Consider the following 112,989-nt stretch of genomic DNA (forward strand, 5'->3'; position numbering starts at 1 on the left):
GGGCGACTGTGCAGGAGCCGACGGCGCCGCGGCCGGCGGCCGTTAGACTGACACGGCCCAGCCCCAGTAGCTCAGCTGGACAGAGCAGCGGCCTTCTAATCCGCCGGTCGGGGGTTCGAATCCCTCCTGGGGCACCCAGACCAGGGGCGGAGCCGTCCGAGCACGCCCGACGACCGCCCGAAGGAGACCGTCCTGGACCGTCTGCGCTCCTGGCTCCGCGCCCCGCGACCCGCCGTCCCCGAGGTCCGTGTGACCCGTCGCGAGGGCGTCCAGCTGGCCGCCCTGCTCGTCGCGGCCGCGGCCCTGTACGTGACGCACTCCTTCCTGCGGTACGCCACCTACGAGGCCAAGGGCTACGACCTGGGCATCTTCGACCAGGTGGTGCGGCAGTACGCGCTGTTCAACGCCCCCCTCAGCTCCGTCAAGGGCGTGGACTTCCACATCCTCGGCGATCACTTCCACCCGATCCTCGCGCTGCTGGCCCCCTTCTACTGGGTGTGGCCGGACCCCCGCATGCTCGGCGTGGTCATGGCGCTGGCCCTCGCCGCGTCCGCCGTGCCGGTGTACCTGTTCGCCCGTCGTCGCACGGGACACGGGGTGGCCCTGGCCGCCGTCGCCGCCCTGCTGCTCTCCTGGCCCTTCCAGGCGATGGTGAACTGGGACTTCCACGAGGTCACCCTCGGCGTGCCGATCCTCGCCTGGCTCGTGTGGGCCCTGGACGGGCAGCGGGCGTGGCTCGCCACCGGCCTGGCGGCGCTGCTGCTCACGGTCCGAGAGGACATGGGCGTGACCCTGCTGGCCGTGGCCCTGGTGATGGCGATCCGGCGCTTCTGGCCGCAGGCCGCGGTCACCGCCGTGCTGGGTGTGCTCGGCTACTGGTTCGCCACGTCCGTGGTGATCCCCCACTACTCCCCCACCGGGGCGTTCGGCTACTGGCAGTTCACCGCCCTGGGCCCGGACATGCGCAGTTCGGTCCTGTTCCTGCTGACCCAACCGTGGAACGCCGTCGCGGTGCTGTTCGACCACCCGCTGAAGGTGGCCCTCTGGCTCCTGCACTTCGTCCCGCTGCTGTTCCTGCCGGTCCTGAGCCCGCTCACGCTGATGGCCCTGCCGATCCTGCTCTCGCGGCTGTTCAACGACCGCCTCAACGTGTGGGCCCCCGTGTACCAGTACGACGCGATCCTCGCCCCGCTGCTGCTCATGGCCGCGCTCGAGGCGGCCCACCGGCTGGCCGGACGCCGGGACACGCTGCGCCGGCTGCCCGCCGTCCTCGTCTCCACGGCGCTGGCCGCCGGTCTGATCGGCACCGCGTTCTTCCCGCAGGTGTACCCGCTGCACCGCACGATCGTCGGCGACATGACGATGACGCAGCACGCCCGCGACCTCGACCACGCGGTCGCGCTGATCCCGGACGGGGTGTGCGTCGAGGCCGCCGACAACGCCGTGCCGCACCTGACGGCCCGCACCCACGTCGGGCTGCACGGGGACATCGGAGACGAACTGGCCACGTGGATGATCGTGGACACCTCGGTGCCCGAGCTCGGCGGCTGGGACCCCCTCACCCCGGAGCAGGCACTGGCCCGCGCCGAGCGGCTCGGCTTCGAGCGGGTCTGGTCCGCGGGCGACGTCGTCGTCCTGCACCACCCGGACCGCGCGGTCTCGCCCACCTGCACGACGTACCTCGAACACCGCTGAGCCGCGCCCCACGGCGTCGGCGGACCCGCCCCGCCGTCAGCGGTCCGCGGACCCGCCGAGCGGCTGCAGGCCGCGTCCGGCCGGGGGCAGGAGCAGTCGGTCAGGTGCACCGGTGAAGACGCCGGCGTGTGGGTCCTCCGCCACCCCCGGGGCGATCTCGGGGGCGCCCTGGTCGAGGGCGGTGCGGCGCACCGGGTCACGGGCGGGGTCCAGGACGTCCTTGACCACCGTGGTCATGAGCCACACGAGGGCGACGATGTGCGCCACGATCCCCGAGGCGTACCAGGCGGTGATCCACCAGGCGCCGCCGGCGAACGCCCCGTCCGAGGTGATGCGGGCCGACTCCATCCACACCCCGCCCCAGTGGTAGACCTCCACGGCCTGCCAGATCCAGAACGCGCGCCACCGCGGCGTCGCGAGGACCACGAGCGGGATCAGCCACATCACGAACTGCGGCGAGTACACCTTCCCCCACAGGATGAAGGACGCCACGATCAGGAAGCACAGCTGGGCCATGCGCGGACGGTGCCGCGCCGCGAGGGCGAGGTAGGCGATCCCCGCGCAGCACACCAGGAACAGGCCGTTCTGGAGCGTCGTGAACGTCTCCCCGGACCATCCTGTCCAGGCCAGCGCCAGCCAGGTCGAGGAGAAGGAGACCGCGCGGTCCCCCGAGAACGTGTAGAAGCGGGACCACTGGTCGAACGCCGTCAGCATGAACGGGAGGTTCACGGCGAGCCAGGCCGCCGCCCCGGCCACGGCCGCCTTCACGAACCCGGCCCAGCGGCCCGTGCGCAGCGCCAGCACGAAGATCGCGCCGAAGAAGAACAGTGGGTACAGCTTCGTGGCGGTGCCGAGTCCGATGAGCATGCCGGCGAGGGTCGGACGGCCCGCCGTCCACGCCCACAGGGCCAGGGCGGCCAGCATCACGGCCCACAGGTCCCAGTTGAGCATCGAGGTGAGGATGATCCCCGGGGCCAGGGCCACGAGGAGGGCGTCCCGGGAGCGACCGCGGGCGGTGTACGCGGTCGCGACGACCAGCACGATCCAGCACAGCACCACGCCGATCGCGTTCACGTCGAAGTAGGTCACGGTGCGCTCGTGCAGGTCGCCGGAGACGGGCACGAACCACATGGTCACACCCGCGACCACGGCCAGCAACGCCGGGTACTCCATCCACTGCTCGGGCGGCAGCGGCGTGTAGAAGGGGAAGTGGCCGTCGGAGAGGCCACGCGTGGGGAACAGCTGGGCGAAGTCCGAATAGCACATGTGCGCGTGCACGCCGGGGGCCGCCCAGCCGTTCACGCGGCACCACTGCTTGGTCAGCACGCCGACGGCGGCAGCCACCACGGTCAGGCCGACGAGCAGGCCGACCCAGCGGGCGCTCGGGCGGGTCGGGGCGGGACTGCGGGGGTGGGAGGTCACGGTCTCTCCTGGGGGATGCGGGTGGACGAGGAGGCGGAGTGCGAGGCGGTCGACGGCGGCCCGTCGGGCGGTGCGTCCGGCGGCACGCCCGCCTCCGGAGGCGTCGACGACGCCGCCTCGGCCCGCGGCTCGACCACCTCCAGGGGAGGACGCCGCCGCCCGGGGAACAGGGGCGCGGTGACGGGATCGCGGTGGATGATCCATCCGATCCCCGCGAGCATCAGGACGAGGGTGAACACGCGGACGGCCAGGACCGGCAGCCACTGTGCCACCGAGAGCTGGTCCACCACGCCGACGCCGGTGAGCAGCAGCACCGCGAGCGCGGTGACCCACCCGAGCCAGCGGGGATGGTCGGCGCCCCACGGCAGCGGGCGGAGGGCGCACGCCAGCAGCGGCAGGACCCAGAGCAGGTACCACGGCTGGATGATCGGGGCGGTGGCGACGGCCACCACGAGCACGGCCGCCGCGCTGAACACCGGGTCCAGGGGGCGGCGGCGCAGGGCCAGCCACGCCGTGAAGCCGAGGGCCGCCACCGTCATCACGGTGTAGAAGGCCGCGGCCACGTCGCGCGCCCCCAGGGGCGTCACGGCTTCGACGACCGCGCCGAGCAGCAGGCCGAGCAGGCCCACGGGAGCGTACGGGAACGCCGCGTCCCCGCTCGTGAGCATGGCCGGCACCCAGCCGAACCAGAGGCCGGAGCCGGCGCCGAGGATCGTGAGGACGGCCAGGGAGATCACCGCCGTCGTGAACCACGGGCCGAGCCGGTCCCGCCGGCGCAGGCGCGGATCGGCCGCGCGGAACCGGGCCCAGCCGGTGGGCAGGAGCAGGGCCACGAAGGGCAGCACCAAAGCTGTCAGGGGCTTGATCGCGACGGACAGGGCGATCAGCACGATCCCCCACAGCGCATGCACGCGGCGGCGGGGCGGGCGGACCATGAGCAGGATGCCCGCGAGCATCAGCCCCGACATCAGCGCGTCATTGTGCGCGCCGGCGATCATGTAGAGCAGGAACAACGGGTTCGCCACGGCCACCCACGTGGCCCACGGCCCGCACCGGCCCGCGACGGCGGCCAGCCGCGGCACCGCCCACAGGCACAGTGCCAGGCCCGCCAGGGCGAGGAGGCGGAACGCCGTGACGGACAGTTCGATGCTGCCGCCCGTGGCCCGCCACGTCGTCTCGGCGAACAGCAGGAACAGCGGCCCGTAGGGGGACGGGGACTCGGCCCAGATGGAGTCCGCCCCCTGCATGAACCAGCCGGGCAGGGCGGACACGCCCTGGGAGTACGGGTCGAGACCCGACGCGAGGAGCCGGCCCTGCTGGAGGTAGGAGAACACATCGCGGGAGAAGATCGGCAGCGCGAGCATCAGCGGGGCGGACCACCACCAGGCGGCGTGGGCCACCAGCCGGCCGTGCTCCTCCCAGCGGCCCCGCAGCGCGCGGCCCAGCTCGAGCCAGGATCGGACGAGGAGCAGCGAGCCGGCGGCCAGCAGCACGGTGCTGAGCAGCACGCCGGGAAGGTAGACCCGCAGCGGGTTGAGCAGGGTGGTGCCGGAGAACACCGAGTCGGGCGTCATCGGCAGCCACCCCACGCCCCAGGAGCCCACCGTGATGAGCACGGACGCCCACGTGCCCCGGCGGACGGCCGCCTCCGGCTCGGGCTGCGCCGCCACGCGGCTCGGACGGGGCCCTCGGGCGCCGGTCGTCGCGGGGGCGGCGGGCCTCACTCCCCCGGCTCCACGGGTCGAGGGGCGCCACGGAGCCGGGCCAGGCCGGCGCGCACGGCGGGGCGCACGTGCCAGTGGTCCTTCACGAACCGGCTGGTGCGGCGGTCCACGACGAGGATCCACAGCAGACACACGGCGGAGACGATCAGGGACACGGCCTTGACCTGGTCCGCGATGTCCAGGAACTGCCAGGTGAAGAGCTGGTCCGACGCGCCGAACGCCAGGAAGTAGCCGACCGTGAACACGACCCACTTGATCTGCCAGTTGTCCCGGATGCCGATCACGGCGAAGAACGGGAGCAGCCACAACAGGTACCAGGGCTGGATGATGGGCGAGAGGATCACCAGCGCGGTGAACGCCCAGGTCATGCGCGTCATCACGCGGTCCTGGCGGCCGAGGAACATCAGGGCCAGCACGATGAGCACCGAGAGCACGCGTCCGGCGGTCTTGTACACCCCCTCGACGGCCTGCACGTCCGCCCCCTGCCCGAGGAGCTCGCTCGCCCCCACCGTGATGAGGGACAGCATGCCGATCGGCCCCCACGGCACGGTGCCCGTGCCCGTGCCGACCATCACGGCCACCCAGCCGAAGCCGAAGCCGTTGAGCACGCCCACCAGGGCCATGAGGCCGAAGGAGATCCCGGCGGTGAGGGCCCAGAAGGCGAACCGGCGCGGCCATCGGGCCGTCGGGCCGGCCCACAGCAGGCCGATGAACGGGAGCAGCACGAGGGTGATGGGCTTGATGCCCAGGGACAGGGTGACCAGCACGACGCCGGCCACCCCCCACGCGACGGACTGCCCGGGTCGCTGGGGGCGGAGCGGATGTCCGGCGCGCAGCGCGCACCACGTGCCGGCCAGGGCGAGGCCGACCATGAGGGCGTCGTTGTGCCCGGACGCGACGAAGCTGATGGTGAAGAGCGGGTTGGCGGCGCTGATCCACTGCGCCCACGCACCGTTGACGCCCAGCCGGCGGGCGAGCAGCGGCACGAAGACCATGATCAGCGCGACGCCGGCCACCGCCACCAGGCGGAACAGGAAGATCGCCAGGTCCGGGTTCATGTCCCCCGAGATCGCGACGACGGCCTGCTCGATCCACAGGAAGATCGGACCGTACGGGGTCTCGGAGTCCGCCCAGGTCGCGTCCGCTCCGAGCTGGAACCAGTTGGACAGCGAGGAGATCGTGTCCACGTAGGGGTCCTGCCCCGCCACCATGAGACGGCCCTGCCCCACGTAGGCGAAGATGTCCCGGCTGAAGATCGGCAGTGCCACGACCTGGGGCAGGCACCACAGGACGGTGGCGAGGTTGACCGTGCGCAAAGCGCCGCGGCCGAAGGGGCGGATCGTCTGGCCCAGCCGCAGCCAGGCCCAGAACATCACCCAGCAGCCGAGGGTGAGGAGCACCGTGCCGGCCAGCACGCCGGTCTCCTGGGTGCGCCACGGGATCAGCCACTGCCAGCGGTTGATCGGGGAGGCCGAGGCCAGCCAGCCGACGGAGTACGAGCCCACCACCAGGAGGAGGGAGCCGAGGGTCCCCACCAGGATGGGCCACCAGTCCGCGCCGGCGACCTGGGGGTCCGCGCGGAGGCCGCCGACGCCGACGTACTCCGGCCGGTGGGCCGTGGACCCGGACGGACGCGGGGTCGACACGCTCATGCGACGGGTCCTTCCGTGCGGTCCTGCGTGGGCGCGCGAGGGCGCGGCTCGCTCGAATCTACCATCGTGACACGCGAGTAGCCTGGGGGCATGAGCGAGACGAGCACCCCCGCGCCGGAGAGCGCCCCCCTGGTCTGGATCGACTGCGAGATGACCGGCCTGCACCCCCAGGTCGACGAGCTCGTCGAGGTGGCGGTGCTCATCACGGACGCCGAGCTGAACATCCTGGACGAGGGCATCGACCTGGTGATCCGTCCCTCCGCGGCCGCCCTCGAGCAGATGGACCCGTTCGTCCGGGACATGCACACCACCTCGGGCCTCCTGCCGGAGCTCGCGGAGGGCCTCGAGCTCGACGACGCCGCCGCGCGCGTCCTCGAGTACATCGCCGCCCGCGTGCCCGCCGGCAAGGGCCTGCTGGCCGGCAACACGGTGGGCCAGGACAAGCTGTTCCTCGCCCGCTACATGCCCGCCGTCGTCGACCACCTGCACTACCGGATCGTGGACGTGTCCACCGTGAAGGAGCTGGCCCGGCGCTGGTACCCGCGCGCCTACTACCAGGCCCCCGCCAAGACCGGCGGCCACCGCGCCCTCGGGGACATCAAGGACTCCATCACCGAGCTGCGCTACTACCGGGCCGCCGTCATGGCCCCCGCCCCCGGCCCCACCACGGAGGAGGCCCGCGCCATCGCGGAGGTGGTGTCCGGGGCGCAGGCCTGAGCAGGCACTCCCGGCCCCACTGCCCCGATTCGGCGCTGCGCGGGATCTCGTGTACTGTGGACCCCGCTGCGCCGCGCGGATCCGTCCGTGTGAAGCAGACATGGTGGGCGTAGCTCAGTCGGCAGAGCGTCTGGTTGTGGTCCAGAAGGTCGCGGGTTCAATCCCCGTCGCTCACCCCACTCGAAGCCCCCGGAATCCTTACTGGTTCCGGGGGCTTCTTCGTGTGCTCCCCGAGCGGGCCGCGCTCCCCCTGCGCCCGCAGCTGCGGGATCGTGGTGCCAGCCGAGTCCCGCGTGGCCGCGGCGAGCGAGTCGGCCGCCGGACCGGTGAGGCCGGCGTCGTCCAGGGCCGCGGGCAGCGTGGCGGCGAGGGCGATGGACAGGGTGGCCCCGGCGAACGCGGTGCCCAGCGCTGAGCCGATCTGCCGGACCGTGCTCTGCGTCGCGGCGCCCTGACCCGAGATCTGCACGGGGATGTCCTGGAGCACCATGTCCGTCAGCTGCGCCGAGGCCAGGCCGAGCCCGAGGCCGTACACGACGAGGGGCACGGCGACGAGCCAACCCGAGGTGTCCGGGCCCAGGAGCAGGGCGAGCGCCACGACCCCGGCCACCTCCAGGCCCAGCCCGATCAGCACGGTGCCCGGGGCGCCGAACCGGGCCGCCAGGTGACGGGCCGCGGCGTCCGAGAGGAACGCGCCTGCGGCCATCGCGGCCAGGACCAGGCCCGCCCCCATCACGTCCAGGCCGAGCGGCGCACCTTCTCGCGGTGTCGCTCCAACCCTTCGAACAGCGCGAGGGCGAGCGCCGCGACCGCGAGCGCGACGGGGACGACGCCGCCGGGCATCAACCGCTCGACGGATCCCCGGTCCGCTGCCGGGCGTAGAGTCGGCCGGTGAGGGCGTCGACCCGACGCCGCACCCCCGCCGACGAGGAGGCCTCCCCGTGTCCGTCGTGAAGATCAACGCCATCAGCGTCCCCGAGGGCGCCGGCCCGGAGCTCGAGAAGCGGTTCGCCGCCCGCAAGCACGCGGTGGACCAGGAGCCGGGCTTCGAGGGCTTCCAGCTGCTCCGGCCCACTGCGGGCGAGGACCGCTACTTCGTGGTCACGACGTGGGCGTCGGAGGAGGACTTCCGGCGCTGGCGGGACGGGCGCATGCCCGCCGCTCACGCCGCCGAGCAGGGCGGCCGCCCGGCGCCGGTCGCCACGGGCGCCGACCTGCTCGAATTCGAGGTCGTGGACCTGGGCTAATCGCGGCGCCGCAGCAGGCGCATCGCGTTCACGATGACCAGCAGCACGGACGCCTCGTGCACGAGCATGCCGACGGCCATCGTGACGCCGCCGGTGAAGACGCCGGCCAGCAGGGCCGCGACGGTGACGAGGGAGATCGCGATGTTCTGCCGCATCACCCGCACCGTGCGCCGGGCCAGATCGAGCGCCTGCGGCAGCCGCTCGAGCCGGTCGCCCATCAGGGCGATGTCCGCGGTCTCGATGGCCACACCGGAGCCGGCCGCGCCCATGGCCACGCCGATGTCCGCCGTCGCCAGGGCCGGGGCGTCGTTGACGCCGTCACCGACCATCGCGACGACGCGGCCCTCGGCCTGCAGGGCCTCGATCGCCTCGAGCTTGTCCTGGGGCAGCAGGCCCGCCCGCACGTCGTCGACGCCCACCTGCCGGGCCACGGCCTGCGCGACGCCGGGCTGGTCGCCGGTCAGCATCACGACCTCGCGGACGCCGATCCCGTGCAGCGCCCGGATCATGCCCGCGGCCTCGGGCCGGAGGGTGTCTGCGATGGCGAGGACGCCGAGCGGGATGCCGTCGACGACGACCGCCGCCGGGGTCCGGCCCGCCTCCGCGAGCTCGGCCGCGACGGTCTCGACCCGGTCGGTCGCGGCCGGATCCACGCCGCGCTCGCGCAGCATCGCCACGTTGCCCACGGCGACGACGCGGCCGTCCACCTCTCCGGTGAGCCCGCGGCCGAGGACGACGTCCACATCCGTGGCCAGCGGGCCGTCCAGCAGGCCGCGGTCCCGGCCCGCCGCGACGACCGGCGCGGCCAGCGGGTGGTCCGAGGCCGCCTCGAGCCGTGCGGCCCAGCGCAGCACCTCGTCCTCGGCCCCGGGCTCGAACGCGACGACGTCTGTCAGCTCGGGGGTGCCCGACGTGAGGGTGCCGGTCTTGTCGACGGCGACGGCGTCGACCTTCGCGGAGCGCTCAAGGAACTCCCCTCCCTTGATGAGCACGCCGTCCTTGGCGCCGCGGCCGATCCCTGCCACGATCGCGACCGGGATGGAGATCACGAGGGCGCCCGGGCAGCCGATGACCAGCAGGGTCAGGGCCAGGGGGACGTCCCGCGTGATCAGGCCGGTCGCGAAGGCCAGCACCATGATCGCCGGGGTGTACCAGCGGGAGAAGCGGTCCATGAACTGCTGGGTCCGCGCACGGGCCTCCTGCGCCGCCTCGACGCGGTGGATGATGCGCGCCAGCGTGGTGTCGGCGCCGACGCCCCGGGCCTGCACCTGCAGCAGGCCGGCCGTGGCGACGGTGCCCGCGTACATGGCGTCACCGTCGGTCTTCTCCGCCGGGATGGACTCGCCCGTGATGGATGCCTCGTCCACGGCGCCGACCCCGGTGAGCACCACGCCGTCCACCGGCACCCGAGCGCCGGCCTTGACGAGGACGGTCGCGCCGGGGGCCACCTCGTGGGCAGGCACGGTGCGCTGGGTCCCGTCTGCGTCCACGACGACGGCGGTCTCGGGCGCCGTGGAGACGAGGTCCGCGAGCGCCGAGCGAGTCTGAGACAGGGTCGCGTCCTCGAGGGCGTGGCCGAGGGCGAAGAGGAAGGTCACGGCGGCGGCCTCCCAGAAATTGCCGAGCAGTGACGCGCCGATCGCGGCGGTGGCGACGAGCAGGTCGATGCCGACGGTCTTCACCCGCAGGGCGGCGATCGCGTCGCGCGCGATCGGCAGGCCGGCCACGACGGCGGCGGCGAGCATCAGGCCCGCCGCCACGAGGTGTCCGGTCCCGTGGGCCAGCTGCTCGGGCGCCAGCACGAGCGAGACGGCGATCAGCAGGCCGGCCACCACGGGGCGCCGCCAGCGGCGGGACAACGCGAACCGGGCACGAGGGCGGCCCGGACGTGTGACGGCGGGGGTGGACATGGCGGACTCCGTTCGTCGGGGGCGGGGCGGTGTCAGAAGGCCGACGGCCGGGCGGTGTAGCCGACCTTGGCGACGGCCTCGACGAGGTCCTGGGCAGTGGTGGTCTGCGGGTCGTGGTCGACCTCGATGCGCTGGGTCTCGAAGTGGACCTGCGCGCCGGTCACGCCGGGCAGGGCGTCGAGGGCCTTCTCGATCTTCCGGACGCACGAGGGGCAGCTGAAGCCCTCGGCGCGGAGCAGGGTGTGCGTGGTGGCGGTCATGGTCACTCCTGTGGGTCGTCACCGGCGCGGCCGCCGATGAGGCTGAGCGGACGGGCGGGTGCCCGGTCCGATCCCCGGCCTCCGGGGATGTCACTGACGCTACGAAGGGGACGGCGGGCCCGCCTTGACCGCGGTCAAGCCGCCGTGTGGGAGGCTGATGGCGTGCGTATGGACCTGCCCCTCGCCCCCATGGACGAACCAGAGCCGTGCGCGGCCCGGGTCCCGCTGTTCACCGGGCTGGATCTGGAGCAGCTGCGCCGGGTCTCCGCCCTGGCGCGGCCGCTCGTGCTCGAGGCCGGCGATGCCCTGCACCTGGCCGGTGACCGCACGGACCGCCTGTGCGTCGTGCACAGCGGCCGCCTGGCGCTGACGCTCGGCTCAGCGACCGGCCGGGAACGCGTGGTGCGGATGGTCGAGCCCGGGGACTCCGTGGGCGAGCACGAGTTCCTCACGGGCGAGCCGGCCCGGCACGGGGCGCGCGCCGTGGCCGCGACCCGCCTGTGCACCTTCTCCCACGCCGAGGTCGCCCGACTCCTGGCCCAGCATCCGGGCATCGGGGGACGCGTGATGCGGACGCTGGCCGTCCGCCTGGCCGAGGCGGAACAACGGCTGGCCCGGGAGCATCAGCCTGTCACCGCACGGATCGCCGGACATCTGCTCGGCCTGCCTGCCCTCCGGGACGAGGCCGACCTCGTCGTGGTGCTGGCCGCGCCGAAGAAGGACGTCGCCTCGCTGCTGGGCACCACCCCCGAGGCGTTCAGCCGCGGGCTGCGCCGCCTCGCCGACGACGGACTGATCGCCATCGAGGGCCCGCGGGTGACGCTGCTGGACCCGGAGGCGCTGGAGGCCCTTGCCGCGGAATGACCGCCGTCGTCGTGGTGTCGCCGGCGGTAGGCTGGGGACTCCCCCGTCCCCCTACCCACGCAGGCCCGCAGCCCGGGCCGGGAAGCGCAGTGCCATGGCCTCCATCCGTCCCATCACCGTCTACGGCGAGCCCGTGCTGCACCGGCGCGCGGCCGAGGTGGAGGTGATCGACGACGAGATCCGCGAGCTGATCGAGGACATGTACGTCACGCAGGACGCCGCGCACGGCGTGGGCCTGGCCGCCCCGCAGGTCGGGGTCGGGCTGCGGATCTTCACGTGGACGTTCCCGGACTCCGGCGACGCGCCGAACGTGGGCCACGTGATCAACCCCGTGCTGACCCACCTGGACAAGGCCCCGCGGGAGGACCCGCACCCGGACGAGCACACCGAGGGCTGCCTCTCGGTGCCCGGGCTCGGCTTCCCCCTGCAGCGCCCGACCCGCGTGCGCCTGTCCGGCCAGCGCGTGGACGGTGAGATGTTCGAGTTCGAGGCCGAGGGCTGGTTCGCGCGCATCATGCAGCACGAGTACGACCACCTCAACGGCACCCTCTACGTGAACCGGCTCGAGGGCAAGTGGCAGCGGCGCTGGAAGCGCGCGCAGCGGGCCGAGCGTCTGAACGTGCCCGGTGTGACGTGGCTGCCCGGTACCGACGAGGACCCCTTCGGCCACGACGCCGACGACCACGCGGACCACGAGCACGGCCCCGACGGCGACCACGGGCCCAAGGAGGACTGAGCCTCGGCTCGACGTCCGACCCGGTCGGCACACGACGACGGCCCGTCCCCTCCGCGGGGACGGGCCGTCGGTCGTCGGCGGGTCAGGCCTGCGGGAAGGCGGGGACCTGCTGGCCCGCCATCTTCTCCACCACGCGGATCACCTGGTGCGAGTAGCCGTACTCGTTGTCGTACCAGACGTAGAGGATGGCGTTCTTGCCGTCGTTGTTCACGAGGGTCGCCAGGCCGTCCACGACGCCGGCGCGGTCCGAGCCGACGAAGTCGGTGGACACGACCTCCGGGGAGTCCACGTAGCCGACCTGGCCGCGCAGGGGGCCGGTGAGGGACTCCTGCTTCAGGCGGGCGTTGAGCTCCTCCACCGAGGTGGGCTTGGTCAGCTCCAGGTTCAGGATGGCCATGGACACGTCCGGGGTGGGGACGCGGATGGCGTTGCCGGAGAGCTTGCCCTTGAGCTCGGGCAGGGCCTTGGCCACGGCCTTGGCGGCGCCGGTCTCGGTGAGCACCATATTCATGCCGGCGGCACGGCCACGACGGGCGCCCTTGTGGAAGTTGTCCACGAGGTTCTGGTCGTTGGTGTAGGCGTGCACGGTCTCCACGTGGCCGTGGTCGATGCCGTAGTCGTCCTGGATGACCTTGAGCACCGGGGTGATCCCGTTGGTGGTGCAGGAGGCCGCCGAGATGATGGTGTCCTCGGGCGTGATGTCGTCCGAGTTCACGCCGTACACGATGTTCTTCATCTCGCCCTTGCCCGGGGCGGTCAGCAGGACCTTCGCGGCGCCCTGGGCCTGCAGGTGCTGGGACAGGCCCTCGTCGTCGCGCCAGCGTCCGGTGTTGTCGACGACCAGCGCGTCCTTGATGCCGTAGGAGGTGTAGTCCACCGTGGTCGGGTCGTTCGAATAGATGACCTGGATCTCAGTGCCGTTGGCGGTGATCACGTCGCGGTCCTCGTCCACCACGATCGTCCCGTCGAACGGGCCGTGGATCGAGTCGCGGCGCAGCAGGGAGGCGCGCTTGATCAGGTCGTCCTCCGAGTTCTTGCGCACGACGACGGCACGCAGGCGCAGCTTGGAGCCACCGCCGGCGTGGTCGAGGAGGATGCGGGCCAGCAGGCGGCCGATGCGACCGAAGCCGTAGAGCACGACGTCCTGGGTCTCGCCCAGGCCCTCGCCGGCCTTGCCCTTGACCTCGGCGAGCTCGGCGTCCAGGAAGGCCTGGACGTCCTGCCCCGAGGCCTTCTGCTTGGCGGCCAGCTCGGCCAGGTCGATGGTGGCGGCGCCCAGGTCCATCGCAGCCATGGCCTCGACCAGGGGGTAGGTGGACTCGACGCTCAGCGGAGCCTGCTGCACGCGGCGGGCATAGCGGTGGGCCTTGATGATGTCGATCACGCCGCGGTTCACGAGGGAGCGCCCGTAGATCGAGGTGACCACGTTGTGCTCGCGGTACAGGGTGCCCAGCAGGGGGACCATCTTCTCCGCGAGCTTCTGCTGCGTGTTCCACTCGGGGGTCTGGGTCGAGGCGGTGTCTGCCACGGGAGTCCTTCCTTGAAACCTGGCGGGGCCGTCCTGGGCAGGCCCCATCCCCCGACCTCGTTGTCGGCGGACGCCTCCATTCTAAGTGAGGACACGTCCGGAGCGCCCCCGCGGCCTCGGCGGGGCGTAGACTGGTCGGTCGGGACGGATCGGCGGACGGCCGCGTGCCCCTGCGGGGGTGCGAGGAAAGTCCGGGCACCGCAGAGCAGGATGGTGGACAACATCCACCCGGGGCGACCCGCGGGCCAGTGCCACAGAGAGAAGACCGCCTCCGCGCCGTGTGCGCGGCGGTAAGGGTGAAAGGGTGGTGTAAGAGACCACCAGCGGCCCCGGTGACGGGGCCGGCTCGGTAAACCCCATCCGGTGCAAGGCCGAACAGGACGCGTCACGAGGGCTGCTCGCCCCAGCGTCCGGGTTGGCCGCTCGAGCCCGTCAGCGATGGCGGGCCCAGATGGATGGCCGTCACCTCGCGCGGGGCAACGCGCGCGAGGCACAGAACCCGGCTTACAGCCGGTCCGTCCCGCCTCACGGCCCCCGGCGGGGGTCAGAACCCCTCGTCGTCGAGGATCCGCTCGAACTCGAGCTCCACCACGTGCTCGCGCTCCCTCTTGTCCAGCAGGCGGTACCCGTACGACTCGCCGATCGAGACGACCTTCGCCAGGCTCGGGCGTCGCCGATCCCGCGGCCATTCGAGCGTCACCCGGTCCTGCCCCGTGAAGGTGCGCTCCCGCAGGCGCTGCTCCACGGCCGAGGCATGCGTGCGCTCCCGCCCGCTGGAGCGGACCCCGAGCCACACGGCGGCCGCGATCACGAGCAGGACGAACGGGTACACCACGCCGAACACGTTCATGGCGGTCATCGGGCGACTCCTGGTATGCGGGGCGGCTGTGCGGACCCCACCACTGTGCCAGGTCCGGACGACGACGTCGGCCCGGGGCGCCTGGCTAGGCTGGCCCGGTGCTGATCCTGCTGCCGCCCTCCGAGGGCAAGACCGCACCCCGCTCCGGGGCCCCGCTCGACCTCGACGCCCTCGCCCTGGCCGACGACGCCGCGGTGACGGGCGCCCGCGCGGACCTGCTCACGCGGCTCGCCGCGGTCTCGGCCGCCCCGGATGCCCTGACGACCCTCGGCGTCGGGGCGTCGCTCGCCGGCGAGGTCGAGGCGAACACGCGCCTGGCCGTCGCCCCCGCCGCGCCCGGTCACCGGGTGTTCACGGGCGTGCTCTTCGACGCGCTCGACCACGCCTCGCTGTCGGCGGCGGCGAAGCGCCGCGCCCGCTTGTCCGTGCTGGTCTTCTCCGCGCTGTTCGGCGCCACCGCGCTGGCGGACCGGATCCCCGCCTTCCGGCTGTCCGTCGGCGCGAAGCTGCCGGGGCTGCCCGGGCTGGCCGCGCACTGGCGCCCCGTCCTGACCCCCGCCCTCGACGCGCTCGCCGCACGGGACAGCGGGCCCGTCGTCGACTGCCGCTCCGGTGGCTACGCGGCCCAGTGGCGGGCACCGGCGGAGCGGACCCTCGCGGTCGACGTGTTCCAGCTGCGCGACGGCGAGCGGACCGTCGTCTCGCACTTCGCCAAGCACACCCGCGGCCTCGTGGCCCGCGCGCTCCTGGAGGCGGGGGCGCGGGAGACCTCGACGCTGGACCGCGTCGCGGACGTGGTCGCACGGGCCGGGGACGGCCCCGGCTGGGAGGTCGAGCTGGCCCGGCCGTCCGGCGGCAAGCCCGGCGCGCTGCGGGTGATCCTGCCCGAGGGATGATCCCGGACGAGGCGCGCCCTGCCCGGACGCAGCCTCAGTCCTCGACGGCCACCAGCTCCACCTCGAAGCCGTCCGCGGTCTCGAGGTAGGCGGCGTAGTGGTCCGCTCCCCCGGCGTGCGGGTGGCGGTCCTCGAAGAGCAGGCGAAACCCCCGGCCGCGCGCGGCGGCGGTGAGCTCGTCCACGCGGGAGCGCGACCCGGCCCGGAAGGCCAGGTGGTTCAGGCCCGGGCGGGTGCGCTCGTGGGCGCCCGCGGCGACGTCGGGCCCGGCCTCGAGCACGAGGTATTCCCCCGCGCCCTGGTACGTCCGGCCCTCGGCCCACCCCTCGCCCGGCACGTAGCCGAGCTCGCCGAACAGCCAGCCGAGGCTCGCCTCGGCCGCCGCGAGGTCGGCGACCCAGATCTCCACGTGGTGCAGCCGGCCCGTGGGCGCGGGCGCCGGGGTCGCACCCTCCGGCGAGGCGACGGCGTCGGGCCCGTCCGCCTCCACGGCCCGGACGTCCGCGTCCGCGTCGAGGCCGGACCCGGCCACCGCCGATGCGGGGGTCGTGGACGCCTCCGCGGCGGTCGACCCCGCGGCCGCGGGGGCCGCGACCGGCACCTCGGACGCGCCCGCGTCCCATTGGCCGCCCCGCGCGCCGGCGTCCATGGCCTCGTTGGAGAGGCGGTCGGCGTCCTTGTTCCGGTTGCGCGGGATCCATTCGTAGGTGACGCGCTCGGGGGGCAGCACGGACCGGGCCTCGGCCGCGAGGCGCCGCATGTCCTCGTGCTTGATCTTCCACCGCCCGGACATCTGCTCCACCACGAGCTTGGAGTCCATCAGCACGTGCACCCGCGCCTCGGGGTCGAGGTCCCGGGCCATCCGCAGCCCGGCCACGAGCCCGGAGTACTCGGCCACGTTGTTCGACGCCTTCCCCAGCGGGGCGGCGTCGGTCCGGAGGATCTCGCCCGTGGCCGGGTCGCGCACCAGGGCACCATAGCCGGCGACGCCGGGGTTGCCCCGCGACCCGCCGTCGGCCTCCACCTGCAGGACTCGTCCGCTCACCGTGCGCCTCCTCGTGTCCGTGGTCGCGCCGTCCGACGCGGCCCCCCACTCTACTGATCGCGCCGGGGGCGGGGCCCGGGGTCAGTCCCGGATGAGGATGGCGCCGGACTCGGGGCAGCGGGCGACGGCGGCCGGCGGGAGGGCCCGGATGCGCGCGACCTCCGCGGGCGACAGCTCCGTGCCCGCGGCCGCGGACCGGTTCCCGACGAGCCGGGCCGCGCCGATGCCGCCGTTGCGCTCCCGCGCCTGCTCGTACAGGGCCAGCAACGACGCGGGAAACTCCGCGGCCAACGCCGCCCGGCGCTGGATGAGGTCCCGGCCACGCTGGGTCACGGCCTGCCCCTCGCGGCGCACCTCCGCCGCGCGGGCCTCGACCTCGGCCCGTGCCTGCTCCAGAGCGGCGTGGCCCTTCGCGAGCCGGGACTCGGCGGCGTCGGCGGCCTCCATGGCCTCGAGCGCCGCGGCCTCGTGGTCATCGAGCAGTGCGGTGAGCGTGTCGTCCTCGTGCTGCATGGCCTGCAGCTCCTTGGACCCGCCCTGGCCCGCTTCGAGCCGCTCCCGGGTCCGGTCCCGACGGGCGCGGGTGGCGGCGGCCTTCTCGGTGGCCTCGGCTCCCGCCCGGTCGGCGGTGCGGGCGGCATCCTCGAGGCCGGGCAACGCCTCCTCGAGTTCCAGCGCGCGGGCGCGCAGCCGGGCGTGCTCCGGGTCCGCCTTGAGCCGACGGACGGCGGCGCGGGCCTGGTCCAGGGCCGTGTCGAGCTCCTGCAGCTCCAGCAGCCGGGCCTGGACGGCCGGCGGTGCGGTGACCTCACTCATGCGTGACTCCCCTCGTCGGCCCGCTCTCCCCCGACCAGGAAGTCCCAGGGGTCGCTGCGGTGATCTGAGAACAGGGTGGTGACGCCCAGTCCCCGCTCCGCCAGGGCGGCCTCCAGGGCGCGGGCGCCGTGCTCGAGCCATAGGGACTCGCTCGCCCAGTGCGAGACGTCCACGAGCGCGGGACGTCCCTCCCCCGGCGCGGCCGTCTCCCGGGCCTCCGAGGCCGGGTGGTGGCGCAGATCGGCGGTCACGTAGACGTCCGCGCCGGACGCGCGGACCGCGTCGAAGAGGCTGTCTCCGGCACCGCCGCACACGGCGACGCGGCGGATGCGCTGGGCGGGGTCGCCCGCCACGCGCACGCCACCGGCCGTGGCGGGCAGCGCCGCGTGCACGGCCCGGGCGAAGGCGGCCAGGTCGGTCTCCTCAGGCAGGTCGCCCACCCGGCCGATGCCTTCGGCCCCGGTGCCGGCGGCGGAGGTCGTCAGGGGCGAGAGCGCTCCGATGACGCCGACGGCACGGGCCAGCACGTCCGAGACGCCGCCCACGACGGCGTCGGCGTTGGTGTGCGCGGCCAGCAGGGCGACGCGGTGCTCGATCAGGGTGTGCAGCAGGCGGCCCTTCGCGGCGGCGGCATGCCCGACGGCGGCCACGGACGAGGTCCCGCGCAGCAGGAGCGGGTGGTGGGTGACCACGAGGTCGGCCCCGCGGGCGACGGCCTCGTCGGCCACGGCCTGCACCGGGTCCAGCGCCCACAGGACGGTCCGCACCGGGGCCTCCGGGCGCCCGGCCACCGGCCCGACGGCGTCCCACGGCTCCGCCAGCTCCCGCGGCCACAGCCCCTGGACGACCTCGAGGACCTGCCCGAGCGTCGGCGGGGCCAGGGCGTGCTCCGGCGAGGCGGGGACGGTGGGACGGGACACGGTCATACCGGCCATGATGGCCCACCCGGCCCGGGCACGCACGACCCGGCGGCCCTGGGTGAGGGCACGGCGCGGCGCCGTCGGGAATGAAAAGCGCGGGCCGCGTTGCTGTGCCTGCCATGACCGACTCCCCCCGTACCGAGCCCCTCGGCGCCTCCGACGCGCCCGCCGACGTCCGCGAGCTGACGCTCGCCGGCGGCTGCTTCTGGTGCCTCGACGCCGTCTACCGTCGCGTGCGGGGCGTGCTCGCCGTCGAGTCCGGCTACACCGGAGGCGACGACCCCGCCCCGAGCTACGAGTCCGTGTGCACCGGGACCACCGGCCACGCCGAAGCGGTCCGCGTGCGCTTCGATGCCGCCGTCGTGCCGCCCGAGGTGATCATGGACCTGTTCTTCACCGGCCACGACCCCACGTCGTTGAACCGCCAGGGGGCCGACGTCGGCACCCAGTACCGATCGGCCGTCTTCGCCCACGACGAGGCCGAGGCCCGGTTCTTCGCGGACGAGATCGCCCGGGCGCAGGCGAACTATGACAGCCCCATCGTCACACGCGTCGAGCCGGCGTCCGCGTGGCACCCGGCCGAGGACATCCACCAGGACTTCTATGCGCGGCGCCGTTCCAACGGATACTGCCGTGTGGTCATCGATCCGAAGCTCGCGAAGGTGCGCCGGAACTACTCCGCGTGGCTCGTGGACGCCTGAGCGGCGCCGCGGCTCGATAGCCTGACGCAGGAACACCCACTAGATCGCCCGCGCCCCGAGGCGCACCACCACCGGAGGTATCACCATGGCCCGCATCCTTGACGACATCACCCAGGCGGTCGGCAACACGCCCCTGGTCCGGCTGAACCGCCTCGCGAAGGACCTGCCCGGCGACGTCGCCGTGAAGGTCGAGTTCTACAACCCGGCCAACTCGGTGAAGGACCGCATCGGCACCGCCATCGTGGACGCCGCGGAGGCGGCCGGCGAGCTGACCCCCGGCGGCACCATCGTGGAGGGCACCTCCGGCAACACCGGCATCGCCCTGGCCATGGTCGGCGCGGCGCGCGGCTACCGCGTGATCCTGACCATGCCCGAGACCATGTCCACCGAGCGCCGCGTGATGCTCAAGGCGTTCGGCGCCGAGATCGTGCTGACCCCCGGTGCAGACGGCATGCGCGGCGCCCTCGAGCGCGCCCAGGAGATCGTCCGCAGCACCCCGAACTCCATCTGGGCCCAGCAGTTCGCGAACCAGGCCAACGTCCAGGCCCACTACACGGGCACCGGCCCGGAGATCTGGGACGCGTCCGAGGGCGCCGTGGACGTGTTCATCGCCGGCGTCGGCACCGGCGGCACCATCACGGGCGCGGGCCGGTACCTGCGCGAGCAGAAGCCGGACGTGAAGCTCATCGCCGTCGAGCCGGCCGACTCCCCCATCCTCTCCGGCGGCCAGGCCGGCCCGCACAAGATCCAGGGCATCGGCGCGAACTTCGTGCCCGAGATCCTCGACACCGACCTCTACGACGAGGTCTACCCGGCCACCTTCGAGGAGTCCATCGAGACCGCCCGCCGGCTCGGGACCGAGGAGGGCATCCTCGGCGGCATCTCCACCGGCGCGATCATCTCGGCCGCCCTCAAGGAGGCCGCCAAGCCCGAGTCCGAGGGCAAGCTGATCGTCGCCGTCGTGTGTGACTTCGGCGAGCGCTACATCTCCACCGCCCTCTTCGAGGACATCCGCGGCTGACCGCCGCCCGCTCACCGACCGCACCGACCCGAAGGGGCCGCCCGTGGGACTGTTCTCCCGCATCAAGGAAGACATCGCGACCGTCCGCAGCCATGACCCGGCGGCGCGAGGTGACCTCGAGGTGGCCCTCGTCTACTCGGGTCTGCACGCCGTGTGGGCGCACCGCGTCGCGCACCGGATGTGGCGGCACGACCGGCTGAAGATGCCCGCCCGCGTGCTCTCGCAGGTCACGCGCGCGGCCACGGGCATCGAGATCCACCCCGGCGCCTCGATCGGTCGCCGGTTCTTCATCGACCACGGCATGGGCGTCGTGATCGGCGAGACCGCGGAGATCGGCGACGACGTGATGCTGTACCACGGGGTCACCCTCGGCGGCCGCTCCCTGGCCAAGGTGAAGCGGCACCCCACGCTGCGCGACGGCGTCGTGGTGGGGGCCGGCGCCAAGATCCTCGGACCCGTCGAGATCGGGGAGGGGACGGCGGTGGGCGCCAACGCCGTCGTCGTGAAGGACACCCCCGCCGACGCGATCGCCACCGGCGTGCCGGCCACCGTCCGCCCGCGCAAGGGCCCGGCCGAGGGCAAACCGCTCGTGGACCCCGCGGAGTACGTGGACCCGGCCCTCTGGATCTGAGGGCCGGGCCCCCGCCGGGTCAGTCCTGCGTGGGGTCGCCCTCGGTCGGCTGCGGCATGACCACGGGCACGCCCTCGCCGTCGACCTCGGTGCGGTCACCGGACCACAGCGTGTGGAACGAGCCCTCGCGGTCGACGCGCAGGTAGGTGTGGGCGCCGAAGTAGTCGCGCTGGCCCTGCACGAGGGCGGCCGGCAGGCGGTCGGCCCGCAGGCCGTCGTAGTACGCCAGGGCCGAGGAGAACACCGGGACCGGCACGCCCGCGGCGACGGCGGTGCCCACCACGCGGCGCCAGGCCGGCAGGGCCTCGGCGATCGCCTGGGCGAACTCGGGAGCGAAGAGCAGGTTGAGCGGCTGGCCGGGGGCGCGGGTGCCCGGCGCCGGGTGGCGGGAGGTGTCGCGGCCGCCGAAGGCCTGCATGATCACGTCCAGCAGGTCGGCGCGGATGATGCAGCCGTCCCGCCACAGCGAGGCGATGGTCCCCAGGTCCAGCGACCAGCCGTACTCCTCGGCGGCGGCGGCGAGCATGTCCATGCCCTGCGCGTAGGCCACGAGCTTGGAGGCGAACAGCGCCTGGCGCACGTCCTCCACGAACGCGTCCGTGTCCTGCGGGGCGCGCTGCGCGTCCTCGTCGATGCCGGCCGCGAGGGTCTCACGGGCGGCCTCGCGCACCGCGCGCTGGGAGGACAGCGAGCGGGCGAAGACGGACTCGGCGATCGCGGCCACCGGGGAGCCGACGTCGAGACCCGAGATCGCGGTCCAGCGGCCGGTGCCCTTCTGCCCGGCCTCGTCCACGATCACGTCCACGAGGGGGCGACCCGTGGCCGCGTCCACCTGGGCGAGCACCTCGGCCGTGATCTCGATGAGGTAGGAGGCCAGGTCGGTCTGGTTCCACGCCGTGAACACCTCGGCCTGCTCGGCGGGCTCGAGGCCGCCCACGCGGCGCAGCAGGTCGTAGGCCTCGCCGATGACCTGCATGTCCGCATACTCGATGCCGTTGTGGACCATCTTCACGTAGTGGCCGGCGCCGTCCGTGCCGACCCAGGCGCAGCACGGCTCCCCCTCGAACTGCGCGGAGATCTTCTCGAGCATCGGGCCGAGGGCCTCGTAGGACTTCTCCGGACCGCCGGGCATGATCGCCGGACCGTGCAGGGCGCCCTCCTCACCGCCGGAGACGCCGACGCCCACGAAGTGCAGACCCTTCTCGGCGAGGGCGGCCTCGCGGCGGCGGGTGTCCTCGTAATGGGAGTTGCCGGCGTCGATGACGATGTCGCCCTCGTCCAGCAGGGGGACGAGCTGGTCGATGACGGCGTCCACGGGGGCGCCCGCCTTGACCATGATGAGCACCCGGCGCGGCACGGCGAGGGACTGCACGAGCTCGGCGAGCGTCTCCGTCGCGACGAACGCGCCCTCGTCGCCGTGCTCGGCCACGAGCTGGTCCGTGCGGGCCCGGCTGCGGTTGTGCAGGGCCACCGTGTAGCCGTGGCGGGCGAAGTTGCGGGCGAGGTTCGCGCCCATCACCGCCAGGCCCGTGACGCCGATGTCGGCGGCGCCGACGGGGACGGTGGTGGTCTGCTCGGTCATCGCGGGTGGCCTCCTGTGGCTCGGACGGTGGGACGGGGCCGTGCCGGACACGGACCCGCCCCCCAGCCTACGTCGACCGCGGTCAGTCCCCCACGGCGTCGCGGCCGCGGCGGACGATCAGCGGGTCCGGGGTGCCGACGACCTCGTGGTCCTTGCCCTCGTACTCGAACTGGGACAGGAAGTAGCGCATCGCGTTGAGGCGGGCCCGCTTCTTGTCGTTGGAGCGGATGGAGATCCACGGGGCGTGGTCCGTGTCCGTGTGGAGGAACATGGCCTCCTTGGCCTCCGTGTACGCCTCCCAGCGGTCCAGGGACTCGAGGTCCATGGGCGAGAGCTTCCACTGGCGGACCGGGTCGATCTGGCGGATCGCGAAGCGCGTGCGCTGCTCGGTCTGCGTGACGGAGAACCAGAACTTGGTGAGGTGGATGCCGTCGTCCACGAGCATCTTCTCGAACAGCGGCACCTGGTTCATGAAGCGGCGGTACTGCTCGTCCGTGGAGAAGCCCATGACCCGCTCGACGCCGGAGCGGTTGTACCACGAGCGGTCGAACAGCACGATCTCGCCCGCCGTGGGGAAGTGCTGGATGTAGCGCTGGAAGTACCACTGGCCGAGCTCGCGGTCCGAGGGCTTGTTGAGGGCCACGACGCGGGCGGTGCGGGGGTTCAGGTGCTCGGTGAAGCGCTTGATGGTGCCGCCCTTGCCGGCGGCGTCGCGGCCCTCGAAGACGATGATGTGGCGCTGGCCGGTGTCCTCGCCCCAGTACTGCAGCTTGAGCAGTTCGATCTGCAGGCGGTACTTCTCCAGCTCGTACTCCTCGCGCGTCATGCGCGTCTCGTACGGGTAGTCCTCCTTCCACGTCTCTACGGCGCGGCCCTGCGGATCGATCAGGTCGGGATCGTTGGTGTGACCGTCCGAGACGGTGTAGCCGCCGTCGCGCAGCTTGTCGATGAACTCGCGGAGGTTCTCGCGGGGGGCGTCGGGCTGCAGCAGCTCCATGGACCGTCTCCTTCACTGGGTGCGTCACCGTGCCCGCCCGTCCCCTCCTCGGTACGACGGCGGCGGGCCGCGGCCTGTGCTCTGTCCATCATTATGGGCGGGCGGCGGACGAGGAAGCCGGGCCCGGCGGCGCAGCCGGGTGAACAGCAGGTGAACCCTGGGAGGCGAACGGTCGCGGCCCCGGGCCGGGGAGGACCGGCCGGCTCAGCCGCGCGGGCCGACGCCCAGGAGCTCGTCGATCGCCGCGACGGCGGCACGCGCCGCGTCGACGTCGGCGAACTGGGCGACGGCGTCGTCGTACCGGCGGTGCCCGGGAAGCTTGAGGCCGACGGAGGCGCCGTCCGTGGCCGGGAGGATCCAGATCCGGCCGCGCGGCTCGACGTCGCGCTGCTCGGCCACGTCGGCCTCCTCGAACTCGCGGTCGTAGCCGGCCCACTCGACACCGGGCCGCGGGGTGTCGGCACCGTCGAGGACGTCACGGCCGCCCATGCGCAGACAGGTGACGGACTGCAGGAGCGCGTCCAGGGTGCGGGCGGCGGCCTTGCCGGCCAGCTCGTCCTGGAAGAGGGCGAGGATGGACCATTGCCCGTCCTGGAGGAAGAGCATGGTCTGCTGCGCCTCGCCCCCGGTGATGACGGCGAGGTGACGGGCGGCGCCGTCGGGACGTGCGGGCAGCTTCCAGAAGCCGAGGGGGGTCGCGGACATGCGCTCCACCCTAGTGCGCCCCGGACGCCGACGACGCGCCGCCGCCCGGCCCCTGCCCCGCATCCCGGGTTGAGTTGTCGCGGGTGCGCGGGCCCGTCACCCGCGACAACTCAACCCGCGTTGCGGGAGGGTGGGCCGATGGGCCTGCTCCGCGACCTCCTCACCCGCCGCTCCGCCCGCGACCGCTCGTCCGACCCGACGGCGACGCTCGGCCGGCACCTCGACAACGCCGCGGCGATCGTGGCCGCCGCACGCCGGGCGGACGTGCCCCTCCCGGTGGCGGCGGCCCTGGCCGAGCTCGAGTCCGGCGGCCGGAACGTCTTCGGGCACGACGCCGGCGGCGTGCACAGCGCCCCGCGCGGGACGGACGTCACCGTGACCCGGGAGCGCTACGAGGAGCTCGTGGCCCGGGTGGCACAGGGGGAGACGTCGAACGGGGTGGGGCCCGCGCAGATCACGTGGCCGCCGTACTTCGCGCAGGCAGCCGAGCGCGGGTTTCGTCTGTGGGAGCCGGAGGACAACCTGGCCTTCGGGTTGGAGATCCTGCGCGGGCACCTGCGCGGCGACCTCTCCGCGGAGGGGATCGCCCGGGCGGGGACGCTCTACAACGCCGGGACGCTCGCCCACGGCGTCACCGCCTACGGCCGGCGCCTCGCCGCGGCGACCCGCGCATGGGCCGAACGCCTGGGCGAACCCGCCCCGCCGCCGGTCAGGCCAGGTTGACCAACAGCACGTACGCCAGCGTGCCGGCGGCGATCGAGACCAGGGTCCGCCGCCCGGCCAGCAGATGCACGACGACTGTCACCGCCGCCGCGATCAGCGCGTGGGCCACCCGCGCCCCGTCCACGGGCTCTCCAGGGGCCAGCGCCGCGGCGTCGAGCAGCATCACCAGGGCCAGGACGGTCAGCACGCCGGCGGGCATCCACACCGCCAGCCGCGCGGCGAGCACGGACTCCCGCAGCGGCTGCAGCAGGGCGAACGGCACCGCGCGCAGGCAGAAGGTCACGAGGCCCGCGACGACGGCCGCGGCCACCAGGTACGCGGTGCCGGTCATCGAGGGGCCTCCCCGGCGCCGGACTCGGCATCCGTGCCGGCCCGCTCCCCCGCCGCGGCGACGACGGGCACCGGTCCGGTGACGGGCACGGGCTCGGGCAGCGGCAGGGCGGTCCCGCGCGCGGCGAGCACGTGGAACGCGATCAGCGCCGCGGCGTAGAGGGCGAAGGCGACGACGAGCACCTGCGCCGGTGCCAGCAGCAGGGCCACCCCGACGGCGACCGCGGCCGCCACCACGAGGGGCAGCTGGGCCCGCGTGCGGGCGGCGTCCATGGCGAGCACGATGAAGAGGGCCACGAGCGCGAACTCCAGGCCCTCCACCGGCCCGGGCAGCAGCCAGGCCACGGCCACCCCGGCGAGGCCCCCGAGCACCCAGTACGCCTGCAGCGCGACCTGCATGGCCACCAGGCGGGGGCCGGTCCAGCCGCGGGGCTGGGCGGCGGCGATGGCGTAGGCCTCATCGATCAGGGCACCCATCGAGTAGATCCGCGCGAGGCGCCCCCGGACCACGCCCAGCGGGAAGCTGAACGCATAGAACACGTGGCGGAAGTTCACCAGGAACACCGTCACGGCGATCGTGAGCAGCGGCGTGCCCGCCACCACCAGCGAGACGAGCAGCAGCTCGACGGACCCGGCGAACACGACCAGGGAGAACAGGGGTGCGACCCACGCGGGCAGCCCGGCCTGGACCACGAGCATCCCGAAGGCCATGCCCAGCGGGAACAGGCCGAGGCCGGCGCCCAGCGTCACGGCGACGCCGGAGCGCACCTCGGCCCACCGCGAGGGCGGAACGGGGGCGCGCGAGGACTCTGGCGAGGAGCTCATGATGGTGAGCATGGTCTCACACGCGCTCAGCGGGCCAGCGACATGACGGGTCAGGTCGTCACGCCATGTCACGGCCCCGCGATCGGTGCACCCGGAGGGACTCGAACCCCCGACCCTCTCGGTGTAAACGAGATGCTCTGACCGACTGAGCTACAGGTGCCGGTGTCCGTCCAGGCTACCGGTCCACGAGCAGGTCGCGCGTCGCGGCCTCGTGCTCACCCCGGGTGCGTGCCTGCCCCGGGGCGGCGACCACGCGCGCGGCCTCGACCCCGTCCGCGTCGAGCAGCACGGAGACGCGGCGGGGCCGCCCGGTCTCCGCGTCGAAGACGTCGAGGGCACGGCAGGCCGCGCCGTGGGGCCAGAAGTCGGAGAGCAGGGTGAGCGGCTCCGGCAGCGCCAGCTCCTCGCGGACGCGGCGCAGCACGGGGGCGGCGTCACAGGAGACCACGCGGACAGCCACCTCGTCGACCGCCACGTCCTCGGCGAGCGCCCCGATCCAGCCGAGCTCGTCCGTGCACACCGGCGTGAACGCCCCGGGCAGGAAGACGAGCCACGTGCCCCGCGGCGCGGCCGCGTCCTCGGGCCCGCGCGTCGGCGGCCACGGCCACCTCTGGCCGTGGTCGTCGCGCAGCGCGGGGACGACGTCGGCGCCCCGCGTCCCGCCGGACGGGGGCTCAGCCACCGCGCTTCTGGACGAGCTTCTGAGCGGCCCAGTCCTCGGAGGCACCGGCCCCGGTGGTGGCGTGCAGGCCTGCGGTGGAGGCGGCCTCGGCGACGTCCGCCGGGCTGACGTGGCCGGGGCGCCCCTTGCGGGGGGTCATGATCCAGACGGGGCCGGCATCGAGGGACCGCTGGGCGTCCACGAGGGCGTCCACGAGATCCATGACGTCGCCGTCGTCCGCGCGCCACCAGAAGAGGACGGCGTCCGCCGGCTCCTGATCCTCCTCGGTCAGCAGCTCCTCGCCGAGCGCGTCCTCGAGCGCGTCACGGAAGGTGAAGTCGACGTCGTCGTCGTACCCCCACTCCTGCACCAGGTCGCCCCTCGAGAGGGCGAGCTCCGCCAGCAGGGCGCTGTCCGTCGAGGTCGGCGTCGACCCAGCCTGCATAGTGTCCGGTCCTCCTTGATGGTGGCGGGCACTGCGGCCCGCGCCGTCGAGCGGGTGATGATGACCACCATACGCCGTGGACGCCGCCGTTCCGGGGCCTCCGGCCGGGCGGACGCGACGGCTCCGGTCTACTCTGGGGAGGAACAGACGCACTCTCCGGGCGACGCGCCCGGCTCGGCGTCGCGGGCCCGGACCGGATCGTCTGCCCGCAGCCCACCGCGGAGCACCCCTCCGCACGAGAACCAGGAGGCACCGTGAGCGCAGCCGAAGAGAGCTCGCAGATCCGCAGCGGTCTGACCGACCAGCTCCCGGACAAGGATCCCCAGGAGACGTCGGAGTGGATCGAGTCCCTCGACGGACTCATCGAGGAGCGCGGCACGGAGCGGGCGCAGTACATCATGCGCTCCCTCATGCAGCGCGCGAGCGCCCAGTCCGTCGCCCTGCCCTACGTGACCACCACGGACTACGTGAACACGATCCCGGCGGACCAGGAGCCGGAGTATCCGGGTGACGAGGAGCTCGAGCGCCGCTACCGCAACTACCTGCGGTGGAACGCCATGGCCCTCGTGCAGCGCGCCCAGCGCGACGCCGTCGGCGTCGGCGGCCACATCTCCTCCTACGCGGGCCAGGCGACCCTCTACGAGGTGGGCCTGAACCACTTCTTCCGCGGCCAGGACCACCCGGGCGGCGGCGACCACATCTTCTTCCAGGGCCACTCCTCGCCGGGCAACTACGCCCGCGCGTTCCTCGAGGGCCGCCTGACCGAGCAGGACCTCGACGGCTTCCGCCAGGAGAAGTCCCGCCAGGGCCACGCACTGCCCTCCTATCCGCACCCGCGGATGATGCCGCACTTCTGGCAGTACCCCACCGTGTCCATGGGCCTGGGGCCGATGAACGCCATCTTCCAGGCGCAGACCAACCGGTACCTGCACAACAACGGCATCAAGGACACCTCCGACCAGCACGTGTGGGCCTTCCTCGGCGACGGCGAGATGGACGAGCCCGAGTCGCGCGGTCAGCTGCACGTCGCGGCCAACGACAAGCTCGACAACCTCACCTTCGTGATCAACTGCAACCTGCAGCGTCTCGACGGGCCGGTGCGCGGCAACGGCAAGATCGTCCAGGAGCTGGAGTCCTACTTCCGGGGCGCCGGCTGGAACGTCATCAAGGTCCTGTGGGGCCGCGAGTGGGATCCGCTGCTCGAGGCCGACGACGAGGGCGAGCTCGTGCGCATCATGAACGAGACGCTCGACGGCGACTACCAGACCTACAAGGCCGAGTCCGGCGGCTTCGTGCGCGACCACTTCTTCGGCCGGTCCTCCGTCACCAAGGAGATGGTGGCGGACATGACCGACGACGAGATCTGGGGCCTCAAGCGCGGCGGCCACGACTACAAGAAGGTCTACGCCGCCTACAAGGCCGCCATGGAGCACAAGGGCCAGCCCACCGTGATCCTGGCCCACACCATCAAGGGCTACGGCCTGGGCAAGTCCTTCGAGGGCCGCAACGCCACGCACCAGATGAAGAAGCTGACGGTGGACGACCTCAAGGTGTTCCGGGACCGCCACCGCATCCCGATCTCGGACGAGCAGATCGAGAAGGACCCGTACAACATCCCGTACTACCACCCGGGCGCCGACGCCCCGGAGATCACGTACATGATGGAGCGGCGCAAGGAGCTGGGCGGCTTCGTGCCGGAGCGGCGCAGCGACTTCCACGCGATCCCGCTGCCCCCGGAGTCCGCGTACAAGCAGGCCCGCAAGGGATCGGGCAAGCAGCAGGCCGCCACGACCATGGCGTTCGTGCGCCTGCTCAAGGACCTGATGCGGGACAAGAACATGGGACCGCGCTTCGTGCCGATCATCCCGGACGAGGCCCGCACCTTCGGCATGGACTCGTTCTTCCCGACCGCGAAGATCTACAACCCCAAGGGCCAGAACTACCTGTCCGTGGATCGGGACCTGTTCCTGTCCTACAAGGAGTCCCCGCAGGGGAAGATCTACCACGTCGGCATCAACGAGGACGGCGCCACCGCGGCGTTCAACGCGATCGGCACGGCGTACTCCACGCACGGCGAGCCGATGATCCCGGTGTACATCTTCTACTCGATGTTCGGCTTCCAGCGGACCGCGGACAACATCTGGGCCGCAGGCGACCAGCTCGCGCGCGGCTTCATGATCGGCGCCACCGCCGGGCGCACCACCCTCGCCGGCGAGGGCACGCAGCACATGGACGGTCACTCCCCCGTCCTGGCGTCCACGAACCCGGCCGTGAAGCACTACGACCCGGCGTACTCGTACGAGATCGCCCACATCGTGCGCCAGGGCCTGGAGGACATGTACGGCGACCACGACCGCGGGGACGACGTCCGCAACGTCATCTACTACCTCACGGTGTACAACGAGCCGATCACCCACATCGAGGAGCCCGAGGGCCTCGACGTGGAGGGCCTGCTCAAGGGCATCTACCGTCTCTCCGAGGGCCAGGGCGACGGCCCGAAGGTCCAGCTCCTGGGCTCCGGCGTCTCCGTGCCGTGGGCGCTCGACGCCCAGCGGATCCTCTCCGAGGAGTGGGGCGTGAACGCCTCCGTGTGGTCGGTGACCTCCTACAACGAGCTGTACCGCGACGCCGTCGCGGCGGAGAAGGACGCCCTGAAGGACCCGTCCGCCACCCCGCGCGTGCCCTACGTGACGCAGGCGCTGCAGGGGGCCGAGGGCCCGATCGTGGCCACCTCGGACTACTCCACCTCGTGGACGAACCAGATCCGCCCGTTCGTGCCGAACCGCTTCTCGGCGCTCGGCGCCGACGAGTTCGGCTTCGCGGACACCCGCGCCGCCGCCCGTCGGTACTTCCTCATCGACACCCACTCGATGGTGGTCCGCGCGCTGCAGCTCCTCGAGGAGGAGGGCGAGGTCGAGCGGGGCACGGCCGCGAAGGCGCACGAGAAGTACCGCCTGGACGACGTCAACGCCGGCACCACCGGCATCGCGGGCGGCGACGCCTGACCCGCACGACGCGGGGAGGCCGACGCCCTCCCGACCCGACGCCGGCCGCCCGCCTCCGCCACGGAGGCGGGCGGCCGGCGTCGTCGCTGTAGGAACCCCACAACACGCGCCTAGGATGGAGCGCATGCCCGAGCCCCGCCCCGCCGCCCCTCGCCCCGTGAGCACCGACGGGCTGGCCCGCCTCCGGAGCCACCTGGGGGCACTGAACACGGCGGTGCTGCAGCGGCTGGACGCCACCCTGCCCTGGTACCGCCGACTCACCCCGGACGAGCGCAGCGCCCTCGGGCTCGTGGCCCAGCGCGCCCTGCAGGGCTTCCTCACGTGGTTCGAGCGGCCCACCTCCACGGGCCACGTCCTGCAGGACGTCTTCGGGCCCGCGCCCACCGATCTCACCCGGGCGATCTCGCTGCATCGGGCCCTCCAGCTCATCCGGACGATGGTGGACGTCGTCGAGACGCGGGTGCCGGAGCTGCTGGCCGAGCGCGACCAGGCGCCCGTCCGCGAGCACATCCTCCACTACTCGCGCGAGGTCGCGTTCGCGCTCGCAGACGTGTACGCCCGGGCCGCGGAGATGCGCGGCGCGATGGACTCGCGGCTCGAGTCGGTCCTGCTGGACGCGGTGCTGCGCGGGCAGGACCCGGACGAGATCCGGCACCGGGCCACCGCATTGGGCTGGCGTGGGGACCACGACGTGATGGTCATGGCCGGTCTCGCCCCGGGGCAGGACAAGCCCGCGTTCATCCCGGACCTGCGGCGGGCCGCGGCGAGGCTCGACTGCGACCTGCTCGTGGGCGTGCAGTCCGAACGGCTCGTCCTCGTGGTCGGCTCGGTGCGGGATGCGCGGGCGGTGGGCGAGGCGCTCGCGCCCTGGTTCGCGCCGGGACCGGTGATCGTGGGACCCGTCGTGGACTCGCTGGTCTCGGCGCACGTCTCGGCGCGGCACACCCTCGCCGGGCTCAGCGCCGCGGCCGCCCACCCCCGGGCGAGCCGGCCCACCCCGGCGGAGGACCTGCTGCCCGAGCGGGCGCTGCTGGGCGACCCCACGGCCCGGGAGGCCCTCGTGGACGGGGTGTTCACGCCCCTGGCCGACGCCGGCACCTCCCTGCTGGAGACCGTGGACGCATACGGCGCGCTGGGCCACTCGCTCGAGGGCACGGCCCGCGAGCTGTTCGTCCACGCGAACACCGTGCGGTACCGCCTCAAGCGGGTGGCCGAGGTGACCGGCTGGGACCCGCTGGTCCCCCGCGACGCGTACGTCCTGCAGACCGCGATCACCCTGGGCCGGCTCGCGGGGGCGCGGCAGACGACCGGGGACGGGTCGGACTGAGCCGGGGCGGCGCACACCCCCGCTTGTAGAAACCCTCCAAACCGACTCGCCGTGCTTCGTGGCGCGATCTGCCCGGATCGGCGGCCGATCCTGACACGATGGAGGAATGCTTGCCATCGTGTGCCCCGGACAGGGGTCCCAGACGCCCGGCTTCCTCGCCCCCTGGCTCGAGCTGGACGGGACCCGCGACCTGCTCGCGTCCCTCTCCGACGCCGCGGGCGTGGACCTGATCCGCCACGGCACCGAGTCGGACGAGGAGACCATCAAGGACACCGCCGTCGCCCAGCCGCTGATCGTGGCGGCCGGCCTGGTGGCCGCCGCGGCCCTCGAAGCGGACGCCGCCGCACCGGAGTCGACCGTCGTGACGGGCCACTCCGTGGGCGAGATCACCGCGGCCGCCGTCACCGGCGTGCTGTCGCCCGCTGAGGCCCTCTCGCTGGTGCGCGTGCGCGCCACCGGCATGGCCCGGGCCGCCGCGGCCACGCCCACGGGCATGGCCGCCGTCGTGGGTGGGGACCAGGACGAGGTCCTCGCGGCCATCGACGCGGCGGGCCTGACGCCCGCCAATGTCAACGGCGCCGGCCAGATCGTCGCCGCCGGCACCGCGGAGGCCCTCGGCGCGCTCGCCGAGTCCGCCCCCGCCCGCGCCCGCGTGATCCCGCTCAAGCTGGCCGGCGCGTTCCACACGGAGCACATGCGCCCCGCCGTGGACGACCTCGCGGCCCACGTCGCCGACCTCTCCCCCTCGGACCCGCGCCTGCCCCTGCTGTCCAACCGGGACGGCGAGGCCGTCGAGTCCGGCACGGACGTGCTCGCCCGGATCGTGGACCAGGTCACCCGCCCGGTCCGCTGGGACCTGTGCATGGCGACCATGGCCACGCGGCAGGTCACGGGCGTCCTGGAGCTGCTGCCCGGTGGCACACTGACCGGACTGGCCAAGCGCGGTCTCAAGGGCACCGCGCAGCTCGCCGTGAAGACCCCCGAGGACCTGGACGCCGCGCGGGCGTTCCTGGCCGAGCACTCGGCCTGAACCCCGCGCACCGCCCGGCAGAGAGAGGCACCATGACCGTCACCCTGAAGCAGCACGAGCGCCCCGCGGCCAGCCGCATCGTGGCCGTGGGCGCCTACCGCCCGGCGAACCTGGTCCCCAACGAGGACCTCATCGGCCCCATCGACTCGTCGGACGAGTGGATCCGCCAGCGCACCGGCATCGTCACGCGCCAGCGCGCCACGGCGGAGGAGACCGTGCCCGTCATGGCCGTGGGCGCCGCCCGGGAGGCCCTCGAGCGGGCCGGCCTGCAGGGCTCGGACCTGGACGCCGTGATCGTCTCGACCGTCACCTTCCCGCACGCCACCCCCTCGGCCGCGGCCCTCGTGGCGCACGAGATCGGGGCTACCCCGGCGCCCGCCTACGACGTCTCCGCCGCGTGCGCCGGCTACTGCTACGGCGTGGCCCAGGCCGACGCGCTCGTGCGTTCCGGCACCGCGCGGCACGTGCTCGTGGTCGGCGTCGAGCGCCTCTCCGACGTCGTGGATCCCACGGACCGCTCCATCTCCTTCCTCCTGGGCGACGGCGCGGGCGCCGTGATCGTGTCGGCCTCGGACGAGCCGGGCATCTCCCCCTCGGTGTGGGGCTCGGACGGGGAGCGCTGGTCCACGATCTCCATGACGCACTCGCAGCTGGAGCTCCGCGATGCCGTGGAGCACGCCCGCACCACGGGCGACGCCTCGGCGATCACCGGCGCGGAGGGGATGCTCTGGCCCACGCTGCGCCAGGACGGGCCCTCCGTCTTCCGCTGGGCCGTGTGGTCGATGGCGAAGGTGGCCCGCGAGGCCCTCGACGCCGCGGGCGTGGAGCCCGAAGACCTCGCCGCGTTCATCCCGCACCAGGCCAACATGCGGATCATCGACGAGTTCGCCAAGCAGCTGAAGCTGCCGGAGTCCGTCGTCGTGGCCCGGGACATCGCGGACGCCGGCAACACGTCGGCCGCGTCCATCCCGCTGGCCATGCACCGTCTGCTGGAGGAGAACCCCGAGCTCACCGGCGGCCTGGCCCTGCAGATCGGCTTCGGCGCCGGGCTGGTCTACGGCGCCCAGGTGGTCCGCCTCCCCTGAGGCGGCGCCGTCTGATTCACTGATCACGTACACCCCACACCCCTACCGAAGGAGACGCCCCATGGCTTCCAAGGAAGAGATCCTCGCCGGCCTCGCCGAGATCGTGAACGAGGAGACCGGCCTCGACACCGCCGAGGTGCAGCCGGAGAAGTCCTTCACGGACGATCTGGACATCGACTCGATCTCGATGATGACCATCGTGGTCAACGCCGAGGACAAGTTCGGCGTGAAGATCCCGGACGAGGAGGTCAAGAACCTCAAGACCGTCCAGGACGCCGTCGACTTCATCGACGGCGCCCAGGCCTGATCGGCCCACGACGGCGGCGGGCCCGGCCCGCCCCGTCCCCTCGGTGAGCGCCGGGGGCGCGTGAGCGCCCCCGGCGCCCGACACCCTCGACTTCCGGCACCCCGGCGCGCGCCGCGCGTCGTGCCGACGACACCCCTCCGCCCGATCCCCACTCGAGACCCAGAGGCAGCAGACCCATGACCCGCACCGCAGTGATCACCGGCCTCGGCGCCACCACGCCCATCGGCGGCGACGTGCCCACCTTCTGGTCCCACGCCCTGCAGGGCGTCTCCGGTGCGCGCACCATGGAGCACGACTGGGTGGAGAAGTACGAGCTGCCCGTCACCTTCGCGGCCGAGCTGACCGTGCCCACCTCCGAGGTCCTCTCCAAGGTGGAGCAGAAGCGCCAGGACCCGGCCACCCAGATGGCGACCGTCGCCGCGCGCGAGGCCTGGAAGGACGCCGGCCTCGAGGGCGCGGAGGTCGACGGCGACCGGCTCGCCGTGGCCTTCGGCACCGGCATCGGCGGCGTGTGGACCCTCCTGGACGGCTGGGACACCCTGCGCGAGCGCGGCCCGCGCCGCGTGCTGCCCATGACCGTCCCGATGCTCATGCCCAACGGCGCCGCCGGCGCGCTCTCCCTCGAGTTCGGCGCCCGCGCCGGCGCCCGCACCGTGGTGTCCGCGTGCGCCGCCGGCACCGAGGCGCTCGAGACCGCGCTGCTGCTCATCCGCTCCGGCCAGGCCGACGTCGTGATCTGCGGCGCCGCCGAGGCCGCCGTGCACCCGCTGCCGATGGCCGCGTTCGCCGCGATGCAGGCGCTGTCCAAGCGCAACGACGACCCGCAGGCCGCGTCCCGCCCCTACGACGTGGACCGCGACGGCTTCGTTCTCGGCGAGGGCGCCGGCGTCATGGTGATCGAGTCGGAGGAGCACGCGAAGACCCGCGGCGCCCGCGTGTACGCCGAGCTGGCCGGCGCGGGCGTCAGCTCCGACTCCCACCACATCACCGCGCCCGAGCCCGAGGGCCTGGGCGCGACCCGTGCGATGCGCGCCGCCCTGAGGTCGGCCGACATCACCCCCGAGGACGTGTGCCACGTGAACGCCCACGCGACGTCCACACCCAAGGGCGACGCCCCGGAGTACCTGGCCATGCGGGCCGTGTTCGGCGACCACCTGGACCAGGTGCAGGTCTCGGCCACGAAGTCCCAGACCGGCCACCTGCTGGGCGCCTCAGGCGCGATCGAGTCGATCCTGTCCGTGCTCGCCGTGCACCACGGCCAGGCGCCCGTGACCATCAACCTGGACCACCAGGACCCGGAGATCCCGCTGAACGTGGTCACCGGCTCCCCCGCCCGCCTGCCCGAGGGGCCGCGCGTGGCCGTGAAGAACTCGTTCGGGTTCGGCGGCCACAACGCGGTGGCCGTGTTCCGCAGCGTCTGAGCCGGAGCGCCGCCGGCCGGGCGAAGGCTCAGACAGCGCGGTGCAGCCAGCGCACGTTGGCGTGGGCGGCGGCCAGCCGGAACGGCTCGAGCTCGTCGTCCCAGGCCTCGCCGAGCGCGAGGGAGAGTTCGTGCATCAGCACGCTGGGGTCGCCCGCGCCGGCCTCGTAGGCGTACCGGATGCGGTCCTCGGAGACCATGATGTTGCCGGAGACGTCCGTGGTGGCATGGAAGATGCCGAGGTCCGGGGTGTGGGACCAGCGCGAGCCGTCGACCCCGGCGGACGGCTCCTCCGTGATCTCGAAGCGCAGGTGCGGCCAGCCACGCAGGGCGGAGGCCAGACGCGCGCCAGTGCCGGCGGGCGCCGTCCAGTGCACCTCGGCGCGGTGCTGGCCGGGCGCGACCGGCTGACCCTCCCACTCCACCGAGGTCGCGGGGCCGAGCACGGAGCTCAGCGCCCACTCCACGTGGGGGCAGAGGGCGGTGGGGGCGGAGAGGATGTGGACCACGCCGCGGGTTTGGGTGCTGGTCATGGATGCCTCCGGGGGTGCGATGCGGTGCGTCTTCCCCTACGACCACGTCGCGGCTCCGGTGGATCCTGGGGCCATTGTGCACCAGGGATGCCGGGCCGGCAACGAGGCGGTGCGCCGCCGCGCGTGTCGCGGTGGCGCAGTGGAGGGGCCGGGGGCGCTCCGGGGAGGCGTCAGGCGCGTGGGTGGGCCTGCCGGTAGCCCTCGCGGAGGCGATCGATCGAGACGTGCGTGTAGACCTGCGTGGTGCGCAGGGATGCATGGCCCAGCAGCTCCTGCACGCTGCGCAGGTCGGCGCCGCCGTCGAGGAGGTGGGTCGCGGCCGTGTGGCGCAGCGCGTGCGGCCCGCGGGCCGCGGTGTCCCCCAGGCCCTCGAGCGCCCGGTCGACGACGGTGCGCGCCTGGCGCACCCCCAGCCGGCCGCCGCGTGCGCCGAGGAAGAGGGCGGGGCCGGAGTCCGGCCGGGCCAGGCGGGGGCGACCGAGCCGCTGCCACGCCTGGAGGGCGCGGCCCGCGGGTGTGCCGTAGGGGACGGTGCGCTGCCGGTCTCCCTTGCCGGTCAGCCGGACGACGCCGCGGCCGGCCTCGAGGTCGTCCACGTCCAGGGCGGAGAGTTCGGCCACCCGGGCGCCCGTGGCGTAGAGCAGCTCGAGCAGGGCGGCGTCCCGCAGGGCCAGCGCGTGGGCGGCGGGGTCGTCGCCCGCGGCGGCCGCGTCCACACGCTCCTGGGCGGCCGCGAGGAGCCGGGTCGCCTGCTGCTCCTGGAGCACGTGGGGCAGCGTCCCCTCGGGCCGGGGCGAGCGCAGCCGCAGGGCGGGGTCGTCGGAGCGCAGGCCCTCGCGGCGCAGCCAGGCCGTGAAGGTGCGGACGGCGGCCACCCGGCGGGCCAGGGTCGCGCGGGCGAGGCCGGACCCGCTCATGTCCGCCAACCAGCCGCGCAGGTCCTCGATGTCCAGCTCGGGGAGGACGTCCGGTGCGCTGGGCCCGTGGCGAGCGGGAGCATCGTCGTCCACGGGGGGCGTCCCCGCGGTGGCGGCTGTGCCGGCGACGTAGTCGATGAGGGAATGCAGATCGGCGAGGTACGCGCGCACGGTCTGGGGGCTGCGGTTCCGCTCGTGGCGCAGGTGCTCCTCGAACGCCTCGAGCCAGGCCGTGTCCCGGGGCGAGGGGGCGCGCGGGGCCGGGGCGGGACGGACGGAGGACGACGGGGCCATCCCCCCACTCTGCCATCCGCGCCCCGGGCGACGCGGCCGGAGGTCATGCGCGCCGCCACCGGTCCTCGACCCGTTCGGCCAGGCCCGCCCGCTGCAGCCGGGACAGACAGGCCAGGACGGTGGGCAGCGCGAGCCCGGCGCTGACGGTGATCCGGTCGACGGGCACCGCCTGGCGCAGGGGCAGCGCCTCGTGGACGAGGGCCTCCTCCATCGTGAGCCCGTCGGTGGGCCGCGCGGCAGGCTCGGGAGCTGCCCGGGTGGACGACGGCCCACCCGCGCCGCCGCTCCGGGCGGGCCCCTGACCGAGCAGGGCAAGGGCCTCCTGCTCGGTGGTGACGAGACGGGCGGGGCTCTCCTGCAGCAGACGGTGGCAGCCGGCGGAGCTGGGCGAGGTCACGGGGCCGGGGACGACGCCCACCTCGCGGCCGAGGCCGAACGCGTGGCCCGCCGTGTTCTGCGCTCCCGACCGCCAGCGCGCCTCGACCACCAGCACGGCCCCCGCGAGCGCGGCGATGACTCGGTTGCGCTGCAGAAACCGGTAGCGCGTGGGGCTCGCCCCGGGCGGCATCTCGGACACGAGCAGCCCGGCGGCCATCACCGCGCGGAGCAGGTCCTCGTGGCCGGCCGGGTAGAACCGGTCGAGGCCGCCGGCCAGCACCGCCACCGTGGGCGGGACGCCGTCGCGATCCGCCGCGTCTCCCGGTGCGGCGAGCGCCTGCAGCGCGGCCCGGTGGGCGGCGCCGTCGATGCCGTACGCGCCGCCGGAGATCACGCACGCGCCCTGCTGGACGGCGTGGGCGGCACAGCGGGCGGTCACCGTCCGCCCGTACGCGGTCGCCTCCCGGCTGCCGACGACGGCGAGCATCCGGTCCGCGGGAGGCAGCGTTCCGGAGCCGCGGAACCACAGGCCCAGAGGCGCCTCCTCGCCCAGGTCCGCCAGGGCGGCGGGCCAGGCGTCGTCCTCGGGGATCAGCAGGCCTCCCCCGAGCCGGTGCAGAGTCACGAGGTCGCGCTCCGGCTCCAGTCGGGCGGCCCGGGGCGCCCAGCGGGCCAGGCCCGCGGCCCAGCGCCGGGGCAGCGTGTCGGGCGTGCCGGCGTGATCGGCGAGCAGATCGCGTTCGGCGGGCTGGATCGTCTCCCGGCCCGTGAGCAGGGCGAGCGCCCGCTCCGGCCCCAGCGCCGTGACGGTCTGCACCGCGAGCGCGTCCCCGGGCTCGACCAGCCGGGTCAGGGCGGCGCGGGCGAGCCGGGCGGCGTCCGGCCGGCGCGGCCCGGCGACGGGGACGTGGTCTGCCGCCGGGGTGACGTGGGTGGTCATGCGTCCTCCTCGTTCTGGTGGCGCAGCGTGAGTGCCACGTCGGTGTCCTCGGGTGCGGGCCGTTCGGCGCCGCGCAGGTCCGCCAGGGTCCAGGCGAGGCGGAGGACGCGGGCGTGGCCGCGCGCGCTCAGCAGGCCCTGGTCGACGGCGTCGTCCGCGGGCCGGCGGGCCGCCCGGGGCACGGCGTACGGGCCGTGCCGCAGCACCGCGGCGGGGACGTGCGCGTTGCGGCGCAGCCCGGACGGGACGAGCCCGCGCTCTGCGGCGGTGGCCCAGCGTTGGGCCTGGCGGTCGGCGGCCGCGGCGACCCGGGCGGCCACCTGCGAGGTGGTCTCGGAGGCGGGCGCCCCCGTGAGCTGCCGCGCGTCGACGGGCCGCACGGTGACCTGCAGGTCGACACGGTCCAGCAGCGGTCCGGAGAGCCGCTGGGCGTAGCGGCGGCGTTCGGGCACGCTGCACCGGCACTCGACGCCCGTGCCGCCGCCCTTGCCGCACGGGCAGGGGTTGGCGGCCAGCACGAGCTGGAACCGGGCCGGGTAGACGACGGCGCCGAGGGCCCGGTGCAGCAGCACCTCCCCGGACTCGAGGGGCTGGCGCAGCGCCTCGAGGGTGCGTCGTTCGAACTCGGGGGCCTCGTCCAGGAACAGCACGCCGCCGTGGGCGAGGGAGGCCGCTCCCGGCCGGGCGAGGCCGCTGCCGCCGCCCACGAGGGCCGAGCGGGACGCCGAGTGGTGGGGTGCCTCGAACGGCGGGGTCCGGTCGATGTCACCGTCGAACCCCTGGGCCGTCCCGCCCCTGCGCCGGACACGGGCGGCGCCGCCGCGGAGGGAGCGCAGGGCGGCGCACTCGAGCGCGGTGCGCCGGTCCAGGGGCGGCAGGATTCCGGGCAGGCGCTCGGCCAGCATGGTCTTGCCCGCCCCCGGGGCGCCCATGAGCAGCAGGTGGTGGGCGCCGGCGGCTGCGACCTCGAGGGCGAACCGGGCCTCGGCCTGCCCGGCGACCTCGGCGAGGTCGGGCACCGCACGGGCCGGCTCCGGTTCCGGGGCTGTCACCTGCCGTCGGGCCGGGCGGCGGGGCGCCTCTCCGTCCGGTTCCCCGCCGAAGGCGCGGATGACGTCGTGCAGATGGGCGAAGCCGCGGACCTCGGCGCCGGGGACCAGTCGGGCCTCGGCCTCCGCGTCCTCGGCGACGACGATCTCGGAGCACCCCGCGTCGACGGCGGCCATCACCATCGCCACGGTCTCCGGCGAGCGGTGCAGGGCGCCGTCGAGGCCGAGCTCGGCCAGGAACACGGGCCCCTCGACGTTCCGCACCCGCCCGTCCGCGGCGTAGGCCGCCAGGACGATCGCCAGGTCGTGGCAGGCGCCCCGCTTGTGCACCCCCGCCGGCAGCAGGTTCACGGTCAGGTGCCGCCGGGTCAGGGGCAGTCCGGCGTTGCGCGCGGCGGAGCGGATGCGGTCCCGGCTCTCCTGCAGCGCCTGGTCCGGCAGGCCGAGGAGGGTGAACCCGGGCAGGGACTGGGCGATGTCCGCCTCGACGTGCACGACCTCCCCGCGCAGACCCGCCAGCGTGATGGAGCGGGTGCGTCCGATGCCGCTCACGGCCGCACGTCCTGCAGCAGATCGAAGCGGATCCCGCCCGTGCGCGGCACCAGCACGGCGACGGCGTCGACGCGCCAGGGCGTTCCCCGGCGCTCTCCGGCGTGGGTCCGCACCCATGCCGCGGTGAGGCGGTGCAGCCGGGTGAGCTTGCGCCGGTCGATCGACTCGAACGGGTCGCCGAAGGCCAGGCCCGAGCGGGTCTTCACCTCGACGCCCACCCACCAGCCGGCGTGCTGGGCCACGATGTCCAGCTCTCCGGCCTCACCCCGCCAGTTGCGGTCGGCGATCACGTAGCCGCGCTCGGCGAGCCAGCGTGCGGCGGCGTCCTCGCCGAACCGGCCCAGCGCCGTGTGCGCGCGGCTGGCGCGCCTGTCTCCGGGCGGCTGCGCCCCGATCCGTTCCGCGGTCCCCGTCATCCCGACCACCTCCTGGGCACCAGGGTGGTCCCGAGCAGGGTCGCCGGGTCGGCGACGGCGGGGATTGTGCGGGGCCGGACGCCTGTGCAGGAGTGGACGTCGGCGTCCCGCCCTCGGGGCCGATCAGGCGTGGGTCAGCTCGGCAGCTGGCCGTCCGGCGGGACCGTCAGGTCCTCGGTGGGCAGCTCCTCGATGTTCACGTCCTTGAAGGTCAGCACCTTCACGCGCTTGATGAACCGCTGCGTGCGGTACACGTCCCACACCCAGGCGTCCTCGAGCAGGATCTCGAAGAACACGTCCCCGTCCGCCTGGCGGGGCGTCAGCTGCACGTCGTTGGCGAGGTAGAAGCGCCGCTCGGTCTCCACGACGTAGCGGAACAGGCCCACCACGTCCCGGTACTCGCGGTAGAGCAGCAGCTCGGCCTCGGCCTCGAAGTCCTCGACGTCGTCTGCGCTCATGACATGCCTCCTCAGTGTTCGCCGCGCACCCGCGACAGTCCGGGCACGCACGGCCTCCATCCTCCCCCGTCCGGGGGTCGCACGTCGAACGGGCGGCCGCGCCCGGCCCCGGGGGCTCAGTCGAACAGCGTGGGCGGCGCCTGCGCGGGCGCGTCCGGCAGCCCGAGGTTCCAGCTGCGCCGGTGCTGCTCGCTCGCCCCGCGCTCGGCCAGGGCGGCCCGGTGCGCGGCTGAGCCGTACCCCTTGTTCCCGGCCCATCCGTACCCCGGGTGCGCCGCGTCGAGGGCGATAATGACGTCGTCGCGGGCCACCTTCGCGGCGATCGACGCGGCCGCCACCGTCGCGCACCGGTCCTCGGCCCGCACCAGCATCGTGGGCTCGGGCGGCAGCGGGCGCGGCGCGGGCGCGGGGCCGGCGTCGGGATCGGAGCGGCTCAGCCAGTCGTCCCGGCCGTCGAGCACGAGGGCGACCGGCTCCTGCCCCACCGCGGCGCACAGCGCCGCCCACGCCCGTCGCCCGGCGAGGCCGAGGGCCGCCGAGATCCCCAGCGCGTCGATCTCCGCGGGGCCGGCCTCGCCCAGCGCCACCCCGGCCGCCCAGTCCTCGATCTGCGGGACCAGGGCGCGCCGGCGTCGGTCCGTGAGCGCCTTGGAGTCGCGCACCGGAGGGATCTGCCCGGCGGCGGGCAGCCACGCGGCGCACACCCCGACGACGACGGGCCCGGCCAGCGCGCCCCGGCCCACCTCGTCCATGCCCGCCACCAGCACCCGGTCCGCTCCCCGCGCGGCGAGGGCCGGCGCGGCCAGCCCCGCCTCGACGTCCAGGCCGGCGCGCACCGTCGGCCGGCCACCGCCCCGGCGGGCGGTCACGTGCGAGCCTCCGGCGCGGGCGCGTCCGGCACGGTGGCGAACGCGTCGGGGTCGGTGCCGGCGCCGCCGATCCGGTCCAGCGGCCAGACCACGAACCGGGCGCGGCCCACCACGTCGTCGAGGGCCACGAACCCGCCCCCGGGCCCGGCGCGGTGCGCGCGGGAGTCCGCCGACGCCGAGCGATGGTCGCCGAGCACCCACAGTCGCCCCGCGGGGACGGTCACCTCGAACGCCTCCTGCGCGGGCGTCTCCCCCGGCGCGAGGTACGGCTCATCCACGGGCACCCCGTTCACGCGCAGCGTCTCCTCGCCGGGCGTCCAGGAGACGGTGTCCCCCGGCAGCCCGACGGCCCGCTTGATCACGTGGCCGCCCCCGGGCAGCCAGCCCTTCGTGTCTTCGAACACCACCACGTCACCGCGGCGCACCGGGAACGGGTCCGGGGTGAGCAGCGTGGCGACCACGCGGTCGCCGGCCTGCAGCCCGGGCTCCATGGACGAGGACGGGATGGCGTACATGCGCGCCAGGAAGGCCCACGCCAGCACGCAGGCGAGTACGGTCACGGCGGCGGCGATCAGCGCGGTGCGGCGCCCCGTCACGGCGTGTCCCCGGAGGGGGCGTCCACGGTCCCGCGGCGGGCCAGGGGCCACACGATCTCCGCGGCCCGGCCCTCGACCCGCTCGAGCGGGATGAGCCCGCCGCCGGGGGCGCCCAGCAGTGCGCGGGAGTCCCGGGAGGCGGCGCGGTGGTCGCCCAGGACGACCATGCGCCCGTCGGGCACCTCGAAGGACCAGGTCCCTGCCGCGGCCGGCTCGTCTGCGGTCACGGGCCTGCCGAGATACGGCTCGTTCAGCGGCTCACCGTTGCGCAGCAGCCGGCCGTCCGGGGCGCAGCACTCGAGGCGGTCCCCCGGCAGGGCCAGCACGCGCTTGACGAAGACGTCCTCGGCCGCGCCGACACCCCACCACCGGGCGACGTCCTCGAGGCCGCGCTCGAGCGATCCGGCCGAACGGTACGGCGCCAGGCTGCCGGCGCCGTCGAACACCACCACGTCGCCGTGGTGCAGGCCCTGCCCGCCGGCCGCGGCGGCCTCCACCCGCACGCGGTCGCCGGGCTGCAGGGTCGGCTCCATCGACCCGGAGGGGATGAGGTAGACGGGGCCGGTGAGGGCTCGCAGCACCGCGGCCACCACGACGGCGGCCACCACGGTCAGGCCGAGCCACGCCCACCAGCGGCTCGTGCCGGAGGCGGGGGCCGCCGTCGGGCCCGAGGAGGAGCCGGCCCCGGACGCGACGGAGCCCCGTGACCGGCGGGGGTCACGGGGCTCCGAGGTGCGCATGGGTCGATCACCGGTCGGCGGGGCCGACCGGGATGATCACTTGGCGTCGGCGCGCTTCTCGCGGATGCGGGCGGCCTTGCCGTGGCGGTCGCGCATGTAGTACAGCTTCGCGCGGCGCACGTCGCCCTTGGTGACGACCTCGATCTTGTCGATGACCGGGGAGTGCACCGGGAACACGCGCTCCACGCCGATGCCGAAGGACACCTTGCGGACGCGGAAGGTCTCGCGCACGCCGTAGCCCTGACGGCCCATGACGTAGCCCTGGAACACCTGGACGCGGGCGGTCTTGCCCTCGATGATGTTCACGTGCACCTTGACGGTGTCGCCGGGGGCGAACTCCGGGATGTCGTCGCGCAGCGTCTTCTTGTCGAACGAGTCGAGAATGTGCATGTCATCTCTCCTGGCGGATGCCACAGGTCAACCGCGTGGTATGCGGGCGCACGGCCCGTCCACGTCCGCATGACGAGGGGGCCGGGTCCCGAGCCGAGGGCCGGGCTCCGCACGTGGGGTGCGGTCCCGGGGTCCGATCCGTTGACGCGCGCCCCCTGTGGCAGGTCGGGCGTCCGGCGGACGCGAGGATCCATTATGCCACAGCCGACGACGTCGCGACGCCCCTCCGGCCCGTCGGGCGCGGCGGGTCAGGCCTCGGAGCCGTACGCCGCCCACAGGTCCGGTCGCCGCTCGCGCGTGCGCTCCTTCTGCTGGGCCCGACGCCAGGCCGCGACCTTGCCGTGGTCGCCCGAGAGCAGCACGGGCGGCACCGCACGGCCCCGCCAGTCCGCGGGCTTGGTGTAGACCGGGTACTCCAGCAGGCCGTCCTCGTGGGACTCCTCGACGAGCGAGGCCGGGTTGCCCACGACGCCCGGCACGAGGCGGCCGACGGCCTCGATCATCGCCAGCGCCGCGACCTCGCCGCCGTTGAGCACGTAGTCGCCCAGCGAGACCAGCCGCACCTCGAAGAGCTCCTCGGCCCAGCCGAAGACGCGCTCGTCGATCCCCTCGTAGCGGCCGCACGCGATCGCCACGTGCTCCCGGCCCGCCAGTTCCCGGGCGAACCGCTGGGTGAAGCGCTCCCCCGAGGGCGTCGGCACGAGCAGCACGGGGCGGTCCCCGGCTCCGCCGACGACGACTCGGCGGGGGCCGGTGACACGGGCCCCTGGGCCGCCACGTGCTCGAGCGCGAGCGCCCACGGCTCCGGTTTCATCACCATGCCGGCGCCGCCGCCGTAGGGCGTGTCGTCCACGGTGCGGTGCCGGTCGAAGGTGAAGTCGCGCAGGTCGTGGACGTGCACGTCCACGAGGCCCTCGCGGCGGGCACGGCCCAGCAGCGAGACGTCGAGCACCGCGAGGTACTCGGGGAAGATCGTGACGACGTCGAAGCGCACCGCTCAGTCCTCCGCATCCGCATCGGCGGGCCCGTCTACGGCGCCCTCGTCCTCGCCGGTGGCGAGCTCGAGCAGCCCCGGCGGCGGGGTCAGCACGAGCACGCCGGCCTCGGAGTCGATCTCCGGGACGATCTCCTCGACGAAGGGCACCAGGGCCTCCTCCTCGACGCCGTCCAACGCGACGTGCAGCAGATCCTGGACCGCCCCGGTGGTCAGGGCCGTGACGACGCCGACGCGCTCGCCGTCGACCCGCACCTCGAGGTCCACGAGGTCCTCCTCGTACCACTCGTCGGACTCCTCGGGCGCGGCGGGAACGGCGAACAGCTGGGCGCCGCGCAGGGTCTCGGCGACGTTGCGGTCCGGCGACTCCTCGAAGCCGACCACAAGGATCTGCTTGTTCCACCGGGCGCGGGTGACGGTGAGCTCCGCCGGCAGGCCCGGGGCGCCGTCGCGCACCACGAGGCGCTCGCCGGGGGCGAAGCGGGCATCCGGGTCGTCGGTGAAGACCTGCACGGTCACCTCGCCGCGGATGCCGTGCGGCTTGCCGATGCGGGCGACGCGGACGAGGTCGTCCTGGGCTGCGGGACTCATGGGCTCTCCTGGGTGGGACGGTCGGTGGCGGGAGGGGGCGGGGCCGGAAGACGACGACGGCCCGCCGGCCCGGTGAGGGGCGGGCGGGCCGTGCGTCACGGGCCGTCAGGAGCGGCGGTCGGTCTCCACCACGTCCACGCGGACGGGGTGGCCGGCCAGGCCGTCCAGCACGGTGCGCAGCGCGGTGGCGGTGCGACCCTGGCGGCCGATCACGCGACCCAGGTCCTCGGGGGCCACGCGGACCTCCAGCATGTCGCCGCGCCGCTGGGAGCGGGCGTCCACGCGGACCGCCTCGGGCGTGTCCACGATGCCGCGCACCAGGTGCTCGAGGGCCTCGGTCAGCATGGTCACTCGGACTTCTCGGCGTCCTCGGCCGGAGCCTCAGCGGCCTCCTCGGCCGGGGCCTCGTCGGCCTGCTCGGACTCGGCCGGGGCCTCCTCCTGCTTCGGCTCCTCCGGCAGGATGACCGAGCCCTTCTCGGGGGCCACGAAGGCCTCCTTCTCGGACTTGGACTTCAGGGTGCCCTCGGCGCCCGACTCGCCCTTGAACTTCTGCCAGTCACCGGTGACCTTCAGCAGCGCGGCGACCTGCTCGGTCGGCTGGGCGCCGACGGAGAGCCAGTACTGGGCGCGCTCCGAGTCGATCTCGATGAACGAGGGCTCCTCGGTGGGGTGGTACTTGCCGATCTCCTCGATGGCACGGCCATCGCGGCGGGTGCGCGAGTCCATGACGACGACGCGGTAGAACGGGGCGCGGATCTTGCCGAACCGCTTCAGACGAATCTTGACAGCCACGAGTGTGGTTCTCCTTCAGTGGATCTGGGGGGCCGGGGCACGACGCCGCGTGGGGGCAGCGGGCGTCGACGACCTGGCACACGGAACGGAGCGCAGCGGAGGATAGAGGGTCGTCCGGGCTCACGCTCAGTACCGTGCCATTCTGCCAGATCGGGCGGGCCGGTGCACACCCGGCGCGCCGCGACCGGGCAGCGGGCGACTCAGCGGTCCTTCAGGTACTTCTCGAAGCCCGCCGGCAGGTTGAGGGTGGACGGGTCGAAGCCGTCCATCCCCGCGCCGTCGCGGCCGAACACGGCCCCGGCCTGCGCCTGGGCGGCACGGGCGCGCCGCTCCTCGATCGCCTTGCGCTCGGCCGCGGCCTTGGCCGGGTTGCCGGACTTCACGCGATCGCGCTTGGCGTTCTTGCCCTTGCCCTTCGCCTTGCGGGAGGCGCCGCCCGGCATCCCGGGCATGCCCGGGATGCCGCCGCCGGCGGCCATGCGCTTCATCATCTTCTGCGCCTCCGCGAAGCGCTCGAGCAGGCCGTTGACCTCGGACACGCTCACGCCCGAGCCGCGGGCGATGCGGGCACGGCGGGAGCCGTTGATGATCTTGGGGGCCACGCGCTCGTGCGGGGTCATCGAGTGGATGATCGCCTCGACGCGGCCGATCGACGACTCGTCGAACTGCTCGAGCTGCTGCCGCATGCCCTGGGCGCCCGGCATCATCATGAGCATCTTCTTCAGCGAGCCCATCTTCTTGAGCTGCTGCATCTGGGCGAGGAAGTCGTCGAGGGTGAAGTCCTCCTGGTCCGCGAACTTGCGGGCCATCTTCTCGGCCTCGCTGCGGTCCCAGTTCTGCTCGGCCTGCTCGATCAGGGAGAGCACATCGCCCATGTCGAGGATGCGCGAGGCCATGCGGTCCGGGTGGAAGACCTCGAAGTCCTTCAGGCCCTCGCCCGTGGAGGCGAACATGATCGGCTTGCCGGTCACGTGGCGGACGGACAGGGCGGCGCCGCCGCGCGCGTCGCCGTCGAGCTTGGTGAGCACGACGCCGGTGAAGCCGACGCCCTCGTTGAACGCCTGGGCCGTGGCCACGGCGTCCTGGCCGATCATCGCGTCGATGACGAAGAGCACCTCGTCCGGGTCCACGGCGGCGCGGATGTCCGCGGCCTGCTGCATGAGCTCGGCGTCCACGCCGAGGCGGCCGGCGGTGTCGATGATGACCACGTCGTGGTACTTCGTGTTGGCCTCGGCGACGCCGTCGCGGGCCACCTGCACCGGGTCGCCGGTGGCGGCCTCGAACTCGGAGGAGACGCCGGGGTGCGGCGCGTAGACCGGGACGCCGGCGCGCTCGCCGCCGACCTGCAGCTGCTTCACGGCGTTCGGGCGCTGGAGGTCGCAGGCCACGAGCAGCGGGGTGTGGCCCTGGGACTTGAGCAGGTGGGCGAGCTTGCCGGCGAGGGTCGTCTTGCCGGCGCCCTGCAGGCCCACGAGCATGATGACGGTGGTGCCCGTCTTGGCGTGCTGGATGCGCCGGGTCTCGCCGCCGAGGATGCCCACGAGCTCCTCGTTGACGATCTTCACGACCTGCTGGCCCGGGTTCAGGGCCTGGGCCACCTCGGCTCCGAGGGCGCGCTCCTTGATCTGCGCGATGAACTGGCGGACCACGGGCACGGCGACGTCGGCGTCCAGGAGGGCGCGGCGGATCTCGCGTGCGGTGGCGTCGATGTCCGCCTCGCTCAGCCGCCCCTTGCCCTTGAGGCTGCGGAAGGTGGCTGTGAGGCGGTCGGACAGGGAGTTGAACACGGCGGGTGTGATCCTTCGAAGCGGGGTCGACTGATCCGGACGCGGTCGGTCGCGGGCGCCGCGGCATCCACCGCGGCGCCCGCCAAGCCTAGCAACCGACCGGCCTCACCCGTCCGCGGCGGCTCACCGCGCCTCCGCGGGGACGGGCACCCCGCCGAAGCCGACGTCGTAGGCCGACTCGTCGTGCAGGGTCAGATCGACGCCCCGCTCCTCGTCCTCCTTGCTCACCCGCAGGCCCATGGTCCCGCGCAGGACCAGGGCGATGACCGTGGTCACCACGGCGGTGAAGACCACGGCGACGAGCACGGCCACCGTCTGGGCCACCAGGAGACCGGCGTCTCCGCCGTAGAACAGGCCCGCCCGGCCCTCGTCCGGCAGGGCGAAGAAGCCGATCAGCACGGTGCCCAGGATGCCGGAGGTGAGGTGCACGCCGACGACGTCGAGCGAATCGTCGAAGCCGAGGCGGTACTTGAGGTTGACCGCGAGCGCGCTGGCCGCACCGGAGACCAGGCCGATCACCACGGCCCCCAGGGGGCTCACATAGGCGCACGCGGGCGTGATGGCGACCAGTCCCGAGACGATCCCGGACGCGGTGCCGATCGAGGTCGGCCGGCCGCGGCGCAGCCACTCCACGAACACCCAGCCGAGCATGCCGGCGGCGCCGGCGGCGAGGGTGTCCACCCAGATCAGTCCGAGCTCGTCGACGCCGCCCGCCGCGCCCCCGTTGAACCCGAACCAGCCGAACCACAGCAGGGCCGCGCCGAGCATGGTGAACGGGACGTTGTGCGGCCGGTGGCCGGGGTCCACGCCGAAGCCGTGGCGCTTGCCCAGCAGCAGCGCGAGCACGAGGGCGGCCACGCCGGCGCTGATGTGCACCACGAGCCCGCCGGCGAAGTCGAGGGCCTCCCCCAGGCGGGCGCCGATGGCGCCGTCCGCGGAGAGGAGCCCGCCGCCCCACACCATGTAGGCCAGCGGCGCGTAGACGACGGTGGTCCAGACGGGCACGAAGACGCACCACGTGACGAACTTGAAGCGGTCGGCCACCGCGCCGGAGATGAGGGCGACCGCGATGATCGCGAAGGTGGCGCCGTAGGCCGCGGCGACGAGCCCGCCCTCGGCCATCGTGCCGGTCAACCCGAGGTCACCGGCGGGGTTCCCCACCACCCCGGCCCACCCGTCGCCGCCGGTCATCCCGTGGACCCACAGGACCCAGACGACTCCGACGAGGCCCATCGAGACGAAGGACATCATGATCATGTTGAGCGAGGACTTCGCGCGGGTCATGCCGCCGTAGAAGATGGCCAGCCCGGGTGTCATGAGCAGGACCATCGCCGCGCTCGTCACCATCCACACTGTCCCTGCGTCCAGGACGTTCGACTCCTCCATGGGGGTCTCCTTCGGTCCGGGCCGCGAGCCGGGGGCGCACGCCCGTCCCGCGGCGTCGCTGCCCGGCCCCGATCGGGGCCGATGCAAGGAAGATACCGGAGGAGTGGGCCACGCCACACGTCGATGACGTCTCCGTGACAGGGAAGGGCCCCTCCCGACGACGTCGGTAGGGGCCCAGGACCGGGGTGCGGGACGTCAGTCGGCCAGCAGCGCGTCCACGAAGCCCTCGGCGGTGAACGGCGCGAGGTCATCGGGGCCCTCGCCGAGGCCGATCAGCTTGACGGGCACGCCGAGCTGGCGCTGGATGGCGATCACGATGCCGCCCTTGGCGGTGCCGTCCAGCTTGGTCAGCACGATGCCGGTGACGTCCACGACCTCGGCGAACACCTTCGCCTGGGTCAAGCCGTTCTGGCCGGTGGTGGCGTCGAGGACGAGCAGGACCTCGTCCACCTCGGCCTGCTTCTCGATGACGCGCTTGATCTTGCCGAGCTCGTCCATGAGGTTGGCCTTGTTCTGCAGACGGCCCGCGGTGTCCACGAGCACGACGTCGACGCCCTCGGCGATGCCGCGCTCCACGGCCTCGAAGGCGACGGACGCCGGGTCGGCGCCCTCCTTCTCGGAGCGGACGGTCTCGACGCCCACGCGGGCACCCCACGTGGCGAGCTGCTCGGCGGCGGCGGCGCGGAAGGTGTCCGCGGCGCCGAGCACGACGGTGCGGTCCTCCGCCACGAGCACACGGGCGAGCTTGCCCACGGTGGTGGTCTTGCCGACGCCGTTGACGCCCACGACCATGGTCACGGCGGGGCGGTCGCCCTTGCGGGTCGCGGCGAGACGGCGGTCCATCGAGGGGTCCACCATCGCCACGAGCTCCTCGCGCAGCAGGGTGCGCACCTGCTCCGGGTCCCGCGTGCCCTCGACCGTGACACGGGCCTTGAGGCGGTCGACGAGCTCCAGGGTGGGCTCGGTGCCGAGGTCCGCCATCAGCAGCGTCTCCTCGATCTCGTCCCACACGTCGTCGTCGATGCGGTCCTGGGACAGCAGCGCCAGCAGGCCCTTGCCGAAGACGTTGTTGGACTTGAGCAGGCGGGCCCGCAGGCGGGCCAGGCGCGAGCCGGCGGCCTCGGGCCGCTCGTACTCGGGCTTCGCCGGGGCGGTCTCCACCTCCTCGACGACGGCGGTCTCCGGCTCGGCGACGACGGGCGGCGCCTCGTCGACCTCGGGGCGCTCCAGGACGGCGGTGGAGCCCGACGGGGCCGCGTGCCGCGGACTCGGGCGCGGGTCGTCCGCGTCCCGCACCCCCTGGTACGAGCCCTTCGGCGGGGCGGGGCGCCGGTCCAGCAGGCCGACGAGCACGCCGCCCAGCAGCAGGGCGGCCACGACTGAGACTATGAGCACGATTTCCACGGGCCCAGTCTGTCACACGGGCCGTCGCCCGCCCCGGGCCGCACACCCGGCGCCGTGCGAAGATGGCGGTCATGCCGTCGTCGTCCGCCCGCTCCTCGCGGGTCCCTCTGCCCCGTGAGATCAAGGTCCTCGTCGCCGCCGCGTTCATCATCGCGATCGGCTTCGGCATCATCGCCCCGCTGCTGCCGCAGTACGCGGCGACGTTCGACGCGTCCGCCGTCGGGGTGGCCGCCGTCGTGTCCGTGTTCGGGCTGACCCGCCTCCTGTTCGCCCCGGTCTCCGGCAAGCTGACGAACCGGCTCGGCGAGACGCCCGTGTACATGACGGGCGTGCTGATCGTGGCCGCGTCCATGTTCCTGGTCGCCTTCGCGCAGACCTTCCCGCAGCTGCTCCTCTTCCGGGCGCTCGGCGGCGTCGGCTCCACCCTCTTCACCGTGTCCGCGATGGCGTTCCTGGCCCGCAAGTCCCCGCCCACGATGCGCGGCCGGATCTCGGGCGCCTACGCGTCCGCGTTCCTGATCGGCAACATCGTGGGTCCGATCGTGGGCTCCGCCCTGTCCGTGTTCGGGTACCGGGCCCCGTTCCTCATCTACGGCAGCTCCCTGGTGGTGGCGGCGGCCCTCGTCTTCTTCCTGCTCAAGGACACCCGGCTCGCGGACCGCGCCGTCCGCGACGTCCGCCCCGCCATGCCGATCCGGGAGGCCCTGGCCAACCCGTCCTACCGGGCCGCGCTGGTCTCCTTCTTCGCCAACGGCTGGGCGACGTTCGGGGTGCGGAACTCGGTGATGCCCCTGTTCGCGGCCACCGCCTTCGCCGGCACGGCGCTGCTGGGCTGGGAGGTGGACGGCGCGCTCATGGCGGGCCTGGCCCTGTCCGTGTTCGCGCTCGGCAACGTCACCGCCGTGACGTTCAGCTCGCGGCTGTCCGACCGGCATGGACGCCGTCCGCTGATCCTCGCGGGCCTGCTCGTCATGGCCGTCACCACCGGGGTGATCGGCTGGATGAGCTCGCCCGCGCTCTTCCTGCTCGCGTGCCTGCTGGCCGGCGCCGGCACGGGCACCCTCAACGCCCCGCAGCAGGCGGCCATCGGCGACGTCGTCGGCCAGGGGCGGCGCTCCGGCGCTGTGATGTCCACCGCCCAGATGTCCGCCGACCTGGGCGCCATCTCCGGTCCGCTGCTGGCCGGGCTCGTGGTGGACACCGCCGGCTACGGATGGGCGTTCGCGCTCACCGGCGGCGTCATCCTGCTCGGCGCGCTCGCGTGGTGGCGTGCTCCGGAGACCAATCTGCCGATCGTGCCCGGTGGGCCCCGCACCGGGTCCCTGCCGCTGGTCCGCCCGGAGGACGCCCGGGTGACCCCGCGCGAGGACGGGTGAGGTCGGGGCACGCACGAGGCCGCCGTCCGCGCGGGGACGGCGGCCTCGTGGCGTCGACGGGTCAGGCCGGCATCCAGTCCCAGCCATACCAGAGGTCAGCCACAGCCACACGCCACACGTTCTTGGCATAGCGCCGCCGATCCATGCCGTCCGGCAGGGAGACGGATCCCGAAAGGGCCGTGGCAGCCACTGCGAAGAGCAATGGTTCCGGCAGGTGGTCCTGCAGGACCTCCTGGTTCGGGCTCTCTGCAAGGATCCGGCTGAGCTCCACCAGAGTGCGGGATGAGTACTCACCAATTCGTGCCGGTCCGGTCCGTGGGGCCGGCTCGCGATCCGGCAGCGGAGCGGTCCGCTCGGCGTAGAAGGGTCCCGACCATGCGGGATCCGGGCCCTTCTGCTCGAAGCCCCAGGAATTGTTGCCCAGCGGCACGGCCATCACCTCAGGCCAGATCCGCGCCAGAGCACCGAAGAGAGCTCGGTGGGACACCTTTTCCCCCATGGTCAGCGCGTCAGCCACGGCTGTCACCTCGGCGTCACCGAGCGGGTAAGCGATCGTCGCGTCCCGGCCGTAGTGGGCGATGTGGGCGTGCAGGTACGCTCCTGAGCGGAACTGCCGGGCGTAGAGATACAACTTCTCTGCCCGGTCCTGGGCCGGCACCTCGTGGAACCAGCGCGTCAACGCCTCCTCGAGAGGTCGTCTGCGCGACTCCACCAGCAGGTCGGGGTTGGACCGCGCGCGCACCCGGCGCAGGGCATCGGCCGTGGTGTAGCGAAGCCTCTGGGCCATGCCGCCCTTGAGGAGCGGCCACTGCCCCAACATGATGCCCTCCCCCGGGGTGCGCGGGTTCGATCCCACATAGCGAGTGGTGTGGGCCTCTGACAGTGGCTGGCCACCCGCCTGGAACAGGGTGGTCAGGATCCGCTCCCGTTCGCCGGCCGCGTCAACGGGGGTGGGCTGGGTGACCGTCAGGGGCATCCCCAAACGGTCCGTCATCATGCGAGCGACGAGCGGATCCGGCTCGTGCTCCTCGCCGAAGGTGACGGCATGAACCTCCATGTCTCTGCCCTTGAGCAGCGCCAACAGGGTGCGAGAGTCCTTGCCCCCGGACAGTCGCAGCTGCACCGGCCGACCGTCGAGTACGGCCTCCACCCGATCCATCGCCCCCAGCATCGCTTCGGCCGCCGCCTCGGCGCCCTCCTCCGGAGTATGGTCCTCGGTCAGCGTCGATCGGAGCCCCGGCGGGACGTCACCCAGCCGGGCCCGGCCTTGGACGATCTCCAACGACCGATCGACGGGCAGGCGGCTCACCCCCTCGAACGGACTGACCTCCTCGAGGCTGTACCCGGAATAGAGGTAGTGGGCGAGGTATCGCTCGTCGCGCCGCACCCCCGCCCGGCGGCCACCGGCCAGCGCCAGGGCCGGCAGCAACGGCCGGTTGGAGACGTACACGTGCTCCGAGTCCTGCGCCCAGTAGAGACCGTCGAAAGCGGGCACGGTGGCCCACGCGGTCACCCGGTCCACGTGGCGTTCCACCATCACGGCCGCGTACTGACCCCATACCGGGCGGTCGTACCCGAGACGGGAGCCCACCCGGCGGACATTCCGGATCAGCTCATCCCACACGGGATGGCCGCCGGTGACGGCCCACCGGTCCGCCTCGGCAGCGGCAAGCGCGGGGCCACCAGTGCGCTGGAACACGAGGGCGACGGTCGTGACGGAGGGCTCCACGATCACAGGCTCCTGGTCGTAGACCGGGCCCACGAACGGTGCGTAACCGTCAGCGACCGCGCGCAGGCGGCTCCGGGTGAGGTCGAGGGTGAGACCCCGGCGGGGCCGACGCGGGACGGCGAGGAGGAACTCGGTCACGCCGGATCCCCCCGTCGAAGGCCGGCAGCCGCTCGCCCACGCCGAGCAGCTCGGCGATCGCCGAGACCGTGCGCTCCGCCGCGCGGCCGTCGCCGTAGGGGTTCACGGCCTGGGACATCGCGGTGTACGCGGCCTCATCCGTCAGCAGGCGGGTGACCTCGGTGACCACGACCTCCTCGTCGGTGCCGATCAGACGCACGGTGCCGGCGGTCACGGCCTCGGGACGCTCGGTGTTCTCGCGCATCACGAGGACGGGCTTGCCCAGGGACGGGGCCTCCTCCTGGACGCCGCCGGAGTCCGTCAGCACGACGGTGGCCACGGACAGCAGGTGGGTGAATTCGCCGTAGGCCAGGGGCTCGGTCACGAGCACGTTCTCGCGGCCCTCGATCTCCGGCAGGATCGCCTCGCGCACCACCGGGTTGCGATGCGCCGGCAGCACGAAGGTGACCTCCGGGTGGTCCGCGGCCAGGCGGGCCAGGGCGCGCCCGACGCCGCGCATCGCGTCGCCCTGGTTCTCGCGCCGGTGGGTCGTCACCAGGACGACGCGACGGCCGGACGCCTCCAGCTCGGCCAGACGCTCGTCCTCGAACGGCACCTGGTGGCTGACGGCCTCCAGCAGCGCGTCGATCACGGTGTTGCCCGTGACGTAGACGTCCTCCGCGGCCACGGCCTCACGCAGCAGGTTGTCCCGGCTCACGGTGGTCGGGGGCAGGTGCAGCGCCGCGATCTGGCTGGTGATCTTACGGTTGGCCTCCTCCGGGAACGGGGAGAGGATGTCGAAGCTGCGCAGGCCCGCCTCGGCGTGGACCACGGGGATGCCGCGGTTGAAGGCGGCGACGGCGCCCGCCGTCGAGGTCGTGGTGTCGCCCTGGACGACGACGGCGTCCGGTCGCTCCTGCTCGAGGACGGCGTCGAGCCCGTCGAGGGTGCGGGCGAACACGCCGTTGAGGGTCTGGCGGGGCTGGATGATGTTCAGGTCGTGGTCCGGGACGATGCCGAACAGCTCGTTGACCTGGTCCAGCATCTCGCGGTGCTGCCCCGTGACGGTCACCACGCACTCGAACCGCTCGTCGGCCTGCAGCGCCTTGACGATGGGGGCCACCTTGATGGCCTCCGGGCGGGTTCCGTAGATGGGCATGACCTTGGGCACGGGCTCTCCTGGATTCTCGGCATCCTGGTCCGCGTCCGAACCGGGGCGCGGCTCCGGCCGGGCGTCGACCCCGGCTCCTCTTCACTTTACGCAGAGCGCAGGCGCACAGCCCACTCGCTCCGAACCCGCCGCCCCCGCCCGGTCGGCTTGCTAGACTCCCGGGGCGCGACCAACCCGGCCGCCGATGTTCCCCTGACCCATGGAGAGAGGGTGGATCCGCATGGTCGACTCCATCGAGGCCGAGCAGCGCGGAGCACATGCCGCGGCGACCCTGCACGTGGACGGCTCCGATCTGGGGCGCGTGGGCGCTCGGCCGCGACTGGGACGCTACATCGCCTCGCTGTGGAGCTACCGCTCCTTCATCGTGTTCGACTCGCGCTCGCGCATCGCCGGCGCCGCGTCTACCAACGCCCTCGGCCGCATCTGGATGATCCTGAACCCCATCCTGGACGGCGCCGCCTACTTCCTGGTCTTCGGGGTCCTGCTGCAGACCGGCCGGGGCATCGAGAACTTCATCGCATACCTGATCGTCGGCGTGTTCCTCTTCCGGTACACGTCCCAGGCGATCGCCAACGGATCACGGTCCATCTCCTCGAACCTGTCCATCGTGCGGGCATTCCGCTTCCCCCGAGCCACGCTGCCGATCGCTTCCAACCTGCGCGAGCTGCTGCTCTTCCTGCCGACCCTGGCCGTGATGATCGTCCTCATCCTGGTCATCCCCCCGTTCGAGCACATCACCTGGCGGTGGCTGCTGCTCGTGCCGTTGCTCGCTCTGCAGACCCTGTTCAATCTGGGGCTCTCCCTGCTGCTGGCCCGCGTCGTGGCCCGGTGGGCTGACGTGGCCAACCTGATCACCTTCGGCACCCGCATCTGGCTGTACCTCTCCGCCGTGTTCTTCAGTGTGCAGCGGTTCGAACACGTGCCGGCGCTGGTGACCGCCATGCACCTGAACCCGATGTACTGCGTGCTGGACATCGCCCGCCAGTCGCTGCTCTACGGCGCCAATGCCGACCCGATGCGGTGGATCGTCCTGCTCGCCTGGACCGCCCTCCTCCTGGTGGTGGGCACGGTGGTGTTCTGGGACGCCGAGGAGTCCTATGGAGACGAACGATGACCGGGCATCCTGACGACGTGGGCACTATCGAGGTGGCGGATCCCGCCGTGGTGGTGGACGAGGCATCCATGACCTACACCGTCCGCTCGGCCGACGCCGTCCAGGGTCGTCGACGCACCGGCAGCGGTGTGAAGACCACGGTGGTGGAGGCGCTCAAGCCGTTGTCCTTCGCCGTGGAGCGAGGCGAGTCAGTCGGCGTGATCGGCACGAACGGCTCCGGCAAGTCCACGCTGATGAAGCTGGTCACCGGTCAGCTGCAGCCCACCACCGGCCGGGTGTACGCCACGAGCACGCCCGTGATGCTCGGCGTCAACGCCGCCCTGGTGCGGCAGGTGTCCGGGGAGGACAACATCATGCTCGGCTGCCTCGCCATGGGCATGAGCCGGCGACAGGCCCGGGAGAAGCGAGACGCCGTCGCCGCCCTCTCCGGACTGGACGACAAGGCCCTCCAGATGCCCTTGAAGGCTTATTCCTCGGGCATGGCCTCCCGTCTCCAGTTCGCCATCGCCACGTCCGTGGACCCCGACATCCTGGTGATCGATGAGGCCCTGAACACGGGTGATGCGCAGTTCCGGGCTCGCACGCGTGCCCGGCTCGACGAGCTGCGGCAGCAGGCCGGCTGTGTGTTCCTGGTGAGCCACTCCCTCAGCACGATCCAAGAGATGTGCTCACGGGCCATCTGGCTCGAGCGGGGCGTGCTCACGATGGACGGAGACCCCGGCAGGGTCGCCAGGACCTACAAGCGGTACACGCGTCGGATGTCCGACGGCCGCGAGGACGAGGGCCGCGAGCTGCTCGCCGAGAAACAGGCAGAATTGGTGCGGTGCCGGGTCGCCTGGGCCGGTGGCACTGCTCCGACGGGCACGACGCAGCTGTGACCCCGTTCGGCCGCGCGGTGACCCGTCTCGGGCCTGGCGCCCGCCGCTGGTGGGCCCGGGCCGACGTCCTCGGTCGCCGCGCAGCGCAGCGCGCCGGGGCCGCGGGTCGGCACGTGGCGCGCTGGGGACGCGGCGCCGTCGGGGGCCTCACCCTTCCGGCGGTCGTGTGGGCTGCCGCCGGGCACGGGACAGTTCCGGAAGCACCACCCGGGAGGAGCGTGCCGCTGCCGGCCCCCGCCGCCCTGGTGCGGGCGCTGACGGGCCGCCCCCGTCCCGGCCTGGACGCCTGGAACCCGCTCGGCCCCCGGCGGGCGGACGCCCCGGGCGTGCTCCTGGTGCCGGTGGGCGACGTGGCGGCGGGATCCTGGCCGCTTGAGGACGCGGCCGCGATGGTGGCTTCGCGGACCCGCCTGCCGAGCGGGTCGTTCCCCCACTCCGTGGCGCTCGCCGCACCCGGCCGCCAGCACGCCCTCATTCGTGCGCTGCGCCGCACAGCAGGCCGCCGGCTCCCCGGAGTGCTGGTCATCACGGGGTCCCTGACGGCGGGGGGCTCCCCCGAAGCCGGCCGGCTGCAGGCCGCCCTGAACCTCGTGGACGCGGTCCTGGTGCCCGAGCCAGAACACTGCGACCCGGCCCTGTCCCGCGCGGCTGCCGCGGCTGGCCGCGCGGTCGTGGGCCCCGAGGACGCCGCGGCCACCGTGGCCGATCTTGCCGGCCGTGGTCGGGCAGCCCGTCTGGAGCTGACGCGCAGCCACCGGCAGGGCTCAGGGCCGGGCGCCTGGCGGGAGGACCCGCCAGGCCCCACCGTGCACGTGGTTCGGGAGCCGCGGCGCGTCGTCGTCGCCGGCCATGACCTCAAGTTCGCGGACGGGCTGATCACCGAGCTGCGGGCCCGCGGCCACGAGGTCCGGGTCGATTCCTGGACCGGACATGCCCGCCACGACGCCGAGGCGAGCCGGTCGCTGGTGGCGTGGGCGGATGTCGTGCACTGTGAGTGGTCCCTGGGGAATCTGGTGTGGTATTCGCGCCGGCTGCCCCCGGGGGTCCGCCTGACGGCACGCACGCACCTGCAGGAGGCCGCCACGGAGTTCCCCGAGCGGGTGCGCCAGGAGGCCGTGGACACCTGGGTGTTCGTCGCCGAGCATGTGCGGGCGCAGGTGATCCGCGATGCGCACCTGGACCCAGGCCGTACCCGGTGGATCCCGAACGCAGTCCGACTCCCGGACCCGGACTGGGCCTCCGCGCATCCCGCAGACCCGGCACAGCGCTTCACCCTGGGCCTGGTGGGCGTGCTGCCCGAACGCAAGGGACTGGACCGGGCCCTGGACGTGCTCGCCCTGCTGCGGGCCGAGGACCGGCGGTTCCGGCTGCGCATCCGCGGGCACAGGCCCGAAGAGGTCGCCTGGGTCCGCAGTCGTCCCGCGGCGCAGGCGTACTTCGCCGCCCAGCGGCGGCGGCTGACCCAGGACCCGGCGCTGACCGGCGCGGTCACCTGGGACCCGCACGGCCCGGACATGTCCGCCTGGTACGCCTCGGTGGGCACCGTGCTCTCCACCTCGGCCTTCGAGTCCTTCCACTTCACCCTGCCCGACGGCGCCGCCCACGGCCGGCTGCCGCGCTCACTGGCCTGGGCCGGCGCAGACCTGCTCTACCCGGCCGACTGGCTCGCCCCGGACACGGCGGCGCTGGCCGCCTCCGTGCGGGCGGCCACCGCCGACCCCGAGGCCTGGGCAGATGCCGCCGCCCGGGCCCGGGAGTTCGTGGCCCGGACCTACGCCGCCGAGCTCGTCCTGCCCGCCCTGGCCGACGTCGTGCTCGGCACGCGCGCCCCGCGCCGGCCCTGACCCTCAGTCCAGGCCCAGGGCCTCCGCCCAGGCACGGGCCACGGTGCGCTCGTCGAACGCGAGCACGCGTTCCCGCATGTGCGCGGACCACTCCTGCCGTCGTGCCTCGTCCTGTGTGAGCTCCAGGATCCAGCGGGCGGCGGCCTCAGTGTCCGCGTGGACGAGGTCGGCGCCGAAGACGCCGTCCGCACCCGGGCGGTCCCAGATCACCGGGAGCGATCCGGCCGCCATCCCCTCGGCGGGCGCGAGGTGGAAGCTCTCCACCGAGCTGGGTGAGAGCACCCATCCCATGCGCCGCAACCACGTGCCCATGTCCGCGCCGAACGGTTCGAACGCCACCGCCCGGTGCAGCGGATCCCCGCCCAACTTCGCGAAGAGATCCAGGTACCCCTCCCGCTGGAGGGGATCCTGCCACTCGTGGCGGTACTCCCACGGCATGCGGCCACGCACGTGCAGGGTGAACCGGTCGTCTGCGGCGCGCAGCACGCGCAGCAGGTCCAGGGCGCGATCCAGGCGCTTGCGCAGCGGAACGATGCCGACCAGCCCCAGGCGGAACTCGGCGCCTGCCACGGGTTCCCGGGCCAGGTCCGCCACGGACACTGCGTTGGGGATGACCCGCACGCGCCCCGGGTCCGCACCGAGTGCCTCCACCGTGAGATCCCGGTAATGGTCCGAGACGGTGATGAGTGTGTCCACCGCATCCAGGTCGAGGTCACTCAGCCACGCACCGCGCAGCTCGAACATGTGGAGTCGGACGACGAGCTTCTGACCGGGGCGCTTGTGGCGGGCGTACCACACCGCATTGGGCCCCGCCCATTCGCACAGCACCACGTCCGCCCACTCAACGTGCTCGCGGGAGACGGACGCATCGTGCCGGTGCAGGCCCGCCCACCTATCGATCCGCAGTTCGACCCCGGGATGGGTGCGCAGCATGTCCAGCAGCTCGCCCGCGAACTTCAGGTCGTGGCCGGCCACCACGACCCGCAGCGGACGGCCCGGGGAGGCAGGGTTCCTGCCTGTCGTCTCGGCAGACCGCAACGCCGGCAGAGCCTGCGGGGAGAATCCGGGCACCACCCGCTCCACATACCCACGCAGCACCTCGGCCCGGGCGGAGACCCGATAGGGGGCCGCGGCCGCCACGGCACGCTCGGCCAGCGCCCCCAGATGCGGGCGGGCCGTGGCCAACAGCTGCGCGACGCCTTCGACGGAGTCCGTATGCGGCTCCACGAACAGGGGCCAGTCCACCCCGAGCAGCCGTTCGTGCGCCGCGGTCCGGTTGAGGACCGGAGGCACACCGAGGGCGCAGGACTCGAGGACCTTGGTGGACAACTCGAGGCTCACGTCCAGGGCAGGCGACCTCCAGCTCAGGGCCATGTCCGCCCGGGCGGTATGGTCGAGGGCTGCACTGCGGGGAACGCCACCGGTCCAGGTCACCGCCGGGTCCGGGGTCTGCATCAGCTCCGTCATGCGGCCGAAGAACGTGGGGTCCGACTTCTCCCTATGGACCTTGTCACCCACCATCGTCAGGCGCGCCGGGACGCCGTGCCCGGCGAGGGCCGACACGAGGGCGGGCATCAGGTCGGTGCGCCAGTTCCGGGCGAACTTGCCCGTGTAGACCAGCTCCAGCGGACGCCCCGCATCGGAGTGCGCCGCTGCCTCACCGTGGGCCCGTGCTTGGGTGGCCGAGGCCACGAGGGCGTCCGGGATCATCGGGGTGAGCACGAGGGTGCGGCCCGCGGCCTCGGGAACGTAAGCCTCCAGAACGGCGCGGGCGTCCTCGGTCTGGGCGAGTATCACGCGGCTGGCGGCGGCGATCGAGCGGATGACGTCCAGCTTTGCCGGGGCCGCGCCACTGGACGGGTAGCCGAACTCGGTCACGTAGGACCAGAGCCGACCGGGGAAGGCACCCCGGCGGGCGACCTCCGCACACAGGTGGATGCCGCGCACCATGACGATGTCCGGGTGAAGCCGCTCTGCGAGATCCTCCAGCACCTCGACGGCACGGGGGCGGTCCATCTGGTCCGTGCCCGGCTCGGGGTCGGCCTCGTGCAACGTCACACCAGCGAGAGCCCGTAGGTCCGACGTCAGGACGTCACGGCGCTCGAGCGCCTTCAGCTGCACGTGGACCTCGGCGCCGGCGGCCACCCACGTCTCGGCCATGGACCCCAGCCAGACAGCGGATCCGTCCAGGACGTTGAGGTCCACGTCCCCGTACAAGAGGACGACCGGCACGCGGGGGCGGTCCGTGGTCTCGGAGACGGCGGTCAGGTGGTCGGTGCTCATGCGTGGGTCTCTCGGGCAAGGGGGCGGACGTGGGGCTCGGCGTCATGCAGGACCCCAAGAACCACATCGGCCACACCGCGCGGGGCGTCTGTGGGGTCCTGGGTGTAGTGGATCGGCGGCGCGGGGTTCAGCACGTCCAGCGCCTCGATGTTGGGATGGGCCAAGAGGGCCGGAGCACCCAGGTGGCTGCGTCGCCCGGTGCCGGCCGCCAGCCAGGTCGTCACACCCCGACGGGCACCCTCCTCGACGGCGGTCATGACCTCACGGGCCAAACCCACGCCCTCGGCATCCAAGGCGCCGCCCCACACACCGGTGAACCCCTCGAGATCCAGGACCGCGACCTCGACACGCGCCATCACGGCGCGTGCAGTGCCGGGCACGAGGGGCTCGACGGCATGGCCGGCATCGATCAGGGCCTCCTCGATCTCCGGACGGGCGAGCACGGCCACACGGCGGCCGCCCCCGGCCGGCCGGCTGACCGGTGGGTGGGACCCGTGCAGGGCCCTGTCGAGGCGGGCGGCGGCACCGGCGTCGTCCCGCACAGCGGCGGCCGCACGGCCGGCCATCTGCACGCCGGCGGCGGGGACCTCGACCAGCAGATCGAGAGGATCCATGACAAGCGCGGGACGTCCGCGTCCACGCCCGCGGCCTCGGCCTCGGCCTCCGACGGCGGCGGAGCGCGGGGTGATGCGGGCGGCACCTCGGACCCGCTCGGCCATGGGGTCGGGCATCGCACGAACCGCGCGGGACAGGCGACGGCGCATCTCCGGGCTCAGATTGGGTTCGACGCGTCGCCGGGTGGCCCGCAGAATGCGGCCACCGGCGCTGACGACCCGGCGTGACAACGGCTTTTCAGGCATCGGTGACTCCCAGGGCTGTGTACAGGTCTCGGTAGCGGGTGACGTTGCTCGACCAGGTGCGAGTGGCCAGCGCCCAGTCCCGTCCCGCTCGGCCGAGTCGCTCGGCCTCCTCTGGCCTGGAGAGCAGACGGCCGAGGGCCGCCACGAACGCGTCCAGGTCCTCGGCACGGAACAACTCGCCGGTGACCCCATCCTCGACCAGCTCCGCGAGTGCGGGCAGATCGGAGGCCACCACGGGGCGGCCGAGCGCCGAGGCTTCCACAGACTTCATGGGCGTGACGGCGCGGGTGACGGGGAGGTCCCGGCGCGGGACGCAGAACACGTCCAGGGCCGAATGGTGCCACACTGCGTCCTCGCGGGCCACCCGCCCGGGGAACTCACAGATGTCGGCGATCCCCAGGCGGTGAGCGAGCACGCGCAGGCCGGGCAGGGCGACCCCGTCTCCGACGATGCGCAGACGGAGGCGGGGGTGTTCCGGGGCCAGCCGGGCCACAGCCCGCACCAGCAGGTCTAGCCCCTCGTAGTCCACGATCGAGGAGACTGTGCCCACGTACCGGCCGTCCGGATCCAGGCCGAGGTGCTGACGGGCCTTCGCACGAGAGGGCGGCGGCGCCTCGAAGCGGGCGTCCACCGCGTTGGGGGCCAGCACGATCCGCTCGGGATCGACGCCCTCGCTGACGAGCGTCTGCCGCATGCCCTCCCCGAGGGTGACGACCGCGTCCGCAGCGCGGGCGGCCTGGGCCTCACGGGCCGTGAAGGCGGCGTACCGGGGGGAGGCTGTCGCCGCGGGTCCCCGGGTCGCGGCCCACGTGTCGGCGAGGCGACCGCGGACTTCATACACCCAGGGGATCCCGCAGGCCTCGGCCACGGCGCGGACAGCCATCGCGTTCACGTAGTGGGTCGTGGTGTGCAGCAGCGCCGGGCGTTCGGCGCGGACCACCTCGAGCAGCAGTGCGGCATGCTGACGCACCCGCGCGGCCTGGCCTTGGGCCAGGCGCGACGGCGTCAGTCGGTGGTACTCGATCCCGTCCACCACGTCCACCGCACGCGCCCACGGCACACCCACCTGCACGGGGTAGCCGGGGCGGGTCACGGCACTGACCTGCAGACCTGCCTCGGCCTGGGCCCGAAGGATCGCGTGGCTGCGCTGGGCGTATCCGGAGCGGGTGTGGGGCAGGGAGTTGGTGAGCACGTGGAGCACCCGCCCCGGGCGCGGTGTGTACCCGGTTTCGCGCGGCAGGGTCGGCCAGTCGCCCGTCAACGCCTCGCGTTCACCCGCCATGCGGCGCGCCAGGGCCCGGTTCCGTCGATGGACACGGGCGTGCCGCACGGCGGCGTCGAGGTCACCGGTGTGGTGGGCCAGACGTGAGGCCGCAGCGTGCCAGGCCGCGCCGCGGGACGCCGGCGGGACCGCCTCCAGGACGGCGGCGGCGTCCTCGAACGCGGACAGGTGCACGAGCACGTCCGCACGCGCCGGCGCGTAGCGGATCCCGTCGGCGGCGGCCAGTCGTTCCTGAGCGTCCTCGGCGGCCCCCAACATGTGAAAACCCACCGCGGCCGGTACCCCGCCTGCGGCTGTCCCCAACGTCGTCAGCCCTCGCGCGGCAGTGCCCCTCAGACGTTCAGGCAGCCGCCGGGCGCCCTGCAGCGTGAGCAGGATCGGGTCGTCCACGGCGTGCTCGGCCACGGTCTGCGCGAGCACGCCGAGGTTGGACCGCCACGGGACGGCCGAGGCGGAACCCACGGATCAGGACCCCGGCGTTGCGCGCCACTGGCCGCGCGTGTCGATCACGCGCTTGTCGGCCACGCGGTCGCCGAGGTCGGCGAAGGCGGAGTGGTCCACCAGCAGCACCACGATGTCGGCGGCGTCCAGGGCCTCGTCGGCCGCGACCAGGCGCACGTTGTCCTTGCCCTGCAGCGCGGCCGGCAGCTCCGTCACGTGCGGCTCGACCACGAGCACGTCGGACCCGGAGAACTGGCCCGCCAGCTCGGCCGCGATGTTCAGGGCCGGGGATTCACGCAGGTCGTCGATGTTCGGCTTGAAGGCCAGGCCGAGGGCGGCGACGACCGGAGCGCGGCCGGTGGCCTGCTGGACGTCGAAGGCCGCAGCCTTGACCTGATCGATGACCCACTGGGGCTTGCCGTCGTTGATCTCCCGGGCCGCGCGGATCAGCCGGGCGGTCTGCGGGGCGGCGTCCACGATGAACCACGGGTCCACGGCGATGCAGTGGCCGCCCACGCCGGGGCCCGGCTGCAGGATGTTCACGCGGGGATGGTGGTTGGCGAGCTCGATGAGCTCCCACACGTCGATGCCCTGCTCGGCGCAGATCACGGACAGCTCGTTGGCGAAGGCGATGTTGACGTCGCGGAAGGAGTTCTCCACGAGCTTGGCCATCTCCGCGGTGCGGGTGTCCGTCAGCAGGATCTCGCCCTCGCAGAACGTGCGGTAGAGGTCGCGGGCCCGCTCGGCCGCGCGCCGGGTCGAGCCGCCGACGATCCGGTCGTTGGTCACGAGCTCGACCATCACACGGCCCGGGAGCACCCGCTCGGGGCAGTGGGCGAAGTCCAGCTCGGACTCGCGCAGCTCAGGACGCTCGGCGAAGATCACCTCGGCCATGTGCTCGGTGGCGCCGGGGGGCGAGGTGGACTCGAGGATGACGAGCTCGTCCCCGGTCAGCTGCGGGGCCAGGCCACGGGCGGCGGCCTCGATGTAGCCCAGGTCCGGGGAGTGCCCGTCCTTGAACGGGGTCGGCACGGCGACGATGTAGGCGTCCGCCGCCGGTGTCGTCGTCGAGGCGCTGAGCAGGCCCTTCTCGACGCCGCGCGCGACGAACCCGGCCAGGTCCGGCTCCACGAAGGGCACCGTGCCCGCATTCACGGCGTCCACCGTGCGGTCCGAGACGTCCACGCCGTGCACGCGCACGCCGTTCTCCGCCAGGATGGCAGCCGTCGGCAGTCCGATGTAGCCCAGGCCGATCACGGCCACGTCCTTGATCTGCGTCGTCATGCGGTGGTCCTCATTCGTCGAAACGGTCGCACAGGAAGACCGCAACGCACGTCGGGCCACCTGTAATGCCTTGTCGAGTATAGGGACCGGACTCGACCCACGGCGCCGCGAGTACCGTGACCGAGCACGTCTCCGCTCCAGGGCCGACGTCGGGCTCAGCGACCGGCGACGCGGCGCAGCAGTCGCTCGTAGCGGCGGGCCACGGCCGGCAGGTCGGCGTGGCGGCGCACCCAGTCGCGTCCGCCCGCGCCGACGTCGGTGCGGTGCGGGTCGTCCGCGAGCGCCGTCAGGTGCCGCACCAGGTCGTCCACGTCCGGGCCGATGACCTCGGCGCCGCCGGCCGCCTCGAGGGTGCGGGCGGCCTCCCCCGTCACCAGGCCCGTGACGTGCCGGCCGACGGCGAGCACCTCGTAGGTCTTGGAGGGCACGGTGTGCCGGAAGCTCGGCCAGTCGGGACGCAGGGCCACCACCAGCGTGTCCGCCCACGCGTACTGCTCGGCCACGGCCGCGCCGTGGACGGGTCCGAGGATCTCGGCCGGCGAGCCGAGCTCGGCGTTGCGGGCCTCCAGCGCCGGACGCCGGGTCCCCTCCCCGACCAGCCGGACGCGCACCCCCGGCCGGGTGCGCCGCAGCGTCGCCGCGGCGTCGACGAGCCGCTCGAGCCCCTGGCTCTCGCCCATGTTGCCCAGGTACAGCACGTGGAGCTCACCGGCGGGCCGCTCGCGCCGCGGCGCCACCGCCAGGCGAGCCAGGTCCACACCGTTGCCCAGGGTGCGGACCACCCGCACCCCGCGCCCGCGCAGCGTCTCCGCGAAGCCGTCCGTGACGGTCACCACGAGTCGGGCCGCGCGCTGGCCGCCGGTCACGACACGCTCCATCGCGGCGCCCAGCAAGCCCTGGTGGACCCCGGCCTCATGGGCGAGATCCGGCCAGGCGTCGCGCATCTCCAGCACGAGGGGACGGCGCCAGAGGCGGGAGAGCACGACGCCGGGCACCACCACGGGCAGGGCGGGCACGGTGGCCACCACCACGTCCGGGCGTCGGGTGCCCATCCCACGCGGGATGGCGAGCAGCGCGTGCACCACCGCTTCGGCGAAGCGACCGTTGCGGCCGGCCTCCCCCAGGGGCAGGCGAGGCGTGGGCAGGACACGTTCGCCGTCGGGCCCGGCGAAGGGGCGCACACCCCCGGGCGCGACGACGTCGACGTCCCAGCCCGCCGACCGCAGCGCCGCCACGACCGCGCCCCAGCGACGCGCGGGAGGGGTGCGCTCGGGCCGGTAGGAGTGGGAGACGAGCAGGAGGCGGGGGCGGCGCGGCTCAGTCGTCACAGGGGTCCTCCCCGAGGGCGGGTGCGGGCGTGGTGCCGGTCAGCAGGGTCAGCACGGGGGCCGGCCCGCCGGCGGCCTGGGCCTTCTTCTCCTTCGTGGGCTCGTGCTCGTCGACGTAGCGCTGGACGTCGTCGTCGGCGAGGGCGGACCGCAGGTCCGCCAGCTTGTCCTCGTCGAGCTCGACGATGGCGTCGCCGTTCGGGCCCTCCGCGAAGCCCTTGCGCGGCACCGTGAACATCTCGACGTCCTCGCCGCGGACGTCGCGCAGCTGCCACGCGAGCGAGGCGATCACGCCGGACGTGAGCCCCTCGTCCACACCGAGGTGGTCGGAGAACGTGGCGACGACCTCGGTGGTGCGGGCGGGATTGCCCAGGATCTGCGGGCTGAGGAAGCGGTCCATCGCCCCGGCCAGGTAACGCTGCTGGTTCTTCACGCGGGTGACGTCGCCGTCGTCGAAGGCGTGCCGTTCGCGCACGTAGCGCAGGGCGGCGGTGTCCTGCAGCAGGATGTGTCCGCGCGGGTAGTACGAGGGGTTGGCCTGACCGGAGGAGAAGGCCTGAGGGTTGCAGACCTCGACGCCGCCCAGCGCGTTCGTCACGCCCCGGAAGCCCTGGAAGTCGACCTCGAGGACGTGGTGGATCGGCACTCCCAGCAGCAGCTCCACCGTGTCCACGGCGAGGGCGTAGCCGCCCGTGTCGAAGGCCGAGTTGATCTTCGCCTCGCCGTGGCCGGGCACGGTGACCCACGAATCCCGCAGCACGGACATGACGTAGACCTGGCGACGGTCCGCGGGGATGTGCACGAGCATCATGGTGTCCGAGCGCTGGCCCATGTCCTGCTCGCCCTCGCCCTCGCGGGAGTCGGAGCCCAGGACGAGCACGTTCAGCGGGCCGTTGCCGGCCGCCTGCTCGAGCGCCCCCACGTCCACCGTCTGCCGGTGGTCGTCGAAGGTGCGCCCGAGCGAGCTCGTGTACCAGGCGCCCAGGCCGAGCAGCGCCGCGAGCAGGACGGCGAGCACGCCGACGACCCACGGCCAGCGCCGGCGGCGCCGCGCGACCGGCGGGGCGTCGTCGCGCGGGGACTCGGGACGCGGCAGGGGCTCGGGCGTCCAGGACGCGGCCGGGGGATGGCTCACTCGGGTCTCCTGCTCGAGGTCGGGGGTCAGGCCAGTCTACGGACGCCTCGTCAGGCGTCGGCCGCCACGGCCCGGCGACGGCGCGGCCTGGGCTGGCAGCGCGGGCACAGGTGGCTCGCACGGTTCATGAACGGCTCGCGGACGATGCGGGAGTCGACCCCCTCGGCGGCGCAGCGGCGACACGGCTGCCCGGTGCGCCCGTAGGCCGCCAGCGAGCGGGCGAAGTAGCCCGATCGCCCGTCCACGTTGACGTAGAGCGCGTCGAAGCTCGTGCCCCCCACCTCCAGGGCCCGGCGCATCACGTCCTGGACGGCCGCCATGAGGCGCAGCGTGTCCGCCCGGCGCATGCGCTCGGTCGGGCGCTCGGGGTGCAGGCGGGCGCCCCACAGGGCCTCGTCCGCGTAGATGTTGCCGATCCCGGAGACCAGCGACTGGTCCAGCAGCGCGCGCTTGAGGGTGGAGCGGCGGCGCGCCAGGCGCGCGTGCACGGCCGCGGGGTCGAACAGGGGGTGCAGCGGGTCCAGGGCGATGTGGGCGGCCGTGGTGGGGATCCGCTCGCCGCCGGCGGCGTCGTCGGGCCGCAGCGCGTCGAGCCACCAGCCGCCGAAGATCCGCTGGTCCACGAACCGCAGCTCGCGGGCGGAGCCGTCCGCCGCGGTGACGGGCAGGCGCAGGCGCAGGTGTCGCTGGTCGGCGGCCCCCGGTTCGTCCACGAGGATCTGCCCGCTCATCCCCAGGTGCACGACGACGGCGTCGTCGCCCTCGGCCAGGGGCAGCCAGAGGAACTTGCCGCGGCGAGCCGGCTCGGCCAGCTGGGCGCCGCGCAGCCGCTCCCGGAGGGCGTCCGCACCGCCGGGGCTGCGACGCAGCGAGCGGGGGTCGAGGACCTCGAGCTCCGCGGCGACGGCGTCCGTGGCCCACCGGGCCAGGCCGCGCCGGACGACCTCGGCCTCGGGCAGCTCCGGCACGGGCTCAGCGCCCCGCGGCCGGCAGATCCGCCTCGAGGGCGGGCCAGGAGGCGGCCGCGGCGTCCCGCTCGGCCTGCTTCTTGGAGCTGGCGACGGCGGAGCCGTACTCGCGCTCGCCGACGACGAGGGTGGCCCGGTAGCGGGGGTCGTGCGCGGGGCCCTGACCCTCGATCGCGTAGCGGACGGCGCCGAGACCGTGCCGGCTGGCGGCCTCGGCCACGACCGTCTTCCAGTCGGTGCTCTCGCGCAGCAGGTCCGGCTCGTCCAGCAGCGGCACCACGTGGCGGTGCACGAGTGCGGCCGCGGCCACAGCCCCGTGGTCCACGTAGACCGCGCCGATGAGCGCCTCGAGGGTGTCGGCGAGGATCGAGTCCTTGTCCGCCCCGCCGGTGCGGCGCTCCCCCGTGCCCAGGCGCACGAACGGGCCGATGCCGATCCGGCGCGCCACCTTCGCCAGGGCACGCGTGGACACGACGGCGGCCCGGCGGCGCGCGAGGTCGCCCTCGGCCAGGTCCGGGTACACCGTAAAGATGTGGTCGGTGACCACGTAGCCCAGCACCGAGTCCCCGAGGAACTCGAGGCGCTCGTTGGTGGGCAGCCCGCCCTGCTCGTAGGCGAACGAGCGGTGCGTCAGAGCGCGTTCGAGCGTCTCGGCGGTGATGTGCACGCCGAGACGCTCGAACAGCTCTTCTGGCTCGGGCGCGGGCTCAGGCCCGCGGCGAGCCGATGGGGACGCCATCTCAGGCGTCGGCGACCTTGCGGCCCTTGTACTCGAAGAACAGGGGGGTGCCGGCGGCGTCGGTCTTCAGCTCGGCCTGGTGGGGCAGGCGGTACGAGACACGACCGTTCTCGACGGACTTCACCAGGGCGGGCGCGGTGGCCTTCCACTGCGACCGGCGGGCACGGGTGTTGGCACGGGACATCTTCCGCTTCGGGACTGCCACGACTATCTCTCTTCTGTCTCGGTGATGGAGGTCTCTGAGGTGCCCGCGAGGTGGGCCAGGGCGGCCCAGCGCGGGTCCACGCGCTCGTGGGCGTGCCCCTCGGGCGCGTCCTCGAGGCGGATGCCGCAGTCGGCGCACAGGCCCTCGCAGTCCGGCCGGCACAGCGGCTGGAACGGGAGGGCGATGACCACGGCGTCCCGGAACACGGGTTCCAGGTCCACGGTCTCGCGCACCACGAGCGGCTGCTCGCCGGCGTCGTCCTCGGACGTGCCGGTGAGGTACAGCTCCTGCAGGTCCACGGTGATCCCCTCGTGCAGCGGGCGCAGGCAACGGCCGCACTCGCCCTTCAGGGTCGCGTCCGCGGTGCCGGTGACGAGGACTCCCTCGTGCACCGACTCCAGACGCAGGTCCAGTTCGACGGGGTCCCCCTCGGGGATCCCCAGCAGCGGCGTGGAGACGCCCGCGGGGGCGGGCCACTCGGCCGTCAGCTCGCGCTGGACTCCGGCCCCGCGCGTCAGATCGCGCACGGGGATCACCCACGGCGAGTCGGCGCCGTGGCGCTGGATGCTGTCCATGGTCGCTCCTCTCGGCGGGTGGGACGGCGGGGGTACACGGCCCGTCCGCACGCCCTCTGCAGGGGTGCGGTGCGGCCTGGACACGGGTCCAGCCACGACGGACCGACAGCCCATCCTACCGGGTGGGTCCGCCTCGGCCAAAGCCGGCGGCAGCCCGCGCGTCGCCGGCCCGGCTCAGAGCCCGGCGGTGAACTCCCGGAGCCAGGCCCGCAGGTCGGCCCCGAGGTCCTCGTGCCGCGCCCCGAACTCGATGACCGCCTGGAGGTAGCCGAGCTTGTCCCCCGTGTCGTAGCGGCGGCCGTCGAAGACGACGGCGTGCACGCCGCGACCCTCACCGTCCTCCGTGGCCAGCCTCTGCAACGCGTCGGTGAGCTGGATCTCCCCGCCGCGGCCGGGCGGGGTCTCGTCCAGCACGTCGAACACCTGCGGGGCCAGCACGTAGCGGCCGATGATCGCGAGGGTGGAGGGGGCGTCCTCGCGGGCCGGCTTCTCCACGAGGTCGGTGACGCGGACGACGTCGTCGCCCTCCCCCGGCACGGCCTCCACCGCGGCCACGCCGTAGGCCGAGACGGCCTCCTCCGGCACCTCCATGAGGGCGATCACAGAGCCGCCGAGGCGCTGCTGCACGTCGATCATGCGCTCGAGCAGCGCCTCGCCGTCGCCGATGATGTCATCGCCCAGCAGGACCGCGAACGGCTCCTCGCCGACGTGGCGGCGTGCGCAGTTCACCGCGTGGCCGAGCCCGAGGGCCTCGCCCTGACGGACGTAGTGGATGTCCCCCACCAGGTCCGACTCGTGGATCTGCGCGAGCCGCTTGGCGTCGCCCTTGTGCTCCAGCGCGGCCTCCAGCGCGGGATGGCGGTCGAAGTGGTCCTCGAGGGCCCGCTTGTTCCGGCCCGTGATCATCAGCACGTCCGCCAGGCCCGCACGCCGGGCCTCCGTCACCACGTACTCGATGGCCGGCCGGTCCACCACCGGCAGCATCTCCTTCGGCATGGCCTTGGTGGCCGGCAGGAAGCGGGTGCCCAGGCCGGCGGCCGGGATGACGGCCTTGCGGGTGCGGGGGCGGGAGGGGGGCGGGACGGTCATCGGCGGTTCTCCTGCGGTTGATGCGGTGGGACGAGCGGAGGGGTGGCCCGCGGGCGGGCCGGGCGGGGTCAGGCCCCGCCGTCGAGGCCGCGCAGGACCGCGGCCGGGACGAACTCGGCGACGTCGCCGCCGAGTCCGTGGACCTCCTTGATGAGCGAGGAGGACACGTGGGTGTACCGGGCGTCGGCCGGGAGGTAGACCGTCTCGACCCCGGTGAGGTGGCGGTTCATCGCGGCCATCGGGGCCTCGAACTCGAGGTCGGCGCCGCCGCGCAGCCCCTTGACGATCGCGTCCGCGCCGATCTGCCGGCAGAACTCGGCCAGCAGGCCCGGGCCCATGGGCCGGACCGCGACACCGGCGAGGGAGGACACCGTCGCCTCGATCATGGCGATGCGCTCGTCCACGCTGAAGCGGTACGTCTTGGCCGGGTTGGAGGACACGGCGACCACCACCTCCTCGAAGAGGTTCGCGGCTCGCGCGATCACCTCGACGTGCCCCTTGTGGAGGGGATCGAACGAACCAGGGCAGACGGCACGACGCATGGGTGCCAGCCTAGCGGGGGCCGCGCCGAGCGGCGACGGGCGCCCGTCCGGTCCGGCTCCGGCGCGTCGCGGTCGTGACCGACGCGGCAGGCGCCGCCGTGTGCGGTCCGCGGCGATGGGTACAGTGCGGCCATGGACGGAACCCAGCCCACCCCCGGATCGGCACGGCACGACGTCGACGTGGACGCGCCGTGGCGTCGCACGGCGGCGGCCGCGGGCCTGCTCGGTGACGCCGGCCCCGTGCCCACCGTGTTCGAGACGATGACGGGCCTCGCCGTCGAGCACGGGGCCGTGAACCTCGGCCAGGGCTTCCCCGACGCCGACGGCCCCGACGCGCTGCTGCGGCTGGCGGCCGACGCCGTGCTGGCGGGCCCCAACCAGTACGCCCCCGGCACGGGCGACCCCGCGCTGCGGCAGGCCGTCGCAGAGCACCGCCGGCGCCACTGGGGCGTGACGGAGGACCCCGCCACGCAGGTCATGATCACCACGGGTGCCACCGAGGGCATCGCCGCGACGGTCCTGGCGTTCGTGCGCCCGGGCGACGAGGTCGTCACGGTCGAGCCGTTCTACGACTCGCACGCCGCCACGATCGCCCTGGCCGGCGCCCGGCACGTGAGCGTGCCGGTGGAGGCGCCGGACTTCCTGCCGGACCCGGCACGGGTGGCGGACGCGATCACCGACCGCACGCGCCTGCTCATCGTGAACACGCCGCACAACCCCACGGGCGCGGTCTATCCGCGGGAGCTGCTCGAGGAGCTCGTGGCCCTGTGCCGGTCCCGGGGCGTGCTGATCCTCGCGGACGAGGTCTACGACCACCTCGTCTACGAGGGCGAGCACGTCAGCCTGCGCTCGGTCGCGGGCGCCGAGGACATCGCCCTGACGGTCTCCAGCGCGGGCAAGGCGTTCGCGGTCACCGGCTGGAAGGTCGGCTGGCTGACCGGCCCGGCCGAGCTCGTCGGGGCCGCGCGCGCCGTCAAGCAGTTCCTCACCTACTCCTCCGGCCCCGCCTTCCAGCGCGCGCTGGGCGCCTACCTGCCCACCGACGACGCCGAGCGGCACCTCGCCGGCCAGCGCGAGCGGTACCGCGACGCCCGGGATCGGCTCGTGGCGGGCCTGCGGGAGGCGGGCCTGGACCCGGTCGTCCCGGCGGCGGGCTACTTCGTCGTCGTGGACCTCGCCCCGTGGGGTGTGACGGACGCGGCCGAGGCCGCGGTGCGGTGGACGCGTGAGGCCGGCGTCACGGGCATCCCCGTGGGCGCGCTCTGCCGCCCGGACGGAGGCCACCTGCGGTCGTGGCTGCGGCTGGCGTTCTGCAAGTCCCCGGATGCGATCGACGAGGCGATGCGCCGCCTGGCCGAGGCGGCCCCGCGGCTGCGCGCGGCCTGACCCCCGACGCTTTCGTTGACGAAACGGCGGCCCCCGGAGCACTTTCGTTCGGGAAACGGCGGCCCCCGGAGCATTTTCGTTCGGGAAACGGCGGCCGCCGTGCTCGCGGTTCCGTGCTGAGCCCAGTCCGTTCCGCCCTCCCGTCTCCCCGGTGAGAACGGGCCGAGACGCCGCCGTTTCCCGAACGAAAGCAGGCCGACACGCCGCCGTTTCCCGAACGAAAGCGGGTGGGCGGGGTCAGCGCTCGTCCTGCCAGAGGTACAGGGCGGTCTCGCCGTAGACGCGCACCTCGACCTCCTCGAGGCCGCGCGGCCGGCGCGGCGCCGCGTCCCGGGCCGCCCGCTCGAGCACGAGCAGCCCGCCCGGGGCAAGCCGCCCGGCCGCCGCCTCCAGCACGGCCTCGAGCGGCGGGCCGGCCACCGGGTACGGCGGGTCGGCCAGGATCAGGTCCACGGGCGCGGCCTCCGCCGCGAGCGCCTGCTCCACGCTCCCGGCGCGCACGCGCACGACGTCGGCCCCGCGCGCCCGGTTGACCAGCGCGGCGTTCGCGCGGCACGCGGTCACGGCCTTCCGGTCCCGCTCGACCAGCAGCACCGATGCCGCTCCGCGGCTGGCGGCCTCGCACCCCAGGGCGCCGGAGCCGGCGTAGAGGTCGAGCACGGCCGTCCCGTCCAGCCAGTCGCGGGCCTCGAGCCAGGAGAACAGGGCCTCCTTGATGCGGTCCGTGGTGGGGCGCGTGCCGGTGCCGGGGACGGCGGTCAGGGGCCGCCCGGCGGCCGCGCCGGCGATGATGCGGGACATGGCTCAGCCCTTCTCGAGGTAGTCGGCGGCGGTGAGGTGCTCGGCCTCCCAGCGGGCCACCTCGGCGGCGAGCGCCGGGTGGGCGGAGAGCCCCGGGCCGGCCGCCATGACCTGCGCGACGGCGTCGGCGGCCACGGCGATCAGCGGGGCGTCGGCGATGACGTCCACGTGGTGCAGCCCCGAGGCCAGCCCGGACTGGGCGGCGCCGAGCACGTCGCCGACGCCGCGCTGGGCGAGGTCCTCCTGCGCGATGCGCATGCCGTCCTGCTCCTGGGCCAGGACCTCGAGCCGGCGCAGCGACGGGTGCCCGTCCGGCAGGCGCGTGGCCAGCAGGCAGACCGCCGCCCCGGGCCCGCGGCCCACGCGGCCGCGCAGCTGGTGCAGGGTGGACAGGCCGAAGTCGTCGGCGTCGAGGATCGCCATGACCGTCGCGTTGGGCACGTCCACGCCCACCTCGACGACGGTGGTCGCCACGAGCACGTCCGTCTCCCCGCGCGCGAAGGCCTGCATCGCCGCGTCCTGCTCGGCCTGGTCCATGCGCCCGTGCACGGCGTCGATCCGCAGCCCCGCCAGCGCCGGGAGACCCCGCAGCCGGGGTGTCATCTCCTCCACGTTGGCGTGGCCCGGGTCGGCGTCGTCGGGGTCGATGCGCGGGCACACCACGAACGCCTGGTGGCCGGCCGCCACGTGCTCGGCGATCAGCTCCCACACCCGGCCGATCACGCGCGGGCCGTGGGCCATCCGCGCCACGTGCGTGGTGACCGGCTGACGCCCGGACGGCAGCCCCTCGAGCACCGACAGGTCCAGGTCGCCGAACACCGTCATCGCCACGGAGCGCGGGATGGGCGTGGCGGACATGACGAGCAGGTGCGTGCCGGGGTTGGCCCGCCGCAGGGCCTCGCGCTGGTCCACGCCGAAGCGGTGCTGCTCGTCGACGACGGCCAGGGCCAGCTCGGCGAAGCCCACCTTCTCGGAGAGCAGGGCGTGCGTCCCCACGGCGATCCCGGCCTCGCCGGAGGCCAGGGCCAGCAGGGCCTCGCGGCGCGCGGCGGTCTTGAGCGAGCCGGTGACCAGCGCGACCCTTGTGGCCGGGCCGTCGCCGGCCCCGAGGGTGCCGGCCTCGGCGAGGGGGCCCATCAGGCGCAGCAGGGCACGGTGGTGCTGCGCGGCGAGCACCTCGGTGGGTGCCACCAGGGCGGCCTGGCCGCCGGCGTCCACGACCTGCAGCATCGCCCGCAGGGCCACGAGCGTCTTGCCCGCGCCCACGTCCCCCTGCAGCAGCCGGCTCATCGGGGCGTCCCGGGCCAGCTCGGCGGACAGCTGCTCCCCCACCGCCACCTGGCCGGGCGTCAGCGCGAACGGCAGGCGGGCGTCCAGGGCCTCGAGCAGGCCCCCGGGCCGCGGCGGGCGGGGCACGGCGGGCACCGCCCGCTCCCGGTCCCGGCGCCAGGCGAGCGCGGCCTGGACGAGCAGCGCCTCACGCAGGGCCAGCGCGGTCCGCGCCGGGCCGGTGGCGGCGACGTCGTGAGGGGCGTGCAGGTCCCGGTACGCCTGGGCGGTGCCCGGCAGCGGCGCGTCCAGGTCGAGCGCCGCGGCGGCCTCCGCGCGGATCCGCTCGGTGAGCAGCTCGGGGATCCGTCCCAGGTCGACGGTCTCGAGCACCCGGGCGACGGCGGAGCGGACCGTCCACGACGGCAGCTTCCCCGTGGCCCGGTAGAGCGGGACCGGTCGCACGTCCACCTCCCCCGGGGCGACGTCGTCGTCCAGGAGCGCGAAGTCCGGGTTGTTCAGCGTGATCCGGCCGCGGTACTCGGTCGTGCGGCCCTGGAACATGGCGGTCATCCCGGGGGCGAGGCGGCGGCGGGCGTCGTGGCCGTTGAAGAAGGCCATGGACAGGCTCGCCCCCGGCACGCCGGCCACGGACGGGTCCGCGACGGTGACGTCCACGATGAACCCGGGCCGGCTGTGCATGCGCCGCGTGGTCACCGACTCCACGACGGCGACGACGGTCACCTCGGCGTCGTACGGCAGGGCGGCGATGGGGGTGAGCTCGCCGCGCTCGATCCAGCGGCGCGGCACGTGGTCCAGCAGGTCCCCGACCGTGGTCAGCCCGAGCTCCTTCTCGAGGCGGGCGGGCAGCTTCCCGCCCAGCACCTCGGACAGGGGCAGGTCGGTGACGGGGGCCTCAGCGGCCATGGCACCCATCCGGTGCGGCGTCGTCGCCGTGCGACGGCTCGGCCAGGTCGGTGACGGCCAGGCCCTCCACGTCGCCGGCGGCCCGCAGGGGGCCGATCGCGTCCTCGGCGCGGGGCACGTGCACGTGGACCCGCCACGGCACCCGGCCCTGCGCGTCACGGGCGGTCCCGACGGGGGCGAGGATCACGGCGTCCCCCACGTCGGTCAGCCGTCGGCGCAGCTCGGCCGCGGCGAGCGGGGTGAGGGCCAGGGTGCCCATCACCTCGACGGCCCCCTCGGTCGGCTCCTCCGCCGCGGCGGCGGGCTCGCCCTCCGCGGCATGGGCGCCCTCGACGTAGCCGTGGAGCGCGGTGGCCAGCTCCTCGTCCACGGGCGTGCCCGTGACGACGGCGCGCAGCGCCTCGAACACCCAGAGCAGCCCGACGGCGCCGGCGTCCACGACGTGCGCCCGGGTCAGCGGGGCGAGCAACGACTCGGTCTCCTCCACGGCCTGCACGCAGTCGGCCAGCATGACGGTCACGGCCGGGCCCAGCCGCACGGCCGGGTCCGCGTCCCCGGCCACCGCGGGCGTGTCGGGGGCCTGGGTGGACGAGCGCGCGAGGCTGCGGGCGGCCGCGGAGAGCACCGTGAGGATCGTCCCCTCGCGCGGATCCGACAGGGCCTGCCGGGCGGCCCGGTCGGCGGCTCCGAACGCCGCCGCCAGGGCGAACGCGTCGACGCGCTCCCGGCCGCGCAGGGGCTCGGCCATCCCCGCCAGGCTGACCGCCAGCAGCATGCCCGAGTTGCCCCGGGCCGAGTCCAGCGCGGCCGCGCCCGCGTGCGCGAGCACGGCGCCGGCGTCGTCCTGTGCGGGGCAGGCGTCGGCCGCGGTGCGGGCCGCCGTCAGCGTGGCCAGCATGTTCGTGCCCGTGTCCGCGTCCGGGACCGGGAAGAGGTTCAGGGCGTCGAGCCGCGGCGCGGCCCGGCCCACGAGCTCCTCCGCGAGCGCGAGCCAGTGCGGCACCAGCGACGGCCGGGTCGGCGTGCTCACGGCGCCACGGCCTCCCCCAGGGTGCCGGTGCGGATGCCCTCGCCCAGGCGGGCGATCGCCGCCCAGTCCGGCCACACGACGTCCTCGCCGGTGTCCGTGTAGCCCACGCCCACGGACGGCACCGTGCTGGTCACGATCGGGGCGTCGCGCGCGTCGCGCAGGGACCACGCCAGGTTCGCGAGGGTGCTGGAGTCGAGCTCGTCGTCGAGGGTCAGGAAAGGGGCGAACTCCTCGACGGCGGCCTGCACGCGGCTCGGGTCCGAGAGGGTGTCCCGGGAGAGGAACGCGGCCACGATGGCCTTGACCAGGCGCTGCTGGTTCTCCACGCGGTCGAAGTCGCTGCGCGGCAGGTTGTACCGCTCCCGCGCGTAGGCCAGGGCCTTGTCCCCGTCCATCTGCACGGTGCCCGCGGGGAAGTCGATGCCGCCGGTCGAGACGAAGGCGCTGGGGTTGTCCACGCTGACGCCGCCCAGGGCGTCCACCAGGCCCTTGAAGCCGGCGAGGTCCACGGCGACCACGTGGTCCACGCGCGCCTGGAACATGTTCTCCGCGGTGGCCACCGTCAGCGGGATGCCGCCGTACTGGTAGGCGGCGTTGACCTTGTGGTCCCCGTGTCCCGGGATCGGCACCCACATGTCGCGCATGATGGACATGACCTGGATCTCGCTGCGGTCCCCGGGCACGTGGACCCACATGAGGGTGTCCGACCGGCCGGCGGAGTCACGGCCCTCCGCGCCCGCGTCCTCGCCGACGAGCAGCACGTCGAGGGCCTGCTCGTCCGCCTTCTCGTCCGCGTCCGGGGCGACGGGGCCCTGGGCGCCTTCGGCGGCCTGGTCCGCGTCCATGCCGGGCGGCGGCGCGGTGGGCTGCTGGGCGGACGCCCCCGCGGCGCCCGGGCGGCCCGACTCGGCGGGGAACGCGCCGCCGTCGAAGCGCTGGGTGTCCTGGTCGATGATCCGGGCGATCCCGCCGACGTACACCGCCGCCGCGATGCCCACGGCCAGCAGCGCCACGAGCACCACCGCCAGGGCGATCAGCCACGGGCGGCGACGACGACGGCGCCGCCCGACGGCGACGTCCTCCTGCGGGGGGCGGGGGCGGGGGTCCGCGGTGCTGCTCACGTGGGCTCCTGAGGCGGGGACGGGAACGGTCCCGCCCATGCTAGGGCACGGGCCCCCGCGGGTCCCGGCGCCGCACGTATCCTGGGCGGATGGAATCCCGCCGTCTGCGTCGTCTCGTGCCCCTCCTGACCGCGATCGCCCTCGGCGCCACGGCCTGCACCGGACGGGTGGCCACGGTGGAGGCCGCGCCCCACGCCGCTGACCCGGCGTGTGCCCCGGCCATGGTGGCCATGCCCGACGCCCTGGGCGACCTCGACCTGCGCCCCACCGACAGCCAGGCGACGGCCGTGTGGGGTGACCCGGCCGCCGTCGTCCTGCGCTGCGGCGCCGAGGTCCCCGGCCCCACCACGGACCGCTGCATCTCCGTGGACGGGATCGACTGGGTCATCCGGGACGAGGACGAGAACTGGCGGATCACCACCTACGGCCGCGACCCGGCCGTGGAGGTGCTGTTCGGCAAGGACCAGGCCAGCTCGGACACCGTGATGGTGGGCCTGTCCTCGGCGGTCGCGCAGATCGAGTCCAGCGGCGGCTGCGTCAGCGTGCAGGACGCCACACCCGTCGGCTGAGACCGGCGCGGGCCGCGTCAGTGCAGGCCGACGCCCCGCTCGAGGGCGAGGTCCAGCAGCTCCGAGATCAGATCGTCGTAGGACAGGCCCGTCCGCTCCCACATGGCCGGGTACATGCTGATGGGCGTGAAGCCCGGCATGGTGTTGATCTCGTTGACCACCCAGCGCCCGTCCGGGGTGAAGAAGAAGTCGCAGCGGCCGAGGCCGGACCCGTCCACGGCCTCGAAGGCGCGGATCGCCAGGGCGCGCAGTCGCTCGATCTCCTCCTCCGGCAGCTCGGCCGGGCAGGACAGCTGGGTGCTGCCGGTGTCCTGGTACTTCGACTCGAAGTCGTAGAACTGCGTCTCACCCTCGTCGTGGGCCACGACGATCTCCCCCGGCAGCGAGGCGCGCGGGGCGGCGGCGCCGTGCCCGTCGAGGACGGCGCACTCGATCTCGCGGCCGACGATGCCCGCCTCCACCACGACCTTGGGGTCGAAGCGACGGGCCTCCTCGACGGCGGCGCGCAGACCCGCGGGCTCGGTGACGCGGGTGATGCCGAAGGACGAGCCGGCGCGGGCGGGCTTGACGAACAGCGGGTAGGCGAGCGCCCCGGCGCGGGCGAGGGCCGCCTCCGGATCGCGCGCCCAGTCGCGGGCGGTGATGGTCTCCCACGGGCCGACCTCGAGGCCGGCGGCCTGGAAGGCGACCTTCATGAAGTGCTTGTCCATGCCGACCGCGGAGGCGAGCACGCCGCAGCCCACGTAGGGCAGACCCAGCGACTCGAACATGCCCTGGAGAGTGCCGTCCTCGCCCCAGGGGCCGTGCAGCAGCGGGAACACGACGTCCACCGGGCCCAGCGAGGAGCCGTCGGCCGCGGTCAGCTCGACGGTGCCGTCCGGCAGGGCGCGCAGGCTCACCGGGGCCTCGGGCTCCGGCACCTCCGGCAGGGCGTCGCCGCCCAGGCGGAACGAGGCCACGTCCAGCTCGTCGTGCGACCACAGGCCGGAGCGGGCCACACCCACCGGCACGACGTCCCAGCGCTGACGGTCGGCCGCGTGCAGCACGCCCGCCGCGGTCACGCAGCTGATGGGGTGCTCGCTCGAGCGCCCGCCGAAGAGCAGGAGCACGCGGGGACGCGCGCCGGCGGCGGCCTCCGGGGCGGGGGTGGCGGTCATGCGGTGCGTCCTTCCGACTTCAGGTCACGGGCGAGCAGCAGCTCGGCGAGGCGGTCCACGGCCACGTCCCCGGCGACCACCCGGTCCATCAGCTCGCTGATGGGCATCTCCACACCGTGGGCGCGGGCGGCGTGCACGATGGCGGAGACGGACTTGATGCCCTCGGCCGTCTGGCTCATGGCGGCCACCGCCTCCTCCGCGCTGAGGCCGGTGCCGATGTGGCGGCCGGCCGTGCGGTTGCGGGAGAGGGGCGAGGCGCACGTGGCCACGAGGTCGCCCAGGCCGGCGAGCCCGGCCATGGTGGCCGGGTCGCCGCCGAGCGCGACGGCCAGCCGGGTGGTCTCGGCCAGGCCCCGGGTGATGACGGAGGCCTTGGAGTTGTCCCCCAGTCCCTGCCCGTCGCAGATGCCCACGGCGAGCGCGATGACGTTCTTCACCACGCCGCCGATCTCCACGCCCACGACGTCCGTGTTCGTGTAGGGCCGGAAGGTCCGGCCGGCCGTGAGGGCGGCGATGCGCTCCGCCGTCGCGCGCGAGGCCGAGGCGACCACCGTGGCGGTGGGCTCGCCGCGCGCGATCTCGAGGGCGAGGTTGGGTCCGGAGACCACCGCGAACCGGTCCGGGCTGAGGCCCAGCTCCTCCGCGCAGACCTGCGACATCCGCGCGTCGGTGCCGCGCTCGAGGCCCTTGACGAGGGAGACCACGACGGCGTCCGGGGCCAGGTCGGCGCGCACGGCGTGCAGGGTCTCGCGCACGTGCTGCGCGGGCACGGCCACCACCACGACGCCGGCGCCCCGGACCGCCTCGGCGGCGTCGGTGACGGCGCGCACGCAGGTGGGCAGCGTGATGCCGGGCAGGTACTCGGGGTTCTCGTGTCGCTCGGTGATGGCCTCGGCGACCTCGGCCCGCCGGGACCACATCACGATCTCGGACGCGCGGGCGGGCTCGGGGCTGGTGCTCAGGCCCAGGACGCGGGCGAAGGCCGACCCCCAGCTGCCGGCCCCGAGGACGGCGACGGTGCGCGGATCGCTCATGCCCCGGCCACCCGCGCTCCGGCCGTGGGATCCCAGCGGCCCTCCGGGGCCGGTTCTCCGCGCAGCTCGGCGACCAGGTCGGTGATCGCGCCCATCATGCGGCCGGTGCCCTCGCGCAGGGTCCCCGCCGTCACGGGGCGGTCCCGCAGGTCCGCGAGGTCGACGGGCGCGCCGACCCGGATCCGGGCGGTCTTGCGCGGGAGGACGCGGAGGGAGCGGCCGCCGTACGGCAGCAGCTCCTGGATGCCCCACTGACCGACGGGGATGAGCGGGGCGCCGGTCTGCAGGGCGAGGCGCACGGCCCCGTTGCGCCCGGCCATGGGCCAGCCGTCGGGATCGCGGGTGACGGTGCCCTCCGGGTAGACGATGATCGCCCGGCCCGTGGCGACGGCCTCGCGGGCGGCGGCGAGCGAGCGGCCGCCATCGCGGGTGCGCTCGACCGGGATCATGCGGGTGGCCTCGAGGACCTGCTTGAGCACGGGCACCTTCCAGAGCTCGGCCTTGGCGAGGAAGGTCGGCAGCAGGCCCTGGTTGTAGACCATGTGGGCCACGGAGAGCGGGTCCACCTCCGAGATGTGGTTGACGGCGAGGATCGCGCCGGTCTCGGGCAGGTGCTCGGTCCCCTCCCACACCTGGCGGACGAGGGCCCGCATCGCCGGTCGCACGATCACCCCCGGGATCACGTAGGGGGCCCGCGCGGCACGCGTCGGACGACCCCCCGCGGCGGCAGGGCTCTGCGCGTCCACGCCGCTCACCGGTCGCGTTCGGTCAGTTCGACGTCGGCGCCGAGGCCCTCGAGCTTCGCCATGAAGTGCTCGTAGCCGCGGTTGATGATCTCCAGGCCCGTCGCCGTGGAGGTGCCCTCGGCGGTGAGGGCGGCGATCAGGTGGGAGAAGCCGCCGCGCAGGTCCGGGATGTCGAACTCGACGCCGTGCAGCGGCGTCGGGCCGGAGATCACGGCCGAGTGCAGGAAGTTGCGCTGACCGAAGCGGCACGGCACGGAGCCGAGGCACTCGCGGTGCAGCTGGATGGAGGCGCCCATCCGCACGAGGGCGTCGGTGAAGCCGAAGCGGTTCTCGTACACGGTCTCGTGCACGATGGAGACCCCCTTGGCCTGGGTCAGCGCCACCACGAGGGGCTGCTGCCAGTCGGTCATGAAGCCGGGGTGCACGTCCGTCTCGAGCACGAGCGGATTGAGGTCGCCGCCGGCGTGCCAGAACCGGATGCCGTCGTCGACGACGTCGAACTCGCCGCCGATCTTGCGGTAGGTGTTCAGGAACGCCGTCAGGTCGCGCTGCTCGGCGCCGCGGACGTAGATGTCCCCGCGGGTGGCCAGGGCGGCGGAGGCCCACGAGGCGGACTCGTTGCGGTCGGACAGCGCGATGTGGTTGTAGCCGCGCATCTCGCTCACGCCCTCGATGCGGATGGTGCGGTCCGTCTGCACGGTGATGATCGCGCCCATCTTCTGCAGGACGGCGATGAGGTCGTGGATCTCCGGCTCGACGGCGGCGCCCTTGAGCTCGGTGATGCCCTCGGCCTTCACGGCGGTCAGCAGCACCTGCTCGGTGGCTCCGACGGAGGGGTACGGCAGCTCGAGCTTGGCGCCGTGCAGGCCCTTCGGGGCGGAGATGGAGATGCCGCCCGGGCGCTTGTCCACGACGGCGCCGAAGTTGCGCAGCACGGCCAGGTGGTAGTCGATCGGGCGGTCGCCGATCTTGCAGCCGCCGAGGTCGGGGATGAAGGCCTCCCCGATCGCGTGCATGAGCGGGCCGCAGAAGAGGATCGGGATGCGCGAGTCGCCGGCGTGGGCGTCGATCTCGGCGGTCAGGGCCGACTTCACCCCGGCCGGGTCCATCGTGATCCGCCCGGTCTCCTTGTCCCACTCCACGGACACGCCGTGGATCTCGAGGAGGGAGCTGACGACGTCCACGTCCTTGATCTCGGGGATGTTCCGGAGCACGGACGGCGAGTTGCCGAGCAGGGCGGCCACCATGGCCTTGGGCACCAGGTTCTTGGCGCCGCGCACGGTCACCTCACCGGTCAGCGGCTTGCCGCCATGGATGGTCAAGAGCTTCGCCATGCGCGTCCTTCCTCAGCGCGGCCGCAGGGCCACGGTCTCGGCCACTCCGCCGGAGCGGGGAGGTCTCTGAACGGGACCGCCCGCCGCGTGCGGCGGGCGGTCCCGGAATCGACTCCCAGCATAGGGCGTCGCCGGGCACGCGCGGCAATGGTGCGCTCCCGGCGCCGGCCGGTCAGCCGGCCGTGCGGGCCGGCAGGGTGGTGGGCTTGTACGCGGGGCGGTCCGCCTCATAGGCATCGATCTCGGCCTGGTGCCCCAGGGTGACGGCGATGTCGTCCAGGCCCTCGAGCAGCCGGCGACGGGTGTCGTCGTCGATCTGGAAGGGGGCGGTCACATCCCCGCACTCGACGGTGCGTGTGACGAGGTCCACGGTGACCGTGGTCCCGGGACGGTTCTCCAGCTCCTTCCAGATGCGCTCGACGTCCTCCTGCTCCACCTGAGCCGCGACGAGCCCCTGCTTGGCGGAGTTGCCGCGGAAGATGTCCGCGAAGCGCGGGGAGATCACGGCGCGGAAGCCGTAGTCCTTGAGCGCCCACACGGCGTGTTCGCGCGAGGAGCCGGTGCCGAAGTCGGAGCCCGCCACGAGCACGGTGCCCCCGCTGAACGGCTCGGTGTTCAGGATGAAGTCGGGGTCCTGGCGCCAGCCGGCGAACAGGGCGTCCTCGAAGCCCGTGCGGGAGATCCGCTTGAGGTACACGGCCGGGATGATCTGGTCCGTGTCCACGTTCGAGGCGCGCAGCGGCACGCCGACGCCGGTGTGGGTGGTGAACTTCTCCATGGCTCAGGCCTCCTGGAGGGTGAGGGCGGGCAGGTCGGACGGGCTGGCGAGGCGGCCCAGCACGGCGGTGGCCGCGGCGACCACCGGGGACACCAGGTGGGTGCGTCCGCCCTTGCCCTGCCGGCCCTCGAAGTTGCGGTTGGAGGTGGACGCGCAGCGCTCCCCCGGGGCGAGCTGGTCCGGGTTCATGCCCAGGCACATGGAGCAGCCGGCGAACCGCCACTCGGCCCCGAAGTCCTCGAACACCCTGTCCAGGCCCTCGTCCATGGCCTGCAGACGCACGCGCGCCGAGCCCGGCACGACCATGACGCGCAGCCCCTCGGCCTTGCGCCGGCCCCGGACGACCTCGGCGAACGCCCGCAGGTCCTCGATGCGGGAGTTGGTGCACGAGCCCATGAAGACGGTGTCGACCTCGACCTGCTTCATCGGCGTGCCGGGGGCCAGGTCCATGTAGGACAGCGCCTTGCGGGCCGCCTCCTGGGCCACCGGGTCGGTGAAGTCCTCGGGCGCGGGGACGGTGTCGTTCAGGCTCACGCCCTGACCCGGGTTGGTGCCCCACGTGACGAACGGCTCCAGCGTGTCCGCGTCGATGACCACCTCGGCGTCGAACTCCGCGCCCTCATCCGTGGCGAGGGTGCGCCAGTGCTCGACGGCGGCGTCCCAGTCGGCGCCCTCGGGGGCATGGGGCCGTCCCTTCAGGTAGGCGAAGGTGGTCTCGTCCGGGGCGACCATGCCGGCGCGGGCGCCGGCCTCGATGGACATGTTGCAGATGGTCATCCGGCCCTCCATGGAGAGGTTCCGGATGGCCTCACCGCGGTACTCGAGCACGAAGCCCTGGCCCCCGCCCGTGCCGATCTTCGCGATGACCGCGAGGATGATGTCCTTGGCCGTCACACCCGGGCGCAGCGTGCCGTCCACGGTGACCGCCATGGTCTTGAAGGGCTTCAGCGGCAGGGTCTGGGTCGCCAGGACGTGCTCGACCTCGGAGGTGCCGATGCCGAACGCCAGGGCGCCGAACGCACCGTGGGTGGAGGTGTGGGAGTCGCCGCAGACCACGGTGAGGCCGGGCTGGGTCAGGCCCAGCTGGGGGCCGACGACGTGAACGATGCCCTGCTCGGCGTCGCCCAACGGGTGCAGGCGGACGCCGAACTCGGCGCAGTTGGCCCGCAGGGTCTCGATCTGGGTGCGCGAGGTGGGATCCGCGATCGGCTGGTCGATGTCCAGCGTCGGGGTGTTGTGGTCCTCCGTGGCGATGGTCAGGTCGGGCCGACGCACCGGACGCCCGGCCAGACGCAGCCCCTCGAAGGCCTGCGGGCTCGTCACCTCGTGCACGAGGTGCAGGTCGATGTAGAGCAGGTCGGGGGTGCGGGAGGCGCCCTCGCCCTCGCCGCGCACCACCACGTGCTCGTCCCAGACCTTCTCGGCCAGCGTCCTGGGCCGCGTCGTCGCCGTCGTCATGTGCCGCACCTTCCTGCTCACGCACCTGTCAGTCGTCGCCCGGCGCGGGGCGCCGGTGCTCACGGACCACTGTGGGGCGCGGCGGGGCTGTTCTCGACCACGCGGCGCGATATTCCACATCGTGAGATGTCGTCTCACATGCCGGACCTGGCGCCGGCCGGCCCGGTCACATGCGACGCACACCGACACCCCCGGTCCGTCCGAGCAGTGAGACGACTACGATCACCCCATGACCACCGAGCCCGTGCGCCCGCCCACCGAGGACGACCTCATCGGCCCCTCGCTCCACCGGCATCCCAGCGGCGTCGGCGTGGTGGACAAGTCGGTGGCGATCCTCGACGCGCTCGAGTCCGGCCCGGCCACGCTCGCCCAGCTCGTCACCGCCACCGGGATCGCGCGGCCCACGCTGCACCGGCTCGCGGCCGCCCTCACGCACCACCGCATGGTGGGCAAGGACCTGCAGGGCCGCTACGTGCTGGGCACCCGCCTCGCCGAGCTCGCCTCCGCCGCCGGCGAGGACCGGCTCACCACGGCCTCCGGCCCGGTGCTGCTGTGGCTGCGCGACGCCACGGGAGAGAGCGCCCAGGTGTTCCGTCGGCAGGCGGACTCCCGCGTGTGCGTGGCCAGCGCGGAACGGCCCTGGGGCCTGCGCGACACCATCCCCGTGGGCGCCCGCATGTCCATGAAGGCCGGCTCCGCCGCGCAGGTGCTCCTGGCCTGGGAGGACCACGAGCGGCTCGTCGAGGGACTGGCCGGCGCCGTGTTCACACCCACCGTCCTCGCGGCGGTGCGGCGGCGCGGCTGGGCCCAGTCCCTGGCCGAGCGCGAGCCCGGGGTCGCCTCGGTGTCGGCGCCGGTGCGCGGTCCCAGCGGCCGCGTCATCGCGGCGGTCTCGATCTCCGGCCCCCTCGAGCGGCTCTCCCGACAGCCGGGCCGGCTGCACGCGGACGCCGTCGTCTCCGCCGCGACGCGGCTCACCGAGCTCATCCGCGCCGGCGAGGCCTGAGGCCCGCCCGCGCCACCGACGGGACGCGCCGCCGAGACACCCCGTTCTTCCCGCGTTCACCCGCGGGGCCTAGCGTCAGCCAGGTCCCCGACCGCCGCCCCCGCACCACCGAGGAGTCCGCCGTGACCGAGACGACCGCGCCCGCCGCCCCCGCCGAGCAGGAGGCCGCGCCGCGGCTGTCCGTGATCGGCACGGGCTATCTGGGCGCCACGCACGCCGCGTGCATGGCCGAGCTGGGCTTCGAGGTCCTCGGCGTGGACGTGGACCCGGCCAAGATCGAGCGCCTGGCCCGCGGCGAGGTGCCCTTCCACGAACCCGGCCTGCCCGAGCTGCTGCGCACCCACGTCGCCTCCGGGCGGCTGCGCTTCACCACGGACGTCGCGGAGGCGGCCCGCTGGGCGGACGTCCACTTCATCGGCGTCGGCACCCCGCAGAAGGTGGGCGAGACCGCGGCGGACCTGAGCTATGTGGACGCCGCCGTCGCCTCCCTCGCTGCGGCGATCGACCGCGACGCGCTGATCGTCGGCAAGTCGACCGTGCCCGTGGGCACCGCGCGCCGCCTGGCCGAGCTCGTGCGCACCGTGCGCGCCGAGGCCGGGCTGCCGGGCGAGGTCGAGCTCGCCTGGAACCCCGAGTTCCTGCGGGAGGGCTTCGCCGTGAGGGACACGCTCACCCCGGACCGCCTCGTCATCGGCACGCACGGGCCCCGCGCCGCGGGCATCCTGCGCCGGGTCTACGCGCGGCAGCTCGCGGACGACACCCCGTGGATCAGCACGGACCTCGAGACGGCCGAGCTGGTGAAGGTGGCCGCGAACGCCTTCCTGGCCACGAAGATCTCGTTCATCAACGCGTTCTCGGAGATCACCGAGAACGTGGGCGGGGACATCGGCACCCTTGCGGACGCGATCGGCCACGACGCGCGGATCGGACGCCGGTTCCTCAACGCGGGCGTGGGGTTCGGGGGCGGCTGTCTGCCCAAGGACATCCGCGCGCTCCAGGCGCGCGTCTCCGAGCTGGGCCTGGACCGGACCATGCGGTTTCTGGCGGAGGTGGACGACATCAACCTGCGCCGCCGTGACCGCGTGGTGGACCTGGCGGTGCAGGTGCTCTCCGCGGCTCGCGACGGCCGGATCCGCCGGGCCGAGGCCTCCGGGCCCGCCCCCACCCCCGCGAGCGTGCAGGTGCTCAACGGCACGCGGATCGCCGTGCTGGGCGTCACGTTCAAGCCGGACTCCGACGACGTCCGGGACTCCCCCGCCCTCGACGTCGCCAACCGTCTCTACACGGCCGGCGCCGACGTCCGGGTGTACGACCCCGAGGGCAATGCCAACGCGGCCGCCCGCTTCCCGCGGCTCGACTACGTGGACTCGCTCGAGGCGGCCGTGGACGGCGCCGAGCTGACCCTGCTGCTGACCGAGTGGCGCCAGTTCCGCGAGATGGATCCGGACACCGTGGGCGCACGCGTGGCCTCCCGCCTGCTGATCGACGGGCGCAACGTCCTGGACGTCGCCGCGTGGCGCGAGCACGGGTGGGACGTCATCGGCCTCGGCCACCGCTTCGACCCGGAGCGACTCCTCCGCGCGGCCTGACCCGCCCGCGGACCCCGGCCCGGGCGCTCAGCCGGCGAACGGGTCCCAGCCGGACTCGGACAGGGGCCGGTGCCCGGTCGGCGGCCGGGCCCCGTCCGGCACGAGCCGGCCGATCCGCGTGAACCCCCGGGGCAGCTCGGTCTCGGGCCACGCCAGCCCCAGGAGGCCGTAGTCCTCGCCCCCGCCGGTCACGAGCGCCTCCGGACTGGTCCCGGCCAGGGCGGCCACGCGGCGCAGGGGTGCGGCGGTCGCCGCCAGCCAGGCCTCGTCCAGCCACGGTGCCGGCGCGGGTCCGGCCCCGCCGGTGGCGGCCGCCATGCGGTGCGCGTCCTTGCCCAGGCCGTCGGAGACGTCCATGAGGGTGAGCAGGCCGGCCGTCACCGCGGCGGGCCCGAGGGTCAGCGGCGGGCGCGGTCGCAGCTGGGCGCGGACGGCGCGGGCGAGCTCCCGCGGTGACGGCCGGTCGGCGGCGGGGAGGGCGTCCGCCCATCGCTCCAGCTCCGCGCGGTCGGTGAGCAGCAGGGTGAGCCCGGCGGCGGCCCACCCCGGCCCCGAAGGCGCGGCGGCCCGGGGACCGTCCGGCACCGCCTGGGCATGGACGAGGTCGGCGCCCTCGGCGAGCACGCGGTCCCGGTCCGCCGCGGCCGGCGCGCGGCGCAGCACGCCGCCGGGGTGCGGGTCCCCGAGCACCGTCACTGCGGCGTGGACCCGTCCGCCGGTGCCCAGGTCGCCCCCGGCCACCCGGCAGTCCGGCGCGCCGAGGTGACGCACCGCGCCCACGATGCCCGCGGCGAACGACCGCACCCAGGCGACCGGCGTCGTCGGCGGCAGGGTGAGGGCGGTGACGAGCGCGGAGGCGGTCCCGCCCATCGCGTTGACGTCCGAGAGGTTCTGGGCGACGGCCTTCCAGCCGGCGTCGTGGCCGCGGGTGCGGGGACCGGCGGGCCAGCGGTGCAGGAAGTCCGTGCCCTCCCCCATCGCGTCCGTGGAGATGAGCGTCCCGCCGCGGGGCGCGGGCACGAGGGCGGCGTCGTCGCCCGGGGCGACGGTGCCGGCGGGCCAGTGGCCGTCCCGGACGGCGGGGGCGAGACCGGTCAGGACGACCTCCAGCAGCTCGGCCTCCGTGAGGTCGCCGACGGTCGCCCCCGCCGTGGCCGCGGGGTCGCACACCGTCATCGGCGGCCCCGCCGGACCGGGACGCCGGAGGCCCGGGCGAGGGCGTCGCGGAAGGCGTGGAAGCGGTCCACCTCGGCGCGCACCGGGTCGACGACGAGCCGCCGGCCGACGTCGGTGGTCGCCTCCTCGAGGCGGCGGCGCGCGCGGCGTCCCCGCGCCGCGGCGGTCCACCGGGTCAGGGGGATCGCCAGCAGGGCCAGCAGCACGCCGAGCGCGAGGCCGCCGACGAGCAGCAGCGTCGGGAGGGGGAAGCCCTCGACCGTGGGCGCGGGCGGCAGGGGGAACTGCAGGTACCCCGCCAGGGCGAGGACGCCCAGCCAGCCGGCGCCGACGACGGCGGTGAGGAGGGCGAGCCACTGCAGCACGTCCAGCACGGGGTGCCACCAGCTGCCCCGACCGGCCCCGAGGTCGGTGGCGGCGATCGCCTGGTCCACGGCGCCGGGGAGCTCCTCGGCGTGCTCCCGGCCCGCGCGGCGGATGGCGGCGGCCCACGGCTCGGAGGCTCCCGCGCCGGCCGCGGCGGCCAGCGTGCGGACCGCGCCGTCGACGACGGCCCGCTGGGTGCCCGAGCGCTCGGGCAGGGAGGTGCGGTGCAGCGCGGGGTCGCGGGCGACCTCGTCCCGGTCGCGGCGGGGGGCGGCGCTCTCGGGCATCAGGTGCAGGCGCCGCAGGGGGTCCGCGCGGAAGGAGTGCATCCAGCGCAGCACGGGCCAGCTGGTGCGCTTGGCCGAACGCAGCCGGTACGAGCCCTCGACCGCCCGGACGACGGCCGGCACGCCGCCGGCCACGGCCAGCTCGCGCCCGAGCCGCTGCTCGTCCCCGGGCCCGACGCCGGCCGGCTCGCCCTCGCCCGAGGCGGCGGCGAGGTCCGCGGCACGGGCCGCGACGTCCGCGCCCAGGCGCTCGGCGGCCGCGCCGCGCTGGGCGACGATCGCCGCGACCTGCCGGCCGACCTCCTCGAGGCCCTCCCCCGTGCGCGCGGACACGGGCAGCACCCGGACGTCGCCGAGGCCGTGGCCGGAGAGCATCCGGCGCAGCGAGGCCAGCACGACGTCCCGGTCCCGCACCGAGAGCCGGTCCACCTGGTTGAGCAGCACGAGGGTCACGGCCGCGTGCGAGCCCATGGTCGCCAGGAACTCGCGGTGCAGCACGGCGTCCGCGTACTTCTCCGGGTCCACGACCCACACCAGCACGTCCACGTGGCCGGCCAGCCGGGAGGTGATCTCGCGGTTGCCCCGCTCGACCGAGTCGATGTCCGGCAGGTCCAGCAGGATCAGGCCGGTGGCGTCGGCGCCGTCACGGCGGCCGAAGCCGAGGAACCCGGGGCGGCCGTCGTCGAGCACGGGGGCCTCGTCCAGCAGGTGGCGGCGGCGCACGCCGAGCCAGTCGAGCAGGGCGGCCGCGCCGCCGCCCTCGCCGGTGCCGTCGCCGTGCTCCGCGTGCGGGTCCAGCCCCTGTCCCCGGCCCACGCCCCAGACCGCGGCGAGCGGCTCGGACGTGGTGGGCCGGGTGGCGGCCACGCGGGCCAGGTCGCGGCCGGTGAGCGCGTTGAACAGGGAGGACTTGCCGGAGCCCGTCGCCCCGAAGAACCCGACCACGGTGTGCTCCGCGGAGAGTGCCTGGCGCTCCCCGGCCGCGCGCACGACGGCGTCGGCCCCGGCCACGACGTCCTCGGGCAGGCGGCCCGCGGCCAGCTCGGCGGCCTCGCCGAGGGCGTCCAGGCGGGGGGCCAGGGCGGGGGTGTCGCGGCGGCTCATCGGGGCTCCTCCCCCGCCTCGGCGGCGGACGGGGCGTGCTCGGGCCCGGTCGGGCCGTCGACGCCGGCGGCCACCCCGCGGCGCAGCACCGGCACGAGGGCGCGCAGCTCCTCGGTGGCCTGCGGCTCGCGCTCGAGGTGGAGCAGCGGCAGGAAGCGGTCCGCGAGCACGGTCTCGAGGAAGGCCCGCACTCGGTGCTCGAGCAGCTCATCGGCACGCCGGGCCATGCGGCGCACGGCGTCCTCGCCGAAGATCGACTCGAGCAGCTTCTGACCGACGACGGCGGCGCCGCCGGCGATGCCGACCTCGATGCCCGCGAGTCCGCCGGTGGAGGCGAACGAGATGATCATGAGGGCCACGGCCGCGCCGTTCACGCCGGTGGCCGCCAGGCGGGCGCGCGTGCGCTTGCCCGCGCCCTCCTCCTGGATCAGCGCCAGCACGTCCGACTGCCAGTCCCGCACGACGTCGGCCGCCCGCGCCGACGTGTCCGGCGCCAGGGCGCCCAGGTCGCGCCCGGCCACGAGGGCCCGGCCCGCCGGCTCGGACGCCCAACGCCGCTCGATCTGCTCGGCGGCCGCGGCGGCCGCCTCGACCATCACGGCGTGCAGGCCGGTCTCGAGCGCGGTCTCGACCTCTTCGGGCGGGGCCGGGCGCCCGCGCACCAGGGCGCCGAGGCGGTCCCGCAGCCGGCCGATCGTGGTCTCGACGCCGCGGAAGAACTCCCCCGTGCCGACGAAGTCCTGCCAGCGGGAGAGCACCTCGCCGCGCAGCAGCGTGCCGTCCGAGGTGGCCTCGCGGACCCGGCCGACGGCCTGGTCCGTGGAGTCCCCCACGATCCGGGTGAGCAGGTCCGCGGCGTGCCGCTGCTCCTCCTCGGCGCGGGCCAGGTCGGCGACGCGGGCGGCCAGCTGGCCCAGCACGCCGTCCACGGTCCGGCGGGCGACGGCGCCGCGCGCCTGGGCGTCGGCGGCGAGGGTCTCGAGCCAGGCGCGCAGGCCCGCGACGTGCTCCTGCGGGAGCAGACCGCGCTCGTCGAAGCGGGTCTCGGGGATCACGTGGATCCGGGCGTCGGCGAGGCCGCGCTCGGTGAGCATGCGCCGCAGGTCCGGGGTGATGTCCTCCGCCGCGCCCTCGGGCACGCGGCCGAGCACGACGGCCACGGTGATGTCGCGGGCGGCGGCCTCGTCCAGCAGCTGCCAGGGCACGGCGTCGGCGTAGCGGTGCGCCGTCGTCGTGAAGATCCACAGGTCGGCGGCTTCGAGGAGCTGCCGGGCCAGCGCGCGGTTCTGGTCCGCCACGGAGTCGATGTCCGGGGCGTCCACGAGGGCGATGCCTGACGGCAGTGCGGGCTCGGCCACGAGCGCGACCGTGTCCATCGCGGACTGGTCGGGTTCGACGGGGCCGGCGGCCGCGTCGCGGTGCACGCTGACGCGGGCGAGGTCGGGCAGCACCCGCGGGCCCGTGAACCAGTGGGCGTCGGCGGGGTTGTGCAGCAGCAGAGGCTGCCGCGTGGTGGGCCGCAGGGCGGAGGAGCGGGAGACCTCGTGGCCGACGAGCGCGTTCACCAGCGTGGACTTGCCCGCACCGGTGGAGCCGCCGACGACGGCCAGCAGCGGCGCGTCGAGCGAGTCGAGGCGGGGCAGCACGTAGTCGTCGATCTGGTGCAGGGTGCGCTCGCGCTCGGCGCGGTCCTGCCCCGCAGTGACGGTCTCGAAGGGCAGCTCGAGCGCGGCGAGGTGCTCGCGCACGCGGCGGACGGCCGTGTCGACACCGAGGTCTGGGGCGTTCTGATCCGTGTGTGGCACGTGGGCCATCGTCTCACGGGCGCGCACCGGCCGCCCATCCCGCCGGCCCGGCGGACGGAAACGACGGAAGCCCGGTCCGCAGGGACCGGGCCTCCTGTCACTCGGGTGACCCCAGCGGGATTTGAACCCGCGTTACCGCCGTGAGAGGGCGGCGTACTAGGCCGCTATACGATGGGGCCGAGCGCGCTGTCCGCGTGTGCGGAAGCGATGCCGTGGAGACCTTCTTCTGCGCCTGCGTCTCCTGTTCAGGCGGCGGATGCGTTCATCCGCCCGTGCCGTTCCGGTCCGAGGACCGGGCGGCGACTGCGTGACCCCAGCGGGATTTGAACCCGCGTTACCGCCGTGAGAGGGCGGCGTACTAGGCCGCTATACGATGGGGCCGTGCGCCACGTCCGAGCGTCTCCGCCCGTGCGCGTTCATTGAGTCCGAAGACTCGCTGGGGTACCAGGACTCGAACCTAGAATGACGGTACCAGAAACCGTTGTGTTGCCAATTACACCATACCCCACTGTCGGTCAAGCATGCCTGACCGATGTGCATCATATTCATGAGCTCGGTGTTCCCGGATCTCTCCGGCAACGAGTAAGAACTCTACACCCTCCGGGCGACGTGTGCAAAATCGGCGGGTCAGGCCGCCAGCCAGGTCCGCAGCCCGCCGATCGCCCGCATCCGCCAGCATGCGTGCTCCTCGTCCCAGAGCGGCTCCTCCGCCCCGCCGTGGGCGGGGGCGTCGGGGCTCATCCACACCGGAACGAGCCCCGCCGACCGGGCCCCCTCGACGTCGTGACGCAGGCTGTCCCCCACCATGAGGGTGCGTCCCGGGTCCGTGCCCAGGCGGGAGCAGCCGGCCAGGAAGGGGGCCGGGTCCGGCTTCGGGGCCCCGGCCGTGTCCGAGCCGATCAGCACCTCGACCCACTCCAGACCGAGGGCGTCGGCCTTGCCGCGCTGGTAGGCCTCCACGTTGTTCGTGACGATCCCCACGCCACGGCCTGTTCCCCGCACCTCGGCGAGGACGTCGACGGTCGCGGGGAACAGCGCCCAGTGCCCGCGCACGACCTCTTCGTAGTCGGTGGTCCACAGGCCGTCGAGCGGGGTCGCCGCGTCCTCGGGCACGCCGAGCGCGCGCAGGGCGTCGGCCACGCGGGCCAGCCGCTGCTCCTCGAACGTCAGCTCCCCGGCCACGTAGCGCCCGTAGTGGCCGCCGGCGTCGGACGCGAAGGCGTCGGTGGCCTCAGCCAGCACCGCCGGGTCGACGTCGGCGGCCCCGGCCCACTGCCGGCGCACCGTCGCGTCGAACGCGGCGTGCTGGGCGGAGCGCAGATCCAGCAGCGTGTCGTCCAGGTCGAAGAGGACGGCGTCCCAGGCCGGCGGCGCGGGCGCGCCCGCGGACCCGCCGGCCGGCGTCGTGCTCACGCCCCGGCTCATGCGTCGGCGGGCTGGTCCTGGTCCAGGCCCTGTTCCGCGGCGAAGCGGTCCAGACGGGCGAGCGCGGAGTCCCGGCCCAGGATCTCGAGCGACTCGAAGAGCGGCGGGGACACCTTGCGGCCGGTCACCGCGACGCGCACCGGGCCGAACGCCTGGCGCGGCTTGAGGCCCAGGCCGTCGATGAGGGCGGCCCGCAGCGCCGCCTCGATGCGCTCGGTCGTGAACTCGTCCTCGGGCAGGGCGGCCAGCGCCTCCCGGGCCGCGGCGACGGCGGCGCCCAGGTCCGCCGGCATGCCCTTGAGGGCGCCTTCGGCGGTCCGGACGTCCCGGTCCGCCGTGAAGAGGAAGGCGAGCATCTCGACGGCCTCACCGAGCAGCTGCACGCGCTCCTGCACGAGCGGGGCCGCGGCGGTGAGGACCTCCATCTCCCGCTCCGTCAGGTGCTCGCCCACGAGGCCGGCCGCGTGCAGGTAGGGCACGAGACGGTCACGGAAGTCGGCCACGTCGAGCATGCGCACGTGCGTGCCGTTGATCGCGATCGCCTTCTTCTCGTCGAAGCGGGCGGGGTTGGCCAGCACCTTGTGCACGTCGAAGTGCTCCACGAACTGCTGCGGGGTGAAGATGTCCTCGTCCGCGGAGAGGGACCAGCCCAGCAGGCCGAGGTAGTTCAGCAGGCCCTCCGGGATGAAGCCGTTGTCCCGGTGCAGGAACAGGTTGGCCTGCGGATCGCGCTTGGACAGCTTCTTGTTGCCCTCGCCCATCACGTAGGGCAGGTGGCCGAACACCGGCATGTACCGGGCGACGCCGATCGCGTGCAGGGCGCGGTAGAGCGCGATCTGGCGCGGAGTGGACGAGAGCAGGTCCTCGCCGCGCAGCACGTGGGTGATGCCCATGAGCGCGTCGTCCACCGGGTTCACGAGGGTGTACAGCGGCGAGCCGTCCGCGCGGACCACCACGAAGTCCGGCACGGAGCCGGCCTTGAAGGTGATCTCCCCGCGCACCAGGTCGGTGAAGGTGATGTCCTCGTCCGGCATGCGCAGCCGCCAGACCGGCGCGCGGCCCTCGGCCTCGAAGGCGGCGATCTGCTCGTCCGTGAGGTCACGGTCGTGACCGTCGTAGCCGAGCTTGGGGTCGCGGCCGGCGGCCCGGTGACGGGCCTCCGTCTCCTCGGGGCTCGAGTAGGACGGGTAGATGTGTCCGCCGGCCTTGAGCTTCTCGATCACGTCCGCGTAGATCTGTCCGCGCTGGGACTGACGGTACGGCTCGTGCGGGCCGCCGACCTCGACGCCCTCGTCCCAGTCGATCCCGAGCCAGCGCATCGCCTCGAGCAGCTGCTGGTAGGACTCCTCCGAGTCGCGCTTGGCGTCCGTGTCCTCGATGCGGAACACGAGGGTGCCGCCGGTGTGCCGCGCCCAGCCCCAGTTGAACAGGACGGTGCGGATCAGCCCCACGTGGGGGTGCCGGTGGGCGAGGGGGCGAAGCGCACGCGCACGGGGGTCTCGGCGTCCACCTGGGGGACGTCGGCGAAGGGGGCGGGGGCGTTCTCGGACACGGGAGCGGTGGCGTCAGTCATGATGCCCCGAGTCTACGCGGGGCCCGGACGCCGCCGTCGAGCGCCTGCGTCAGCGGCGGAAGACGGTGGCGAGGACGCCGATGCCCTCGACCTCGGCCTCGACGCGCTGGCCCTCCTGGACCGTCCCGACCCCGCCCGGGGTGCCGGTCAGGATCACGTCGCCGGGCAGGAGGGTGAACATCTCCGAGGCCGCGGCCACGAGCTCGCGGACGCCGAAGACCATGTCCGCGGTCGTGCCGTCCTGGCGGGTCTCACCGTCGAGGCGGGACGTGATGCGCAGGCCGCCGGCCGGCTCCACGTCCAGCTCGGTCTCGATCCACGGGCCCAGCGGACAGGCACCGTCGAAGCCCTTGGCGCGGGCCCACTGCAGGTCGGTGCGCTGGGCGTCGCGGGCGGTGAGGTCGTTGCCCACGGTGTAGCCGAACACGACGTCGTCCACGCGGCTCACCGGCACGTCCTTGCAGATGGTGCCGATGACGACGGCGAGCTCGGCCTCGTAGGAGACCTCGTCCGACCAGCTGGGCAGGGTGACCGGCTCGTTCGGCCCCACGACGGCGGTGTTCGGCTTGAGGAAGAACTGCGGCGAGGCGGGGACCTCGTTGCCGAGCTCCTTCGCGTGGTCGGCCCAGTTGCGGCCGACGCCCACGATCTTCGAGCGCGGGATGATCGGGGCCACGAGACGCACATCCTCGAGGCGGTGCGTGGTGCCGGTGGGCTGGATCCCGTGGAAGAACGGGTCGCCCTGCAGGGCGGTGATGCTCAGCTCGGAGGGGTCGGCGTCGGCCGGGCCCTCCACGATGCCGTAGGTCGGTTCGGCCTGGTCCACGAAACGGGCGATGCGCATGGCCGCCAGCCTAGTGGGTGAGCGGCGGGCGCCGTCGCCGGACACCCCACCCGATGCCGACTGCGCTGACGCCGCGAGCCAGACGATTCGGCCGCGCCCGACGGCCCGGGGCGACCGATTCGTCTGGCTCGCGGGCGGATTCGTCTGGCTCAGCGCGGTGCAGCGCGGTGCGGAGCGGGGCGGGTCCAGGCCGCTCAGCAGCAGCGGCTGCCCGGATTCTCCTCCTGGCGGGCGTACTCGGCCCGCCAGAACTCCCGCTCGGTCATCGGCGCGCGCTCCGGATGGTGGGCCCGGTGGTGGGCCACGTACGCGTCGTACTTCCCCTCTCCGGAGAGCTGGCGGACCCACCAGCGCACCCGGGCCCACACCCCGGGCCGAGACGGGCCGGCCGGGCCCTCCGCGGTGGAGGGCCCGGCCGGCGTCGCGCGCGGATCGGCCACGTCAGTGACCCCGCACCGGCTGCCGGTCGGCCGGCAGGGCGTCCCACTGCCGCTGCAGCTCCTTCTCCTCGGCCGTGGCGAACAGCCCGGCCGGGGCGAAGCGCTGCGAGGGCACGTACGGGTCCTGGTGGTCGATGACCTCGGTGCCGCGGAAGGCGCGCACCGTGGCGAGCACCGACGTCGTGATGACGATCAGCGCCAACACCAGGAAGACCACGGACAGCGTGCCCTGGATGAAGGTGTTGCGGACCACGGCCTCCATGGCGGGCACGGACTTCGCGGCGCCGAAGCTCGTCTTCCCCGCCGCCAGCGCGTCCTGGAACGCGCGATGCTGCGCCCAGTAGCCCACCGCCGGGATGGAGGAGAAGATCTTCTGGAACGACGCCACGGTGGTGACCACCGTGATGAACGCCAGCGGCAGCGCCACGATCCACAGGCCCCGGAAGTCACGGCGGCGCGCGACGATCGTCAGGACGACGGCGAGCGCGATCGCCGCGAGCAGCTGGTTGGCGATGCCGAACAGCGGGAACAGCGTGTTGATGCCGCCCAGCGGATCGGTGACGCCCATGATCAGCACGGCGCCCCACGCGGCCACCATGATGGCCGTGCAGACCCATGCGCCCACGCGCCACGACGTGTCCTTGAAGCGCGGGACCACGTTGCCCAGGGAGTCCTGCAGCATGAACCGTGCCACGCGGGTGCCGGCATCGACGGCGGTGAGGATGAACAGCGCCTCGAACATGATCGCGAAGTGGTACCAGAAGCCCATGAGCGCGTCGCCGCCCACGAGCTGGCCCATGATGATCGAGAGCCCGACGGCGAGCGTCGGGGCGCCACCCGTGCGGGAGACGACCGTGTCCTCGCCCACGAGGTTCGCCAGCGCGGTGAGCTGCTCGGGCGTGACGTCCACGCCGGCCAGGCCCAGGCTCATCACCCAAGCGGCCGCCGTCTCGGGGGTGCCGCCGGTGAGCGCGGCGGGGGCGTTCATGGCGAAGTAGATGCCGCGGTCGATGGACACGGCCGCCACGAGCGCCATGACCGCCACGAAGGCCTCCATGAGCATGCCGCCGTAGCCGATGAAGCGGGTCTGGCGCTCCTTCTCCACCATCTTGGGCGTCGTGCCCGAGGCGATCAGCGCGTGGAAGCCGGAGAGCGCACCGCACGCGATGGTGACGAACAGGAACGGGAACAGCGAACCGGGCCACACCGGGCCGGTCTGGCCCGAGGCGAACTCGGAGAACGCGGGGGTGCCGATGCGCGGCTGCACGACGATGATGGCCACGGCGAGGCCGGCGATCACGCCGATCTTCATGAAGGTGGACAGGTAGTCGCGCGGAGCGAGCAGCAGCCACACGGGGAGCACGGCCGCGACGAACCCGTAGATGATCACGGCCCAGGCGATGGTGGTGCGGTCCAGGGTGAACAGGGCCGCGCCCCACTCGGTCCCGGCCACCCAGCCGCCGCCGATGATGGCCGCCAGGAGCAGGACGAACCCGATCACGGAGATCTCGGTGATGCGGCCCGGGCGGATCCAGCGCAGGTACACGCCCATGAAGAGCGCGATCGGGATGGTCATGGCCACGGAGAACACGCCCCACGGGGACTCGCCCAGGGCGTTGACCACCACGAGGGCCAGGATGGCCGTGATGATCACCATGATCAGCAGGGTCGCGACGATCGCGGCGGTGCCCCCGACGCGGCCCAGCTCGTCCCGGGCCATCTGGCCGAGCGAGCGGCCGCCGCGGCGCATCGAGAAGAACAGGACGAGGTAGTCCTGGACCGCGCCGGCCAGGATCACGCCGACGATGATCCAGATGGTGCCGGGCAGGTAGCCCATCTGCGCGGCGAGCACGGGGCCCACGAGCGGACCGGCGCCGGCGATGGCCGCGAAGTGGTGGCCGTAGAGCACGCGGCGGTCGGTGGCCACGTAGTCCCGGCCGTCGGCCCGGTACTCGGCCGGGGTGGCGCGGGTGTCGTCCGGGTGGACGATCATGCGCTCGACGTACTTCGAGTAGAAGCGGTAGCCGATCGCGAACGTCGCCACGGCGGCGAACACGAACCAGATCGCGTTGATCGTCTCGCCGCGGTGCAGGGCGAGCATGGTCCAGGCGACGCCGCCGAGCAGGGCGACGGCCACCCAGACGGCGATCTTCGCGGGCGTCCAGCGGGGCCGGCCGGCGGCCTCGGTGGGCGGGAGGTCTTCCGGCGTCGTGGCCGGGAGTGGGGCGCCCTCGGCGGCCGCGGAGGAGCGGTGCGAGCTCACGGGGGTCTCCGTTCGTGGGGTGGGGTCAGACGAGGCGGTGCAGCCAGCCGTGGCGGTCCTCGACGCGCCCGGTCTGGATGCCCTCGAGCTCGGTGCGGATCTTCAGGGCCACGTCGGCCCCGCCGGCGGACTCGATCACGTCGTCGCCGTCGAGCAGACGGCCGATCGGGGTCACGACGGCGGCGGTGCCGCACGCGAAGACCTCGGTGATCTCGCCCGAGCGGACGCCCTCGGCCCACTCGGCGAGGGTGACGCGACGCTCCTCGACGGTCAGGCCCATGTCCCGGCCGAGCTGGAGGATCGAGGAGCGGGTGACGCCCTCGAGGATCGTGCCGGTGAGCGCCGGGGTGACGAGGCGGCCGTCGGCGTGCACGAAGAACACGTTCATGCCGCCGAGCTCCTCGATCGCGTCGTCGTGGTACTGGTCGAGGAACACGACCTGGTCGGCGCCCTTCGCCGCGGCCTGCAGCTGGGGCAGCAGCGAGGCGGCGTAGTTGCCGCCGGTCTTGGCCGCGCCCGTGCCGCCCTTGCCGGCGCGGGCGTAGTCACGCGAGACCCAGATGGTCACCGGCTTGAGCTCGCCGCCGAAGTAGTTGCCGGCCGGCGAGGCGATCACCATGTACCGCACCTGCCGGGCCGGGCGGACGCCGAGGAACGCCTCGGAGGCGAACATGAAGGGGCGCAGGTAGAGGGACTGGCCCGGGCCGGTGGGCACCCAGGCCCGGTCCGCCTCGAGCTGGGCCTGCAGCGAGCCGAGGAACAGCTCCTCGGGCAGCTCCGGCAGGGCCAGGCGGCGGGCGGAGCGGTTCAGGCGGGCCGCGTTGGCCTCGGGGCGGAACGTCCACACCGACCCGTCCTCGTGCCGGTAGGCCTTCAGGCCCTCGAAGATCTCCTGGCCGTAGTGCAGCACGGCGGCCGCGGGGTCCAGGGACAGCGGGCCGTAGGGCTCCACGCGGGCGTCATGCCACGCGCCGCCGTCCTCGTCCCAGGTCCAGTCGATCGAGACCATGTGGTCCGTGAAGACGTTGCCGAAACCGGGGTCCTGGAGGATCTCGACGCGCTGCTGATCGGACATCGGGGACAGATGTGGTTGCCGCGTGAACACGGTCTCGGACACGGTGGGATCACTCCTCGTGACGGGTGACGGATGGGGACGGCTCCGGTGCCGGGCACGACGCGCGGGGGGCCACGGCGCCGGGCGTGGCACACGCCACAGGCCGTCGCCCCATCCTAGACCCGGCGTCGACGCGCCGGGCCCGCGCGTCAGACCCGCGCGGCGACGTCGGCGCCCACCTCGGCGGTGGTGCCCCGCGCGCCGTCCACCCGGTCCTTCAGGTGCGCCCACACCGCGGTGCGCACGCGCGCCGCGGCGCCGGTCTCGCCCACGTGCTCGAGCAGCAGGGTGGCGGAGAGGATGGCGGCCACGGGGTCGGCGATCCCCTGGCCCGCGATGTCCGGAGCGGAGCCGTGGACCGGCTCGAACATCGACGGCGCCGTGCCCTCGACGTTGATGTTGCCGGAGGCGGCGAGCCCGATGCCGCCGGTCACGGCCGCGGCGAGGTCCGTGATGATGTCCCCGAACAGGTTGTCCGTCACGATCACGTCGAAGCGGGCCGGGTCCGTCGCCAGGAAGATCATGGCGGCGTCGACGTGCATGTAGTCCCAGGTGACCGCGGGGAAGTCGGCCGCCACGGACTCCACGGTGCGGCGCCACAGGTGGCCGGCGTGGACCAGGACGTTGTGCTTGTGCACGAGCGTGAGGCGCTTGCGCTCGCCCGCGTCGGCGCGACGGAAGGCGTCCTCGACGACGCGGCGCACGCCGAACGCCGTGTTCACGGAGACCTCCGTGGCGATCTCGTGCGGGGTGTCCACGCGGATCGCACCGCCGTTGCCCACGTACGGCCCCTCCGTGCCCTCGCGCACCACGGTGAAGTCGATCTCGCCGGGCGCGGCCAGGGGGCTGACGGCGCCGGGCAGCAGGGTGGCCGGGCGCAGGTTCACGCCGTGGTCCAGCGCGAAGCGCAGCGTGAGCAGCATGCCGCGCTCGATCAGCCCGGACGGGATGCGCTCGTCCCCGGGCGCGGCGCCGACGGCCCCGAACAGGATCGCGTCGTGGCGGCGAAGGGACTCGAGGACCTCGTCCGTGAGCGCCTCGCCGGTCTCGAGCCAGTGCTCCGCACCCAGCGGATACGGGGTGAGCCGGGCCTCCGGACGCCCCTCGGCACGCAGCGCCGCCTGCAGGACGGCGGCGGCCTGGTCGGTGACCTCGGGGCCGATGCCGTCGCCGCCGATGACGGCGATGTCCAAGGGGTCTGCGGAGCTGCGTGTGGTCTCGGTCATGGCCCTCAGGCTACGCGCGGCACGCGTGAGGACCACATCGTGTGACACCCGGTCTCACCCTCCGGACGGACTCAGTCCTCGGCGGGCTCCTCGTGCCGCGGGAAGACCGGCTGCGGGGCGGGCAGCGGGGTGCCGGGGACCAGGTCCTCGTGGAACGCGGCGAAGGACCGCGGGCCGGTGCCGGACGCGCCGGTGCGGCCGGCGTCGCCCTCGGCGGGGACGCCGAGCAGGTCCAGCAGCCGCGAGGCCGAGCCGGGCATCACCGGCTGCGCGAGCAGGGCCACCCGGCGCACGGCCTGCAACGTCACGTACAGCACCGTGCGCATGCGCGGCTCGTCCGTCTTGCGCAGCACCCACGGGGCCTGGTCCGCGAAGTAGGCGTTGATCTCACCGAGCACGCGCCAGGTCTCCTCGAGCGCGTCGTGGAAGTCCTGCACCGCGTACGCGGACCGGGAGCGCTCCAGCAGGGCGTCGACCTGGGCCAGGACGGCGCGGTCCGCCTCGGTGAACTCGCCCGGCTCGGGCACGGCGGCGCCGCAGTTCTTGGCCACCATGGACAGCGAGCGCTGGGCGAGGTTGCCGAGGTTGTTGGCCAGGTCCGCGTTCTTGCGGCTCACCACGGCCTCGTGGCTGTAGGAGCCGTCCGCGCCGAACGGGAACTCGCGCAGCAGGAAGAAGCGAATGGCGTCCAGGCCGTACCGGGCCACCCATTCCCGCGGGTGCACCACGTTGCCCAGGGACTTGGACATCTTGGCCCCGTTGTTGTTCAGGAAGCCATGGATCATGACGCGGCGCGGCAGCTCGAGGCCGGCCGACATGAGGAACGCGGGCCAGAAGATGCAGTGGAACCGGGAGATGTCCTTGCCGATCACGTGCAGGTCCGCCGGCCAGTAGCGCGCGAACGCCTCCGGGTCCTCCGCCGGCCAGCCCGCGCCGGTGAGGTAGTTCGTCAACGCGTCGACCCAGACGTAGGTGACGTGGTCGGCGCGCCGGTCGGCGTCGGCGGCGTCGGGGTCCGCGGGCGCCGGCAGGTCGATGCCCCACTGGAAGGAGGTCCGGGAGATGGACAGGTCCTCGAGCCCGGCCTCCACGAAGCGGATGACCTCGTTGAAGCGGTACCGGGGGGCGGCGAAGTCCGGGTGCTCGCGGTAGTGGTCCAGCAGCGGCTGCTGGTACTTGGACAGGCGGAAGAAATAGGACTCCTCCTCCGTCCACGTCACCTCGGTGCCGGTCTCGACGGCGCGGCGCACCCCGTCCTGACCCACCTCGGTCTCGTCCTCGCCGAAGTAGCGTTCGTCCCGCACGGAGTACCAGCCGGCGTAGGAGCCGAGGTAGATGTCCCCGTTGGCCTCCATCCGCCGCCAGATCTCGCGGACGGCCTCGGCGTGGTCCGTGTCCGTGGTGCGGATGAAGCGGTCGTAGGAGATGTCCAGGACGTCGTCGTCCATCTCCTTGAAGACGGCGGCGTTGCGCGTGGCCAGCTCGAGGGCGCTCACGCCCTGCTGCTGCGCCGTCTGCTCCATCTTCTGGCCGTGCTCGTCCGTGCCGGTCAGGAAGCGCACATCCCGCCCGTCGAGCCGCTGGAAGCGGGCCATCGCGTCCGAGGCGATGTACTCGTAGGCGTGGCCGATGTGCGGCTCGCCGTTCGGGTAGGAGATGGCCGTGGTCAGGTAGTACGGGGCGCGGGCGTCAGTCACAGTCGTCGAGTCTAGCCGCGGGGCCGGGGCCCGCGCCGAGGACGACGTCGTCCGCGCCGGCGTCCGGGACGCCGTCGGCGGTCACCTGCAGATGGCCCGGCGCAGGCCGCAGGTGGAGGTGGGCCCACGGGGCCACCACGAGCACGGACGCCCCGATCATCTCGGTCAGCTCCTCCGCGTGGGTCGCCACGTGGTAGGCCAGGGTGCTGCGCCCGATCCCGAAGACGAGCGGCACCGCCTCGAGGACGATCGCGCCGAAGAAGAACACCGCGCCGCCCGCCACCGTCAGCGCTCGGGTCCGGCGGGGCAGGGCGACGGTGCACAGCGCGAGCAGCCCGAGGACGACGATCGCGGCCGGCGCGCCGAGGATCAGCCACTGGAACGCGGGCAGCGGGTTCTCCCCCGCGAACGGCAGAACCTCCCACAGCTGGCCGGCCTGCTCGTGGATCTGCGTCGACTCGTCCAAGCTCATGGCCGCCAGCAGGGCCGCGGGGGTCAACCACGCGAGCAGGCTCCGCCGCCGATCCGCCCCCAGCGCGCGGCGCACGAGACCCACCGTGGTGAAGCCCGCGGCCCCCAGCAGGAGCAGGCCCGAGCTCCACCACGCCGTGAGGTTGGCCTCGTGGTTCACGTCGAAGACCTCGCGCCACCACGGCACCTGCCGCGGGCCCAGCCCGAACACGAAGGGGAGGGCGAACGACCAGGCGGCGAGCAGGACACTGACGCCGATCAGCCCGCCCGCCGCCCGCCGCGCGCCGGGCCCAGCGGCCCTGCACGCCCGGAGGCGTGGCGGGGCGGGCCGCTGCGGCGCGCGCGGTCGGGGCGGGTGCGGGGCGGGGCTCGGCTGGACGCGACATGGACACCATCTCAACACAGGGCGACGCGCGCCGGCCCCGCGTTGCCCGCCCGGGCGTCGACGGGTCAGACGGAGAGGTCCACCTCGGCCGCACGGGCGGCGCCGATGGCCGCGGCCAGCGTGGCCGCGGTGTCTCCGGACAGCGCCCCGTCCAGGGTCAGCACGGCCAGGGCGGCGCCCTCGTCGTCGCGCGAGACGTCCATGCCGGCGATGTTCACGCCCTGCACCCCGAGGGCCTGGCCCAGGACGCCGATCACACCCGGGCGGTCCTGATAGGCGAACACGAGCAGGTGGTCGGCCAGCGGCACCTCGAGCTCGTGCCGGTCCACGCCCACGAGCTTCTGCACCTGGCGCGGGCCGGTGAGTGTGCCGGTGACGGCGGTCTGGGCGCCCTGCGCGGTCGCGGCGCGCACCGTGACGGTGTTGCGGTAGGACTCGGACACCGCGGTGGTGGTGAGGCGGCACTCGACGCCGCGCTGCTCGGCCAGCACGGGGGCGTTCACGTAGGAGACCTGGTCCGAGACGATGTCCGTGAACACGCCCTTCAGGGCGGCCAGGCGCATCGCGGAGACGTCGTGCTCGGCGATCTCACCGGCGATCTCCACCTCGACGGCCGTGATGGACTGCTCGCCCACCAGCGCGGTGAGCACGCGGCCCAGCTTCTCGGCCAGCGGCAGGCCGGGGCGCACGTCCTCGTGGATCGCGCCGCCGGCCACGTTCACGGCGTCCGGCACGAGCTCGCCGGAGAGGGCCAGGCGCACGGAGCCGGCGACGGCGACGCCCGCCTTCTCCTGGGCCTCGGCGGTCGAGGCGCCCAGGTGGGGGGTGACGACGGCGGAGTCGTGGGCGAAGAACGCCAGGTCCGTGGCCGGCTCGGAGCTGAAGACGTCGATGCCGGCACCCCCGATGGTCCCGGCCTCGAGCGCGCGGGCGAGGGCGTCCTCGTCCACGAGGCCGCCGCGGGCCACGTTCACGATGATCGCGGTGTCCTTCATGCGGGCGAACTGCTCATCGCCGATCATGCCGACCGTCTCGGGGGTCTTGGGCATGTGGATCGTGACCACGTCGGCGCGCTCGAGCAGCTCGTCCAGCTCGACGAGGCTCGCGCCGAGCTGCTGCGCGCGGGCGGTGGTCACGTAGGGGTCGTAGGCGAGGATCTCCATGCCGAACGCCTTCATGCGCTCGGCCACGAGCGCGCCGATGCGGCCCAGGCCGATCACGCCCAGCCGCTTGCCGTACAGCTCGACGCCCGTGTACTTCGAACGCTTCCACTCCCCCGCCTTCAGCGAGCCGTGGGCGGCCGCGATGTTGCGGGCGGCGGCCAGGATGTGGCCGCAGGTGAGCTCGGCGGCGGAGATGATGTTCGACGTCGGCGCGTTGACGACCATGACGCCGGACTCGGTGGCGGCGGGCACGTCCACGTTGTCCAGTCCGACGCCGGCGCGCGCGATGACCTTCAGCTGCGGCGCGGCGGCGATCGCCTCGGCGTCCATCTGGGTGGCCGAGCGGATCAGCACCGCGTCGACGTCGCGCAGGTCCTCGAGGAGGCGGGCGCGGTCGGCGCCGTCCGTGCGGCGGATCTCGAAGTCGGGGCCGAGGGCCTCGACGGTGGCGGGCGAGAGTTCCTCGGCGATCAGGACGACGGGCTGGGCTGCGCTCACGGGTGCTCCTGGAGGTGTGGTGCGGTGGGATGGAAGGCGGGCCGGCCCGCGCTCCGGTCCGAGCCTAGACGCGTGACCGGACCGTGGCCGGAATGCGACGCCGGCCCCGAAGCGCGATGCCCGGGGCCGGCGTCGGGGGCTCAGGCGGCTCAGCGGGCCGCAGTGCCCTCGGTGTAGTCGTCGTCCGCGTCCTTGAGCCAGGAGAACATCTGGCGCAGCTCGCGGCCGGTCTTCTCGATCGGGTGGGCCTCGCCTCGGGCGCGCAGCTCCTTGAACTCGGGCGCACCGGCCTTCTGGTCGTCCATGAAGCGCTGCGCGAAGGCGCCGGACTGGATGTCGGCGAGGACCGCCTTCATGTTCTCCTTCACGTCGGGGGTGATGACGCGGGGGCCGGAGACGTAGTCGCCGTACTCCGCGGTGTCGGAGATGGACCAGCGCTGCTTGGCGATGCCGCCCTCGACCATGAGGTCGACGATGAGCTTCAGCTCGTGCAGCACCTCGAAGTAGGCGATCTCGGGCTGGTAGCCGGCCTCGGTGAGGGTCTCGAAGCCGTACTGCACGAGCTGGGAGGCGCCGCCGCAGAGCACGGCCTGCTCGCCGAACAGGTCGGTCTCGGTCTCCTCGGTGAAGGTCGTCTCGATGACGCCGGCGCGGGTGCCGCCCACGGCCTTGGCGTAGGACAGGGCGAGGGCGTGGGCCTGGCCGGAGGCGTCCTTCTCGACGGCGATCAGCGCGGGCACGCCGCGGCCGGCCTCGAACTCGCGGCGCACCACGTGGCCCGGGCCCTTGGGGGCGACCAGGGCGACGTCGACGCCCTCGGGGGCCTGGATGTAGCCGAAGCGCACGTTGAAGCCGTGCGCGAAGAAGAGGGCGTCGCCCTCCTGCAGGTTGCCGGCGATGTGCTGCTCGTACACGTCGGCCTGGACCTGGTCCGGGGTGAGGATCATGATCAGGTCGGCCTCGGCGGCGGCGGTGGCGACGTCGACGACGCGCAGGCCCTCGGCCTCGGCTTTGGCGCGGGACTTGGAGCCCTCGGCGAGGCCGATGCGCACGTCCACGCCGGAGTCGCGCAGCGACAGGGCGTGGGCGTGGCCCTGGGAGCCGTAGCCGATGACGGCCACGGTGCGGCCCTGGATGATCGACAGGTCGGCGTCGTCGTCGTAGAACTTCTTCACGGTCATGCTGTTCTCCTCACGGGATGGGTGGATCGGGACGGGTCAGCGGGCCAGGGCGCGGTCGGTCATGGACCGCGGCCCCCGGGCGAGGGCGAGGGTGCCCGAGCGGACGAGCTCACGCACGCCGTAGGGCTCCATCATCTCGAGGAAGGCCTCGAGCTTGTCACGGGTGCCGGTGGCCTCGAGGGTCAGGGACTCCGGGGCCACGTCGACGACGTGGGCGCGGAACAGGTCGGCCGCCTGGACGACCTGACCGCGGGTGGCGGCATCGGCGCGCACCTTGACGAGCAGGTGGTCGCGCTGAACGGAGGAGTCGGGCGTGAGCTCGACGACCTTGATCACGTTGATCAGCTTGTTCAGCTGCTTGGTGACCTGCTCGAGCAGGTCCGTGTCGGCGTCGACGACCACGGTGATCCGGGACAGGCCCTCGACCTCCGTGACGCCCACGGCCAGCGAGTGGATGTTGAACGCGCGCCGGGCGAAGAGGCCGGCCACGCGGGTCAGGGTGCCGGGCACGTCCTCGACGAGCACGGACAGGGTGTGGCGTTCCATCGGTTGCCCTCCTCAGTCTTCCTGGTCCCAGTCGGGCGTCATGCCCCGGGCCACCTGGATCGCGTCGTTGCTGACCCCCGCGGGGACCATCGGCCAGACCATGGCGTCGCGGGAGACCACGAAGTCCACGATCACGGGGCGGTCGTCGATGGCGAGGGCCTGCCGGATGGTGTCGTCCAGGTCCTCCCGGCGGTCGCAGCGCAGGCCCGCGGCGCCGTAGGCGTCGGCGAGCTTGACGAAGTCCGGCACCCGGGCGGTGTCATGGCCCGTGTTCAGGTCCGTGTTCGAGTAGCGCCCGTCGTAGAAGAGGGTCTGCCACTGGCGCACCATGCCCAGCGAGGAGTTGTTGATCACCGCGATCTTGATGGGGATGCGGTTGATCACGCACGTGGCGAGCTCCTGGTTGGTCATCTGGAAGCAGCCGTCGCCGTCGATGGCCCAGACCACGCGGTCGGGTTCGCCCACCTGCGCCCCCATCGCGGCGGGGACGGCGAAGCCCATCGTTCCGAGGCCGGCCGAGTTGAGCCACTGGCGCGGACGCTCGTAGGCGACGAACTGGCTGGCCCACATCTGGTGCTGGCCGACGCCGGCCACGTAGGTGGCCTCGGGACCGGACAGGGCCGACAGACGCGAGATCACCTCCTGGGGCGCGAGGAGGCCGTCCTCGGTCTCGGTCCAGCCCATCGGGTAGGTGTCCTGCAGGCGCCGCAGCACCGCCCACCAGTCGGCGAGGTCGGGCAGCGCCTCGGGGTCCGTCGCGAGCTCGGCCACCAGGTCCGGGATGATCTCCTTGACGTGGCCGACGATCGGCACGTCCGCGGTGCGGTTCTTGGAGATCTCGGCCGGGTCGATGTCCGCGTGGATCACGCGGGCGCCGGGGGCGAACGAGGGCAGGTGACCGGTCACGCGGTCGTCGAAGCGGGCGCCGAGCGTGATCAGCAGGTCGGCCTGCTGGAGCGCGGCCACGGCGGGGACGCCGCCGTGCATGCCCGGCATGCCCAGGTGCTGGGGGTGCGAGTCGGGGAAGACGCCGCGGGCGGTGAGGGTGGTGACCACCGGGGCGCCCGTGAGCTCGGCGAGGGCGCGCAGCTCCTCGTGGGCCTCGCCGCGGGCCACGCCGCCGCCCGCATACAGCACGGGGCGCCGGGCCTCGCGGATCAGCCGAGCGGCCTCGCGGATCTGCCGGGGGTGGCCGCGCAGGACGGGGCGGTAGCCGGGCAGGTCGATCCGGGGCGGCCACGCGAACTCGAACTCGCCCTGCTGGGCGTCCTTGGTGACGTCCACGAGCACGGGCCCGGGCCGGCCCGTGGCGGCGATGTGGAACGCCTCGGCGAGGGCCTGGGGGACGTCCTCGGGCCGGGTCACGAGCCGGGAGTGCTTGGTGATGGGCATCGTGATGCCCACGATGTCCGCCTCCTGGAAGGCATCCGTGCCGATCGCGGCGGAGGAGACCTGGCCGGTGATGAACACGACCGCCTGGGAGTCCATGTGGGCGTCCGCGATGGCGGTCACCAGGTTGGTGGCGCCGGGACCGGAGGTGGCGATGGCCACGCCGACCTTGCCGGTGGCCAGGTGGTAGCCCTGCGCCGCGTGACCGGCACCCTGCTCGTGGCGCACCAGGATGTGGCGGATCCGATCGGAGTCCATGAGCGGGTCGTAGGTCGGCAGGATGGCGCCGCCGGGCAGCCCGAACACGTCCGTGACCCCCAGCTCCTCCAGGGAGCGGATGATGCCCTCGGAGCCGGTCATCCGGGTCGGCTCGACGCGGGAGCCCTCGCCGGGCACCCGCGGCTCGACGATCTCGGGCCGGGGGGCCGGACGGCGCTCCTGGACCCGGGCGGTCTCCGTCGGGCGGGAGGCCGGCGTCGGGACCTGCGGGACCGCCGCGCGGGCGTCGCGGGGGGTCGTGCTCATGGGGTCACCTCACTGCGTTCGTCGCTGCGTGTCCGTCGCGGGGGCGTCGGACGGTCGTCGTTCGGATCCGTCGGGCGTCGGGGACCGTGGCCGCGTCGATGACGGATCGGGCCGGCGTGGCGGAGTCTGAGGTGGGGACACGGGCCGCCGGGTCCTTCGGGGTGGTCTCAGTATCGACAGCCGTGCGCCCCGTCCGCCATCGACCACCCGCCTGTCTCGCAATGTGAGATAAAGCGTCACATCGTGAGACGACCGGGCGGTCGGGGTCGGATCCCGGGCCTGCGCCCACCCTAGTCAGCCGCCGAGGGGGCGGCCGCGTCCACCCACGTTCCGTGACGGAGCACCCCGCGCACCTCGAGCTCCGGGCCGAAGACGACGGCGTCCGCTCGGCTCCCGGCTCGGAGCCGGCCGACGTCGGGAAGCCCCAGGGCGTCCGCGGGCGCGGCCGTCGCCGCCCGCAGCGCGGCGTCGAGGTCGACCCCGGCGACGACGGCGGAGCGCACCGAGCCGGTGACCGTGGCCGTGGACCCGGCGATGGCCCCGGCTGCGCCGTCCGCGCCGACCACCCGCGCGACGCCGTCGTGGACCCGGACCCGCAGCGGCCCGAGGGGGAACTCGCCGTCGCCGCAGCCGGCGGCGGCCATGGAGTCCGAGACGAGGATCCACCGCTCCCCGGCCTCCCGGGCGACCCGCCGCACCGTGGCCGCATGCAGGTGGACGCCGTCCACGATGGTCTCGATCCCCACGCGCGGGTCCTCCAGCAGGGCGACGGCCGGCCCGGGCTCGCGATGGTGGGTGGGCCGGCACGCGTTGTGCAGGTGCGTGGCCATCCGCGCCCCCGCGTCGATCGCCGCGCGCGTGGTCTCGTAGGAGGCGTCCGTGTGGCCGATCGCGACGACGACGCCCGCCTCCGCCAGCCGGCCCACCGCGTCGAGGGCCCCGGACAGCTCGGGGGCCAGCGTGACCATCGCCAGGTGGCCCGCGCCGACCTCGACGAGGCGAGCGACGTCCTCGGGCTCCGGCGCCCGCAGCGACGCGGCCCGGTGCGCGCCGCGGTGCAGGGGCGAGAGCCAGGGACCCTCGAGGTGCACGCCGGCCAGCACCCCCTCTGCGCACAGGGGCGTCAGGGCCGTCAGCTGCGCCGCGAGCGCGTCGACCTCGTCCGTGACGAGGGAGGCCACCACCGTGGTCGTGCCCGCGCGGGCGTGGGCCGCGGCCGCCGCGCGTGCCGCGGCCGCGCCGGACTCGACGGCGTGTCCGCCGCCGCCGTGGCAGTGCACGTCCACGCAGCCGGGAGCGAGGAGGGCGTCGCCGAGGTCGTGGACGGGGCCGTGGGTGCGCGGCGGGTCCCCGGTCCCGACGGCCACCACCCGGCCCTCGGCCAGGGCGATCCAGCCGGGGCCGCCGAGGCGCTCGCCGTCATGGACGCGGTCCGCGCGCAGCACCGACGGGGACGCGGCGGCCTGCGGCGCCTGCTCGGCGCGCGGCCGGTGAGGGACCGAGGCGGGCACGGATGCACCTTCCGGGGTGGGCGGGTCGATGGACGAGGGGCGCTCAGAGGCCCTGCCAGGACGGCTTGGCCTCCCACATGTGGCGGTACTCCCCCGCGAGCTCGAGTCGCCCTGCGGCGGCCTCGTCCACGAGGACGGTCACATGCGGGTGCAGCTGCAGGGCCGTGACCGGCCAGCGCGCGCTCACGGGGCCCTCCACGAGCTGCCGCACCGCCTCGGCCTTGCCCTCGCCCCGGGCCAGCAGGACCAGGTGTCGGGCGTCGAGGATCGTGCCCACGCCCTGGGTGAGGCAGTGGGTCGGGACCTGGTCGAGGTCGCCGTCGAAGAAGCGGGCGTTGTCCCGCCGGGTCTGCTCGGCGAGCACCTTGATGCGCGTGCGGGAGGCGAGGGAGGAGCCGGGCTCGTTGAACGCGATGTGCCCGTCCGTGCCCACGCCGAGCAGCTGCACGTCCACGCCGCCGGCCTCGCGCAGCGCCTCCTCGTAGGCGGCGCAGGCGCCCGGGACGTCCGCCGCCCCGCCGTCCGGACCGTGCACGGCCTCCGGGGCGATGTCCGTGCGCACGACGAACTCCCGCTCGATCACGGTGCGGTAGGACTCGGGGTGTCCCGCGGGCAGGCCGACGTACTCGTCCAGCAGGAACGCGCGGCAGGAGCGCAGGGACAGCTCCCCGTCCCGGACCCGGCGGGCGAGCTCGTCGTAGACGGGCAGGGGCGAGGAGCCGGTGGCCAGCCCCAGGACGGCCTCGGGACGGGCCGCCACGTGGGCGGCCACCGCGTCCGCGCCGTGCCGGCCCAGGGCGGCGGCGTCGGGCAGGATGACGACCTCCATCAGCGCGCCTCCCGCCCGGGACGCGGCGCGGGTCCCCCGGCCCGGGCGTCGATCGCGTGCATGCTCATCCTCTGCTCGTCTCGGCGTGCGGGCCGACCGGGCCTCAGCCCAGGTAGGCGCCCTCGGCGGCGGAGTGCACCAGCTTGGCGTACTTACCCAGCACGCCCGTGGTGAACTTCGGCTCCACCGGCTCCCAGGACTCGCGGCGGGCGGCGAGCTCGGCCTCGTCCACGAGCAGGTCCATGGTGCGTCCGGCGATGTCCACGCGGATGCGGTCGCCGTCCTGCACCAGCCCGATCGGCCCTCCCTCGGCGGCCTCGGGGGCGATGTGGCCGATGCACAGGCCGGTGGTGCCGCCGGAGAAGCGCCCGTCGGTGATCAGCAGGACGTCCTTGCCCAGACCCGCCCCCTTGATCGCGCCGGTGATCGCGAGCATCTCGCGCATGCCCGGGCCGCCCTTCGGCCCCTCATAGCGGATGACCACCACGTCGCCGGCGGCGATGGTCCCGTCCTCGAGGGCGTCCATGGCGGCGCGCTCCCGGTCGAAGACGCGCGCGGTGCCCTCGAAGACGTCCGCATCGAAGCCGGCGGACTTCACGACAGCGCCCTCCGGGGCCAGCGAGCCGTGGAGGATCGCGATGCCGCCGTTGGGGTGCAGCGCGTCGTCCATGGTCCGGATGACCTTGCCGTCCACCGGGTCCGGATCGAGCGCGGCCAGGTTCTCGGCGAGGGTCTTGCCGGTGACGGTGAGGGTGTCCCCGTGCAGCAGGCCCTCGTCCAGCAGGGCCTTCATGACCACCGGGACGCCGCCGATGCGGTCCACGTCCGTCATGACGTACTGACCGAACGGCTTGAGGTCGGCGATGTGCGGGGTGCGGTCGGCGATGCGGTTGAAGTCGGACAGCTGCAGGTCCACGCCCGCCTCCCGGGCGATGGCGAGCAGGTGCAGCACGGCGTTGGTGGAGCCGCCGAACGCCATGGTCACGGCGATCGCGTTCTCGAACGCGGGCTTGGTCATGATGTCCCGGGCCGTGATGCCCTGGCGGAGCATGTTCACCACGGCCTCGCCGGAGCGGCGCGCGAAGGCGTCGCGGCGGCGGTCCGCGGAGGGGGCGGCGGCGGAACCGGGCAGGGACATGCCGAGGGCCTCACCGATGGAGGCCATGGTGTTGGCGGTGTACATGCCGCCGCAGGCGCCCTCACCCGGGGCGATGGACTTCTCGATGCGGAGCAGGTCCTCCTCGGACATGAGACCGCGGGCGCAGGCGCCGACCGCCTCGAAGGCGTCGATGATGGTCACCTGCCTCTCGGTGCCGTCGGTCAGGCGGGCCACGCCCGGCATGATCGAGCCGGCGTAGACGAACACGGACGCCAGGTCCAGGCGGGCGGCGGCCATGAGCATGCCCGGCAGCGACTTGTCGCAGCCGGCGAGCAGGACGGAGCCGTCCAGGCGCTCGGCCATCATCACGGTCTCCACCGAGTCCGCGATCACCTCGCGGGAGACGAGCGAGAAGTGCATGCCCTCGTGGCCCATGGAGATGCCGTCCGAGACGGAGACCGTGCCGAACTCCAGCGGATATCCGCCGGCGGCGTGGACGCCGTCCTTCGAGGCCTGGGCGAGGCGGTCCAGGGAGAGGTTGCAGGGAGTGATCTCGTTCCAGGACGACGCGATGCCGATCTGCGGCTTGCCGAAGTCCTCGTCCCCCATGCCGACCGCGCGGAGCATGCCGCGGGCGGCGGTGCGCTCCATCCCGTCGGTGACGTCGCGCGAGCGCGGCTTGATGTCGGGAGCGGCGGACGGGGTGCTGGGAGTCGACGCGGCGGAGTCCATG

Annotated in this window: 100 protein-coding genes, 6 tRNA genes, 1 other RNA gene and 2 pseudogenes; 27 read left to right on the forward strand and 82 right to left on the reverse strand. The window is 73.9% G+C overall.

Annotated features, from left to right (window positions below; genetic code table 11):
* Positions 1-60 precede the first annotated feature (60 nt).
* Together OVA32_RS08380 and OVA32_RS08385 are read left to right on the forward strand one after the other, a co-directional pair.
* Positions 61-134, forward strand: a tRNA-Arg gene (locus OVA32_RS08380).
* A 115-nt stretch (positions 135-249) separates the two neighbouring features.
* Positions 250-1,695, forward strand: a complete 1,446-nt coding sequence (locus OVA32_RS08385) for a DUF2079 domain-containing protein (protein ID WP_060974243.1) — start codon at positions 250-252, stop codon at positions 1,693-1,695.
* A 36-nt stretch (positions 1,696-1,731) separates the two neighbouring features.
* On the opposite strand, the gene OVA32_RS08390 is transcribed toward OVA32_RS08385, so the two are convergent.
* Genes OVA32_RS08390 through mptB (OVA32_RS08400) form a run of 3 tightly spaced genes read right to left on the reverse strand, consistent with a single transcriptional unit; the run spans position 1,732 to position 6,493 of the window.
* Positions 1,732-3,117 carry a glycosyltransferase family 87 protein gene (locus tag OVA32_RS08390; protein ID WP_095353774.1) on the reverse strand — a complete coding sequence of 462 codons (1,386 nt, stop codon included), beginning with the start codon at positions 3,115-3,117 and terminating at the stop codon, positions 1,732-1,734.
* Positions 3,114-4,787 (reverse strand): polyprenol phosphomannose-dependent alpha 1,6 mannosyltransferase MptB, encoded by a 1,674-nt coding sequence (mptB, locus tag OVA32_RS08395; protein ID WP_083325332.1) that lies wholly within the window; start codon positions 4,785-4,787, stop codon positions 3,114-3,116. Before mptB (OVA32_RS08395) ends, OVA32_RS08390 begins: the two co-directional genes overlap by 4 nt.
* Positions 4,788-4,837: 50 nt before the next feature.
* Positions 4,838-6,493: a polyprenol phosphomannose-dependent alpha 1,6 mannosyltransferase MptB gene (gene mptB / locus OVA32_RS08400; RefSeq protein WP_036316838.1), complete on the reverse strand. Its 1,656-nt coding sequence runs from the start codon at positions 6,491-6,493 to the stop codon at positions 4,838-4,840.
* 90 nt (positions 6,494-6,583) lie between these two features.
* Here mptB (OVA32_RS08400) and orn point away from each other — a divergent pair, with 90 nt between their 5' ends.
* Both orn and OVA32_RS08410 read left to right on the forward strand, forming a co-directional pair.
* Positions 6,584-7,210 carry an oligoribonuclease gene (gene orn, locus OVA32_RS08405; RefSeq protein ID WP_002857127.1) on the forward strand — a complete coding sequence of 209 codons (627 nt, stop codon included), beginning with the start codon at positions 6,584-6,586 and terminating at the stop codon, positions 7,208-7,210.
* A 103-nt stretch (positions 7,211-7,313) separates the two neighbouring features.
* Positions 7,314-7,389 (forward strand) — tRNA-His (locus OVA32_RS08410).
* On the opposite strand, the gene OVA32_RS08415 is transcribed toward OVA32_RS08410, so the two are convergent.
* On the reverse strand, positions 7,368-7,943 hold the full coding sequence (locus OVA32_RS08415; RefSeq protein WP_369814512.1) for a hypothetical protein: 576 nt from the start codon (positions 7,941-7,943) through the stop codon (positions 7,368-7,370). The genes OVA32_RS08410 and OVA32_RS08415 overlap by 22 nt on opposite strands.
* Before the next feature lie 208 nt (positions 7,944-8,151).
* Here OVA32_RS08415 and OVA32_RS08420 point away from each other — a divergent pair, with 208 nt between their 5' ends.
* Positions 8,152-8,457, forward strand: coding sequence for an antibiotic biosynthesis monooxygenase family protein (locus tag OVA32_RS08420; protein WP_044659105.1), 306 nt, complete (start codon positions 8,152-8,154; stop codon positions 8,455-8,457).
* Here OVA32_RS08420 and OVA32_RS08425 read toward each other — a convergent pair.
* A complete protein-coding gene (locus tag OVA32_RS08425) occupies positions 8,454-10,367 on the reverse strand; it encodes a heavy metal translocating P-type ATPase (RefSeq protein WP_060974045.1) in 1,914 nt (637 codons plus the stop codon). The two genes, OVA32_RS08420 and OVA32_RS08425, sit on opposite strands and share 4 nt — an antisense overlap.
* Before the next feature lie 32 nt (positions 10,368-10,399).
* Complete coding sequence (locus OVA32_RS08430) at positions 10,400-10,627, reverse strand: heavy-metal-associated domain-containing protein (RefSeq protein WP_010078881.1); 228 nt, start codon at positions 10,625-10,627, stop codon at positions 10,400-10,402.
* Positions 10,628-10,795: 168 nt separating this feature from the next.
* Here OVA32_RS08430 and OVA32_RS08435 point away from each other — a divergent pair, with 168 nt between their 5' ends.
* Positions 10,796-11,491 carry a Crp/Fnr family transcriptional regulator gene (locus tag OVA32_RS08435; protein WP_060974044.1) on the forward strand — a complete coding sequence of 232 codons (696 nt, stop codon included), beginning with the start codon at positions 10,796-10,798 and terminating at the stop codon, positions 11,489-11,491.
* Positions 11,492-11,585: 94 nt separating this feature from the next.
* The gene (gene def, locus OVA32_RS08440; RefSeq protein ID WP_060974043.1) at positions 11,586-12,227 is read left to right on the forward strand and encodes a peptide deformylase; all 642 of its coding nucleotides are present in this window, start codon (positions 11,586-11,588) and stop codon (positions 12,225-12,227) included.
* A gap of 82 nt (positions 12,228-12,309) precedes the next feature.
* Here def and OVA32_RS08445 read toward each other — a convergent pair whose 3' ends face one another.
* Positions 12,310-13,755 carry a glyceraldehyde-3-phosphate dehydrogenase gene (locus OVA32_RS08445; protein ID WP_060974042.1) on the reverse strand — a complete coding sequence of 482 codons (1,446 nt, stop codon included), beginning with the start codon at positions 13,753-13,755 and terminating at the stop codon, positions 12,310-12,312.
* A 144-nt stretch (positions 13,756-13,899) separates the two neighbouring features.
* Between OVA32_RS08445 and rnpB the strand changes: the two genes are divergently transcribed.
* Positions 13,900-14,278: RNase P RNA component class A (gene rnpB, locus OVA32_RS08450), an RNA gene on the forward strand.
* Positions 14,279-14,299: 21 nt separating this feature from the next.
* On the opposite strand, the gene OVA32_RS08455 is transcribed toward rnpB, so the two are convergent.
* Complete coding sequence (locus tag OVA32_RS08455) at positions 14,300-14,614, reverse strand: hypothetical protein (RefSeq protein ID WP_060974041.1); 315 nt, start codon at positions 14,612-14,614, stop codon at positions 14,300-14,302.
* 98 nt (positions 14,615-14,712) lie between these two features.
* On the opposite strand from OVA32_RS08455, the gene OVA32_RS08460 reads away from it, so the two are divergent.
* Complete coding sequence (locus tag OVA32_RS08460) at positions 14,713-15,510, forward strand: YaaA family protein (RefSeq protein WP_060974040.1); 798 nt, start codon at positions 14,713-14,715, stop codon at positions 15,508-15,510.
* A gap of 34 nt (positions 15,511-15,544) precedes the next feature.
* Here OVA32_RS08460 and OVA32_RS08465 read toward each other — a convergent pair whose 3' ends face one another.
* The 3 genes from OVA32_RS08465 to OVA32_RS08475 form a co-directional block, all read right to left on the reverse strand.
* A complete protein-coding gene (locus OVA32_RS08465; protein WP_060974039.1) occupies positions 15,545-16,555 on the reverse strand; it encodes a reverse transcriptase-like protein in 1,011 nt (336 codons plus the stop codon).
* An 81-nt stretch (positions 16,556-16,636) separates the two neighbouring features.
* Complete coding sequence (locus OVA32_RS08470; protein ID WP_060974038.1) at positions 16,637-17,371, reverse strand: zinc ribbon domain-containing protein; 735 nt, start codon at positions 17,369-17,371, stop codon at positions 16,637-16,639.
* A complete protein-coding gene (locus OVA32_RS08475; protein WP_060974037.1) occupies positions 17,368-18,297 on the reverse strand; it encodes a Nif3-like dinuclear metal center hexameric protein in 930 nt (309 codons plus the stop codon). The genes OVA32_RS08470 and OVA32_RS08475 overlap by 4 nt, the downstream gene beginning before the upstream one ends.
* Positions 18,298-18,410: 113 nt before the next feature.
* Between OVA32_RS08475 and msrA the strand changes: the two genes are divergently transcribed.
* From msrA to epsC, 3 genes are all read left to right on the forward strand, one after another.
* On the forward strand, positions 18,411-18,992 hold the full coding sequence (gene msrA, locus OVA32_RS08480) for a peptide-methionine (S)-S-oxide reductase MsrA (RefSeq protein ID WP_036312770.1): 582 nt from the start codon (positions 18,411-18,413) through the stop codon (positions 18,990-18,992).
* Between the two features lie 85 nt (positions 18,993-19,077).
* Entirely contained in the window at positions 19,078-20,013 is a 936-nt protein-coding gene (cysK, locus tag OVA32_RS08485) for a cysteine synthase A (RefSeq protein ID WP_200968657.1), read from the forward strand.
* A 43-nt stretch (positions 20,014-20,056) separates the two neighbouring features.
* The gene (gene epsC / locus OVA32_RS08490; protein ID WP_020624780.1) at positions 20,057-20,644 is read left to right on the forward strand and encodes a serine O-acetyltransferase EpsC; all 588 of its coding nucleotides are present in this window, start codon (positions 20,057-20,059) and stop codon (positions 20,642-20,644) included.
* Positions 20,645-20,663: 19 nt separating this feature from the next.
* On the opposite strand, the gene gndA is transcribed toward epsC, so the two are convergent.
* The 3 genes from gndA to OVA32_RS08505 form a co-directional block, all read right to left on the reverse strand.
* Positions 20,664-22,226 carry an NADP-dependent phosphogluconate dehydrogenase gene (gene gndA / locus OVA32_RS08495; RefSeq protein ID WP_267714049.1) on the reverse strand — a complete coding sequence of 521 codons (1,563 nt, stop codon included), beginning with the start codon at positions 22,224-22,226 and terminating at the stop codon, positions 20,664-20,666.
* Between the two features lie 82 nt (positions 22,227-22,308).
* On the reverse strand, positions 22,309-23,223 hold the full coding sequence (ppk2, locus tag OVA32_RS08500; protein WP_069941184.1) for a polyphosphate kinase 2: 915 nt from the start codon (positions 23,221-23,223) through the stop codon (positions 22,309-22,311).
* 204 nt (positions 23,224-23,427) lie between these two features.
* Complete coding sequence (locus OVA32_RS08505) at positions 23,428-23,928, reverse strand: hypothetical protein (RefSeq protein WP_041103632.1); 501 nt, start codon at positions 23,926-23,928, stop codon at positions 23,428-23,430.
* A 138-nt stretch (positions 23,929-24,066) separates the two neighbouring features.
* Between OVA32_RS08505 and OVA32_RS08510 the strand changes: the two genes are divergently transcribed.
* Positions 24,067-24,651 carry a hypothetical protein gene (locus OVA32_RS08510; RefSeq protein ID WP_144879151.1) on the forward strand — a complete coding sequence of 195 codons (585 nt, stop codon included), beginning with the start codon at positions 24,067-24,069 and terminating at the stop codon, positions 24,649-24,651.
* Here the strand turns inward: OVA32_RS08510 and OVA32_RS08515 are convergent.
* From OVA32_RS08515 to OVA32_RS08535, 5 genes are all read right to left on the reverse strand, one after another.
* Positions 24,638-24,982, reverse strand: coding sequence for a branched-chain amino acid transporter permease (locus OVA32_RS08515; protein WP_144825290.1), 345 nt, complete (start codon positions 24,980-24,982; stop codon positions 24,638-24,640). The genes OVA32_RS08510 and OVA32_RS08515 overlap by 14 nt on opposite strands.
* A complete protein-coding gene (locus tag OVA32_RS08520; RefSeq protein ID WP_230297483.1) occupies positions 24,979-25,806 on the reverse strand; it encodes an AzlC family ABC transporter permease in 828 nt (275 codons plus the stop codon). The genes OVA32_RS08515 and OVA32_RS08520 overlap by 4 nt, the downstream gene beginning before the upstream one ends.
* 86 nt (positions 25,807-25,892) lie before the next feature.
* Positions 25,893-25,966: transfer RNA gene (locus OVA32_RS08525), tRNA-Val, on the reverse strand.
* A 15-nt stretch (positions 25,967-25,981) separates the two neighbouring features.
* Positions 25,982-26,488, reverse strand: coding sequence for a redoxin domain-containing protein (locus OVA32_RS08530; protein WP_060974032.1), 507 nt, complete (start codon positions 26,486-26,488; stop codon positions 25,982-25,984).
* The gene (locus OVA32_RS08535) at positions 26,481-26,912 is read right to left on the reverse strand and encodes a DUF3052 domain-containing protein (RefSeq protein ID WP_049159217.1); all 432 of its coding nucleotides are present in this window, start codon (positions 26,910-26,912) and stop codon (positions 26,481-26,483) included. Before OVA32_RS08535 ends, OVA32_RS08530 begins: the two co-directional genes overlap by 8 nt.
* A gap of 254 nt (positions 26,913-27,166) precedes the next feature.
* On the opposite strand from OVA32_RS08535, the gene aceE reads away from it, so the two are divergent.
* The 6 genes from aceE to fabF all read left to right on the forward strand — a co-directional run bounded on the left by aceE (position 27,167) and on the right by fabF (position 35,087).
* On the forward strand, positions 27,167-29,917 hold the full coding sequence (gene aceE, locus OVA32_RS08540; RefSeq protein ID WP_185194697.1) for a pyruvate dehydrogenase (acetyl-transferring), homodimeric type: 2,751 nt from the start codon (positions 27,167-27,169) through the stop codon (positions 29,915-29,917).
* A gap of 124 nt (positions 29,918-30,041) precedes the next feature.
* The gene (locus OVA32_RS08545) at positions 30,042-31,244 is read left to right on the forward strand and encodes a PucR family transcriptional regulator (protein ID WP_049145790.1); all 1,203 of its coding nucleotides are present in this window, start codon (positions 30,042-30,044) and stop codon (positions 31,242-31,244) included.
* 106 nt (positions 31,245-31,350) lie between these two features.
* On the forward strand, positions 31,351-32,274 hold the full coding sequence (locus OVA32_RS08550) for an ACP S-malonyltransferase (RefSeq protein WP_185194696.1): 924 nt from the start codon (positions 31,351-31,353) through the stop codon (positions 32,272-32,274).
* A gap of 32 nt (positions 32,275-32,306) precedes the next feature.
* On the forward strand, positions 32,307-33,359 hold the full coding sequence (locus OVA32_RS08555; protein ID WP_020624511.1) for a beta-ketoacyl-ACP synthase III: 1,053 nt from the start codon (positions 32,307-32,309) through the stop codon (positions 33,357-33,359).
* 61 nt (positions 33,360-33,420) lie between these two features.
* A complete protein-coding gene (locus OVA32_RS08560) occupies positions 33,421-33,666 on the forward strand; it encodes an acyl carrier protein (protein ID WP_010078906.1) in 246 nt (81 codons plus the stop codon).
* 176 nt (positions 33,667-33,842) lie between these two features.
* Positions 33,843-35,087 (forward strand): beta-ketoacyl-ACP synthase II, encoded by a 1,245-nt coding sequence (gene fabF, locus OVA32_RS08565; protein WP_020624512.1) that lies wholly within the window; start codon positions 33,843-33,845, stop codon positions 35,085-35,087.
* 28 nt (positions 35,088-35,115) lie between these two features.
* Here fabF and OVA32_RS08570 read toward each other — a convergent pair whose 3' ends face one another.
* The 17 genes and pseudogenes from OVA32_RS08570 to ftsY all read right to left on the reverse strand — a co-directional run bounded on the left by OVA32_RS08570 (position 35,116) and on the right by ftsY (position 50,174).
* Positions 35,116-35,619 carry a DUF3145 domain-containing protein gene (locus OVA32_RS08570; protein WP_020624513.1) on the reverse strand — a complete coding sequence of 168 codons (504 nt, stop codon included), beginning with the start codon at positions 35,617-35,619 and terminating at the stop codon, positions 35,116-35,118.
* A 170-nt stretch (positions 35,620-35,789) separates the two neighbouring features.
* The gene (locus tag OVA32_RS08575) at positions 35,790-36,830 is read right to left on the reverse strand and encodes a tyrosine recombinase XerC (protein WP_020624514.1); all 1,041 of its coding nucleotides are present in this window, start codon (positions 36,828-36,830) and stop codon (positions 35,790-35,792) included.
* A 43-nt stretch (positions 36,831-36,873) separates the two neighbouring features.
* Positions 36,874-38,148: a DNA-processing protein DprA gene (locus tag OVA32_RS08580; RefSeq protein WP_020624515.1), complete on the reverse strand. Its 1,275-nt coding sequence runs from the start codon at positions 38,146-38,148 to the stop codon at positions 36,874-36,876.
* Positions 38,145-39,749, reverse strand: coding sequence for a YifB family Mg chelatase-like AAA ATPase (locus tag OVA32_RS08585; RefSeq protein ID WP_041103126.1), 1,605 nt, complete (start codon positions 39,747-39,749; stop codon positions 38,145-38,147). Before OVA32_RS08585 ends, OVA32_RS08580 begins: the two co-directional genes overlap by 4 nt.
* A complete protein-coding gene (locus tag OVA32_RS08590; RefSeq protein ID WP_041103128.1) occupies positions 39,746-40,165 on the reverse strand; it encodes a YraN family protein in 420 nt (139 codons plus the stop codon). Before OVA32_RS08590 ends, OVA32_RS08585 begins: the two co-directional genes overlap by 4 nt.
* A 134-nt stretch (positions 40,166-40,299) precedes the next feature.
* On the reverse strand, positions 40,300-40,623 hold the full coding sequence (locus OVA32_RS08595) for a DUF2469 domain-containing protein (protein ID WP_041103130.1): 324 nt from the start codon (positions 40,621-40,623) through the stop codon (positions 40,300-40,302).
* A 116-nt stretch (positions 40,624-40,739) separates the two neighbouring features.
* Positions 40,740-41,492, reverse strand: coding sequence for a ribonuclease HII (locus tag OVA32_RS08600; protein WP_041103132.1), 753 nt, complete (start codon positions 41,490-41,492; stop codon positions 40,740-40,742).
* On the reverse strand, positions 41,489-42,088 hold the full coding sequence (lepB, locus tag OVA32_RS08605) for a signal peptidase I (protein ID WP_267714062.1): 600 nt from the start codon (positions 42,086-42,088) through the stop codon (positions 41,489-41,491). The genes OVA32_RS08600 and lepB (OVA32_RS08605) overlap by 4 nt, the downstream gene beginning before the upstream one ends.
* Positions 42,085-42,828: a signal peptidase I gene (lepB, locus tag OVA32_RS08610; RefSeq protein ID WP_020625066.1), complete on the reverse strand. Its 744-nt coding sequence runs from the start codon at positions 42,826-42,828 to the stop codon at positions 42,085-42,087. Before lepB (OVA32_RS08610) ends, lepB (OVA32_RS08605) begins: the two co-directional genes overlap by 4 nt.
* A 36-nt stretch (positions 42,829-42,864) precedes the next feature.
* Positions 42,865-43,218, reverse strand: a complete 354-nt coding sequence (rplS, locus tag OVA32_RS08615; RefSeq protein ID WP_002853821.1) for a 50S ribosomal protein L19 — start codon at positions 43,216-43,218, stop codon at positions 42,865-42,867.
* 248 nt (positions 43,219-43,466) lie between these two features.
* A pseudogene (gene trmD / locus OVA32_RS08620) lies at positions 43,467-44,212 on the reverse strand (tRNA (guanosine(37)-N1)-methyltransferase TrmD).
* A gap of 3 nt (positions 44,213-44,215) precedes the next feature.
* The gene (gene rimM, locus OVA32_RS08625) at positions 44,216-44,803 is read right to left on the reverse strand and encodes a ribosome maturation factor RimM (protein ID WP_185194695.1); all 588 of its coding nucleotides are present in this window, start codon (positions 44,801-44,803) and stop codon (positions 44,216-44,218) included.
* A 105-nt stretch (positions 44,804-44,908) separates the two neighbouring features.
* The gene (locus OVA32_RS08630; RefSeq protein WP_029248213.1) at positions 44,909-45,148 is read right to left on the reverse strand and encodes an RNA-binding protein; all 240 of its coding nucleotides are present in this window, start codon (positions 45,146-45,148) and stop codon (positions 44,909-44,911) included.
* A 2-nt stretch (positions 45,149-45,150) separates the two neighbouring features.
* A complete protein-coding gene (rpsP, locus tag OVA32_RS08635) occupies positions 45,151-45,597 on the reverse strand; it encodes a 30S ribosomal protein S16 (protein WP_044659141.1) in 447 nt (148 codons plus the stop codon).
* Positions 45,598-45,797: 200 nt separating this feature from the next.
* The gene (gene ffh, locus OVA32_RS08640; protein WP_115165098.1) at positions 45,798-47,384 is read right to left on the reverse strand and encodes a signal recognition particle protein; all 1,587 of its coding nucleotides are present in this window, start codon (positions 47,382-47,384) and stop codon (positions 45,798-45,800) included.
* A gap of 123 nt (positions 47,385-47,507) precedes the next feature.
* A complete protein-coding gene (locus tag OVA32_RS08645) occupies positions 47,508-48,770 on the reverse strand; it encodes an ammonium transporter (RefSeq protein WP_127435078.1) in 1,263 nt (420 codons plus the stop codon).
* A 195-nt stretch (positions 48,771-48,965) separates the two neighbouring features.
* On the reverse strand, positions 48,966-50,174 hold the full coding sequence (gene ftsY / locus OVA32_RS08650) for a signal recognition particle-docking protein FtsY (protein WP_267714070.1): 1,209 nt from the start codon (positions 50,172-50,174) through the stop codon (positions 48,966-48,968).
* Between the two features lie 71 nt (positions 50,175-50,245).
* Between ftsY and OVA32_RS08655 the strand changes: the two genes are divergently transcribed.
* Positions 50,246-51,550: an MFS transporter gene (locus OVA32_RS08655; RefSeq protein WP_127435075.1), complete on the forward strand. Its 1,305-nt coding sequence runs from the start codon at positions 50,246-50,248 to the stop codon at positions 51,548-51,550.
* 61 nt (positions 51,551-51,611) lie between these two features.
* Here OVA32_RS08655 and OVA32_RS08660 read toward each other — a convergent pair whose 3' ends face one another.
* Both OVA32_RS08660 and wecB read right to left on the reverse strand, forming a co-directional pair.
* A complete protein-coding gene (locus tag OVA32_RS08660; protein ID WP_267714072.1) occupies positions 51,612-53,312 on the reverse strand; it encodes a hypothetical protein in 1,701 nt (566 codons plus the stop codon).
* 16 nt (positions 53,313-53,328) lie between these two features.
* Positions 53,329-54,567: a non-hydrolyzing UDP-N-acetylglucosamine 2-epimerase gene (gene wecB, locus OVA32_RS08665; RefSeq protein ID WP_267714074.1), complete on the reverse strand. Its 1,239-nt coding sequence runs from the start codon at positions 54,565-54,567 to the stop codon at positions 53,329-53,331.
* 220 nt (positions 54,568-54,787) lie between these two features.
* Between wecB and OVA32_RS08670 the strand changes: the two genes are divergently transcribed.
* From OVA32_RS08670 to OVA32_RS08680, 3 genes are all read left to right on the forward strand, one after another.
* Entirely contained in the window at positions 54,788-55,681 is an 894-nt protein-coding gene (locus tag OVA32_RS08670; RefSeq protein ID WP_127435072.1) for an ABC transporter permease, read from the forward strand.
* Positions 55,678-56,559 (forward strand): ABC transporter ATP-binding protein, encoded by an 882-nt coding sequence (locus tag OVA32_RS08675; protein WP_052006967.1) that lies wholly within the window; start codon positions 55,678-55,680, stop codon positions 56,557-56,559. Before OVA32_RS08670 ends, OVA32_RS08675 begins: the two co-directional genes overlap by 4 nt.
* Before the next feature lie 218 nt (positions 56,560-56,777).
* The gene (locus OVA32_RS08680) at positions 56,778-58,403 is read left to right on the forward strand and encodes a hypothetical protein (RefSeq protein WP_267714077.1); all 1,626 of its coding nucleotides are present in this window, start codon (positions 56,778-56,780) and stop codon (positions 58,401-58,403) included.
* 3 nt (positions 58,404-58,406) lie between these two features.
* On the opposite strand, the gene OVA32_RS08685 is transcribed toward OVA32_RS08680, so the two are convergent.
* The 12 genes from OVA32_RS08685 to coaD all read right to left on the reverse strand — a co-directional run bounded on the left by OVA32_RS08685 (position 58,407) and on the right by coaD (position 71,134).
* Positions 58,407-60,686: a glycosyltransferase gene (locus OVA32_RS08685; RefSeq protein ID WP_127435259.1), complete on the reverse strand. Its 2,280-nt coding sequence runs from the start codon at positions 60,684-60,686 to the stop codon at positions 58,407-58,409.
* The gene (locus OVA32_RS08690) at positions 60,683-61,300 is read right to left on the reverse strand and encodes a hypothetical protein (RefSeq protein ID WP_127435260.1); all 618 of its coding nucleotides are present in this window, start codon (positions 61,298-61,300) and stop codon (positions 60,683-60,685) included. Before OVA32_RS08690 ends, OVA32_RS08685 begins: the two co-directional genes overlap by 4 nt.
* A gap of 238 nt (positions 61,301-61,538) precedes the next feature.
* Positions 61,539-63,290, reverse strand: a complete 1,752-nt coding sequence (locus OVA32_RS08695) for a glycosyltransferase family 4 protein (protein WP_036381209.1) — start codon at positions 63,288-63,290, stop codon at positions 61,539-61,541.
* 3 nt (positions 63,291-63,293) lie between these two features.
* Positions 63,294-64,553: a UDP-N-acetyl-D-mannosamine dehydrogenase gene (gene wecC, locus OVA32_RS08700; protein WP_036381206.1), complete on the reverse strand. Its 1,260-nt coding sequence runs from the start codon at positions 64,551-64,553 to the stop codon at positions 63,294-63,296.
* A gap of 155 nt (positions 64,554-64,708) precedes the next feature.
* On the reverse strand, positions 64,709-65,881 hold the full coding sequence (locus OVA32_RS08705; protein WP_267714081.1) for a glycosyltransferase family 4 protein: 1,173 nt from the start codon (positions 65,879-65,881) through the stop codon (positions 64,709-64,711).
* Positions 65,871-67,016, reverse strand: a complete 1,146-nt coding sequence (locus tag OVA32_RS08710; RefSeq protein ID WP_267714083.1) for an LCP family protein — start codon at positions 67,014-67,016, stop codon at positions 65,871-65,873. The genes OVA32_RS08705 and OVA32_RS08710 overlap by 11 nt, the downstream gene beginning before the upstream one ends.
* Before the next feature lie 50 nt (positions 67,017-67,066).
* Positions 67,067-67,984 carry a bifunctional DNA-formamidopyrimidine glycosylase/DNA-(apurinic or apyrimidinic site) lyase gene (gene mutM, locus OVA32_RS08715; RefSeq protein WP_129866814.1) on the reverse strand — a complete coding sequence of 306 codons (918 nt, stop codon included), beginning with the start codon at positions 67,982-67,984 and terminating at the stop codon, positions 67,067-67,069.
* Positions 67,985-67,988: 4 nt separating this feature from the next.
* Entirely contained in the window at positions 67,989-68,651 is a 663-nt protein-coding gene (gene rnc / locus OVA32_RS08720) for a ribonuclease III (RefSeq protein ID WP_217564700.1), read from the reverse strand.
* A 73-nt stretch (positions 68,652-68,724) separates the two neighbouring features.
* Positions 68,725-68,928 carry a 50S ribosomal protein L32 gene (gene rpmF / locus OVA32_RS08725; protein WP_002856390.1) on the reverse strand — a complete coding sequence of 68 codons (204 nt, stop codon included), beginning with the start codon at positions 68,926-68,928 and terminating at the stop codon, positions 68,725-68,727.
* A gap of 2 nt (positions 68,929-68,930) precedes the next feature.
* The gene (locus OVA32_RS08730) at positions 68,931-69,503 is read right to left on the reverse strand and encodes a YceD family protein (RefSeq protein ID WP_087114060.1); all 573 of its coding nucleotides are present in this window, start codon (positions 69,501-69,503) and stop codon (positions 68,931-68,933) included.
* A 174-nt stretch (positions 69,504-69,677) separates the two neighbouring features.
* A complete protein-coding gene (gene galU, locus OVA32_RS08735; protein ID WP_122054215.1) occupies positions 69,678-70,592 on the reverse strand; it encodes a UTP--glucose-1-phosphate uridylyltransferase GalU in 915 nt (304 codons plus the stop codon).
* Between the two features lie 68 nt (positions 70,593-70,660).
* Positions 70,661-71,134 (reverse strand): pantetheine-phosphate adenylyltransferase, encoded by a 474-nt coding sequence (coaD, locus tag OVA32_RS08740; protein ID WP_036338106.1) that lies wholly within the window; start codon positions 71,132-71,134, stop codon positions 70,661-70,663.
* Between the two features lie 132 nt (positions 71,135-71,266).
* Between coaD and OVA32_RS08745 the strand changes: the two genes are divergently transcribed.
* Positions 71,267-72,520 carry an aminotransferase class I/II-fold pyridoxal phosphate-dependent enzyme gene (locus OVA32_RS08745; protein ID WP_267714092.1) on the forward strand — a complete coding sequence of 418 codons (1,254 nt, stop codon included), beginning with the start codon at positions 71,267-71,269 and terminating at the stop codon, positions 72,518-72,520.
* A gap of 237 nt (positions 72,521-72,757) precedes the next feature.
* Here OVA32_RS08745 and rsmD read toward each other — a convergent pair whose 3' ends face one another.
* Genes rsmD through OVA32_RS08765 form a run of 4 tightly spaced genes read right to left on the reverse strand, consistent with a single transcriptional unit; the run spans position 72,758 to position 77,668 of the window.
* Positions 72,758-73,321, reverse strand: a complete 564-nt coding sequence (gene rsmD, locus OVA32_RS08750; RefSeq protein ID WP_129867298.1) for a 16S rRNA (guanine(966)-N(2))-methyltransferase RsmD — start codon at positions 73,319-73,321, stop codon at positions 72,758-72,760.
* Between the two features lie 3 nt (positions 73,322-73,324).
* Positions 73,325-75,517, reverse strand: a complete 2,193-nt coding sequence (locus OVA32_RS08755; protein WP_036312904.1) for an ATP-dependent DNA helicase RecG — start codon at positions 75,515-75,517, stop codon at positions 73,325-73,327.
* The gene (locus tag OVA32_RS08760; RefSeq protein ID WP_051995172.1) at positions 75,507-76,547 is read right to left on the reverse strand and encodes a DAK2 domain-containing protein; all 1,041 of its coding nucleotides are present in this window, start codon (positions 76,545-76,547) and stop codon (positions 75,507-75,509) included. Before OVA32_RS08760 ends, OVA32_RS08755 begins: the two co-directional genes overlap by 11 nt.
* A complete protein-coding gene (locus OVA32_RS08765) occupies positions 76,544-77,668 on the reverse strand; it encodes an LCP family protein (protein WP_036312907.1) in 1,125 nt (374 codons plus the stop codon). Before OVA32_RS08765 ends, OVA32_RS08760 begins: the two co-directional genes overlap by 4 nt.
* Positions 77,669-77,757: 89 nt before the next feature.
* On the opposite strand from OVA32_RS08765, the gene OVA32_RS08770 reads away from it, so the two are divergent.
* Complete coding sequence (locus OVA32_RS08770; RefSeq protein WP_036312910.1) at positions 77,758-78,237, forward strand: DUF3515 family protein; 480 nt, start codon at positions 77,758-77,760, stop codon at positions 78,235-78,237.
* Between the two features lie 17 nt (positions 78,238-78,254).
* On the opposite strand, the gene OVA32_RS08775 is transcribed toward OVA32_RS08770, so the two are convergent.
* From OVA32_RS08775 to leuC, 6 genes are all read right to left on the reverse strand, one after another.
* Entirely contained in the window at positions 78,255-79,394 is a 1,140-nt protein-coding gene (locus OVA32_RS08775; RefSeq protein WP_036312913.1) for a D-alanine--D-alanine ligase family protein, read from the reverse strand.
* Positions 79,391-80,428 carry an NAD(P)H-dependent glycerol-3-phosphate dehydrogenase gene (locus OVA32_RS08780; RefSeq protein WP_036312916.1) on the reverse strand — a complete coding sequence of 346 codons (1,038 nt, stop codon included), beginning with the start codon at positions 80,426-80,428 and terminating at the stop codon, positions 79,391-79,393. The genes OVA32_RS08775 and OVA32_RS08780 overlap by 4 nt, the downstream gene beginning before the upstream one ends.
* Positions 80,425-81,174 (reverse strand): lysophospholipid acyltransferase family protein, encoded by a 750-nt coding sequence (locus tag OVA32_RS08785; protein ID WP_236601161.1) that lies wholly within the window; start codon positions 81,172-81,174, stop codon positions 80,425-80,427. The genes OVA32_RS08780 and OVA32_RS08785 overlap by 4 nt, the downstream gene beginning before the upstream one ends.
* Before the next feature lie 5 nt (positions 81,175-81,179).
* Entirely contained in the window at positions 81,180-82,508 is a 1,329-nt protein-coding gene (murA, locus tag OVA32_RS08790) for a UDP-N-acetylglucosamine 1-carboxyvinyltransferase (RefSeq protein ID WP_036312919.1), read from the reverse strand.
* Between the two features lie 172 nt (positions 82,509-82,680).
* Complete coding sequence (gene leuD, locus OVA32_RS08795) at positions 82,681-83,286, reverse strand: 3-isopropylmalate dehydratase small subunit (RefSeq protein WP_010078962.1); 606 nt, start codon at positions 83,284-83,286, stop codon at positions 82,681-82,683.
* 3 nt (positions 83,287-83,289) lie between these two features.
* Positions 83,290-84,744 carry a 3-isopropylmalate dehydratase large subunit gene (leuC, locus tag OVA32_RS08800; RefSeq protein WP_036312922.1) on the reverse strand — a complete coding sequence of 485 codons (1,455 nt, stop codon included), beginning with the start codon at positions 84,742-84,744 and terminating at the stop codon, positions 83,290-83,292.
* Between the two features lie 229 nt (positions 84,745-84,973).
* On the opposite strand from leuC, the gene OVA32_RS08805 reads away from it, so the two are divergent.
* Both OVA32_RS08805 and OVA32_RS08810 read left to right on the forward strand, forming a co-directional pair.
* Entirely contained in the window at positions 84,974-85,750 is a 777-nt protein-coding gene (locus OVA32_RS08805; RefSeq protein ID WP_002856418.1) for an IclR family transcriptional regulator, read from the forward strand.
* A 122-nt stretch (positions 85,751-85,872) separates the two neighbouring features.
* Positions 85,873-87,339, forward strand: coding sequence for a UDP-glucose dehydrogenase family protein (locus OVA32_RS08810; protein WP_036312925.1), 1,467 nt, complete (start codon positions 85,873-85,875; stop codon positions 87,337-87,339).
* A 27-nt stretch (positions 87,340-87,366) separates the two neighbouring features.
* Here OVA32_RS08810 and OVA32_RS08815 read toward each other — a convergent pair whose 3' ends face one another.
* From OVA32_RS08815 to ilvD, 22 genes and pseudogenes are all read right to left on the reverse strand, one after another.
* Entirely contained in the window at positions 87,367-88,515 is a 1,149-nt protein-coding gene (locus OVA32_RS08815) for a thiamine-phosphate kinase (RefSeq protein ID WP_267714101.1), read from the reverse strand.
* Positions 88,512-90,272 (reverse strand): GTPase, encoded by a 1,761-nt coding sequence (locus tag OVA32_RS08820; RefSeq protein WP_267714103.1) that lies wholly within the window; start codon positions 90,270-90,272, stop codon positions 88,512-88,514. Before OVA32_RS08820 ends, OVA32_RS08815 begins: the two co-directional genes overlap by 4 nt.
* Complete coding sequence (locus tag OVA32_RS08825; RefSeq protein WP_101967226.1) at positions 90,269-92,077, reverse strand: dynamin family protein; 1,809 nt, start codon at positions 92,075-92,077, stop codon at positions 90,269-90,271. Before OVA32_RS08825 ends, OVA32_RS08820 begins: the two co-directional genes overlap by 4 nt.
* Before the next feature lie 106 nt (positions 92,078-92,183).
* A tRNA-Glu gene (locus OVA32_RS08830) sits at positions 92,184-92,256 on the reverse strand.
* Positions 92,257-92,385: 129 nt separating this feature from the next.
* Positions 92,386-92,458 (reverse strand) — tRNA-Glu (locus OVA32_RS08835).
* A 55-nt stretch (positions 92,459-92,513) separates the two neighbouring features.
* Positions 92,514-92,585, reverse strand: a tRNA-Gln gene (locus tag OVA32_RS08840).
* Between the two features lie 119 nt (positions 92,586-92,704).
* Entirely contained in the window at positions 92,705-93,490 is a 786-nt protein-coding gene (locus tag OVA32_RS08845) for an HAD family hydrolase (protein WP_041103180.1), read from the reverse strand.
* 8 nt (positions 93,491-93,498) lie between these two features.
* Positions 93,499-95,075 (reverse strand): annotated as a pseudogene (gene gltX, locus OVA32_RS08850) (glutamate--tRNA ligase).
* 49 nt (positions 95,076-95,124) lie between these two features.
* Positions 95,125-95,919, reverse strand: a complete 795-nt coding sequence (locus OVA32_RS08855; protein ID WP_060775803.1) for a fumarylacetoacetate hydrolase family protein — start codon at positions 95,917-95,919, stop codon at positions 95,125-95,127.
* A 194-nt stretch (positions 95,920-96,113) separates the two neighbouring features.
* Positions 96,114-96,359 carry a YbdD/YjiX family protein gene (locus OVA32_RS08860; protein ID WP_101967181.1) on the reverse strand — a complete coding sequence of 82 codons (246 nt, stop codon included), beginning with the start codon at positions 96,357-96,359 and terminating at the stop codon, positions 96,114-96,116.
* 1 nt (position 96,360) lies between these two features.
* Positions 96,361-98,622, reverse strand: a complete 2,262-nt coding sequence (locus OVA32_RS08865) for a carbon starvation CstA family protein (protein ID WP_267714108.1) — start codon at positions 98,620-98,622, stop codon at positions 96,361-96,363.
* Between the two features lie 25 nt (positions 98,623-98,647).
* Positions 98,648-99,697 carry a branched-chain amino acid aminotransferase gene (locus tag OVA32_RS08870; protein ID WP_069941579.1) on the reverse strand — a complete coding sequence of 350 codons (1,050 nt, stop codon included), beginning with the start codon at positions 99,695-99,697 and terminating at the stop codon, positions 98,648-98,650.
* Between the two features lie 188 nt (positions 99,698-99,885).
* The gene (locus OVA32_RS08875) at positions 99,886-100,962 is read right to left on the reverse strand and encodes a 3-isopropylmalate dehydrogenase (RefSeq protein ID WP_251679428.1); all 1,077 of its coding nucleotides are present in this window, start codon (positions 100,960-100,962) and stop codon (positions 99,886-99,888) included.
* Between the two features lie 71 nt (positions 100,963-101,033).
* Positions 101,034-102,659 (reverse strand): methionine--tRNA ligase, encoded by a 1,626-nt coding sequence (gene metG, locus OVA32_RS08880; RefSeq protein ID WP_063190343.1) that lies wholly within the window; start codon positions 102,657-102,659, stop codon positions 101,034-101,036.
* Positions 102,652-103,341, reverse strand: a complete 690-nt coding sequence (locus OVA32_RS08885) for a hypothetical protein (RefSeq protein WP_230594450.1) — start codon at positions 103,339-103,341, stop codon at positions 102,652-102,654. The genes metG and OVA32_RS08885 overlap by 8 nt, the downstream gene beginning before the upstream one ends.
* 239 nt (positions 103,342-103,580) lie before the next feature.
* Complete coding sequence (serA, locus tag OVA32_RS08890; protein ID WP_041103194.1) at positions 103,581-105,176, reverse strand: phosphoglycerate dehydrogenase; 1,596 nt, start codon at positions 105,174-105,176, stop codon at positions 103,581-103,583.
* Between the two features lie 149 nt (positions 105,177-105,325).
* Positions 105,326-106,357, reverse strand: a complete 1,032-nt coding sequence (ilvC, locus tag OVA32_RS08895) for a ketol-acid reductoisomerase (protein ID WP_036338342.1) — start codon at positions 106,355-106,357, stop codon at positions 105,326-105,328.
* 36 nt (positions 106,358-106,393) lie between these two features.
* Positions 106,394-106,903: an acetolactate synthase small subunit gene (ilvN, locus tag OVA32_RS08900; RefSeq protein WP_002854209.1), complete on the reverse strand. Its 510-nt coding sequence runs from the start codon at positions 106,901-106,903 to the stop codon at positions 106,394-106,396.
* Between the two features lie 12 nt (positions 106,904-106,915).
* Positions 106,916-108,817 (reverse strand): acetolactate synthase large subunit, encoded by a 1,902-nt coding sequence (locus tag OVA32_RS08905; RefSeq protein WP_101967178.1) that lies wholly within the window; start codon positions 108,815-108,817, stop codon positions 106,916-106,918.
* A gap of 290 nt (positions 108,818-109,107) precedes the next feature.
* Positions 109,108-110,328 carry an N-acetylglucosamine-6-phosphate deacetylase gene (locus OVA32_RS08910; protein ID WP_134416613.1) on the reverse strand — a complete coding sequence of 407 codons (1,221 nt, stop codon included), beginning with the start codon at positions 110,326-110,328 and terminating at the stop codon, positions 109,108-109,110.
* 43 nt (positions 110,329-110,371) lie between these two features.
* Positions 110,372-111,157, reverse strand: a complete 786-nt coding sequence (nagB, locus tag OVA32_RS08915; protein ID WP_036382115.1) for a glucosamine-6-phosphate deaminase — start codon at positions 111,155-111,157, stop codon at positions 110,372-110,374.
* A gap of 103 nt (positions 111,158-111,260) precedes the next feature.
* Complete coding sequence (ilvD, locus tag OVA32_RS08920; protein ID WP_036382119.1) at positions 111,261-112,988, reverse strand: dihydroxy-acid dehydratase; 1,728 nt, start codon at positions 112,986-112,988, stop codon at positions 111,261-111,263.
* Between the last annotated feature and the right edge of the window lies 1 nt (position 112,989).

It is taken from the genome of Micrococcus sp. SL257, assembly GCF_026625585.1.
GTDB lineage: Bacteria > Actinomycetota > Actinomycetes > Actinomycetales > Micrococcaceae > Micrococcus > Micrococcus luteus.

Excerpts from the sequence above, each read along its gene's own strand:
- msrA (WP_036312770.1), top strand. The coding sequence starts at position 18,411 with ATGACCGACTCCCCCCGTACCGAGCCCCTCGGCGCCTCCGACGCGCCC.
- OVA32_RS08560 (WP_010078906.1), top strand. The coding sequence starts at position 33,421 with ATGGCTTCCAAGGAAGAGATCCTCGCCGGCCTCGCCGAGATCGTGAAC.
- OVA32_RS08510 (WP_144879151.1), top strand. The coding sequence starts at position 24,067 with ATGGGCCTGCTCCGCGACCTCCTCACCCGCCGCTCCGCCCGCGACCGC.
- rplS (WP_002853821.1), bottom strand. The coding sequence starts at position 43,218 with ATGCACATTCTCGACTCGTTCGACAAGAAGACGCTGCGCGACGACATC.
- OVA32_RS08545 (WP_049145790.1), top strand. The coding sequence starts at position 30,042 with ATGCCCGAGCCCCGCCCCGCCGCCCCTCGCCCCGTGAGCACCGACGGG.
- OVA32_RS08575 (WP_020624514.1), bottom strand. The coding sequence starts at position 36,830 with ATGGCCCCGTCGTCCTCCGTCCGTCCCGCCCCGGCCCCGCGCGCCCCC.
- OVA32_RS08745 (WP_267714092.1), top strand. The coding sequence starts at position 71,267 with ATGGACGGAACCCAGCCCACCCCCGGATCGGCACGGCACGACGTCGAC.
- gndA (WP_267714049.1), bottom strand. The coding sequence starts at position 22,226 with ATGACCGAGCAGACCACCACCGTCCCCGTCGGCGCCGCCGACATCGGC.
- OVA32_RS08505 (WP_041103632.1), bottom strand. The coding sequence starts at position 23,928 with ATGTCCGCGACCCCCCTCGGCTTCTGGAAGCTGCCCGCACGTCCCGAC.
- coaD (WP_036338106.1), bottom strand. The coding sequence starts at position 71,134 with ATGCGTCGTGCCGTCTGCCCTGGTTCGTTCGATCCCCTCCACAAGGGG.
- OVA32_RS08870 (WP_069941579.1), bottom strand. The coding sequence starts at position 99,697 with ATGTCCGATCAGCAGCGCGTCGAGATCCTCCAGGACCCCGGTTTCGGC.
- OVA32_RS08675 (WP_052006967.1), top strand. The coding sequence starts at position 55,678 with ATGACCGGGCATCCTGACGACGTGGGCACTATCGAGGTGGCGGATCCC.
- wecC (WP_036381206.1), bottom strand. The coding sequence starts at position 64,553 with ATGACGACGCAGATCAAGGACGTGGCCGTGATCGGCCTGGGCTACATC.
- rimM (WP_185194695.1), bottom strand. The coding sequence starts at position 44,803 with ATGAGTCCCGCAGCCCAGGACGACCTCGTCCGCGTCGCCCGCATCGGC.
- cysK (WP_200968657.1), top strand. The coding sequence starts at position 19,078 with ATGGCCCGCATCCTTGACGACATCACCCAGGCGGTCGGCAACACGCCC.
- def (WP_060974043.1), top strand. The coding sequence starts at position 11,586 with ATGGCCTCCATCCGTCCCATCACCGTCTACGGCGAGCCCGTGCTGCAC.
- OVA32_RS08435 (WP_060974044.1), top strand. The coding sequence starts at position 10,796 with ATGGACCTGCCCCTCGCCCCCATGGACGAACCAGAGCCGTGCGCGGCC.
- lepB (WP_020625066.1), bottom strand. The coding sequence starts at position 42,828 with ATGCGCACCTCGGAGCCCCGTGACCCCCGCCGGTCACGGGGCTCCGTC.
- OVA32_RS08550 (WP_185194696.1), top strand. The coding sequence starts at position 31,351 with ATGCTTGCCATCGTGTGCCCCGGACAGGGGTCCCAGACGCCCGGCTTC.
- OVA32_RS08430 (WP_010078881.1), bottom strand. The coding sequence starts at position 10,627 with ATGACCGCCACCACGCACACCCTGCTCCGCGCCGAGGGCTTCAGCTGC.
- mptB (WP_036316838.1), bottom strand. The coding sequence starts at position 6,493 with ATGAGCGTGTCGACCCCGCGTCCGTCCGGGTCCACGGCCCACCGGCCG.
- ppk2 (WP_069941184.1), bottom strand. The coding sequence starts at position 23,223 with ATGGAGCTGCTGCAGCCCGACGCCCCCCGCGAGAACCTCCGCGAGTTC.
- OVA32_RS08670 (WP_127435072.1), top strand. The coding sequence starts at position 54,788 with ATGGTCGACTCCATCGAGGCCGAGCAGCGCGGAGCACATGCCGCGGCG.
- leuD (WP_010078962.1), bottom strand. The coding sequence starts at position 83,286 with ATGGAGAAGTTCACCACCCACACCGGCGTCGGCGTGCCGCTGCGCGCC.
- OVA32_RS08775 (WP_036312913.1), bottom strand. The coding sequence starts at position 79,394 with ATGACCGCCACCCCCGCCCCGGAGGCCGCCGCCGGCGCGCGTCCCCGC.
- galU (WP_122054215.1), bottom strand. The coding sequence starts at position 70,592 with ATGACCGTCCCGCCCCCCTCCCGCCCCCGCACCCGCAAGGCCGTCATC.
- ilvN (WP_002854209.1), bottom strand. The coding sequence starts at position 106,903 with ATGGAACGCCACACCCTGTCCGTGCTCGTCGAGGACGTGCCCGGCACC.
- ilvC (WP_036338342.1), bottom strand. The coding sequence starts at position 106,357 with ATGACCGTGAAGAAGTTCTACGACGACGACGCCGACCTGTCGATCATC.
- OVA32_RS08555 (WP_020624511.1), top strand. The coding sequence starts at position 32,307 with ATGACCGTCACCCTGAAGCAGCACGAGCGCCCCGCGGCCAGCCGCATC.
- OVA32_RS08815 (WP_267714101.1), bottom strand. The coding sequence starts at position 88,515 with ATGACGGTGTGCGACCCCGCGGCCACGGCGGGGGCGACCGTCGGCGAC.
- OVA32_RS08875 (WP_251679428.1), bottom strand. The coding sequence starts at position 100,962 with ATGACCGAGACCACACGCAGCTCCGCAGACCCCTTGGACATCGCCGTC.
- OVA32_RS08730 (WP_087114060.1), bottom strand. The coding sequence starts at position 69,503 with ATGGACAGCATCCAGCGCCACGGCGCCGACTCGCCGTGGGTGATCCCC.
- leuC (WP_036312922.1), bottom strand. The coding sequence starts at position 84,744 with ATGACGACGGCGACGACGCGGCCCAGGACGCTGGCCGAGAAGGTCTGG.
- OVA32_RS08805 (WP_002856418.1), top strand. The coding sequence starts at position 84,974 with ATGACCACCGAGCCCGTGCGCCCGCCCACCGAGGACGACCTCATCGGC.
- OVA32_RS08595 (WP_041103130.1), bottom strand. The coding sequence starts at position 40,623 with ATGAGCGCAGACGACGTCGAGGACTTCGAGGCCGAGGCCGAGCTGCTG.
- OVA32_RS08645 (WP_127435078.1), bottom strand. The coding sequence starts at position 48,770 with ATGGAGGAGTCGAACGTCCTGGACGCAGGGACAGTGTGGATGGTGACG.
- OVA32_RS08475 (WP_060974037.1), bottom strand. The coding sequence starts at position 18,297 with ATGACCGTGTCCCGTCCCACCGTCCCCGCCTCGCCGGAGCACGCCCTG.
- OVA32_RS08470 (WP_060974038.1), bottom strand. The coding sequence starts at position 17,371 with ATGAGTGAGGTCACCGCACCGCCGGCCGTCCAGGCCCGGCTGCTGGAG.
- fabF (WP_020624512.1), top strand. The coding sequence starts at position 33,843 with ATGACCCGCACCGCAGTGATCACCGGCCTCGGCGCCACCACGCCCATC.
- OVA32_RS08455 (WP_060974041.1), bottom strand. The coding sequence starts at position 14,614 with ATGACCGCCATGAACGTGTTCGGCGTGGTGTACCCGTTCGTCCTGCTC.
- OVA32_RS08905 (WP_101967178.1), bottom strand. The coding sequence starts at position 108,817 with ATGAGCACGACCCCCCGCGACGCCCGCGCGGCGGTCCCGCAGGTCCCG.
- OVA32_RS08685 (WP_127435259.1), bottom strand. The coding sequence starts at position 60,686 with ATGAGCACCGACCACCTGACCGCCGTCTCCGAGACCACGGACCGCCCC.
- OVA32_RS08770 (WP_036312910.1), top strand. The coding sequence starts at position 77,758 with ATGGAATCCCGCCGTCTGCGTCGTCTCGTGCCCCTCCTGACCGCGATC.
- orn (WP_002857127.1), top strand. The coding sequence starts at position 6,584 with ATGAGCGAGACGAGCACCCCCGCGCCGGAGAGCGCCCCCCTGGTCTGG.
- OVA32_RS08780 (WP_036312916.1), bottom strand. The coding sequence starts at position 80,428 with ATGAGCGATCCGCGCACCGTCGCCGTCCTCGGGGCCGGCAGCTGGGGG.
- murA (WP_036312919.1), bottom strand. The coding sequence starts at position 82,508 with ATGGCGAAGCTCTTGACCATCCATGGCGGCAAGCCGCTGACCGGTGAG.
- OVA32_RS08655 (WP_127435075.1), top strand. The coding sequence starts at position 50,246 with ATGCCGTCGTCGTCCGCCCGCTCCTCGCGGGTCCCTCTGCCCCGTGAG.
- OVA32_RS08590 (WP_041103128.1), bottom strand. The coding sequence starts at position 40,165 with ATGACGGGGACCGCGGAACGGATCGGGGCGCAGCCGCCCGGAGACAGG.
- OVA32_RS08535 (WP_049159217.1), bottom strand. The coding sequence starts at position 26,912 with ATGCAGGCTGGGTCGACGCCGACCTCGACGGACAGCGCCCTGCTGGCG.
- OVA32_RS08425 (WP_060974045.1), bottom strand. The coding sequence starts at position 10,367 with ATGTCCACCCCCGCCGTCACACGTCCGGGCCGCCCTCGTGCCCGGTTC.
- OVA32_RS08515 (WP_144825290.1), bottom strand. The coding sequence starts at position 24,982 with ATGACCGGCACCGCGTACCTGGTGGCCGCGGCCGTCGTCGCGGGCCTC.
- OVA32_RS08580 (WP_020624515.1), bottom strand. The coding sequence starts at position 38,148 with ATGACCACCCACGTCACCCCGGCGGCAGACCACGTCCCCGTCGCCGGG.
- rsmD (WP_129867298.1), bottom strand. The coding sequence starts at position 73,321 with ATGTCCCGCATCATCGCCGGCGCGGCCGCCGGGCGGCCCCTGACCGCC.
- nagB (WP_036382115.1), bottom strand. The coding sequence starts at position 111,157 with ATGGAGGTCGTCATCCTGCCCGACGCCGCCGCCCTGGGCCGGCACGGC.
- OVA32_RS08415 (WP_369814512.1), bottom strand. The coding sequence starts at position 7,943 with ATGGGGGCGGGCCTGGTCCTGGCCGCGATGGCCGCAGGCGCGTTCCTC.
- OVA32_RS08755 (WP_036312904.1), bottom strand. The coding sequence starts at position 75,517 with ATGGCCGCTGAGGCCCCCGTCACCGACCTGCCCCTGTCCGAGGTGCTG.
- OVA32_RS08630 (WP_029248213.1), bottom strand. The coding sequence starts at position 45,148 with ATGCTGACCGAGGCCCTCGAGCACCTGGTGCGCGGCATCGTGGACACG.
- OVA32_RS08820 (WP_267714103.1), bottom strand. The coding sequence starts at position 90,272 with ATGAGCCGCCGCGACACCCCCGCCCTGGCCCCCCGCCTGGACGCCCTC.
- OVA32_RS08855 (WP_060775803.1), bottom strand. The coding sequence starts at position 95,919 with ATGCGCATCGCCCGTTTCGTGGACCAGGCCGAACCGACCTACGGCATC.
- OVA32_RS08570 (WP_020624513.1), bottom strand. The coding sequence starts at position 35,619 with ATGACCAGCACCCAAACCCGCGGCGTGGTCCACATCCTCTCCGCCCCC.
- OVA32_RS08520 (WP_230297483.1), bottom strand. The coding sequence starts at position 25,806 with ATGAGCTCCTCGCCAGAGTCCTCGCGCGCCCCCGTTCCGCCCTCGCGG.
- OVA32_RS08690 (WP_127435260.1), bottom strand. The coding sequence starts at position 61,300 with ATGGATCCTCTCGATCTGCTGGTCGAGGTCCCCGCCGCCGGCGTGCAG.
- ilvD (WP_036382119.1), bottom strand. The coding sequence starts at position 112,988 with ATGGACTCCGCCGCGTCGACTCCCAGCACCCCGTCCGCCGCTCCCGAC.